Annotated in this window: 113 protein-coding genes, 3 tRNA genes and 1 pseudogene (1 of these 117 cut by a window edge); 85 read left to right on the forward strand and 32 right to left on the reverse strand. The window is 59.2% G+C overall.

The features are described from left to right. Positions 1-354: 354 nt before the first annotated feature. From GOB93_RS04000 to GOB93_RS04015, 4 genes are all read left to right on the forward strand, one after another. Positions 355-1,557 (forward strand): DUF932 domain-containing protein, encoded by a 1,203-nt coding sequence (locus tag GOB93_RS04000; protein WP_173582252.1) that lies wholly within the window; start codon positions 355-357, stop codon positions 1,555-1,557. 83 nt (positions 1,558-1,640) lie between these two features. Beyond that, on the forward strand, positions 1,641-2,081 hold the full coding sequence (locus GOB93_RS04005) for a hypothetical protein (protein WP_173582253.1): 441 nt from the start codon (positions 1,641-1,643) through the stop codon (positions 2,079-2,081). Continuing rightward, complete coding sequence (locus GOB93_RS04010; protein WP_019087054.1) at positions 2,068-3,114, forward strand: DUF7146 domain-containing protein; 1,047 nt, start codon at positions 2,068-2,070, stop codon at positions 3,112-3,114. The genes GOB93_RS04005 and GOB93_RS04010 overlap by 14 nt, the downstream gene beginning before the upstream one ends. 323 nt (positions 3,115-3,437) lie before the next feature. Then, positions 3,438-4,364, forward strand: a complete 927-nt coding sequence (locus tag GOB93_RS04015) for a DUF2493 domain-containing protein (protein WP_173582254.1) — start codon at positions 3,438-3,440, stop codon at positions 4,362-4,364. 9 nt (positions 4,365-4,373) lie between these two features. On the opposite strand, the gene GOB93_RS04020 is transcribed toward GOB93_RS04015, so the two are convergent. Beyond that, a complete protein-coding gene (locus GOB93_RS04020) occupies positions 4,374-4,583 on the reverse strand; it encodes a hypothetical protein (protein WP_003618751.1) in 210 nt (69 codons plus the stop codon). A 163-nt stretch (positions 4,584-4,746) separates the two neighbouring features. Between GOB93_RS04020 and GOB93_RS04025 the strand changes: the two genes are divergently transcribed. The 7 genes and pseudogenes from GOB93_RS04025 to GOB93_RS21400 all read left to right on the forward strand — a co-directional run bounded on the left by GOB93_RS04025 (position 4,747) and on the right by GOB93_RS21400 (position 8,248). Next, complete coding sequence (locus tag GOB93_RS04025) at positions 4,747-5,187, forward strand: hypothetical protein (protein ID WP_003618753.1); 441 nt, start codon at positions 4,747-4,749, stop codon at positions 5,185-5,187. Between the two features lie 591 nt (positions 5,188-5,778). Next, a complete protein-coding gene (locus tag GOB93_RS04030; RefSeq protein ID WP_034931914.1) occupies positions 5,779-6,105 on the forward strand; it encodes a DUF736 domain-containing protein in 327 nt (108 codons plus the stop codon). 341 nt (positions 6,106-6,446) lie between these two features. Further along, on the forward strand, positions 6,447-6,599 hold the full coding sequence (locus tag GOB93_RS04035; RefSeq protein WP_173582255.1) for a hypothetical protein: 153 nt from the start codon (positions 6,447-6,449) through the stop codon (positions 6,597-6,599). A gap of 182 nt (positions 6,600-6,781) precedes the next feature. Then, positions 6,782-7,066: a helix-turn-helix domain-containing protein gene (locus GOB93_RS04040; protein WP_173582256.1), complete on the forward strand. Its 285-nt coding sequence runs from the start codon at positions 6,782-6,784 to the stop codon at positions 7,064-7,066. Positions 7,067-7,077: 11 nt separating this feature from the next. Further along, the gene (locus GOB93_RS04045; RefSeq protein WP_173582257.1) at positions 7,078-7,356 is read left to right on the forward strand and encodes a DNA -binding domain-containing protein; all 279 of its coding nucleotides are present in this window, start codon (positions 7,078-7,080) and stop codon (positions 7,354-7,356) included. A gap of 135 nt (positions 7,357-7,491) precedes the next feature. Further along, positions 7,492-7,632 (forward strand): annotated as a pseudogene (locus tag GOB93_RS21395) (transcriptional regulator domain-containing protein); the annotation flags it as partial. Further along, on the forward strand, positions 7,604-8,248 hold the full coding sequence (locus GOB93_RS21400) for a DUF2285 domain-containing protein (protein ID WP_338422289.1): 645 nt from the start codon (positions 7,604-7,606) through the stop codon (positions 8,246-8,248). The pseudogene GOB93_RS21395 and the gene GOB93_RS21400, both read left to right, overlap by 29 nt. Before the next feature lie 363 nt (positions 8,249-8,611). Here the strand turns inward: GOB93_RS21400 and GOB93_RS04055 are convergent, their stop codons facing one another. Then, entirely contained in the window at positions 8,612-10,066 is a 1,455-nt protein-coding gene (locus GOB93_RS04055; RefSeq protein WP_003618757.1) for a SulP family inorganic anion transporter, read from the reverse strand. A gap of 662 nt (positions 10,067-10,728) precedes the next feature. Between GOB93_RS04055 and GOB93_RS04060 the strand changes: the two genes are divergently transcribed. From GOB93_RS04060 to GOB93_RS04130, 15 genes are all read left to right on the forward strand, one after another. Continuing rightward, complete coding sequence (locus tag GOB93_RS04060) at positions 10,729-11,013, forward strand: helix-turn-helix transcriptional regulator (RefSeq protein WP_003618758.1); 285 nt, start codon at positions 10,729-10,731, stop codon at positions 11,011-11,013. Beyond that, entirely contained in the window at positions 11,013-12,068 is a 1,056-nt protein-coding gene (locus GOB93_RS04065; RefSeq protein ID WP_048858929.1) for a replication initiator protein A, read from the forward strand. Before GOB93_RS04060 ends, GOB93_RS04065 begins: the two co-directional genes overlap by 1 nt. Further along, positions 12,065-12,703, forward strand: a complete 639-nt coding sequence (gene parA / locus GOB93_RS04070) for a ParA family partition ATPase (RefSeq protein WP_003618761.1) — start codon at positions 12,065-12,067, stop codon at positions 12,701-12,703. The genes GOB93_RS04065 and parA overlap by 4 nt, the downstream gene beginning before the upstream one ends. After that, positions 12,700-13,443, forward strand: a complete 744-nt coding sequence (locus GOB93_RS04075; RefSeq protein ID WP_003618763.1) for a DNA-methyltransferase — start codon at positions 12,700-12,702, stop codon at positions 13,441-13,443. Before parA ends, GOB93_RS04075 begins: the two co-directional genes overlap by 4 nt. Then, complete coding sequence (locus tag GOB93_RS04080) at positions 13,440-13,682, forward strand: ribbon-helix-helix protein (protein WP_003618765.1); 243 nt, start codon at positions 13,440-13,442, stop codon at positions 13,680-13,682. Before GOB93_RS04075 ends, GOB93_RS04080 begins: the two co-directional genes overlap by 4 nt. Then, complete coding sequence (locus GOB93_RS04085; RefSeq protein ID WP_048858930.1) at positions 13,679-14,143, forward strand: DUF2840 domain-containing protein; 465 nt, start codon at positions 13,679-13,681, stop codon at positions 14,141-14,143. Before GOB93_RS04080 ends, GOB93_RS04085 begins: the two co-directional genes overlap by 4 nt. Then, the gene (locus tag GOB93_RS04090; protein WP_003618770.1) at positions 14,140-14,682 is read left to right on the forward strand and encodes a S26 family signal peptidase; all 543 of its coding nucleotides are present in this window, start codon (positions 14,140-14,142) and stop codon (positions 14,680-14,682) included. The genes GOB93_RS04085 and GOB93_RS04090 overlap by 4 nt, the downstream gene beginning before the upstream one ends. A gap of 1 nt (position 14,683) precedes the next feature. After that, positions 14,684-15,022 (forward strand): DUF736 domain-containing protein, encoded by a 339-nt coding sequence (locus GOB93_RS04095; RefSeq protein ID WP_003618772.1) that lies wholly within the window; start codon positions 14,684-14,686, stop codon positions 15,020-15,022. Beyond that, positions 15,009-15,710, forward strand: a complete 702-nt coding sequence (locus GOB93_RS04100; RefSeq protein WP_003618774.1) for a lytic transglycosylase domain-containing protein — start codon at positions 15,009-15,011, stop codon at positions 15,708-15,710. Before GOB93_RS04095 ends, GOB93_RS04100 begins: the two co-directional genes overlap by 14 nt. Positions 15,711-15,956: 246 nt before the next feature. Further along, complete coding sequence (locus GOB93_RS04105; protein WP_146892851.1) at positions 15,957-17,711, forward strand: relaxase/mobilization nuclease domain-containing protein; 1,755 nt, start codon at positions 15,957-15,959, stop codon at positions 17,709-17,711. Between the two features lie 89 nt (positions 17,712-17,800). After that, positions 17,801-18,073, forward strand: coding sequence for a ribbon-helix-helix domain-containing protein (locus tag GOB93_RS04110; protein WP_173571175.1), 273 nt, complete (start codon positions 17,801-17,803; stop codon positions 18,071-18,073). Next, on the forward strand, positions 18,070-18,363 hold the full coding sequence (locus tag GOB93_RS04115) for a type II toxin-antitoxin system RelE/ParE family toxin (protein ID WP_146892847.1): 294 nt from the start codon (positions 18,070-18,072) through the stop codon (positions 18,361-18,363). The genes GOB93_RS04110 and GOB93_RS04115 overlap by 4 nt, the downstream gene beginning before the upstream one ends. A gap of 163 nt (positions 18,364-18,526) precedes the next feature. Continuing rightward, a complete protein-coding gene (locus GOB93_RS04120) occupies positions 18,527-18,727 on the forward strand; it encodes a hypothetical protein (protein ID WP_146892845.1) in 201 nt (66 codons plus the stop codon). A 47-nt stretch (positions 18,728-18,774) separates the two neighbouring features. Next, positions 18,775-20,757, forward strand: coding sequence for a conjugal transfer protein TraG (locus GOB93_RS04125; RefSeq protein ID WP_146892843.1), 1,983 nt, complete (start codon positions 18,775-18,777; stop codon positions 20,755-20,757). Positions 20,758-20,762: 5 nt separating this feature from the next. Beyond that, positions 20,763-21,215, forward strand: coding sequence for a CopG family transcriptional regulator (locus GOB93_RS04130; protein ID WP_173571179.1), 453 nt, complete (start codon positions 20,763-20,765; stop codon positions 21,213-21,215). A gap of 110 nt (positions 21,216-21,325) precedes the next feature. Here GOB93_RS04130 and GOB93_RS04135 read toward each other — a convergent pair whose 3' ends face one another. Further along, positions 21,326-22,483 (reverse strand): FAD binding domain-containing protein, encoded by a 1,158-nt coding sequence (locus GOB93_RS04135; protein WP_173582258.1) that lies wholly within the window; start codon positions 22,481-22,483, stop codon positions 21,326-21,328. Positions 22,484-22,693: 210 nt separating this feature from the next. Here GOB93_RS04135 and GOB93_RS04140 point away from each other — a divergent pair, with 210 nt between their 5' ends. Further along, positions 22,694-23,827 carry an alkene reductase gene (locus GOB93_RS04140; RefSeq protein WP_173582259.1) on the forward strand — a complete coding sequence of 378 codons (1,134 nt, stop codon included), beginning with the start codon at positions 22,694-22,696 and terminating at the stop codon, positions 23,825-23,827. A gap of 2 nt (positions 23,828-23,829) precedes the next feature. Here the strand turns inward: GOB93_RS04140 and GOB93_RS04145 are convergent, their stop codons facing one another. After that, positions 23,830-24,777: a LysR family transcriptional regulator gene (locus GOB93_RS04145; RefSeq protein ID WP_173582260.1), complete on the reverse strand. Its 948-nt coding sequence runs from the start codon at positions 24,775-24,777 to the stop codon at positions 23,830-23,832. A gap of 98 nt (positions 24,778-24,875) precedes the next feature. Here GOB93_RS04145 and GOB93_RS04150 point away from each other — a divergent pair, with 98 nt between their 5' ends. Further along, complete coding sequence (locus GOB93_RS04150; protein ID WP_173582261.1) at positions 24,876-25,544, forward strand: DsbA family oxidoreductase; 669 nt, start codon at positions 24,876-24,878, stop codon at positions 25,542-25,544. Between the two features lie 141 nt (positions 25,545-25,685). On the opposite strand, the gene GOB93_RS04155 is transcribed toward GOB93_RS04150, so the two are convergent. Next, positions 25,686-25,955 (reverse strand): HU family DNA-binding protein, encoded by a 270-nt coding sequence (locus GOB93_RS04155; RefSeq protein ID WP_146892221.1) that lies wholly within the window; start codon positions 25,953-25,955, stop codon positions 25,686-25,688. Positions 25,956-26,169: 214 nt separating this feature from the next. Between GOB93_RS04155 and trbB the strand changes: the two genes are divergently transcribed. The 11 genes from trbB to GOB93_RS04210 are packed head-to-tail and all read left to right on the forward strand — an operon-like array spanning position 26,170 to position 35,523. Next, positions 26,170-27,138: a P-type conjugative transfer ATPase TrbB gene (gene trbB / locus GOB93_RS04160; RefSeq protein ID WP_173571229.1), complete on the forward strand. Its 969-nt coding sequence runs from the start codon at positions 26,170-26,172 to the stop codon at positions 27,136-27,138. After that, complete coding sequence (locus GOB93_RS04165; RefSeq protein ID WP_053323596.1) at positions 27,135-27,461, forward strand: TrbC/VirB2 family protein; 327 nt, start codon at positions 27,135-27,137, stop codon at positions 27,459-27,461. The genes trbB and GOB93_RS04165 overlap by 4 nt, the downstream gene beginning before the upstream one ends. After that, positions 27,461-27,727: a VirB3 family type IV secretion system protein gene (locus tag GOB93_RS04170; RefSeq protein WP_114726164.1), complete on the forward strand. Its 267-nt coding sequence runs from the start codon at positions 27,461-27,463 to the stop codon at positions 27,725-27,727. Before GOB93_RS04165 ends, GOB93_RS04170 begins: the two co-directional genes overlap by 1 nt. A gap of 7 nt (positions 27,728-27,734) precedes the next feature. Continuing rightward, complete coding sequence (gene trbE, locus GOB93_RS04175; protein ID WP_146892227.1) at positions 27,735-30,161, forward strand: conjugal transfer protein TrbE; 2,427 nt, start codon at positions 27,735-27,737, stop codon at positions 30,159-30,161. After that, positions 30,158-30,904 (forward strand): P-type conjugative transfer protein TrbJ, encoded by a 747-nt coding sequence (trbJ, locus tag GOB93_RS04180; protein WP_146892230.1) that lies wholly within the window; start codon positions 30,158-30,160, stop codon positions 30,902-30,904. The genes trbE and trbJ overlap by 4 nt, the downstream gene beginning before the upstream one ends. Beyond that, the gene (gene trbK-alt / locus GOB93_RS04185; protein WP_129551473.1) at positions 30,904-31,176 is read left to right on the forward strand and encodes a putative entry exclusion protein TrbK-alt; all 273 of its coding nucleotides are present in this window, start codon (positions 30,904-30,906) and stop codon (positions 31,174-31,176) included. The genes trbJ and trbK-alt overlap by 1 nt, the downstream gene beginning before the upstream one ends. A 4-nt stretch (positions 31,177-31,180) precedes the next feature. Beyond that, positions 31,181-32,434 (forward strand): P-type conjugative transfer protein TrbL, encoded by a 1,254-nt coding sequence (gene trbL, locus GOB93_RS04190; RefSeq protein ID WP_129551472.1) that lies wholly within the window; start codon positions 31,181-31,183, stop codon positions 32,432-32,434. 2 nt (positions 32,435-32,436) lie between these two features. Continuing rightward, positions 32,437-33,117: a conjugal transfer protein TrbF gene (gene trbF, locus GOB93_RS04195; RefSeq protein WP_129551471.1), complete on the forward strand. Its 681-nt coding sequence runs from the start codon at positions 32,437-32,439 to the stop codon at positions 33,115-33,117. Beyond that, positions 33,117-34,103, forward strand: coding sequence for a P-type conjugative transfer protein TrbG (gene trbG / locus GOB93_RS04200; RefSeq protein ID WP_053323603.1), 987 nt, complete (start codon positions 33,117-33,119; stop codon positions 34,101-34,103). Before trbF ends, trbG begins: the two co-directional genes overlap by 1 nt. Further along, a complete protein-coding gene (locus GOB93_RS04205) occupies positions 34,100-35,260 on the forward strand; it encodes a TrbI/VirB10 family protein (protein WP_173582262.1) in 1,161 nt (386 codons plus the stop codon). Before trbG ends, GOB93_RS04205 begins: the two co-directional genes overlap by 4 nt. After that, positions 35,260-35,523, forward strand: a complete 264-nt coding sequence (locus tag GOB93_RS04210) for a DUF2274 domain-containing protein (RefSeq protein ID WP_456303409.1) — start codon at positions 35,260-35,262, stop codon at positions 35,521-35,523. The genes GOB93_RS04205 and GOB93_RS04210 overlap by 1 nt, the downstream gene beginning before the upstream one ends. On the opposite strand, the gene GOB93_RS04215 is transcribed toward GOB93_RS04210, so the two are convergent. The 6 genes from GOB93_RS04215 to GOB93_RS04240 form a co-directional block, all read right to left on the reverse strand. Beyond that, entirely contained in the window at positions 35,429-36,352 is a 924-nt protein-coding gene (locus GOB93_RS04215; RefSeq protein ID WP_053323605.1) for a LysR family transcriptional regulator, read from the reverse strand. The two genes, GOB93_RS04210 and GOB93_RS04215, sit on opposite strands and share 95 nt — an antisense overlap. A 125-nt stretch (positions 36,353-36,477) precedes the next feature. Then, positions 36,478-37,443 (reverse strand): quinone oxidoreductase family protein, encoded by a 966-nt coding sequence (locus tag GOB93_RS04220; protein ID WP_053323606.1) that lies wholly within the window; start codon positions 37,441-37,443, stop codon positions 36,478-36,480. Between the two features lie 45 nt (positions 37,444-37,488). Further along, positions 37,489-37,890: a nuclear transport factor 2 family protein gene (locus tag GOB93_RS04225; protein ID WP_053323607.1), complete on the reverse strand. Its 402-nt coding sequence runs from the start codon at positions 37,888-37,890 to the stop codon at positions 37,489-37,491. A 41-nt stretch (positions 37,891-37,931) separates the two neighbouring features. Further along, positions 37,932-38,672: an SDR family NAD(P)-dependent oxidoreductase gene (locus GOB93_RS04230; protein WP_053323608.1), complete on the reverse strand. Its 741-nt coding sequence runs from the start codon at positions 38,670-38,672 to the stop codon at positions 37,932-37,934. A 95-nt stretch (positions 38,673-38,767) separates the two neighbouring features. Beyond that, positions 38,768-39,304: a TetR/AcrR family transcriptional regulator gene (locus tag GOB93_RS04235; protein ID WP_198912161.1), complete on the reverse strand. Its 537-nt coding sequence runs from the start codon at positions 39,302-39,304 to the stop codon at positions 38,768-38,770. 203 nt (positions 39,305-39,507) lie between these two features. Beyond that, positions 39,508-40,167, reverse strand: coding sequence for an HD domain-containing protein (locus GOB93_RS04240; protein ID WP_053323610.1), 660 nt, complete (start codon positions 40,165-40,167; stop codon positions 39,508-39,510). Between the two features lie 165 nt (positions 40,168-40,332). Here GOB93_RS04240 and GOB93_RS04245 point away from each other — a divergent pair, with 165 nt between their 5' ends. Beyond that, positions 40,333-41,301 (forward strand): GlxA family transcriptional regulator, encoded by a 969-nt coding sequence (locus tag GOB93_RS04245; RefSeq protein WP_242010533.1) that lies wholly within the window; start codon positions 40,333-40,335, stop codon positions 41,299-41,301. A 308-nt stretch (positions 41,302-41,609) separates the two neighbouring features. On the opposite strand, the gene GOB93_RS04250 is transcribed toward GOB93_RS04245, so the two are convergent. After that, the gene (locus GOB93_RS04250; protein ID WP_053323611.1) at positions 41,610-42,530 is read right to left on the reverse strand and encodes an SDR family oxidoreductase; all 921 of its coding nucleotides are present in this window, start codon (positions 42,528-42,530) and stop codon (positions 41,610-41,612) included. A gap of 217 nt (positions 42,531-42,747) precedes the next feature. On the opposite strand from GOB93_RS04250, the gene GOB93_RS04255 reads away from it, so the two are divergent. Then, on the forward strand, positions 42,748-43,644 hold the full coding sequence (locus GOB93_RS04255) for an AraC family transcriptional regulator (protein ID WP_053323612.1): 897 nt from the start codon (positions 42,748-42,750) through the stop codon (positions 43,642-43,644). Between the two features lie 374 nt (positions 43,645-44,018). Here GOB93_RS04255 and GOB93_RS04260 read toward each other — a convergent pair whose 3' ends face one another. Next, on the reverse strand, positions 44,019-44,834 hold the full coding sequence (locus GOB93_RS04260) for an SDR family NAD(P)-dependent oxidoreductase (protein WP_129551468.1): 816 nt from the start codon (positions 44,832-44,834) through the stop codon (positions 44,019-44,021). 102 nt (positions 44,835-44,936) lie between these two features. On the opposite strand from GOB93_RS04260, the gene GOB93_RS04265 reads away from it, so the two are divergent. Next, the gene (locus tag GOB93_RS04265; protein WP_053323614.1) at positions 44,937-45,830 is read left to right on the forward strand and encodes a LysR family transcriptional regulator; all 894 of its coding nucleotides are present in this window, start codon (positions 44,937-44,939) and stop codon (positions 45,828-45,830) included. 134 nt (positions 45,831-45,964) lie between these two features. Here the strand turns inward: GOB93_RS04265 and GOB93_RS04270 are convergent, their stop codons facing one another. Next, positions 45,965-46,483 (reverse strand): RES family NAD+ phosphorylase, encoded by a 519-nt coding sequence (locus GOB93_RS04270; RefSeq protein WP_010516056.1) that lies wholly within the window; start codon positions 46,481-46,483, stop codon positions 45,965-45,967. Continuing rightward, positions 46,480-46,845 (reverse strand): antitoxin Xre/MbcA/ParS toxin-binding domain-containing protein, encoded by a 366-nt coding sequence (locus GOB93_RS04275; RefSeq protein WP_029329702.1) that lies wholly within the window; start codon positions 46,843-46,845, stop codon positions 46,480-46,482. Before GOB93_RS04275 ends, GOB93_RS04270 begins: the two co-directional genes overlap by 4 nt. A 456-nt stretch (positions 46,846-47,301) precedes the next feature. Here GOB93_RS04275 and GOB93_RS04280 point away from each other — a divergent pair, with 456 nt between their 5' ends. The 3 genes from GOB93_RS04280 to GOB93_RS04290 all read left to right on the forward strand — a co-directional run bounded on the left by GOB93_RS04280 (position 47,302) and on the right by GOB93_RS04290 (position 49,866). Further along, positions 47,302-48,048, forward strand: a complete 747-nt coding sequence (locus GOB93_RS04280; protein ID WP_173582263.1) for a LexA family transcriptional regulator — start codon at positions 47,302-47,304, stop codon at positions 48,046-48,048. 242 nt (positions 48,049-48,290) lie between these two features. Then, positions 48,291-49,670 carry an aminotransferase family protein gene (locus GOB93_RS04285; protein WP_173582264.1) on the forward strand — a complete coding sequence of 460 codons (1,380 nt, stop codon included), beginning with the start codon at positions 48,291-48,293 and terminating at the stop codon, positions 49,668-49,670. A 119-nt stretch (positions 49,671-49,789) separates the two neighbouring features. Beyond that, positions 49,790-49,866 (forward strand) — tRNA-Arg (locus GOB93_RS04290). A gap of 166 nt (positions 49,867-50,032) precedes the next feature. Here GOB93_RS04290 and GOB93_RS04295 read toward each other — a convergent pair. Beyond that, entirely contained in the window at positions 50,033-50,362 is a 330-nt protein-coding gene (locus GOB93_RS04295; protein WP_242010534.1) for a hypothetical protein, read from the reverse strand. Positions 50,363-50,515: 153 nt separating this feature from the next. On the opposite strand from GOB93_RS04295, the gene GOB93_RS04300 reads away from it, so the two are divergent. Further along, positions 50,516-50,905, forward strand: coding sequence for a hypothetical protein (locus GOB93_RS04300; RefSeq protein ID WP_206752608.1), 390 nt, complete (start codon positions 50,516-50,518; stop codon positions 50,903-50,905). A gap of 224 nt (positions 50,906-51,129) precedes the next feature. Here GOB93_RS04300 and GOB93_RS04305 read toward each other — a convergent pair whose 3' ends face one another. Beyond that, positions 51,130-52,350: a cation:proton antiporter gene (locus GOB93_RS04305; RefSeq protein WP_173582266.1), complete on the reverse strand. Its 1,221-nt coding sequence runs from the start codon at positions 52,348-52,350 to the stop codon at positions 51,130-51,132. Positions 52,351-52,699: 349 nt separating this feature from the next. Between GOB93_RS04305 and GOB93_RS04310 the strand changes: the two genes are divergently transcribed. Together GOB93_RS04310 and GOB93_RS04315 are read left to right on the forward strand one after the other, a co-directional pair. After that, positions 52,700-54,781, forward strand: coding sequence for an HAD-IA family hydrolase (locus tag GOB93_RS04310; RefSeq protein ID WP_173582267.1), 2,082 nt, complete (start codon positions 52,700-52,702; stop codon positions 54,779-54,781). 57 nt (positions 54,782-54,838) lie between these two features. Beyond that, complete coding sequence (locus GOB93_RS04315) at positions 54,839-55,921, forward strand: glycosyltransferase (RefSeq protein ID WP_173582268.1); 1,083 nt, start codon at positions 54,839-54,841, stop codon at positions 55,919-55,921. Between the two features lie 316 nt (positions 55,922-56,237). Here the strand turns inward: GOB93_RS04315 and GOB93_RS04320 are convergent, their stop codons facing one another. Beyond that, positions 56,238-56,588 (reverse strand): RidA family protein, encoded by a 351-nt coding sequence (locus GOB93_RS04320; protein ID WP_173582269.1) that lies wholly within the window; start codon positions 56,586-56,588, stop codon positions 56,238-56,240. Positions 56,589-56,911: 323 nt separating this feature from the next. Between GOB93_RS04320 and acuI the strand changes: the two genes are divergently transcribed. After that, on the forward strand, positions 56,912-57,892 hold the full coding sequence (gene acuI / locus GOB93_RS04325; protein ID WP_173582270.1) for an acrylyl-CoA reductase (NADPH): 981 nt from the start codon (positions 56,912-56,914) through the stop codon (positions 57,890-57,892). Positions 57,893-58,016: 124 nt separating this feature from the next. Here the strand turns inward: acuI and ilvC are convergent, their stop codons facing one another. The 5 genes from ilvC to miaA form a co-directional block, all read right to left on the reverse strand. Further along, positions 58,017-59,036 (reverse strand): ketol-acid reductoisomerase, encoded by a 1,020-nt coding sequence (ilvC, locus tag GOB93_RS04330; protein ID WP_173582393.1) that lies wholly within the window; start codon positions 59,034-59,036, stop codon positions 58,017-58,019. Positions 59,037-59,131: 95 nt separating this feature from the next. Beyond that, complete coding sequence (gene ilvN, locus GOB93_RS04335; RefSeq protein WP_173582394.1) at positions 59,132-59,665, reverse strand: acetolactate synthase small subunit; 534 nt, start codon at positions 59,663-59,665, stop codon at positions 59,132-59,134. 120 nt (positions 59,666-59,785) lie between these two features. Next, on the reverse strand, positions 59,786-59,851 hold the full coding sequence (locus tag GOB93_RS22205) for a hypothetical protein (protein ID WP_408742359.1): 66 nt from the start codon (positions 59,849-59,851) through the stop codon (positions 59,786-59,788). Beyond that, on the reverse strand, positions 59,829-61,643 hold the full coding sequence (ilvB, locus tag GOB93_RS04340) for a biosynthetic-type acetolactate synthase large subunit (protein WP_173582271.1): 1,815 nt from the start codon (positions 61,641-61,643) through the stop codon (positions 59,829-59,831). Before ilvB ends, GOB93_RS22205 begins: the two co-directional genes overlap by 23 nt. A 120-nt stretch (positions 61,644-61,763) precedes the next feature. Continuing rightward, positions 61,764-62,753, reverse strand: a complete 990-nt coding sequence (miaA, locus tag GOB93_RS04345; protein ID WP_408742350.1) for a tRNA (adenosine(37)-N6)-dimethylallyltransferase MiaA — start codon at positions 62,751-62,753, stop codon at positions 61,764-61,766. 48 nt (positions 62,754-62,801) lie between these two features. Here miaA and serB point away from each other — a divergent pair, with 48 nt between their 5' ends. Next, complete coding sequence (serB, locus tag GOB93_RS04350; protein ID WP_173582272.1) at positions 62,802-63,695, forward strand: phosphoserine phosphatase SerB; 894 nt, start codon at positions 62,802-62,804, stop codon at positions 63,693-63,695. 133 nt (positions 63,696-63,828) lie between these two features. Further along, the gene (locus GOB93_RS04355; RefSeq protein ID WP_173582273.1) at positions 63,829-65,724 is read left to right on the forward strand and encodes an amidohydrolase family protein; all 1,896 of its coding nucleotides are present in this window, start codon (positions 63,829-63,831) and stop codon (positions 65,722-65,724) included. 82 nt (positions 65,725-65,806) lie between these two features. Here the strand turns inward: GOB93_RS04355 and GOB93_RS04360 are convergent, their stop codons facing one another. Both GOB93_RS04360 and GOB93_RS04365 read right to left on the reverse strand, forming a co-directional pair. Further along, on the reverse strand, positions 65,807-68,356 hold the full coding sequence (locus GOB93_RS04360; RefSeq protein WP_173582274.1) for an excinuclease ABC subunit UvrA: 2,550 nt from the start codon (positions 68,354-68,356) through the stop codon (positions 65,807-65,809). A 178-nt stretch (positions 68,357-68,534) separates the two neighbouring features. Beyond that, positions 68,535-69,347 (reverse strand): deaminated glutathione amidase, encoded by an 813-nt coding sequence (locus GOB93_RS04365; protein WP_173582275.1) that lies wholly within the window; start codon positions 69,345-69,347, stop codon positions 68,535-68,537. Positions 69,348-69,593: 246 nt separating this feature from the next. Here GOB93_RS04365 and ffh point away from each other — a divergent pair, with 246 nt between their 5' ends. From ffh to leuD, 7 genes are all read left to right on the forward strand, one after another. Continuing rightward, positions 69,594-70,991: a signal recognition particle protein gene (gene ffh, locus GOB93_RS04370; protein WP_173582276.1), complete on the forward strand. Its 1,398-nt coding sequence runs from the start codon at positions 69,594-69,596 to the stop codon at positions 70,989-70,991. 52 nt (positions 70,992-71,043) lie between these two features. Further along, entirely contained in the window at positions 71,044-71,391 is a 348-nt protein-coding gene (gene rpsP / locus GOB93_RS04375) for a 30S ribosomal protein S16 (RefSeq protein ID WP_173582277.1), read from the forward strand. A 33-nt stretch (positions 71,392-71,424) separates the two neighbouring features. Continuing rightward, positions 71,425-71,964: a ribosome maturation factor RimM gene (gene rimM, locus GOB93_RS04380; protein ID WP_173582278.1), complete on the forward strand. Its 540-nt coding sequence runs from the start codon at positions 71,425-71,427 to the stop codon at positions 71,962-71,964. Then, complete coding sequence (gene trmD, locus GOB93_RS04385; protein ID WP_173582279.1) at positions 71,961-72,689, forward strand: tRNA (guanosine(37)-N1)-methyltransferase TrmD; 729 nt, start codon at positions 71,961-71,963, stop codon at positions 72,687-72,689. The genes rimM and trmD overlap by 4 nt, the downstream gene beginning before the upstream one ends. Then, positions 72,686-73,075 (forward strand): 50S ribosomal protein L19, encoded by a 390-nt coding sequence (gene rplS / locus GOB93_RS04390; protein WP_173582280.1) that lies wholly within the window; start codon positions 72,686-72,688, stop codon positions 73,073-73,075. The genes trmD and rplS overlap by 4 nt, the downstream gene beginning before the upstream one ends. A 173-nt stretch (positions 73,076-73,248) precedes the next feature. Then, positions 73,249-74,658: a 3-isopropylmalate dehydratase large subunit gene (gene leuC, locus GOB93_RS04395; protein WP_173582281.1), complete on the forward strand. Its 1,410-nt coding sequence runs from the start codon at positions 73,249-73,251 to the stop codon at positions 74,656-74,658. Between the two features lie 23 nt (positions 74,659-74,681). Further along, entirely contained in the window at positions 74,682-75,305 is a 624-nt protein-coding gene (gene leuD, locus GOB93_RS04400) for a 3-isopropylmalate dehydratase small subunit (protein ID WP_173582282.1), read from the forward strand. Between the two features lie 116 nt (positions 75,306-75,421). On the opposite strand, the gene GOB93_RS04405 is transcribed toward leuD, so the two are convergent. The 4 genes from GOB93_RS04405 to GOB93_RS04420 form a co-directional block, all read right to left on the reverse strand. Next, positions 75,422-76,348: a hypothetical protein gene (locus tag GOB93_RS04405; RefSeq protein WP_173582283.1), complete on the reverse strand. Its 927-nt coding sequence runs from the start codon at positions 76,346-76,348 to the stop codon at positions 75,422-75,424. A gap of 205 nt (positions 76,349-76,553) precedes the next feature. After that, positions 76,554-77,771 (reverse strand): cystathionine beta-lyase, encoded by a 1,218-nt coding sequence (gene metC, locus GOB93_RS04410; RefSeq protein WP_173582284.1) that lies wholly within the window; start codon positions 77,769-77,771, stop codon positions 76,554-76,556. Further along, positions 77,768-78,658 (reverse strand): rhodanese-like domain-containing protein, encoded by an 891-nt coding sequence (locus tag GOB93_RS22115; RefSeq protein WP_173582285.1) that lies wholly within the window; start codon positions 78,656-78,658, stop codon positions 77,768-77,770. The genes metC and GOB93_RS22115 overlap by 4 nt, the downstream gene beginning before the upstream one ends. 48 nt (positions 78,659-78,706) lie before the next feature. Beyond that, positions 78,707-79,579 (reverse strand): helix-turn-helix domain-containing protein, encoded by an 873-nt coding sequence (locus tag GOB93_RS04420; RefSeq protein WP_173582286.1) that lies wholly within the window; start codon positions 79,577-79,579, stop codon positions 78,707-78,709. 265 nt (positions 79,580-79,844) lie between these two features. Between GOB93_RS04420 and GOB93_RS04425 the strand changes: the two genes are divergently transcribed. Together GOB93_RS04425 and GOB93_RS04430 are read left to right on the forward strand one after the other, a co-directional pair. Further along, a complete protein-coding gene (locus tag GOB93_RS04425; RefSeq protein ID WP_173582287.1) occupies positions 79,845-80,912 on the forward strand; it encodes an AI-2E family transporter in 1,068 nt (355 codons plus the stop codon). A 68-nt stretch (positions 80,913-80,980) separates the two neighbouring features. After that, positions 80,981-81,631, forward strand: coding sequence for an endonuclease/exonuclease/phosphatase family protein (locus tag GOB93_RS04430; protein WP_242010535.1), 651 nt, complete (start codon positions 80,981-80,983; stop codon positions 81,629-81,631). Between the two features lie 34 nt (positions 81,632-81,665). On the opposite strand, the gene GOB93_RS04435 is transcribed toward GOB93_RS04430, so the two are convergent. From GOB93_RS04435 to GOB93_RS04445, 3 genes are all read right to left on the reverse strand, one after another. Then, entirely contained in the window at positions 81,666-83,021 is a 1,356-nt protein-coding gene (locus GOB93_RS04435; protein ID WP_173582289.1) for a class I SAM-dependent RNA methyltransferase, read from the reverse strand. Beyond that, a complete protein-coding gene (locus tag GOB93_RS04440; protein ID WP_408742351.1) occupies positions 83,005-85,047 on the reverse strand; it encodes a DEAD/DEAH box helicase in 2,043 nt (680 codons plus the stop codon). The genes GOB93_RS04435 and GOB93_RS04440 overlap by 17 nt, the downstream gene beginning before the upstream one ends. A 316-nt stretch (positions 85,048-85,363) precedes the next feature. After that, complete coding sequence (locus GOB93_RS04445) at positions 85,364-85,813, reverse strand: hypothetical protein (protein WP_173582291.1); 450 nt, start codon at positions 85,811-85,813, stop codon at positions 85,364-85,366. 185 nt (positions 85,814-85,998) lie between these two features. Between GOB93_RS04445 and GOB93_RS04450 the strand changes: the two genes are divergently transcribed. The 25 genes from GOB93_RS04450 to proS form a co-directional block, all read left to right on the forward strand. Beyond that, positions 85,999-87,462: an NAD(P)H-hydrate dehydratase gene (locus tag GOB93_RS04450; protein ID WP_173582292.1), complete on the forward strand. Its 1,464-nt coding sequence runs from the start codon at positions 85,999-86,001 to the stop codon at positions 87,460-87,462. A gap of 89 nt (positions 87,463-87,551) precedes the next feature. Then, a tRNA-Leu gene (locus GOB93_RS04455) sits at positions 87,552-87,636 on the forward strand. A 122-nt stretch (positions 87,637-87,758) separates the two neighbouring features. After that, positions 87,759-89,090 (forward strand): trigger factor, encoded by a 1,332-nt coding sequence (gene tig, locus GOB93_RS04460; RefSeq protein WP_173582293.1) that lies wholly within the window; start codon positions 87,759-87,761, stop codon positions 89,088-89,090. Positions 89,091-89,347: 257 nt separating this feature from the next. Then, positions 89,348-89,986 (forward strand): ATP-dependent Clp endopeptidase proteolytic subunit ClpP, encoded by a 639-nt coding sequence (gene clpP / locus GOB93_RS04465; protein ID WP_173582294.1) that lies wholly within the window; start codon positions 89,348-89,350, stop codon positions 89,984-89,986. Positions 89,987-90,127: 141 nt separating this feature from the next. Then, on the forward strand, positions 90,128-91,393 hold the full coding sequence (gene clpX, locus GOB93_RS04470) for an ATP-dependent Clp protease ATP-binding subunit ClpX (RefSeq protein WP_173582295.1): 1,266 nt from the start codon (positions 90,128-90,130) through the stop codon (positions 91,391-91,393). Positions 91,394-91,607: 214 nt separating this feature from the next. After that, positions 91,608-94,109: an endopeptidase La gene (gene lon / locus GOB93_RS04475; RefSeq protein WP_173582296.1), complete on the forward strand. Its 2,502-nt coding sequence runs from the start codon at positions 91,608-91,610 to the stop codon at positions 94,107-94,109. A gap of 150 nt (positions 94,110-94,259) precedes the next feature. Next, complete coding sequence (locus GOB93_RS04480; RefSeq protein WP_173582297.1) at positions 94,260-94,544, forward strand: HU family DNA-binding protein; 285 nt, start codon at positions 94,260-94,262, stop codon at positions 94,542-94,544. A gap of 144 nt (positions 94,545-94,688) precedes the next feature. Further along, a tRNA-Val gene (locus GOB93_RS04485) sits at positions 94,689-94,763 on the forward strand. Positions 94,764-95,263: 500 nt separating this feature from the next. Beyond that, positions 95,264-95,629 carry an NADH-quinone oxidoreductase subunit A gene (locus GOB93_RS04490; protein WP_173582298.1) on the forward strand — a complete coding sequence of 122 codons (366 nt, stop codon included), beginning with the start codon at positions 95,264-95,266 and terminating at the stop codon, positions 95,627-95,629. 43 nt (positions 95,630-95,672) lie between these two features. Next, positions 95,673-96,245, forward strand: coding sequence for a NuoB/complex I 20 kDa subunit family protein (locus GOB93_RS04495; RefSeq protein WP_173582299.1), 573 nt, complete (start codon positions 95,673-95,675; stop codon positions 96,243-96,245). Between the two features lie 19 nt (positions 96,246-96,264). Beyond that, a complete protein-coding gene (locus GOB93_RS04500) occupies positions 96,265-96,900 on the forward strand; it encodes an NADH-quinone oxidoreductase subunit C (protein ID WP_173582396.1) in 636 nt (211 codons plus the stop codon). Between the two features lie 13 nt (positions 96,901-96,913). Further along, entirely contained in the window at positions 96,914-98,191 is a 1,278-nt protein-coding gene (locus GOB93_RS04505) for an NADH-quinone oxidoreductase subunit D (RefSeq protein ID WP_173582300.1), read from the forward strand. Continuing rightward, positions 98,188-98,829, forward strand: a complete 642-nt coding sequence (locus GOB93_RS04510; protein ID WP_173582301.1) for a complex I 24 kDa subunit family protein — start codon at positions 98,188-98,190, stop codon at positions 98,827-98,829. The genes GOB93_RS04505 and GOB93_RS04510 overlap by 4 nt, the downstream gene beginning before the upstream one ends. 11 nt (positions 98,830-98,840) lie before the next feature. After that, positions 98,841-100,175, forward strand: a complete 1,335-nt coding sequence (nuoF, locus tag GOB93_RS04515; protein ID WP_173582302.1) for an NADH-quinone oxidoreductase subunit NuoF — start codon at positions 98,841-98,843, stop codon at positions 100,173-100,175. Positions 100,176-100,180: 5 nt separating this feature from the next. Continuing rightward, positions 100,181-102,217, forward strand: a complete 2,037-nt coding sequence (nuoG, locus tag GOB93_RS04520; protein WP_173582303.1) for an NADH-quinone oxidoreductase subunit NuoG — start codon at positions 100,181-100,183, stop codon at positions 102,215-102,217. A 4-nt stretch (positions 102,218-102,221) separates the two neighbouring features. After that, on the forward strand, positions 102,222-103,244 hold the full coding sequence (nuoH, locus tag GOB93_RS04525; protein ID WP_173582304.1) for an NADH-quinone oxidoreductase subunit NuoH: 1,023 nt from the start codon (positions 102,222-102,224) through the stop codon (positions 103,242-103,244). After that, the gene (nuoI, locus tag GOB93_RS04530; RefSeq protein ID WP_173582305.1) at positions 103,244-103,732 is read left to right on the forward strand and encodes an NADH-quinone oxidoreductase subunit NuoI; all 489 of its coding nucleotides are present in this window, start codon (positions 103,244-103,246) and stop codon (positions 103,730-103,732) included. Before nuoH ends, nuoI begins: the two co-directional genes overlap by 1 nt. Before the next feature lie 93 nt (positions 103,733-103,825). Then, positions 103,826-104,542 carry an NADH-quinone oxidoreductase subunit J gene (locus tag GOB93_RS04535; protein WP_173582306.1) on the forward strand — a complete coding sequence of 239 codons (717 nt, stop codon included), beginning with the start codon at positions 103,826-103,828 and terminating at the stop codon, positions 104,540-104,542. After that, complete coding sequence (gene nuoK, locus GOB93_RS04540) at positions 104,539-104,862, forward strand: NADH-quinone oxidoreductase subunit NuoK (RefSeq protein WP_173582307.1); 324 nt, start codon at positions 104,539-104,541, stop codon at positions 104,860-104,862. Before GOB93_RS04535 ends, nuoK begins: the two co-directional genes overlap by 4 nt. A gap of 6 nt (positions 104,863-104,868) precedes the next feature. Further along, positions 104,869-106,812, forward strand: coding sequence for an NADH-quinone oxidoreductase subunit L (gene nuoL, locus GOB93_RS04545; protein WP_173582308.1), 1,944 nt, complete (start codon positions 104,869-104,871; stop codon positions 106,810-106,812). Between the two features lie 46 nt (positions 106,813-106,858). Beyond that, positions 106,859-108,283, forward strand: a complete 1,425-nt coding sequence (nuoN, locus tag GOB93_RS04550) for an NADH-quinone oxidoreductase subunit NuoN (protein ID WP_173582309.1) — start codon at positions 106,859-106,861, stop codon at positions 108,281-108,283. A gap of 39 nt (positions 108,284-108,322) precedes the next feature. Next, on the forward strand, positions 108,323-109,099 hold the full coding sequence (locus GOB93_RS04555; RefSeq protein ID WP_173582310.1) for a biotin--[acetyl-CoA-carboxylase] ligase: 777 nt from the start codon (positions 108,323-108,325) through the stop codon (positions 109,097-109,099). Continuing rightward, complete coding sequence (locus GOB93_RS04560; RefSeq protein WP_173582311.1) at positions 109,083-109,895, forward strand: type III pantothenate kinase; 813 nt, start codon at positions 109,083-109,085, stop codon at positions 109,893-109,895. Before GOB93_RS04555 ends, GOB93_RS04560 begins: the two co-directional genes overlap by 17 nt. 9 nt (positions 109,896-109,904) lie before the next feature. Further along, entirely contained in the window at positions 109,905-111,551 is a 1,647-nt protein-coding gene (locus GOB93_RS04565; RefSeq protein WP_173582312.1) for a ribonuclease J, read from the forward strand. A gap of 349 nt (positions 111,552-111,900) precedes the next feature. Next, a protein-coding gene (gene proS / locus GOB93_RS04570) for a proline--tRNA ligase (protein ID WP_173582313.1) crosses the window boundary here: on the forward strand, positions 111,901-112,942 show its 5' portion. Its footprint extends 275 nt past the window's final position; 1,042 of the gene's 1,317 nt are visible here — the first part of the coding sequence; it begins with the start codon at positions 111,901-111,903; its stop codon lies off the right edge, out of view.

The raw sequence follows: 112,942 nt of genomic DNA on the forward strand, positions 1-112,942 counted from the left end.
TTTTTCATCAGTTTGTCCTGAAAGACAAAGTGCTTGGACGCATGCTGCCGCGGGGTTCCTCACTCAGTCAGTGATTGCGATCGGGAACCTATCTGATTTTCATGATTGGGCAGCATCGTGATGCTGGATTGCCAACAACGTCAGCTTTTTTCGGCTTCCGTTGTACAACAGATGTTCCGCTGTCCCCCCCCATTGCAGTCGTGATTTCCGGTAGGTGACGGGGACGCCGTGTTCCGGAATGAGGGGCCGGGTGTTTCTGCGGTTGGATGGGATCCCGCGTGGGAAGTGGTGATCAGAGGAAGAGGGGGGCTTCGCCTTCTGTGCCGAATAACCGGCATCAGAGGAGAGTTTTCCATGACCACGACTACCATCCTGCCTCCTGCGTCCCGTGGTGCAGCGTCCGGCGGCTTCCGCGTTGATCCTTCGCGCGGGGAGCGTAGCGCCCGCGTATCATCCGAATGGTTTTCCCGTCCCGATGACGAGCGTTACCTGTCCCTGTCCGATCTGCACGCGGCCACACTTGCCCGTACCGAGCGCGCCACGGCCCGCACGGTGGAAAGCCGCGCCATCCGAGTGGAGGCGAGCCGCGACAATGCCGAGCGCCTGACCCTGACCGTGCCGGGGCAGAATGACCCGATTGCTCCCACACACTGGTCCTTTGGCCAGATGTGCAGCCTGGTCGCCGCGCCGTCCTCGTATCTTCGAAACCTTCCGGCTCCGCTGGCGGCAATCAACCTGCAGCACGGGTTGCTGTCGCACCGGGCCGAACTGGTCAAGACGCTGGAAACCGAGGACGGGCGTGTGGAACTGCGCGCCGTCACGGGGCCGGATTACGGCCGCATCTGGGACCATGAGCTGGTCGGGGCGGTGCGCAAGATCGCCGGCGATGGCACAGGTGATACCAATTGGAAGGTGCCGGGTGTGATCGACTGGGCGACCATGACCCATAATCCGTACGTGGACATCACGAAGGAAACCACGACGCTCTACGCGTCAGACAGGGACGTTTTTTTATTCCTCGTGGATGATACGCATCCGATCGAGGCGGGACGTCTGCCCAACGGTGATCCCGATCTCTATTTCCGGGGTTTCTACGCCTGGAATTCCGAAGTCGGCAGCAAGAGCCTCGGCATCGCCTCCTTTTACCTGCGCGGAGTGTGTCAAAACCGCATGCTCTGGGGCGTGGAAAATTTCGAACAGATCACGATCCGGCATAGCAAGTTTGCAGCATCCCGTTTCGTGCATCAGGCGACACCAGCGCTACGGAATTTCGCCACGGCCAGCCCGGCCTCGTTCGTCTCGGGCATTCAGGCCTCGCGCAAGGCGCTGGTGGCGAAAACCGACGAGGACCGCGAAAGTTTCCTGCGTCGTCGCGGGTTCTCGAAACCGGAAACCACCAGGATCATCGAAACGGTCTTGCACGAAGAGGGCCGTAAGCCCGAGAGCGTGTTCGATTTCGTGCAGGGGATTACCGCACTGGCGCGGACAAAGGCCAACCAGGACACGCGGCTGGATCTCGAAGAGAAGGCCCGCAGGCTGATGGAGCGTGCGTCCTGAAAGCCGCTTCTTCGTCTTTCCGCCAATACGTTTTTACGAGCCCGGCCACTGTGCCGGGCTTTTTCGTTTCGGGAGTTCTTCCGATGGCTGATTTCTTCACGCATTTTTCCTGCGTGCTCGATGTGGGCACAGTGGACAATGCCGCAAAGGCGCTCGACCTCTACAATGAATTCATCGACGAACTGGCGGCGGAAGACCCGCCCTCTGACGGTTTTGTCCTGTCGATCGTGCCTGAATATGGTGGCACGAAACTCTGGATGCACGATGAGACAACCGGAGATCCGCATCAGGTGGTGGAATTCGTGCTACGCTGTGCGCGAATATTCCGGTTGCGGGGCCGATGGGGATTCCAGTGGGCCAATACGGCCTCACGTCCCCGGATAGGCGCCTTCAGCGGCGGTGCGCATCTGCTTGACCTTGGCAGGCGCAAAACGATTTCATGGATGACCACCGATCGCTGGCTGGCGATCGCCCTGGACGGAGGCAATCCCGACACAGGAGGGCAGGGCGATGACCTTGCATGATGCAGGCGATCTCGCCCGTCGTCTGGCGGAGAACGCGGAGGCGGTGTGCCGGCGGTATCTTTCCGCCGGTCGCCGTCACGGCAATTACTGGCTGGTCGGTGACGTGCGTAACGCGCCCGGCCGGTCGCTGTTCGTCCGGCTGCGCGACACCGCCAACGGCAGGGCCGGAAAATGGACGGATGCCAGTAGCGGCGAGCATGGCGACCTGCTCGACGTAATCCGCGAAAGCCTCGGCCTGGTGGATTTCCGTGACGTGGCGGACGAGGCGCGCGCCTTCCTCAGTCTACCTCGCCCCGATCCGGCACTTTCTTCAAGGGATTGTCCCGCGCAGGAACGCGGCCCTGCCAGTTCGTCGGAAGCCGCACGTCGACTCTGGGCCATGTCCGGGCCAATCGCGGGCACGTCCGTAGAGGCGTATCTCCGCAGACGCGACATTACGCTTTTGCACGGAACCGGAGCCCTGAGCTTCCATCCGCACTGCTATTATCGCCCGGACGACGACAGCCCGACCGAGACCTGGCCCGCCATGATCGCCGCCGTCACCGATCTCGACGGCACTCTGACCGGTGTGCACCGCACCTGGCTGGCGGAGGACGGCCGTGGCAAGGCGCCGGTCGATCATCCGCGTCGCGCCCTGGGCGGGCTGCTCGGCCATGCCGTGCGCTTTGGGGTGGCATCCGATGTGCTCGCCGCCGGGGAAGGCATCGAGACGGTGCTGTCGCTGCGGCAGGTTCTGCCCGATCTGCCATTGGCCGCATGCCTGTCCTCGGCGCATCTCGCCGCCCTGATCTTTCCGCCGCTGCTGCGCCGGCTCTACGTGCTGCGCGACGATGATCCGGCCGGGGATCAGGCGCTGGCGACGCTGCACGCCCGCGCGGATGACGCCGGGATCGAGGTGATCGGGCTGTCGCCACGGCTGGGCGATTTCAACGATGATCTCCGGGCGCTCGGACGCGGCGCACTGCGGGCGATCCTGCATCCGCAACTTGCGCCACCGGACGTGGCACGGTTTCTGGAGACTGCCGGCACATGAGCGGGCCGGAAAGAGGGGCGGGCGGTTTCCGTCTTCTATCGGCGGTCCTGTCGTGCCTCCCGTTCGGCAGGTTCGCGCCCCGGCCTTTCAAGTGGGGAGCGGGCGTCAGCCGGGCCGGGCCTTCAATGGCGTGAGCCAGCTATTTTCCGTCGCGCCCCTTTGGGGGCGCTTTACATCGCGAAGCAAAATAGCCGGCCCCCTGCCATCCTTCGCTGTGCTGCGGCCGCGCGCGAGCGCGCGGTTCCGGCCCGTCCCTGGTCTGCCGCTATCCGCCCCCGGAAAGGCCGCGAAGGGCGCGGCCGGAGACCTGGGAGGACCGCATCATGACCCGCACCGATGATTTTGAACCGCCGCACGCCGCTTCATCCACCGCTCATGTGCTGGCTGAACTTCAGATGTATGGCTACCGTCCCTTCGAGGACGAGCCTGATCCAAGGCCGCTGCCCGAAGCTCCGCGCATCGGGGGTGCTGTGGCCGACATCTTCGACGCCATTGCCGCGACGCTGACCGACACACGGCTGGAACCCGATCTCGAACCGCTGCTCTGGTCCACTGTCAACATCTTCCACCGTATGGTCGGCCAGGTGGAGCGTGAGCTTGACCGCAACGAACAGGCACAGAAGCGCGGGCAGCAGGAACAGGATGGCAGCGAGATACGCTCGGTGGAACTGGAGAGGCTGATTGCCGAAGGGCTGACCCTGATCGAGCGCCGCAACGCCTACGAGATCTTCCGCGATGAGGCGCAGGAGCAGTTCGAGCGCCTGACCCTGAGCGCGTGGCGGCCGAAGACCGGCTCGCTGGTGTCACGCCGCACGATGACGGCCTCCATGATCGATAGCCGCGACTTCCTCAACGCCCGACGCCGCGCCGAGGGCGAGTTGCTGGTCCCGCCCGGCCCCAAGGTCGTCGTCACTGGCGGTCTCGACTTCGACGACCATATTCTGATCTGGGATCGGCTCGACAGGGTCCGGGCCAAGCATCCCGACATGGTGCTGTTGCATGGCGGTTCGCCCAGGGGCGCGGAGTTCGTCGCGTCTCGCTGGGCTAATCACCGCGAGATCGTGCAGATCGCTTTCAAGCCGGACTGGACGAAGCATGCCAAGGCCGCGCCCTTCCGCCGCAACGACGCCATGCTCGATACCTTGCCGATTGGCGTCATCGTCTTTCCCGGAACCGGTATCCAGGAGAATTTGGCCGACAAGGCGAAGCGCCTCGGTATCCCGGTCCTGCGGTTCGGAGGCGGCGCGTGAGCGCCGTCTTCAGTCCGGATTACCCGTGACGGCGATCCGCGCGGAACGGGCATAGAAGGCGAGTTCGGTATCGCCGGGCGCCAGAAGGTCGAGCAGGCCCTTCATGTCCTGCATGTCCGAATAGGACTGAAACGGCCCTGGTTGCTGTTCAATGGCCAGCACTGCAATGGCGAGCGCCTTTTTGACCAGATGCAGTTCGCGTCCCGTGATGTCCGCCATGACGTTGTCTCCCTGAGCAGCCCCACGATGCACGTCCGCTTGGCGGACGTCAGTACGATTCTCGTTCCGTCGATACATCGTTTTCTCTATGATGCGGATTGCGCCGTGGTGGTGGTGGCAGGCGTGACCGTCAGATCATGTCATCTCTACGGGAGCCGCCATCATGGTGATCTTCGCACCGTTCCTGATCGTCGCCGGCATCGGATTTTTCTGCTGGCTCATGTTCACGCTCGCGGTCTTCGCCTTGCCGTTTGCTGGCGGGTTGTATGCCGGGCTCTGGGCGTTTCATACCGGTGCCGGAGTGATTGGCGCCCTGATCGTCGGCGTCGTGGCGGGGATAGCGACTTTCGTCGCCGGTCAGATCGCACTCGCCTGCGCGCCGTGGATCTGGCTGAGAGGGCTGATCGTCCTGCTCTATACCGTGCCCGCCATCATTGCCGGTTATAGCGCCACGCACGGTCTCGCCGAGATGATGATGCCGTCCGTCGTCTGGCAGCTCTTCTTTTCGGTCATCGGCGCCATTGCGGTCGGCATCACCGCGTTCGTCCGCTTTACCGGCATGGCCCCGCCCGAACCGGCCAACGGGAGCGTCGCGCGGGTCTGACCGCCTGCGCGGCAGCCGGCGGGCAGGCATGGATCAGGTACCTGCCTGTCTTTCCACGTCATCGAGAGGCGGGGAGCGATGGGCAGCGAAGCGCGGATGCGACGCGCTGTTCCAGATACGGTCCGCCTGTTGAAGCAAACGAACTGGCGCTCTGATTTCCCGCAGGCCGATCGCAACGGGGAAGCCGGGCATGTCCGGTGAGGCGCAGTCCCGGAACGGGCCGGTTCGGTGGGCTGGTATGGAGGGAGGATGACGCCGTCATTCTGGTTGCCGCCGGATCTCGTGCGCTGTGCCGGTCGCCATAGTCTCCGTGATGTGTGCTCTGTCGGGCCGCGCACGCATGCTGCCTCTCAAGATGGCTGATCTAGCCGAAGGCCGGCTACGCCTCGATCGGCTATGGCGCAACAACGGGCCATAATTTTCTTCCCCTGCCGGCTGCGCCGTCATTCCTCGCGCACCAAGAAAATTCTGTCCCGCCGTCCTCCGCTGCGCTTCGGCCCCAAGGGATGCGCCGCCGCTCGCCTCCGTCTGTCCGATCGCCATCGAGGCCGCAATGGTGCGGGCTCGATAACAGAGATCACGGAGAGTATCATGGCCACCATCGGCACCTTCAAGAAAGTCGGCAACGGGTATAACGGCGAGATCGTCACCCTCTCGCTCCAGACCCCCAACGTCCGTATCGCCCCCGAGACCACGCGCGCGAACGACAACGCCCCCAGCCACCGCGTCTTCGTAGGCAGGGTGGAGATCGGGGCGGCCTGGTCCCGGCGCTCCAACGAGGGGCGCGACTATCTGAGCCTCAAGCTCGACGATCCGAGCTTCAACGCCCCGATCTTCGCCAATCTCTTCGATGACGAGGACGGCGAGGGTTACAGCCTGATCTGGTCCCGCCCCAACGGTCGCCGCAACGGCGACTGAGGCACCCGCGATCCCCGCCCGGCCGGTCCGGGCGGGGCCTTCGTGATAGCGGGCCGGAACGGAAGTGCGCGCGCGGCTTATCGCCCTCGATCCGATCGGTCTGTCTTCGGGCGTGGCGGGGGGAACAGGGCTTTCCTCAGTCTTCCCATTGTACCATGCCCGACGTGAACCGCCTCAAGGACGCGCGGTCCCCCCAATTTTGCCCGGTGCACCCTGCGGGCACACCGGACAAAATCGGCTCCCCCGCGCGCCGGCGAGCCGGTCGCCTGCGGCGATCCCTGACCCGGCTCCCGCGTGCATGAGGCGGAGTCCTGTCTTCGAGAAACGAAAGGAGCAGGACGATGACCACGCTACACGACCATATCCAGATGCTGCGCGCCGAACTGACCAGCTTTTACCTGAGCCACCGCGAGCGCCGGCAGATCGAGCGCGAACTGAAGCAGGCATGCGCGCAATTCGCGGCCAGATACCACGACGACGAGCCCCCGGCGTAAGGCGGGGGTTTTTCGTTTGATCTTACATGCCGACAATCCACCGCCAGGTTCTCTCCGTCGGGGAGCCCCGCTACCGACTCTCTTCCGGCATCATGCTGAAAGAACGGTGTTGAATCTTCGTATTGCGACTATTATAGTCGTATTTCTGGTGTGCATGCCCCGTGTGTCGGATGTGATCATGGATGATCACTGGCCGACAGGTAAGGGCAGCACGGGCACTCCTGAACTGGACACAGGAGATGCTTGCTGAAAAGGCCCTCGTAGCACTGACCGCGCTCAAGCGCCTTGAATCCGAACGCGGTCTCGGCGTTCATGAGGGCACAACCGACCAGGTTCGCCGCGCGCTGGAGGCGGCGGGCATCCTGTTCATCGAGTCCGGACAAGGACGCGGCGTCATGTTTCTTAACGAGACTTCCGGCACCGAAACGCGGCAGGCTAGGGCGCGTCGCGTTCGTTCTCCGACCTGATCGGCCCCATCATGCAGAAGCCCCCGCTCGACCCGTCTGTCGCCGACAGCGCTCCGGAAGCGTCCTGTCTCACCGGCTACGACGAACAGCATCTGATTACCTATCTCCGCCTGCTGGATGCCGAGGCCGACGGCGCCGACTGGCGCGAGGTCGCCCGCATCGTGCTCCACCGCGACCCGGTGGTTGACCCCGAGGGCGTCCACCGCTGCTGGCACAGTCATCTGGCGCGGGCGCACTGGATGACCAGGCATGGCTACCAGCATCTCCTGCGCGGCGGCGCGCCTCACTAAAACACCCAGGAATCGTTGCGTGATCCGCAAGACCTGTTGCAGGACCGGGGCGTAGCGGGCAGCGGGCCGGTCTGGCATACTCTCGCGAGCAAGTGCTTGCCCTGTTCCCACCCGTTACGCATCGGAGACGACGCCATGAGCCGCGCCAACTGGCAGTCGGCGAGCGCGTACGAGGGCCTGCGGTCGCTCGACGCCCCTGCCTTTGCTTTGCAGTTTGTCAGTCGCAATCGGGACTTTATCCGCGATCGTGCCGCCCTTCAGCGCGCCGCGCGCCGGGCCGCGCTATCCGCAACAGACGCCGAAGCCTTCGCCCGGCGCTGGGGGTTGCGATTTCGAGAGTGTCCGCACGGCCCTCAATCCGCGTACCGCCCTCTGGACTGTTGCGGTATCGCCGGCCGTGATTGCGGTTGTCCCCCTGCCGACAGCATTGGCTGACGCGCCGTATCGGCCACTCTCACTCGCTTGGGCAGCCGATATGGCGGGAGAAGTGCTGGTTGAGCGGGAGGAGACGATCCTGCGGCTGTACGTCCTGCCGCCTGACGGGGCTCAGGTCGGCGTGCTTCTGCCGCTCGACGCTCTGTTCGAATTGCGTGTCCAGGCCGCCTTGCGGCTCTGGCGCGTGCTGATGGAGCGGCGTCCCGGTCGTGATCCGGCCTGCCTGTCATCCGATCGCATCCGCAGGCTGATCCTGGCGCTCCGGACGCTCGACGGTCTGGACGACGGGGTGTCGCAGCGCGAGATCGCCGGCGTCCTGTTCGGTCGGGAGGTTTCCGCAGGGGACTGGCTCTCCCATGATCTGCATTTCCGCATGAAACGGCTGGTGCGTTTTGCGCGGGGACTGACTGACGGAGGATATCGGCGCCTGCTACTGCACCCGTTTCGGGGACGATAGTGGATGATGAATGTCTTGTAGGGCCGGAAGAACAGAACAAGGAGGCTGATAGTATCCATGGCCTCACTGCTGGCCGCTCCGGTGCTTTGTGTCGAGGAAAACCGAAAATGGTCCGCTATTGGAGACGCGTGACGGTTCGTTGAAAAGAAGAAGTGAGGCTTCAGATACATAAGGAGAAAATAGTCCATTCCTGAACATTATACGTCAAAAGATAACGTTGACACGAGCCATCGCATGTTTGCATCGGGAATGTTTCTGCAGGGGCAGTTATTTTGTAATCGAATACCGCAACCCAGATATGGAAAACCTGCCCGGAAAAATTGGCCTGACGGCGAATTTTTCCGGACATTTATTCGAAGTTTATCAGGTGGTCAGGAGCTTTTCACTGGTCAACCGCATGACGATGCCATGCCGGAGCGCATGCAAGCCCTCGATTTCAACTTCAATGTCGCGAGCCTTGAGTTTGGATACGATCTTCTCAATCATAGCCACCGAGGTCACGTCCCAGAAATGGGCGTTGTTCAGCCTGATGACGACCCGGCGCGCATTGGTCCTGAAGTCGATCTGATCGTGAAGAAGGTCAGACGAAGCAAAGAAAACCTGTCCCTCAACCTCGTAGATATCCGTACCCTCTTCTCTGATCTTTTTGACGTGCATCAAATGCGTCATAGACCAGGCAAAGAACACACCACTGAGCAGAACACCGACGAGCACACCTAGAGCCAGATCCGAGGATGCGACAGTCACGGCAACGGTTACGACCATGACGAGGCTTGAGAGCTTTGGAAAACGCGCAAGATCACGCAGGGATGACCACGAGAATGTGCTGATTGAGACCATGCACATAATGGCGACAAGGGCAGCCATTGGAATGCGGGCGACATAAGTATGCAGCATGACCATCAGAAACAGCAGGAAAGCGCCGGCAGTAAAGGTCGACAGACGTCCTTGGCCGCCGTACCGAAGATTGCCGACTGTCTGCCCTACCATACCGCACCCGGCGATGCCGCCGAACAGTCCTACAAACACATTCGAGACACCAAGACCTACGCATTCCATTCTGGGATCACCGTGCGTGTCGGTCTCATCATCCACGACACCTGCTGTCATTAGAGATTCAAGGAGGCCCACAGATGCCATCGCAAGGGCATAGGGAAACACAATTTTCAGTGTGGCCAGATTGAATGGTACGTGGGGGATCGTAAAAGCAGGAAGGCCTGTCGGCAGCGTGCCCAGATCAGAGACAGTGTGCACCGGCATTGGATACCACATCGTGATGCCTGTCAGAACTACGATACAGATCAGGGGCGACGGTATCAGGGTTGATATCCGTGGCATGAGATAGATGATGGCAAGCCCAAGGGCAATCAGTGCATACGTGTGCCACGTCACATGAAGCATTTGTGGTAACTGTGCCGAAAAGATCAGGATCGCGAGAGCATTCACAAAGCCGGTGCGGACCTCAGCCGATACGAAGCGCATAATGACCTGAAAGCCAAGCGCACCGAAAATGATCTGTAGTCCGCCAGCCAGTAATGTCGCGACGAGAAGGTATTGAAGCCCGTAGCTATGCACGAGGGCCGCGGCTACGAGGGCCACGGAACCCGCCGCCCCTGAGATCATTCCCGGGCGGCCACCGGTGATGGAAATGGCGACGCTAATGACAAATGACGCGAAAAGGGAGACGGCGGGAGAGACGCCGGCAACGTAGGAGAAAGCAATGACCTCGGGAATGAGGGCGAAGGTGCCGACCATTCCGGCCAGCACTTCGCGCAGCGGGTTATAAGCCCACTGCGACCGATAAGTCGCAAAGTTCATGGCGTTTTTTCGAAACCTCTCTAGGTAGTAAGCACGCTCAATAAGGTTTCGTCGTATTGTGGCCCGACGCGGCAATGGTGCTTGCAGGGTAGTCAGGTCGTGAGGTCGATGCAACCCGAGAAGACAGACCAGCCAACACAACGTTGACTGCTGCAATGGCGTGATCGTCTTGTGAGGACCGACATCCCAACGTCCCAGAACGTATGGACTGTAGACCGCTGCCCCACTGTTGAACCCGGCTTTCTTTCTCTGTTGGCTGAACCGGACGGCGACACGATGCAGTAAGCGGTCCAGGCCCCATGTCCTTGGCTACTGGGTCATGGGGCCCGGCATGGGCTAAGTTCGCAATTTGCTGAGAGCAGACCATATGGCATGGGTTATGGTTCAGAAACTGGCAGACTGGCTCGTGTCATCGCAGCATGATGTCCGCTTACCGAAACCTTCAGCAGAACTTTGTATGATTGGGACGAGGGCGAAAGCCGAAATCCAGTTGGTTCGGTCGCCCGGTTCGAGGCGGCCGCGTCGCCATCTCCCGCCAGTCAAGGACCGATCTCGCCCCCCGATGAGATCGGTCCTAGTCCCGGAAGACCTCGCTCCGCCACGCTGATCCCTGCTGGCCGCATCTGTCCCGCGGCCCCAGCCAGCGACCACGGAGCCACCTCATGTCCGCCAATTACAGCGATCTGCCGCCGCGCTATCTGCGCACGCCCGACGCCTCGCGCTTCGTCGGACTATCTATTCGCACACTGGAGAAACACCGGATCTACGGCACCGGACCGCGCTACTCGAAGCTCGGTGGCCGCGTGGTCTATCGGGTGGATGAGTTGCAGGCCTGGGTCGAGAGTGGTGCCCGCGCCCATACCTCGGACACCACTGCCGGCGTCGTGCCGGCGGCCGCGCGGCAAAGTCCGCTGATTCCGCCGACATCACGCGGGAGCCGTCGCTGATGCCTCCGCCCGGCAGGGCGCGCTCCGAGCGCGAGCAACTGGAACTCTTCCACGCTATCGCGGGAGATTTCGCTCCTCGTGACGCACAGGATCTGATGGCGTTTCCGTTCTTCAGCCTCGCCAAATCCCCCCGCATGGTCCCGATCGATTACCGGACCCCGGACGTCACCATCCGGGTCGAGGCGTCTGCCGAACATGGCATGGCCACGATCTGGGATGCTGACGTGCTGATCTGGGCCGCCAGCCATCTCGTTGCCGCGCGTGACGCCGGTCGGCGCACGTCGCGGCTGATGGTGGCCAGCCCGCGCGAGATCCTGACCTTCATCGGTCGGGGCGACAGCGCGCGGGACTATGAGCGGCTGGAAGCGGCCTTCGACCGGCTGCAATCCACCACGATCAAGACGTCGCTGCGGCAGACCGGCAAGGGGCAACTGCACCGCTTTTCCTGGATCAACGAATGGAAACGGCATACCGCGCGGGAAGGGCGCACCCGCGTGATCGAACTGATCCTGCCCGACTGGTTCTACCAGGCGGTTCTCGATGACGCGCTCGTGCTGACCATCGACCCGGCCTATTTTGGCCTCACCGGCGGTCTGGAGCGCTGGCTCTATCGCATCGTGCGCAAGCATGGCGGTCGCCAGCGTGCGGGCTGGGCCTTCGGCCTGCGCCATCTCTACGAAAAATCCGCCAGTCTTTCCCCCTATCGGCGCTTTGCCTTCGAACTGCGCGACATGGCGAAGCGGCAGCCCTTTGCCGGCTATCGGCTGTCGGTGCGTCCCGACCGCAACGGCAATGACACGCTGGCCTTTGCACCTGTCAAATTATCCACAGGCGTCTGTGGACAAGCTGTGAGTTCATCCGTGCTATCAGTTGTGGATTTATCCGTGCCATCACTGCCACGGCATCCGTGCTATCGTTTGCGGAAAACGCCGAATCATGACATTGAATCAATTGGTTACGACGCCCTTAACTTAGATTCTAACTTAAAAGAGTCTAACTTTAAGGATGTTGGCCCCCCTGCCGATCCGTGGAAAACCCCCGGAGAGGGGCCATGATCGTGGCTTTCCTCAACCAGAAGGGCGGCGTCGGCAAGACGACTCTGGCGCTGCATCTCGCCGGCCAATGGGCTCGGGAAGGCCAGCGCGTGACGGTCATCGACGCCGATCCGCAGGGTTCGGCGCTGGACTGGTCGGCGCAGCGCGCGCGGGAAGGACTGCCCCGGCTGTTCGGCGTGATCGGGCTGGCACGCGACACACTCCACCACGAGGCGCCCCAACTAGCTCAGGGGGTGGATCACGTCGTCATCGACGGTCCGCCTCGGGTGGCGGCATTATTGCGCTCCGCTCTGCTGGCTGCCGACCTGGTGCTGATTCCCGCGCAGCCTTCGCCGTTCGACGGATGGGCTTCGGCCGAGATGCTGCGGCTGCTGGAGGACGCGCGCTTCTTCCGTCCCGGCCTGCTGGCCCGCTTCGTGCTCAACCGCTGCGCCGCGCGCACGGTCATCGCCCGCGAAACCCGGCTGGCGCTGATGGGGCATGAGCCTGCCGCTCTAGCGGCGCGGATCGGCCAGCGGGTTGCTTTCGCCGACGCCGCGCGCACCGGCCGCCTGGTCTGCGACCTGCGCCCGCACGGGATTGCCGCCCGCGAAATCGCCGCCCTGACGGCCGAGATCGGGGGGCTGGTGCCATGACCCTCCTGACCGGCGACAGCGCGCTCCTGATGCCCTGGCACGGCCCCTACGACATGATCCTGGTCGACCCGCCCTATGGCGATACGTCGCTCGCCTGGGACCGGCGCGTGGCGGACTGGCCCGGCAAGGCACTCGCCGCCCTGAAACCGAGCGGCTCGCTCTGGGTCTTCGGCTCCCTGCGGAGCTTTCTCGCATCCAACGCGGCATTTCGGAATGCGGGCTGGAAATATGCTCAGGAACTGGTCTGGGAGAAGCAGAACGGTTCCAGCTTCCATGCCGATCGCTTCCGCCGCGTGCATGAACTGATCGTCCAGTTCTATCGCGACGATACGCCCTGGCGCGCCGTCTACAATGTTGTTCCCACCACGTCCGATGCGCGGGCGCGCACGGTAAGGCGGAGACACCGGCCGCCCCACATGGGCCGGATCGATGCCGGCCATTACGTGAGCGAGGATGGCGGCCCGCGCCTGATGCGCTCCGTGATTCCGGTCCGCAATGCGCATGGGCGCGCCATCCATCCCACCGAGAAGCCGGTGGCACTGCTGGAGATCCTGATCCGCACGAGCTGCCCACCAGGTGGCCTGGTGGGCGACTGGTTCGCCGGCTCGGGCGCGGCCGGTGTCGCCTGCCGGCTCGCCGGTCGGCGCTATGTCGGCTGCGAGATCGATCCAGTCATGGCGCAAAAGGCGCGCGACCGCATCGCCTCCGTGCTGCCGCTCGGCGAAGGAATTTCGCCATGACGGAACGTCGCACGCCGCCCGGCTTCGCGGCGCGTCCCGCCGATCCCGAACGCTGGGTCAGGGCGCCGGACAAGCCTTCGACCATCAACCGCTTTACCGCCCGGCTGACCATCGACGTCACGCCGGCGCTGCGCGCGCGGCTCAAGGTCGCGGCGTTCCAGCGCGGCATCACGGTCGCCGACATGCTGCGCGCGCTGCTGGCCCGCGAGTTCCCCGATACTGCTGGAGATGTGCCATGACCGACACCCTCGCTCATGTCGAACTGACCTGGATCGAGAAGCGCATCGAGCACTGGATCCGCTTCGGCTCTGTCGCCCATGAGCAGATTCTCGATCGTCGTCGGCGGATACTGAGCTTTCCGCCGGACACCGTATTCGCCTTCCTGCGCTGGGCAGCGAACGATTACGGCACGGTGGTGTCCTGCATCGACATCGTGCGCGTCACCCGTCCCGGCGAGCCGTATCAGACGGTGCCGTTCGTGCGCCCCGGCGGGGAGAGCCTGTTGCGCCAGAGCGGTTGGCCGAAGGTCCGTCTGGTGCTCGAAGCTGTCGATCGTATCGAAGCTATCGGCATCGACCCCGTCGACGTGGCGCCCGAGCATTGGCGGCATCTGCACAATCGGATGCTCTCCGGGCAGGCGGCACGCTCCTACACGCGCGACCGCCATCAGGCCTGGCTGCGCCGGAGGGCGGTGTCATGACGCGCCTTGGTTGGTTCTTCACCACGTATTTCGCAATACTCGGTGTTGGCACGTCAGTGGCGATTCATCCGGCGCCCCGGCTGATCTGGAATGCCACCGCCAGTACACCGGTCGGATTGTATCGCCTGCAATCGGTAAGCACCCTGCATGTCGACGACCTGATCGCGATCCGACCACCGGCCGACATTGCCACGATGCTGGCGCACGGCGGCTATCTGCCCCTCGGTGTGCCGCTGCTCAAGCCGGTTGCCGCACTGCCGGGGCAATTGGTCTGCCGGATCGGTACTGCTGTTTCGGTCGACGGCAAGGCGCTTGGCGAGGCACTCGCCTACGATCATCGCGGTCGTCCGCTGCCGATCTGGCAAGGCTGTCGGCACGTCCTGCCCGGCCAGATTTTCGTCATGAACGCAGCAGTCCCGACCAGTCTTGACGGTCGCTATTTCGGCATCCTGCCGGTCGCTGCGGTGCTCGGCCGCGCGCAGCCGCTGTGGCTCGTGCCGTCACCGATGTCTCCCACCCCCAAGCAGAAACGAGGCTGACATGGCCCAGATCGGAACTTTTACACGCACGGCTGACGGCTTCGCCGGTCGGCTGCGCACGCTCGCCCTCGACGTCGAACTAACGATCGTGCCGGCGACATCGTCGGACGCCGAGCATGCGCCCGATTATCGCGTCCATCTCGGTGACGCCGATGCCGGACCAGAGGTCGGCGCGGCCTGGAAACGCACCGGCGAGAAGGCGGGCACCTATCTCTCGCTGGTTCTCGACGACCCCATGCTGGCGCAGCCGATCCGCGCCAATCTGTTCCAGTCCGATCGTCAGGGGCGTGCCTTCCATCTGGTCTGGAGCCGCCCGGTGAAGCGTGATGACCGGCGGTAAGGCGGCGCTCCGTCTGCTCGGTGTCGTGCTTCCGGCCGTCGTTTCATTGACGGTGCCGACGCATAATGCGGTTGCCGATCCCTACGCCGACATGATCGCGGAAGCCGCCACGCGCGCGCAGATTCCGGCCTCATGGATTGCTGCCGTGCTGCACGCGGAGAGCAGGGGCGATGCGCATGCCGTGTCGTCGGCGGGTGCGATGGGGCTCATGCAGGTGATGCCCGGAACATGGGCCAGCCTGCGTACGTCGCTCGGCCTCGGCGACGATCCGTTCGACCCGCGTGACAACATTCTGGCTGGTGCGACCTATCTGCGCTGGATGCGGGATCGCTATGGCGAAGCCGGATTTCTGGCTGCTTATAATGCCGGTCCCGCGCGCTATGACGAGCATCTCGCAACCGGCCGACCACTGCCTGCCGAGACGCGGGATTACGTTGCATCGGTCAGCGCGCGGCTGGCTCTTCCGCCTGCCGATGACATCGTGATCGGTGCTTCGGAGACACCGTCCTGGCAGAGATCTTCACTCTTTCCGGCGTCATTCCTGCGCACAGGAAATGCCCCTCGGCATGGCGAGAGCGCGCATGATCCGGTGCATGCCGATGACGCTCGCCCGACAGACTGGACGGCACTCGCACCGCAGTCGGTCGGGCTGTTCATCGCCTCAGGGCATGGGGAAGCACGTCGATGACCCCCGTTCCGGTCCATCGGGCGTTGGCGGGCCATGGGTGCCTTTGGGAGGGGGCGCTGGGGGGAGGCTGGCAACGGAGGGAAGGACGGCAAGGTAAAAGCAGCGCCCGTTCGGGGCTGCATGTGGTTGGTTTGATTGGGGAATTTGTCCTCTCACCACGCACCGCCTGCGGCGGCCCGTGCCATTTTCCTAATCTTTTCAACGATCCGGGCGCCGTCAGGCGTAAATCGATGCGGAGAGCCGGCCATGGCGACGCGCGATGACAGTCTGACTGTCCGGCCCGGACGCATCCAGCATGGCAATCAGGGCGCACGACCGAAATCCTTCGTCGGTGAGGTCATGCGGGCCGCGAAGAAGGCCGGTCATACCGGCACCCGGTTCGGTGCGAAGGGCAGGGGAGGCGGCGGTGGTTCCCGTTTCGGACGCGGCCGACGCGCGGCGCTGTCCATGCGGCTGCGCAGCAATGCCCGTCGGGTCGTGGTCAAGGCGCGCGTTGTTCGTCAGCAGGGCACGCGCTTTCGTTCCGCACCGCTCTCCCGGCACATCGCCTACCTCAGGCGCGAGGGCGTCACCCGTGACGGTGCCAGGGCCCATCTGTTCGATGCCGGGTCCGACGAAGCGGACAGCAAGGCCTTCGCGGAACGTTGTGAAGACGACCGGCACCATTTCCGCTTCATCGTCTCGCCCGAGGACGCAGCGCGGATGGAGGATCTGCGGGGCTTCGCGCGCGAACTGATGCAGGACATGGAGCGCGACCTGGGCACAAAGCTGGACTGGGTCGGGGTGGATCACTGGAACACGGACAATCCGCATGTCCATATCCTGGTGCGTGGGGCGGCCGATGACGGCAAGGATCTGGTGATCAGTCGTGCCTATATCAGCCAGGGCGTGCGCGACCGCGCCGCCGAACGGGTGACGCTGGAACTGGGTCCGCGCAGCGAGCTGGAAATCCGCACCGCCCTGGAGAGCGAGATTGCCGCCGACCGCTGGACCAGCCTCGATCGCGCGTTGCAGGATCTCAGCGACGAGGGCGGAGGTATCGTCGATCTGCGGCCGGGAGCGGGTGCCGAAGACCCGGAACTGCGGCGCCTGCTGGTCGGCCGGGCGACCAAGCTGGAGGGGCTTGGCCTCGCCGAACGGGTCGGGGTGGCACGCTGGACCCTCAAGCCGGGGCTGGAGGCGACCCTGCGCGATCTTTCCATCCGGGGCGACATCATCAAAACCATGCACCGCGCTATGTCCGGCCGCGGGGCGGAACCCGATGTCGCGGGTTTCGCGATCCATGGCGAGACGCTGGCCGATCCCGTTCTTGGTCGGCTGGTCGAGCGCGGACTGGATGATGAACTCAAGGGCTCCGGTTACGTGGTGATCGCCGGCACCGATGGGCGGACGCATCATGTCCGCTTCCCTGATCTGGACCTGACCGGCGATGCCAGGATCGGCGCGATTGTCGAGACCCGGAGTTGGGAAGACACGAAGGGCATGCAGCGTCTGTCGTTGGCGACGCGTTCGGACTTCACGCTGGCCGAGCAGGTGACGGCACCCGGTGCAACCTGGCTCGATCGCCAGTTACTCGCCAAAGAGCCGGCACTAGCCAATGGGGGCTTCGGCGCGGAGGTCCGCGCGGCGATGGCGCAACGAATTGATCATCTCGCCTCCGAGGGGCTGGTCCGGCGGCAGGGCGAGCGTGTGGTGTTTGCACCCGACCTGATCGGTACCCTGCGCCAGCGCGATCTCGATCAGGCGGTCGCCAGATTGGCAGCGCAGACCGGGTTGGAACACCGGCCCGCGAAGGAAGGCGAGATCGTCTCGGGGGTCTATCGCCAGCGGGTGGCCCTGTCCTCGGGGCGGTTCGCCATGGTCGATGACGGGCTGGGCTTCCAGCTCGTGCCGTGGCGTCCGGCGCTGGAGCAGAAGCTCGGGCGGCAGATCTCCGGCACTATGTCGCCGGGCGGCGGTGTCGACTGGAATTTCGGGCGTAAGCGCGGGCTCGGGATTTGATGTCGGCTGGCTCGCCTGCGGGTTTTCGGCTGACAAAGCGGGTGCTTCATAAGTATGATAAAATATGCTCGCTTGGGAGGAGCCGCCTTATGTCCACAATCGAACGTATGACCATCACCGTGCCGTCCGAGATGGCGGCGACTCTGCGCCAGTCCGTCGATGGCGGCGAATATGCCTCGACCAGCGAGGTGGTGCGGGAGGCATTGCGCGAATGGATGCGCCGGCGCGATACCGACCGCCGCGATCTCGACACCTTGCGCGAGGCGATCAGGATGGGCGACGAGAGCGGGTCGAGCATCCCGGCCGAGACCGTCTTCGCCGAATTGCGTGACGTGATCGCTCGCCGTCGCGCGCAGGGATGAAACGGCTCGGCTTCGCTCCGGCAGCGCGTGCCGACCTTCTGGAGATTGCGCTCTATATCGCCGAAGACAATCCCGATCGGGCCATGAGTTTCGTTGCCGAGCTAGAAGCGAAGGCCGCCGTTGCGGCTGAGCATCCGGGGAGCTTTCCGGCGCGCGATGAGATCAGTCCCGGATTGAGGGTCATTGTTCACGGCCGCTACCTGCTGTTCTACCGTGAACTGGCCGACGAGGTACGCATCGTCCGTGTGCTTCATGGCGCACGGGATCTGCCGCAGGTGTTCGACTCATAAAATCAGGGGTTTCCCATAGGATCGCGCGCAGCCGTCGCCAGTGACAATGAACTTCGCCGCCATCACGACGATCAGAACGTGGAGGCGATCATCAGGCGGAGGCATTTTTACCGTACCGGGTTCTTCTCCACATGCGACGACAAGGCGATCGGAGTTTCTCAGCATGACAGGGCGAAATAAGGTGCCATCGACCTGTTATCCGGCCACTCGCCAAGATGAGCGCACGCTTGTCGAGTTGCTGGAACAGGGCGAGCGAAGCGGCGTCAGCAGGCGCACGATTCTCGATATTCTTGCCGCCGTGCAGGCGGACAGGCAGGCCGTCCGTTTATTGTCCGCGCCTATCCGGCGGCCCGAGACGTCATAATTAGATCTTGAACGCTGGCGAAGCGAGCCGTTTGGTCGGTTCCTGTCATGAACCAGACCAAGATCCTCTGGGGCTCGGTGTGTGCGGTAAGCACCGTGATCCTCGCCTTCTCCTGGGCCGCGACGCAGTGGACTGCATGGCGGCTCGGCTTCCAGACGCAGCTTGGTGCTCCGTGGTTCACGCTGCTCGGCTGGCCGGTCTATTATCCGCCGGAGTTCTTCTGGTGGTGGTTCGCCTACGACGCATACGCTCCGGACATCTTCACCATCGGCGGTTACATTGCGGGCTCAGGTGGGATTGTTGCTGTGATCGTCGCGATCACGATGTCCGTGTGGCGTGCCCGCGAGAAGAAACGCGCCACCACTTATGGTTCAGCGCATTGGGCCGACCCGCGCGAGATCCGGCGCGCCGGATTGCTCGCGCCCGATGGCGTGGTGCTAGGCCGTTCGGCTGATACCTATCTCCGCCATGACGGGCCGGAGCATGTGCTGTGCTTTGCGCCCACCCGCTCGGGCAAGGGGGTGGGACTGGTGGTGCCGACGCTGCTGACCTGGCCGGGCTCCGTCATCGTCCATGACATCAAGGGCGAGAACTGGACGCTGACCGCCGGCTGGCGCTCCCGCTTTGGTCGGGTGCTGCTGTTCGATCCGACCAACCCTGCCAGCGCCGCCTACAATCCGCTGCTGGAGGTCCGGCGCGGCGAGCGGGAAGTCCGCGACGTGCAGAACATCGCCGACGTGCTGGTCGATCCCGAGGGCGCCCTTGAGAAGCGGAACCACTGGGAAAAGACCAGCCACGCCCTGCTGGTCGGCACCATTCTGCATGTCCTCTATGCCGAGGAAGACAAGACCCTGGCCGGGGTGGCCAATTTCCTCTCCGACCCGAAACGGGCGATCGAGACCACACTGCGCGCCATGATGACCACGCCCCATCTCGGCGCGAAGGGCGTGCATCCGGTAGTCGCCAGTTCGGCGAGAGAACTGCTCAACAAGAGCGACAATGAGCGCTCGGGCGTGCTGTCCACCGCCATGTCGTTCCTTGGCCTCTATCGCGATCCGGTCGTGGCGCATGTGACGCGCCGCTGCGACTGGCGGATCCGCGACCTTGTCGCCGGCACCCATCCGGCAACGTTGTATCTGGTGGTGCCGCCCTCGGATATCAGCCGCACCAAGCCGCTGGTGCGGCTGGTGCTGAATCAGATCGGCCGCCGGTTGACCGAGGAACTGGAGGCGAAGCGGCGCCATCGCCTGCTATTGATGCTCGACGAGTTTCCGGCGCTGGGGCGGCTGGATTTCTTCGAGAGCGCGCTGGCCTTCATGGCGGGCTACGGCATCAAGAGCTTCCTGATCGGCCAGAGCCTGAACCAGATCGAGAAAGCCTATGGCCAGAATAATTCGATCCTCGACAACTGCCATGTCCGGGTCAGCTTCGCGACCAACGATGAACGAACCGCCAAACGGGTTTCGGACGCGCTCGGCACCGCGACCGAGATCCGCGACGCAAAAAACTATGCCGGGCATCGTCTGTCGCCGTGGCTCGGGCATCTGATGGTGACGCGCCATGAGACGGCACGGCCCTTGCTCACGCCCGGCGAGATCATGCAGCTTCCCCCTGACGAGGAACTGGTGCTGGTGTCTGGTTGCCCGCCGATCCGGGGACGCAAGGCGCGCTATTTCGAGGATGCCGAACTGGCCGCGCGCATTCTCCCGCCACCCCGATTCGAGCCGCCGCCGTCTCCAGAGGGAACGCCGCCCCTCGGACCGCAGCCGTCGGGCGACTGGGCCGACGTGGTGCAGCCGGCGACACAGGATAACGGAGACGACGACCCGGCCAATGCGGGCATCCGTCGTGAGCCGGAACTGCCGGAACAGGAAGAGGTGGTGCAGGCGCCGAGGAAGCCGGTCCATGAATTCGACCCACCCGAGGATGAGCCCGAAGATGACGCGACGCGGGGGCAAATCCTGCGACACGCGGAGCGGGCTCTCGCGCGGCAGGTGTCGCTCGATCCCGGCGACAGGATGGGGCTATGACCAGGATGCGGATCAAACACACGATCCGGCTACCCGCCGATCTCAGTGTCAGGCTAGCCGATTACGCCGCCCGGAAGAAGGTATCGCAGGCGCTGATCGTGGAGACGGCGCTGGCGTCCTTCCTGTCACCAGACGGGCCCGAACGGCTGGAAGCGGCGCTCGCCCGGCGGCTCGACCGGATGACGCGGCAGTTGGAGCGCATGGAGCGACGGGTGACGATCGCCAACGAGTCTCTGGCCGTGTTCGTCCGGTTCTGGCTGACCAGTACGCCGCCGTTGCCGGATGCGGCCCTTGCCGCAGCGCAGAGCAAGGGGCGGGAGCGGTATGACGGGTTCATTGAGGCAGTCGGGCGCAGGCTCGCCAGAGGGAAGACGCTGGACGACGAGGTGAGGCTGGACGTGGGGCTAGGTGAGCAGGGGCAGGATGCCCCTGACCCGAAAGACAATCTTGTAACGTGATGTCTGGGTTGGGGGGGATGGAGACTGTCTGCTTTGGGGCGGCAGCCTTGTAAAAGCAGACCGACGAAATGCATTTCCTGGTGTTCGGCCTTCAGGGAAGCGTGCTATTTCTATCGAAAAAGCAGGTAATCCCCAGTCATTTTACCTTGTTGCTCCAAGTGTTTTCCATATGTGACTTGGGGTAATTCCCATCGTGCAAGTGCGCACAGTACGTCTTTCGGTGAGGCGGCCAGTGCCTCAGCAAGAGCCAACGCATTAGCTGCGGCTTTAGAGGTGCTGGCAGCTGTATGCGGTCGCGGGATCGAGGCGGCGTCTCCCAAAATCAGCGCACGTCCGGCTATCATGTGATCTGAAGCAAGGTCACGGATGGACTGAACATACGGCTGTCTGGTTGCTCCGACGATTTCACGGAACGCTTGAGGGAGAAAAGTCTCCGCTTCATTGTGCACATGCGTTATCCAGAAAGGGGCCAATGACCCTTCCGGCACGGCGTAATCCCGTCGCTTGCCGTTACGGTCCGTCATGATTGCCGCGCGCTGCTCGTCTGTGGCGACCCGGTACCACACCCAGTTATAAAAACGATGACCATTGCGGGTATCATTGCCGACTCCTGGAACAAGGTAGCCAAGAATATGGGAGCCCTGGCTGTTGGCAAAGCCGAAATCTCCGGCCAGCGCGTCCCGGGAAAACGGCGGAAGGTCCTGTTCTGGAAGCAACCCTCTCCAGGCGATATAGCCCGCGTAAACAGGTTTCAGATCCGGCCAAAGTTGAGAGCGGACCGTCGAATTACCACCGTCGGCTCCCACCAGCAAATCGCCAGTCTCGCGCGAGCCGTCTGAGAAGATAGCCGTCACAGTCGCTGTGTTTTCATCCTGTTCAATCCGTTCCAGAATCCTGCCTCGATGATAATGGGCGTTACCAAAGGCCGATTTCAGGCGGGTATAGATCAGCGACCAGGAGGTTTGCATCTGGGGCATGAACTGTTTTGACTGAATCGAACCGTCCGGGCGCAATACCGTCCTGTACGCCGAGCGAACCCCCAGATGATCCTCATCCAGCGTGACACCGGCGCGCCGGAAAACTTCGATCACGTCAGGCTGAAGAACAATACCGCCGCCACGGCTGTCCAGATCTCCCTCTGAGCGTTCAAAAACATCGACGTCCCAACCGATGGTTTGCAGCATTACGGCGGCGAATAGGCCACCCAGTGATCCGCCAATAATGAGGGCGCGACGTTTGGGTGGGGGCTGGATCAGTGCATAGTTCATCGGTCGTCTCCCTTGTGAGCAGGGGTAAACTGCGCCACGTCGACACCGACGATAAGGCAGGCAATTTGGCGATGTTCTTTGCACAGGATGCAATAGCTCCATCGTTGCGTATCACGCAAAGATGGTCTCGGAAATCAGGTAATTATCGTCACATTGTATCGGCGCGATCATGGTCTCGTCAGCAACACTGATCTTTCAGGAGATCTCACCATGGTCACGAACCAGACTGCTTCCACCCTGTTTTCCCCCCTCAAGATCGCCGGCCTGTCATTGCCGCATCGGATCGTCATGGCCCCCTTGACCCGCTCTCGTGCGGGTCAGGGTAATGTCCCGAGCGCTCTGAACGTTGAATATTATCGCCAGCGTTCCAGCGCTGCCCTGGTTATCACCGAGGCCACGCAAATTTCTCAGCAAGGGCAGGGCTACGCCTGGACACCAGGCATTCATACGGACGACCAGATTGCCGGATGGTCCCGGGTCGCCGAAGCCGTCCACGCGCAGGGTGGTCGTATCATCATGCAGCTCTGGCATGTGGGCCGTGTGTCGCATCCTTCATTTCAGCCGGATGGCGCATTGCCGGTGGCACCTACGGCGATGCCGGTGCCCGGAAAGACCTTCATCGTCGACGATAATGGCAACGGAACCTGGGCTGACGTACCAGTTCCGCAGGAATTAAGCCCGGACGGTATCGCCGCAATTGTCTCCGACTATGTGTCTGCCGCACGAAACGCGATCACTGGAGGGATGGATGGCGTGGAAATACACGCTGCCAACGGTTACCTGATCGATCAGTTCATTAACAGTGAGAGCAATCACCGCACCGACGCTTACGGCGGCAGTATCGAGAACCGTGCCCGTCTGCTGTTTGAGATTGTAGATGCCGTGATGGCTGCGATCGGGGATGTGCCCGTAGGCGTGCGTCTGACGCCCTTGGGACGCTTCATGGGAATGGGTGACGACACACCTGAGGAGACATTCGGTTATATTGCCTCAGAACTTGATCGTCGGAAAATCGCCTATCTGCATGTGGTTGAGCCCACCACGCTAGGCACCGAAACTGCCTCTGCGGCAGATCCGAAGAGCGAAGCGATTGTGCGACTCCTTCGGCAGCGTTTTTCCGGCGTGATGATGTTGGCTGGCGGATATGATCAGGTAACGGCTGAAAAGGCTCTGTCCGCAGGGCGCGGTGATGTCATCGCATTCGGAAAGCTGTTTCTTGCAAATCCAGATTTGCCCGAGCGTTTTGCGAATAACGCCCCGCTGAACGAAGCTGATCGGGCCACATTCTTCGGTGGTGACGCCCACGGTTACACGGATTATCCAACGCGGACCGTTTCTGCTTGAGCTTACGAAGATGCGACATCGGGGCCGTTGCACGCAAAGCGGTCCCAATAGGGTGGCATACCAAAATGATCGATCAGAAAATCAAGAAAGCTGGCCACCTTCTTCGAACCGCGCCGATTGGCCAGATAGACGGCCGAGATTGCGCCCTCCTCGGCATTCGGAGAGGGCGACCATTCTTTAAGGACAGGAACCAGACGTCCCGCCGCGATGTCCGGGCCGACCAGCCAGGTTGGCATCAGAAGTAAACCCGCGCCGCCGATCGCCGCTTCGCGCAGGACTTCCGATCCATTGGCGCGTAAATGACCCGACACAGGCACTTTTTGACGTTTGCCATCACGTGACAGGGTCCAGCTATTGTCGCTCGTCAGGTAATCGAACAACAGGCATTGGTGAGTGGAAAGATCTGAAGGCACCAATGGCACGCCATGTTGCCCTATATAATCCGGACTGGCGCAAATAATACGACGATGCGGTGCCAGTTTGCGGGCAATCAGACTGGGGGTGTTCAAGGGGCCGAGCCGGATGGCGATATCAATACGATCCTCCACCAGATTGACGGGCGTATCAGTCAGTTGGATGTCGAGGCGCATTTGCGGGCATTGTTGGAAATAGGCAGGCAGAGCCGGGGCGACATGCAGCCGCCCGAAAGCCACCGGCATCGACACGCGAAGATGCCCGCTTGGCGGTCCCGAAAGTTCGCTGACAGACCGATCGGCAGTATTAAGGTCATCAAGAATACGTCTGCAGTCTTCATAATATTGTTGACCCGCCTCTGTCAGTGTTACGCTACGGGTCGAGCGATTCATGAGCAATGTTCCAAGGGACTCTTCGAGCGCATTCAGTTGTCGTGTTAACGACGACGGTGCCAGTCCCAGCTTGCGGGCGGCCGGTGCAAATCCGCCATGATCCACGACAGCGACGAACGCACTGAGGGCAGCAAACCTGTCCATGAGTCACCTTTGCATTTCCCGCAACAAACATAGCAGAAAATACATCATTATCATGCGACAGTGTAAGAGCGAAGTTAGGTGAGAAAAGGAGACATCACATGTCTATCACCATCATTATAACCTCTGATTTCATCTGCCCCTGGTGCTTCGTCGGCGAGCGGAGGCTTGAAAAAGCTCTCAAAACACTGCCCGAGAAAGCCGCGGTCGAGATCGAATGGAGACCCTTCGAACTCAACCCAGCCATGCCGCCCGAGGGCATGGATCGCAAAATCTATCGCACGTTGAAGTTTGGCAGCTGGGAGCGCAGTCGCGCGCTTGATACGCAAACCGTCGCGGCAACCGAGCACGATGACATCGCATTTGATTACGACGCAATGGCCCGCACACCCAACACATTTCAGGCGCACCGCCTGATGTGGTTTGCGGATCGACAGGGATTGGCAACGCCGGTCGCCAAAGCTTTGTTTTCGGCGTATTTCGAGCAGGGCCGTGATATTGGTGATGTTGCCGTATTGTGTGTAATCGCAGGGGAACAGGGGCTTGATCGTCAGGCTGTCGAAGCGTTTTTCGCTAGCGATCAAGGACTTGCCGATGTCAGGAATGCTGAAGACGCGCATCGCCATCAGGGCGTGCGTAGCGTGCCGCTCTTCGACATTGCCGGCACGATCATCTCAGGAGCGCAAGCGGTCGAAATTTTCGAGAAAGCGCTCAAGCAGGCGACAGAGTTGGACCAATCCTGTGTCGAAGGGAGTTGCTCCGTCGGATAATTCTGAGGGGTCGGAAGTTGACGTCTGCTTTCCGCTCTTCGTTACTCAGGCGCCGATGTCTGACTTGAGGCGGAAACTGCCAGTCTCCTATCTTCTATTCCCGAACATTACCGTCTGGAGGTCATTGGACGATGCGGCCAATCAGACCGCCTTCTTGAGATTCGGACTAGCCTTGAACCGCACGGTCTTGCCGGCGTTGACCTTCACCGGCTCACCGGTGCGGGGATTGAGCGTCTTGCGGGCCTTGGTCTTGTGGACGGAAAACGTCCCGAAGGACGGCAGCGTGAAGCCACCCTCCTGCTCCAGTTCGGCGACAATGGCACCAACCAGATCATCGGCGGCCTTGGCGGTGGCAACGCCGGTGCAGGCAAGGGAGTCCTGAAGAACGGCGGCAATGAAGGCTTTGCTCATGCGGGCGCAGGTCCGTGTCGTGGTCGATTCCGCAAACGGTAGCAGCGCCCTTTCGCCCCGTCACCGCCGAAACGGCGACACACCCCTATGCAAGTTCTTCTATCCCAGCGCCCTACACCCATCAGACACTTGTTGCGCTTCCGTGTTCATGGCTCTTTCTAATCGACCCCGCTGATCCACCGCCTCCCTCGGGAGGTCAAATGCGGGGTTTCCTGTGTCCGTCGCTCCCTTCCGCTCCGAAGCCGTCGCCCGTGGCACGCGCATGCTGCGCACCGCCCTGGGGTCGGCGATTGCCGGGCATCTCGACGATCCGTCGATCGTCGAGGTGATGCTTAATCCCGACGGCCGGTTGTGGATCGACCGGCTGGCCGGCGGGATGGAGGACACCGGCACCCGGATCGCGCCAGCCGACGCCGAGCGGATCGTCCGCCTGGTCGCCCACCATGTCGGGGCCGAGGTCCATCCGGGCAGTCCGCGCGTCTCCGCCGAACTGCCGGGAAGCGGGGAACGGTTCGAAGGACTGGTGCCTCCGGTGGTGGTGGCACCCTGCTTCGCCATCCGGCGCCCGGCCATCGCGGTGTTCTCGCTCGACGATTATGTGGCTGGCGGGATCATGACCGCCGCACAGGCCACGTTTCTGCGCCGCGCCATCGCCGAGCGGAAGAACATCCTGGTTGCCGGCGGCACCTCCACCGGCAAGACCACCCTGGTCAACGCGCTGCTGGCCGAGATCGCGCAGACCGGCGACCGGGTGGTGCTGATCGAAGACACCCGCGAATTGCAATGCGCGGCCCCTAATCTGGTCGCCCTGCGCACCAGGGACGGCGCCGCCTCGCTCTCCGACCTGGTCCGCTCCTCGCTGCGTCTGCGCCCCGACCGGATTCCGATCGGCGAGGTGCGCGGCGCCGAGGCGCTCGACCTGCTCAAGGCCTGGGGCACCGGCCATCCCGGCGGCGTCGGCACCCTGCATGCCGGGTCGGCGATCGGCGCCCTGCGCCGGCTGGAGCAATTGATCCAGGAAGCCGTCGTCACCGTACCGCGCGCCCTGATCGCCGAGACCATCGACGTCATCGCGGTGCTGTCCGGGCGCGGCAGCGCGCGTCGGCTGGCTGAACTCGCCACCGTCCAGGGCCTGAGCCCGGACGGGGACTACATCCTCGCACCCGCCGGAGATCCGTTATGACCCACATGATCGCTCTGCGCCGTCGCTTTGTCGTGGCCGGCGCAACCCTCTCGCTCGCCCTGCTGTCGGCCCCAGCCTATGCCGCCGGTTCGAGCATGCCATGGGAGGAACCGCTCAACCAGATACTGGAAAGTGTGCAGGGGCCGGTGGCCAAGATCATCTCGGTGATCATCATCACCGTGACTGGCCTGACCCTGGCCTTCGGCGAGACCTCGGGCGGGTTCCGCCGTCTGATCCAGATCGTCTTCGGCCTGTCGATCGCCTTTGCCGCGTCCAGCTTCTTCCTGTCCTTCTTCTCCTTCTCGGGCGGGGCGCTGATCTGATGGAGCCGGACGCCATCCCCGGCTTCACCGCCCCGGTGCATCGCGCCCTGATCGAGCCGATCCTGCTCGGCGGGGCGCCGCGCACGGTGGCGATCGTCAACGGCACGCTGTCGGCGGCAATCGGCCTCGGGCTGCGGTTGTGGATCGCCGGCGGGATCTTCTGGCTGGTCGGCCATCTCGCTGCCGTCTGGGCCGCCAAGCGCGATCCTGCCTTCGTCGACGTGGTGCGTCGGCATCTGCGCTATCCCACCCATCTGGTCGGGTGAGGGCGCCATGCTGAACCTCGCCGAATACCGTCATCGCCGCGACCGGCTGGCCGATTTCTTGCCCTGGGCGGCGCTGGTCGCCAGGGGCGTGGTGCTAAACAAGGACGGTGCCTTCCAGCGCACGGCCCGGTTCCGCGGTCCCGACCTGGACTCCTCGACCGCTTCCGAGTTGGTCGCGATCACCTCCCGCCTGAACAACGCCCTGCGCCGTCTCGGCTCCGGCTGGGCCATTTTCGTGGAGGCGCAGCGCCTTCCAGCACGGGGCTATCCTTTCAGCCCGTTCCCCGATCCTGCCTCCGAACTGGTCGACGCCGAACGTCGGGCGCAGTTCGAGGAAGAGGGGGCGCATTATGAAAGCCGTTATTTCCTCACCCTGGTCTGGCTGCCGCCAGCGGACGACGCCGCCCGCGCGGAAGCCTGGCTCTACGAGAACCGCGCCCGTGGCGGCTCCGACTGGCGGGCGGTGGTCGCAGGTTTCATCGACCAGACCGATCGGGTGCTGGCGCTGCTCGACGGCTTCATGCCGGAGGCCGACTGGCTCGATGATGGCGAAACCCTGACCTACCTCCATTCCTGCATCTCGACGCGCACGCAGCGGGTCCGGGTGCCGGAGATCCCGGTGCATCTCGACGCCATCCTGGTCGACGAGGAACTGACCGGTGGCCTGGAGCCCCGATTGGGCGACGCCCATCTGCGCACGCTGACCGTCACCGGCTTCCCGACCCAGACCTGGCCGGGTCTGCTCGACGAGCTGAACCGGCTGGCCTTTCCTTATCGCTGGGCGACGCGGGCGATCTGCCTCGACCGCACCGACGCGACCAGGGTGCTGGGCCGGATCCGGCGGCAATGGTTCGCCAAGCGCAAATCGATCATGGCCATCCTCAAGGAGGTGATGACCAATGAGGCCTCGGTGCTGCTGGATTCCGACGCCGCCAACAAGGCGGCCGACGCCGACGCGGCGTTGCAGGAACTCGGCACCGACCAGGTCGGGCAGGCCTATGTCACCGCGACCGTCACGGTATGGGACGAAGATCCCACTATCGCCGCCGACCGGCTGCTGCTGGTGGAGAAGACCATCCAGGGCCGCGACTTCACCTGCATGCGCGAGAGCGTCAATGCGCTCGAAGCGTGGTTCGGCAGCCTGCCGGGCCATGTCTACGCCAATGTCCGCCAGCCCTGTGTCTCGACCCTGAATCTCGCGCATATGATTCCGCTCTCCGCGGTATGGGCCGGGCCGGAGCGGGACGGGCATTTTGACGCTCCGCCGCTGTTCTATGCCCGCACCGAAGGTTCGACCCCGTTCCGCTTCGCACTTCACGTCGGCGATGTCGGTCACACGCTGATCGCCGGGCCGACGGGTGCGGGCAAGTCCGTGCTGCTGGCCTTCATGGCGATGCAGTTCCGCCGCTACGCCGGTGCCCGGATCTTCGCCTTCGATTTCGGTGGCTCGATCCGCGCGGCTATCCTGGCGATGGGGGGCGACTGGCATGATCTCGGCGGCGCGCTGGCGCAGGACGGAAACGATCCCGTCGCGCTGCAGCCGCTGGCGCGGATCGACGAGCCGGGCGAACGGGCCTGGGCGGCAGAATGGGTCGCGATCCTGCTGGAACGCGAGGGCGTCACCGTTGCCCCCGACCTCAAGGAGCATCTGTGGTCGGCGTTGACCTCGCTGGCTTCGGCACCCGCAGGAGAACGCACCCTTACCGGCCTGTCCGCGCTGCTCCAGTCGCTGGCGCTGAAGCAGGCGTTGCAGCCTTACTGCGTTGGTGGCCCGTGGGGGAAATTGCTTGACGCCGAACATGAGCGTCTTGGTGTCGCCGATATCCAGGCCTTCGAGATCGAGGGGCTGATCGGCTCGGGCGCCGCGTCCGGCGTGCTGTCCTATCTGTTCCATCGCATCGAGGACCGTTTTGACGGCAGCCCGACGTTGCTGATCATCGACGAGGGCTGGCTGGCGCTGGATGATCGCGCCTTCGCCGGGCAGCTCCGGGAATGGCTGAAGACGCTGCGCAAGAAGAACGCCTCCGTCATTTTCGCCACCCAATCTCTGGCCGATATCGACGCCAGCCCGATCGCCCCCGCGCTGATCGAAAGCTGCCCGACCCGGATCTTCCTGCCCAACGACCGGGCACTGGAGCCGCAGATCACCGCGATCTATCGCCGGTTTGGGTTGAACGACCGCCAGATCGAGATCCTCAGCCGGGCGACGCCCAAGCGCGACTATTACTGCCAGTCCCGGCGCGGCAACCGTTTGTTCGATCTCGGCCTGTCCGAAGTGGCGCTGGCCTTCACCGCCGCGTCGTCGCCCGACGACCAGGCCGCGATCGACCGGATCTTTGCCCGGCACGGCCGCGACGGGTTCGCGGCCGCGTGGCTGGCGCACCGGGGCGTGGACTGGGCGATTGAAATGCTCAGGCCGGGAGAACCATCATGAGAAATTCGTCGATCTGCAAAGCAGCGTTCGTGGCTGGGTTTGGCGCCCTGTCATCCATCGTCGTGAGCGTCCCGGCCCATGCGCAATGGGCGGTCTATGATGGCGCCGCCCATGTCCAGACGGTGCTGATCGCGGCGCGGGAATTGCAGCAGGTCAACCAGGAGGCGCAGAGCCTGCTCAACGAGGCGACCATGCTGGAGAACCAGGCCCGCAACCTCGCCAATCTGCCGCTCTCGGTGCTGGCACCCTTGGAGCAATCAATCGAAGCGACCGAACAGATCGTCGGCCAGGCGCAGGGGCTATCCTATAACCTGACCAGCATCGATCAGGCCTTCAGCCAGACCTATCCGCAGGCGCTGGCGAGCCCGAGTTCGGCGGCGCAGATGACCGCCGACGCGCAGACGCGATGGCAGAACGCGCGGGGCGCCTATCAGGACGGGCTGCGCGTGCAGACCGGTGCGGTGCAGAATCTCGACGCCACGCGCAGCCAGATCGACAGTCTGGTCACCTCGAGCCAGGCGGCCACCGGCGCCTTACAGGCCGCGCAATCGGGCAACCAGCTGACCGCGCTGCAGACGCGCCAGCTTGCCGACCTCACCGCCGTCATCACGGCGATGGGCCGCGCCCAGGCGCTGGAAGGCGCGCGTCAGGTCGAGAGCGAGGAGCAGGGCAGGGCACAACTCGCGAATTTCCTGAATTACGGGGCCGGTTACACGCCCGGCACCGCGCAGATGTTTCACTGATGCGCGGGTTACGTCTCTCCCCGCCGATCGTCTTCCGGCTCGTTGCCCTCGGGCTGGTCGTTTTGATTCTGGTTGTCGCCAGCCTTCATCTCCGGCACATGCCCCATGACGTGGGGGTGCCGGATCTCGGGCCGCCGGGATCGCGTGACCGGCTGGCCGCCGGTCTGGCGCATTGTCAGGCGCTCGGCATGAAGGCCGACGGCGATCCGGCCTGCGAAGCGGTCTGGGCCGAGAACCGCAAGCGCTTCTTCGCGCCCGACGCGGCACGGTGACGCCATGCAGCAGGGCACCGGCGTCATCGACAATTTCCTCGCCATCTTCACCCAGTATATCGATTCCGGTTTCGGTCTGGTGCAGGGCGACGTCCATTGGCTTGCCGGTGTGCTGATTACCATCGACATTACCCTGGCCGGGCTGTTCTGGGCGTTGGCGCCGGATGAGGACGTGCTGGCGCGGCTGATCCGCAAGACCCTGTTCATCGGCATGTTCGCCTTCATTATCGGCGACTTCAACGGGCTGGCAAAGATCATCTATGAGTCCTTCGCCGGGCTGGGCATCGAGGCGGGCGGTGGGCATCTTACCCAGGCGCAATTGCTCCAGCCGGGGCGGCTGGCGCAGGTCGGCATCGATGCCGGCAAGCCGATCCTGACCTCGATCTCCTCACTGGTCGGCTTCGTCGCCCTCTTCAACAACGCGATCCAGATCGCGGTGCTGCTGATTGCCTGGCTGATCGTGGTCATCAGTTTCTTCGTGATGGCGATTCAGCTCTTCGTGGCGCTGATCGAGTTCAAGCTGACCACGCTCGCCGGGTTCGTGCTGGTACCGTTCGGCCTGTTCGGCCGCACTGCCTTCCTCGCTGAGAAGGTGCTGGGCAACGTGGTGTCGTCCGGGATCAAGGTGCTGATGCTGGCGGTCATCGTCGGCATTGGCTCGACGGTGTTCGGCCAGTTCACCAGCGGCTTCAATAATCCACCCACCATCAATGACGCGCTGACGCTGATCCTGGCTTCCCTGACTCTGCTGGGCCTGACCGTGTTCGGCCCGGCATTGGCCAATGGGCTGATCGCCGGTGGTCCGCAGTTGGGCGCCGGGTCCGCTGTCGCCACCGCAGCCGGGGTCGTCGGTGCCGGCGTGGCTGCCGCGTCTGGCGCCGGCCTGGCTGTGGGAGCCGCGGCAGCCGCGGTGCGTGGCGGGGCCTTTGTCGCGGGCGGCACGACCGCCGCCTATCAGGCCGGAGGTGCTGCAGGCGTCGCGAAGGCCGGACTGTCCGCCGCCGCCAGCCCGTTGCGCCGCGCCATGGCCAGTGTCCGCACCAGTTATCAGGCCGGCGGAGCCGCCGCGACTGGCGGTGCGGGAGGTGCGACCGCTTCTGGCGCTGGCGGAGCTTCTGCCGGCAAGCCGCCCGCCTGGGCCAGCCGGATGCAGCGCAACAACCGGATCAGGGGCGGGGCGGATGCGGCCGCACAGGCGATTAAGGGCGGCGACCGGCCCAGTGGCGGCCACGACGTCGATCTCTCGGAGGGAGAATAACCATGTTCCGCCGCCCCAATGTGCGTTTCGGCCGGACGCCGGAACCCGAGACGCCCTATCACAAGGCCGGACAGGTCTGGGACGATCGCATCGGCTCGGCCCGTGTCCAGGCCCACAACTGGCGGCTGGCCTTCTTCGGCTGTCTCGCTTTGAGCGGCGGGCTGGGCGCCGGGCTGGTCTGGCAGTCGCTGCGCGGCACCGTCACGCCGTGGGTGGTGCAGATCGACCATCTCGGTCAGGCGCAGGCCGTCGGTCCGGCGACCGCCGCCTATCGGCCGACCGATCCGCAGATCGCCTGGTATCTGGCGCGCTTCGTCTCCGAGGTACGCGGCATCCCGGCCGATCCGGTGGTGCTGCGGCAGAACTGGCTCGACGCCTATAACTACGTCACCGACCGCGGCGCGCTGGCCCTGAATGATTATGCCCGCACCAACGATCCCTTCAGCCGGATCGGCAGGATGCAGGTTGCGATCGAGATTGCCAGCGTCATCCGCGCTTCCGACGACAGCTTCCGGGTGGAATGGATCGAGCGCCGCTATGTCGACAGCGCGCTGGCGTCCACCGAGCGCTGGAGCGCGATCCTCACCATCGTCGTCACCACCCCGACCGATGCCGAGCGGCTGCGCAAGAACCCGCTCGGCATCTACATCCACGCCCTCAACTGGTCTAGGGAACTCGGCTGATGCGCACCCTCAACACAATCGCGCCGTTCATGATCCTGCTGGCGCCGCTGGCGGCCTGCTCCTCATGGAAGCCGCCTGCCATCAGATACGACGATACGCCCCGGCAGGCGGTCCTCACCCCGGAACCGCCCAAGCCGGTGCAGGTGGTGGAGCTGCCGGAGCCCTTGCCGTTGCCGGGGCAGCTCAAGCCGATCCCCTATCGGCATGCATCACCCGAGCCCGCCGATCCGCATGAGCGGGTCGAGCGCGCCAACAGTGTGGCGCGGATCCAGCCGACGCGGGCCGGCTATCTCAATGCGATCCAGGTCTATCCCTTCTCCGAGGGTGCGCTCTATCAGCTCTATGCCGCACCCGGCGAGATCACCGACATCGCGCTGCAGCCGGGCGAGAAGCTGGTCGGTGCCGGTCCGGTCGCTGCCGGCGATACCGTACGCTGGATTATCGGCGACACCGAGAGCGGGGCAGGGGCGTCGAAACGGATTCATATCCTGCTCAAGCCGACCCGCCCGGACCTGACCACCAACCTGGTCGTCAATACCGACCGGCGCACCTATCATCTGGAACTGCGCTCCGATGAGCGGACCTATATGGCGTCGGTGTCCTGGGATTATCCGCAGGACCAGATCGTCGCCCTGCGCGGCCAGGATCGTGACGCGGATCTCGCGGCTTCGGTCGTGACCGGCGTCGATCTCGACGCGCTGAATTTTCGCTACCGGGTCGAGGGCGACGAGGCGCCGTGGCGGCCGTTGCGGGCCTTCGATGACGGGCGGCAGGTCTTTATCGAATTCCCGACCGGCATCGCCCAGGGGGAGATGCCGCCATTGTGGGTGGTCGGCCCGCAGGGCGACGGCCAACTCGTGAATTATCGGGTGCGCGGCAATCGGATGATCGTCGATCGCCTGTTCGCGGCTGCCGAACTGCGACTGGGCGCGAAGCACCAGCAGGTGGTGCGCATCGTGCGCACCGATGGAGCGCGTCGGTCGTGAGCGGGAGCACCGGAGCGGGGGAGGCGGACAAACCAGTGCCTCCCGTCAGGCCGCCGGGCGAGATGCGGTTGCGCGTGACGCGACCGCCGGTCACGCGGCTGTCGCGCAGGGTGATCATGGGGCTGACGCTGGTGGCGGTGCTCGGCGTCGGGGGCGCGCTCTATGTGGCGCTGAAGTCCGCACCCCGAACGGGCAAGGCCGAACTCTATAATACCGGCAATCGCACCACGCCGGACGGGCTGGCGAATCTGCCGGGAGACTATACCCACCCGCCGCGCCTCGGGCCTCCTTTGCCCGGCGATCTCGGCAGGCCGTTCCTCAAAGCAGGTGTGGGTGTCCCCGGCATGGCGACATCGGCGGCACCCGCCGATCCCGAAAAGCAGCGTATGGCTCAGGAGCAGGAAGCAGCACGGGTCAGCCATCTCTTTACCCAGACGCAGGTCGGGCGAAACAGTGCTGCCCCGGTGACAGCTGGTGCCACCCCGGTTCCGGCTGCCGGTGCTGCCACTGATCGCAACCAGGCGTTTCTCGATGGCCCGGTCGACCAGCGTACCGTCAGTGCCGCGCGTCTGACTCCCGCTCCCAGCCCGTATATAATCCAGGCGGGATCGATCATTTCCGGCGCGCTGATTACTGGCATCCGCTCCGACCTGCCCGGCGAGGTCACGGCGCAGGTGACGGAGAATGTCTATGACAGTCCGACCGGGCATATCCTACTGATCCCGCAGGGCGCGACGCTGATCGGCCGCTATGACTCTCAGATCTCCTATGGCCAGACCCGTGTGCTGCTGGTCTGGACCCGGCTGATGCGCGGTGCCGGGGGTTCGATCGTGCTGGAGAACGAGCCGGCCGCTGATCCGGCGGGCTTCGTCGGGTTGCAGGACCAGACCGACAACCATTGGGGCGAGGTGTTCAAGGCCGCCCTGGTCTCGACGATGCTGAGCGTGGGCTCCGAGGCCGACATCAGCGGCGGCAATGGCATCGCCCAGGCCTTGCGGACCGGCGGCTCGCAGGGCTTCAACCAGATCGGCGAGCAGATCGTCGGACGCTCGCTGAATATCCAGTCGACCAATATCATCCGGCCGGGCTTTCCGGTGCGGGTCATGGTGCATCGTGACCTGGTTCTCGCCCCCTACGGACAGGAGGTTTCCCGATGATGAAGCTCAGGCTTGGGCCAATTGCGGATGACAGGCCGATACGCGTGACCGTCGAGCTTCCCGCCGCCGTGCATCGCGATCTGGTTGAATACGGGCGGCTGCTGGCGCGTGAGAGCGGTCAGGCCGAGATCACGCCAGCAAAGCTGATTGGGCCGATGCTCGCGCGCTTTATGGCTGGCGATCGAGCCTTTTCCTTGGCAAGACGTCTTCTCGCCGGTCGTCCGGAACTAGATCACGGACAAAAGCCACGAACCGACCCGTAACGGTGTCCTGATTATTGGCATCCCAACCGAGGCGAATTTGCAATTGCGTATTCCTCTCCCGTAGTGGCCGGAAAATGACACCCGGAAAACCCTGTTCCGCCTGACTCTGGACGGCAAGGGTCATGCCATATCCAGATCCAACAAGCGCAAATACGGACTGCTTTCCCGCCGGATGACTTTCAAGGGTGATGTCGCTGCCCAAAATTTCTAGGTAACGACGTCGCACACTATAATCACCTCCCCAATCCTGTAGTAGAAATGTTTCGTTCTGCAATTCCTTGCGTGTCACGCTTTCATATTGACGTAGTGGATGCTCGCTCGGCATGGCTAACATCAGATTTTCAACGCAAAACGGAAGTGACTCAAGGTAGTCGGACTGAATGAATGGAGTGAAGAAAATCACATCCACACGATGCCGAAATAGAGCGGATTGGAGGTCAAAATCTCCCATTTCGTGAAAAGAAACTCTGATATCGGGATGTTTTTTTCGCCATGCTGATAACGCCAGCCTGATGCGTTGGCCGACGAGGGGTAGTAGACTGCCAATCCGAATGACCCCTCGGCGGCCCGTTCCTAGAATTTGCGACAAGGCTCTTATTTCGTCCCAATCATCAAGCAATGAGCTGATTCGATGGAAGAGGACATCGCCAGCCGCAGTCAGTCGAATGCCGCTGTGGGTTCTTTCCAGCAGGGTAACGCCAAGCTCATCTTCAAGCTTATCGATTGCTCTGGTCATTGTCGAAACTCTGACACCATGAAGCCAGGCCGCCCGTGTCAGGCTACCGGCCTCAACGGCAAACCTGAAGTATTCGAGATTTGTACTGCGCATGGTACGAGCGAACCTGTGTCACTATCGCCAAAATCTCGCTCACATGAGGTTTCCAGCAGCTTCCTCATGTGGCCCGAGATAATGCAGAATGCCGCGTCTCCGCTTAAGCCTGCTTTCCGGCCTCTTCACGGAATCAGCAGGAGCTTGCCGGTCGTCTTGCGGCTCTCCATGTCGGCATGAGCGCGGGCAGCGTCGGCCAGCGGGTAGGTGCCGCCGATATGGACCTTCATCTTGCCTTCGATGATCCAATTGAAGATCTGCGCCGAATGGGCGCGTAGCAGGTCCGGCGTATGAATATGGTCCACGAAGACCGCATAACCGATCTTGATGCTTTTTGGGATGCTGGTGATCTCGATTGGGCCGGGGCCACCAAGCACCGGGCCGAACCAGCACAGCGTGCCGGAGCGGCGCAGAGCATTGAGCGATGCCCGCCACGTCACAGGACCCGTGCCGTCATAGGCGACATGCACGCCTTCGCCGTCAGCCACGCGGACGACTTCTTCGGCAAAATCGCCGCCGGCATCCACGATGACATGATCGGCACCGGCCCCACGCGCGATCTCGACCTTCTCCTGCGACGACACCCGGCCGATGACCTTGCCGCCCCGGATCTTGATGATCTGCGTCAGTAGCAGGCCGAGCCCACCGGCCGCCGCGTGGACTAGGGCAAATTCTCCCTGCTGGACCGGGTAGAAATCCGTCGCGAAATGGCTGGCCGTCAGGCCCTGCATCATGACGGACGCAGCTGTCTGGTCGTCAATCGCGTCGGGAACGGGCACGAGTGCCCCTGCCGGAATGACGGCGCGACTGGCATAGCTGCCGGGGGAGTAAACCCAGGCCACGCGCTCGCCCGGTCGGAAATCCTCGACATCTTGGCCGACGGACAGGACGCGGCCCGCGCCCTCGACGCCGAGGATCTTCGGATCGGCTTCCATCCAGAACATACCGCGCCGGACGCCGGTATCCATGAAGTTGACGCCGGCCGCGGCCACATCGACCAGAACTTCGCCGGGACCCGGCACCGGGTCGGGTCTCTCGACCAGTTCAAGAACCTCGGGGCCGCCCGGTTCGCGCATTACGATAGCGTGCATGCCAGTCTTCCTTGGAATGGTTAGTCAAAGGGGGTATGCGTCAGGTCACGACTGCGGCGCCGCAAGCGGCTTCGTGGCGTTCAGGGTCTCGCGGGCGGACTGGCCGTCGCTGTAATCATGCCAAAGCACGATGCGGCCATTGCGGACTTCATAGGTCGCCATGTTAGGGATGGCGGCGGATTCACGACCGGGCAGGGCCAGGTGATGGATCTGTTCGGCCAGCACGATCGCGCCGTCGACGGCCTGACGGATCGTCTCGAAGCGCACCTGCGCGAATGCCGTGAAGACCCGCTTCCAGATCTGCACGACGTTTTCTTTCCCGCGCACTTCGGGATCGCCGTGGTTGGAAAACACAATGGCGTCGTCAAGGAATGTCTTGAGCAGCTCCGCATCCCTCTTTTCGAAGGATGCGACGAACTGCCGGACTGTTTCTCCTGCATCTGACATCTGGACTGTCCTTTGCTGGGAATGGTTCCGGTAGGCCGGGATCAGGCGGAGTAACCGCCGTCGATCGTCAGCAGGGAGCCCGTGATGAAGCTGGATTCAGGGCTGGCGAGATAGGCCACGAAGCTCGCGACTTCCGTATCCGACCCCAGGCGGCCGAGCGCCATGCGGGGACGCAGCATGTCGCGCATCGCGTCGTTCCTGATGTTGTCGGTTTCGGTCGGGCCGGGCTCGATCGCGTTGATCGTGATTCCGCGCGGCCCGAGATCGCGGGCAATGGCGCGCGTCATGGAACTGACGGCCCCCTTGGTCATCGCGTAGGCGAAGGAGCCGGGGAACGCGGTGTAATGCGCGACCACGCTGCTGTTGTTGATGATCCGTCCGCCTTCCTTCATGTGCGGGACGGCTGCCTGAATCGCGACGAAGGTGCCGCGCACATTGAGGGCGAACATCTTGTCAAAGGTGTCGAGCGCGAACTCGTCCACCGGTCCACCGAGCACGATGCCGGCATTGTTCACCAGAATGTCGAGGCCGCCCAGCTCCGCGACCGTGCGCGACACGGCAGCCTTGATTTCATCGGCACTGGTGTTGTCCGCCTTGATGGCGAGGGCCTTGCCCCCGGCAGCGGTGACTTCGGATGCAACCTTGTTGGCTTCATCGGCCGAGGCCGCATAGGTGAAGGCCACGGCCGCGCCGTCTGCCGCGAGGCGACGGACAATGGCAGCGCCGATACCGCGCGATCCGCCGGTAACAAAAGCAACTTTTCCGGTCAGTGAAAGGCTCATTGTTGAAAACTCCTGGTCGATCTGCTGACTGTTCGTTCAGTTTTCTGGAACGAACAGTCAAATAAAGAACAAAAAAAGGGGGGAGAGCTTTCCCCCTAGCCAAGACAGCGCAGGGCCATCTGTGCGGTGGCGCGCAGGTCGTCGTGTGTTGCGCCCCCGCGTGCCATGACTTTCAGCCCGATGAACGTTGCATTGATGAACCGTGCGGCATCCTTCGGGTCGATCTCCGGCGGGATTTCGCCGAGATCCTTGCCGCGCTGGATCGTTGCGGCAAAAATGTTCTGCATGCTTGCGGCAGATGATTTACCGATTGCGGTTACTTCCCGATCGCGTCGGCCAAATTCGCATATTGAGCCCACGCCAAGACACATGCTGTCATCCTGAATGCGGGCCGCGAATCCCAACAAGGCGGCTTCGATTGCGGTCAGAGGAGAGCCGGTCGCCTGAAGCGTTACCGCGATTTGTCCCACACTTTCGAAGCAGTAATGTTGTAAAGCCTCAAGATATAGTGCGCGCTTGTCCCCGAAAGTGTCGTACATGCTCTGGCGACCGATCCCCATGCTTTTCACGAGGGCCTCGGTCGAAGTCCCTTCGTAACCGTAGGTCGCGAAGGTCTTCGTCGCTGCAGCCAAGGCCGCTCCCCGGTCAAATGCTTTCGGTCTTGCCATCGAATGACACATCGCAATTATGGAACGAATTGTCAAGAACTGTGTAAGTCTTCATATTTTTCATGTGGCTGTATCATGCCGGTTATCACACGCATCCTGTGGATGCAGTTCTCGGACTGACATGCAAACGCCTTCACTATCATGTGAAGATACGCATGACGCAGCGGTCAGGTACTCCAGCGCGATGTGCGGATGATTGAGCAGAAGTTTCCTTTATGAAAATGAGGCTCTTTATCAGCGATCACATCCGCCTTTACGTTACCGAAGGTCGTGTCCGGCTTATGGCGGATACCGTCGTAGAATGCCTGGATGATGTCTTCCTTAAAATGCGGTGTCCTTGGAAAGGCGGCAACAACTGCCTCGCGGACCGTGTCGGGATACTGGTCGTACGTAAGGCCGAGAACGTCCATTTCGACGCCGGCCGTGGTGAGCGCGATCACGGGATGCATGAATTCTGGCACGCCAGGGGTCGTGTGGAGGGCGATGCCCGTCCAGACCTTTTCGATGTCAGATGGGTCGACATCGTGACTCTTGAGGAAATCCCGTGCGGCATTGGCGCCGTCAACTTCGAAACGAAGAGTCTCGCTGCTGTGCGATGGCATCAATCCGATATCGTGGAACATCGCGGCAGCGTAGAGAAGTTCGGGATTGAAGATCAGTTCGCGCTGCTGCCCGGCAAGCGCGCCGAAGAAATAGACGCGGCTCGAATGATTAAAGAGCAACTCGCTTTCGGTATCACGAATAAACTCCGTGATCGCGCGGCCAAGAGAGGAGTCCGGCACAACGATGCCATTGATGCTCGTCCCAGAACGAAGCGTATCTATCATGACGTAAGCTCCTTTTTGTTTCCGGCTCCGACAATCCTGACAACGATGTCGCGACCATCCGGCGACCTCCTGCCTCATGAGGCCTGTCGTTTCATGCGGATTTTATTCTCTGTCACGGGTGGCAGAAATGACATATAGACCTCGTATTCTGCCATAGGGTGACAGATGATGCCGGCTCCCTCCGATGCCCTTGCCATCTGGTTCGTCGTGTTTCCCGGGTTCGAACTCCTCGACGTAAGTGGTCCGCTATGCGCGTTTAATCTGGCGCGCGACTTTCATCGGACGGCCTATGACATCCGGACCGTCTCGGTATCGGGTGGGCTCGTGGCCAGTTCGTCGGGAGTGACAATCGACACCATCCAGCCACCTGTGCCCAGGCGCCTCGATACGCTTGTGGTCGTGGGGGCTCCCGATACAGAGATGCTCTCCCAGCAGAATGATCTGATTGCACTTGTGCGCATGCTGGCGCCTCATGCGCGGCGTAGCGCCAGCGTCTGCACCGGAACGTTCGTTCTGGCGGCAGCAGGGCTGCTAGACGGACATCGCGTGACGACCCATTGGCGACATACGGCTGATATCCAGCGCCGCTATCCCTCGCTCAAGGTCGAGGCCGACCGGATTTTCATTCACGACGGTGCGATCTGGACCTCGGCGGGCATTACCGCCGGCATCGATCTTGCGCTGGCGATGATCGAGGAGGATTTCGGGATCGAAAATTCCAAGGCTGTCGCGAGGGAACTTGTGGTTTATCATCGCCGCAGTGGTGGCCAGTCTCAGTTTTCGACTCTTCTCGACCTGGAGCCGCGCCCAGGGCGCATTCGTGATGCTATTGCCTATATTCATACGCACTTGCGGGAGCCATTGTCGGTTGAGCGGCTGGCAGATGTCGCGAGGATCAGTCCACGCCAGTTCGCCCGGCAGTTCGTCGTGGAGACGGGGGAGACACCGGCTCGCGCAGTCGAGCGCCTGCGGTGTGACGCCGCTCTCCCACGTATCGAAAATACGAGCGAATCGCTCGGCCAGATCGCCTTGCATGTTGGCTTTCGCGATCTCGAACGCATGCGTCGCGCGTGCCTGCGCGTATACGGACAGCCGCCACAGGCTCTACGTCGGCGGAATCGTAACAGAGCATAGTTGCGTCGACTAATTCGCTTCGTGTGTTGACCCTAGTGATGTTCCGCGACTTTTTGAAATTAGCCTGTATGAGTAAGCTCTTGACCGCGCGCATGCTGAGGCGCCTGGGGCAAAAAACGAGAATATGGTTGGAGAGCATTTCTCGTGAGACTGCGGCACATGAGAGATGTTTTCCGGCAACCTCGAAACAGGCGATCCTGACCCGCAAACAGAAATCTTACTGCCATGGGGCCACGCGGCATCGTCAGGACGCGAACTATTTTGCGTCTTATTGCTTTTGCTTTGTTCCTCCTTGCGGTGATCTCTAATTAGTTATTGCTGAACTGCACATGGGCAAGTTGTTCGGAGATATCCCACAAGCGCGCGGCGGCCTGCCGGTCGAGCGCTGCGGGGGGTATTTTGGCGACAGTCGGATACCCGCGCGTCTCACTCAGTCTGTCAGGGCCATAATAGCCACCGCCCTTTGCCTCCGATGATGTCGCGGCGAAAAGGGTCGGCAGTGCGCCCTGTGCGGCTGGCTGGAAAAGAAACCACAATATCCGCCGTGCGAGGCCAAATACGCTCAAAGCGCCAGCTCCGTTCGGAAGCAGATCGGTACGCGAAATACCGGGATGGGCGGCGATGCTGGTTATTCCCCAGTTTTCCGCTTCGCTGCGACGCTGAAGTTCCAGCGCGAACATCAGGCAGGCCAGCTTAGACTGACTGTAGACTGGCATCGGCTTGTAATTATGTGTCGCCTGAAGATCATCGAATGCGATCCGACCGTCACGCGCTGCGATGCTGGAGAGTGTGACAACGCGCGGATCATGACCCTTGCGAAGCAGGGGCAGCAAATGCGCAGTCAGTGCGAAATGCCCGAGATAGTTGGTTCCGAACTGCAGTTCGAAACCATCCGAGGTCACTTTGCGTGTGGGGGGCGTCATCACCCCGGCATTGTTGATCAGCACGTCGAGATGGTCGCGCTGGCTGCGCAGGCGCTCACCAAACGCGGCAATTGACGCAAGGTCAGCCAGATCAAGAACTTCGAAGCTGATGTCTGCCTCGGGAGTGTCTCTTTTGATCCGGGCAACGGCTTCCGCGCCTTTGCTTGGGTTTCGTCCGGCGAGAATGACCGTTGCTCCGGCGCGCGCGAGCGCTAGTGCGTCCTCAAACCCGAGGCCGCCTGTTCCGGTCACGACGAATGAGCGGCCACGAATGTCTGGAATGTTCGATGTCGTCCATTTTCTCATATTTGGTTCCTGTCCACGCAAGAAATTCCTTTGGGGGGATGGCTGACAGTTCGACGGCACGCGCCATTGATCCCTGCTGATATCTGGTATCTAGCTGCGTACGCCGATGGACCGAATGCCCGAACTGCCAAACTTCTTGCCCGATCCTGCAATGGTCTGGCTTAGGCGGTGCGCCACGTGTAGACGGGAATAGTTAGAATTTTGGCTGGAGCAAGGAATGTCGTCATCTCTCGCCAGAGCTGTAACCCGCTATCTGGACGCGCAGGGTTGTGGCACGAGCGGGCTTTTCACGACGTCGTTCGACGGTCTGAATATCATCAGGCTGAGTGAAAAGACGCCGCCAAATGGCATGGTCTACAAACCGTCACTCTGCATCACCTTGCAGGGCGCTAAGGCGGTGGAGTTTGGGGATACCATTTTCGAGTATGGGGCCATGGCGTTTCTGCTGGTCAGCATCGAAATACCTGCTCTTGGTCGTGTGACGGAGGCGAGCCCTGAATGTCCCTATATCGGCATTACCCTGGATCTGGACGCAGGCATCCTGCGTGAGGTCATGGCGGAACTTGCTCAGCCCCCTTTACCGTCGAATGATCAGGGTATCGGGGTATTCGTCGCCGATCTATCCGAGGATCTGGCCGACTGCATCAGGCGGCTCATACGACTGCTCGATAATCCGGCGGCACCCCAGATCCTCTGGCCGGCGATCATGCGGGAAATCTGTTTCTGGCTGTTAACAGGGCCGCATGCGGGCGAAGTCTGTAAACTTGTTCTGCCCGACAGTCACATGCGACGGGTCGCGGAGGCCATTCATCTGCTGCGTGCCAACTTTGCGAAACCGGTGAGGATCGAGCATCTTGCCGCTGTCGCACGCATGAGCCTCTCGTCTTTCCATCAGCATTTCAAAATGCTGACCTCCATGACGCCGCTCCAGTATCAGAAGCAGTTGCGCCTGCTTGAGGCGCGTCGCCTGATGGTATCAGAGGACGTCAACGTCTCGCACGCGGCGTTTGAGGTCGGTTATGAAAGCCCGTCGCAGTTCAGTCGGGACTATGTTCGCAGGTTCGGGATAGCGCCCAAACGCGATGTGATGGAACTTCGGTCTTTTGTCATTTGACCATGCGGAACCGTGTCCGGGGCTCTGTTAATCTGTCTGTGTCACATTTCTAATCTGTCTGTGTCACATTTCCTGTTTTTGGAAATTGCGATCCCCCGGCCAACGCGGTCTGTCCATCGAATAGGATGCGCAGACAGGCAGAAGACGCCTTCATCTCGGCCGTTCCGCCGTCTCACCGGACGTCCCGAAACCGGCCGTCTGGACACAAAGCACTTTTCTCATTTTCCCCGTCTGCCTGGAAAGCTTAGCCCGGACTGTGCCTGGCAGGCCTTGCCCGCGCGTTTCGGGCTTTGCATTCGTTCTTGGAAGCGCCCGAGGGTCACTGCTGGCGCCGAGTAATAACCTCCCTTGGCCCATGCCTTTGTTTTCTCGTGTCAGCCGTAATCGGCGGACTGGGCGATCTCCTGTCGCAACTGGTCGACCTTAGCACCGACCCACTCCCGGGCGTCGGTGCCGAACACGAACCGCGATGGCACCTCGTCTTGGGAAGCAAGCTCCACGATCCGCGCGGCGAGGAGCTTCGGATCGCCTGGCTGGTTACCGCTGGCCTCGTCCACGAACGCGCGATACTGCGCGATCGCCTCGGCATAATCTGGAATGTCGATGCTGCCGAAGCTCGCCGACCTGCCATCCATGAAATCTGTGCGCAGCATCCCCGGCTCGACCAGGAGCGAGCGGACGCCCAACGGTGCCAGCTCCTGCGCAAAGCCCTCCATCCATCCCTCGACCGCGAACTTCGACGCGGAATAGACCGATCCCCCGCCGTTGGAGACCAGCCCGCTGACCGAGGAGATGGTGACGATGAGGCCTGAGCGACGCTCACGCATGTGGGGAGCGACCGCGCGTGCCACGTTCATCGTGCCGAACAGGTTGACCTCGAACTGACGCCGCACCGCGGCATCGGTGAAGGTCTCGAAGAAACCCAGTTCGGCATAGCCGGCGTTGTTGACCAGCACGTCGATCGCACCCAAGCGTTCGATGGTCTCGGCAGCGACGGAGTTCGCGGCTTCAGCGTCGGTGATATCGAGCGCAAGGACGTGCAGGCGATCGTGTTCGCCCTCGAAGGCATCGCGCACGGCGTCGGCGGACCGCGCAGTTGCCACGACCGTTTCGCCCGCATCGAGCGCCGCGCGCGTGATCTCGAGTCCAAGTCCCCGGCTTGCGCCCGTCACCAGCCAGATCTTGCCCATCGCCTGCTCCTCGTTTCTTCCACTGTTGCTGTCTAAGTAGTCATGTTAATGGATCGAGATAAGCGCCTAATCAATAATGGGCCCTAGTAGCAGAGATTATCAATGCGCCCGGATCAGCTTGGCGACCTCGCCGTCTTCGTTGCGATCGCCTCCGACCGCAGCTTCACGCGTGCCGCGAGGCGGCTCGGCGTTACGCAGTCGTCGTTGAGTCAGACCATGAAGCGGCTCGAGGGCCAGCTCGGTTTTCGCCTGCTCTCCCGCACGACACGCAGCGTCGCCCCGACCGCGGCCGGCGAGCGCCTGCTCGCTACCCTCTCGCCAGCACTGGCCGAGTTGGACGACGAGATCGAGACGCTGTCGCAGACACGCGGGGCAGCGATCGGCACCGTCCGGATCACGACGGGCAAACACGCCGCGGACACCGTGCTGTGGCCGATGCTCCCAACCTTCATGCGCCTGCACCCCGGCATCGAGGTGGAGGTGTGCGTGGAGGACGGGCTGACCGACGTCGTGGCGGGCCGCTACGATGCGGGCATCCGGCTCGGCGAGCGACTGGAGAAGGACATGATCGCGCTGGCGGTCGGGCCTCCGCTTCGCGTCGCGGTGGTGGCCGCTCCCGGCTATTTAAGCAACCATCCGAGGCCGATGGAGCCCGCCGACCTCACGGCGCATCGTTGTGTCGCCTACCGCAACGCGCATGGCGAGCTGTCTCCCTGGTCGTTCGAGCGCGACGGTCGTGCGGTAACGGTCACGCCGGGCCGCGGGCCGGTGTTCAACGACGCCGATCTGCTGGTGGCCGCCGCCCTTGAGGGGTTTGGCATCCTTTACATTCTGGAGGATCTGGTGGCGGCGCCGATAGCCGATGGCCACCTCATCCGCCTGCTGGAGCCGTGGTGCGAGCCTTTCGCAGGCTACCACCTCTATTACCCCGATCGGCAGGGGACGACGGCCTTCGAACTGTTCAAGAAGACGCTTCGAGCAAGCAGGGCCGCATAAAGGGTTGGCCAGGCGTCGGCGTCGATTCTCGAAACTCGATCTTTTTTTCCGGAAAGCGGAGCATTTGGTTGTGGCACCTTTCGGCATCGGTTCGCCCGAAAGCCGCCATTTTGTCATTTCACTCTCCAGTCAGCTTACGCCCATGACGCTGCAGTTGTGGGCAGTCGCCTCTCATCATCAATGACGGTTACGCGGGAGGGCGGACTGTCTGACCATGCCCAGAAGACGAGGTTTCTGTCGTTTTCTGTTGCTCCAGGGGCAAAGCTCGGCACGATGATGCCCGCCGCTCCGTCGGCTCTGAGTGCCCTTGCCAGTTTCCATGAAGGCGGCGTCTTGCCTTGGTCAGCAAGGTCTTCCCAGGAACAGGCCAAGGTGGCGGGGGAGAAGCCCAGATCATTAAGACTGGATAGATCGGTCAGATCGAGGACGGGTTCGCTATCGACATCATAGGCACAGACGGTCAAAGGTTGCGGCTTGAATGGAAAACCCTGCTGGGCTTCGAGCCAGGCCGTCTCCATCCGAAGTGATGTGTAAAGGGCAGGTGTGCCGACCGGGTTGAACCGGCCTCCATGAAGCGTCGCACCGTCGCCTGATAATGGGGTGAAAGACCAGCGTGGATTATGAGCCCGGAATACCCGTCCGGTGAACCTCACGCGTAGCCGCCGGTGGCAATCCGATCCAGGTAGCGTCGGACGGCATTGGCGCGTCCCTCACGGACGAGCGCCTCGGCAGTCTGATCACCGAAGGAGGGCAGGGGCTGTGACCGGTACCATGCGAAAGCCTGTTGGGCTGAGCCCGCCCAAGGCCGGACGCGATTGAGGATCTCGACCATGTCGCGCAGCCTCGCCTGGGTGGCGGGACGGCCGAGGCGGGCGCTTTTGGAGACGGCGTCACGTGACAGGCCCAGAGTGGTGGCCAGTTCACTCCTTGTGATGTGTAACATATTGCTCAGCCGTTCTGCCGCGATCAGCCCTGACGGATCGAAGGCGTCGGCGAGGAATGTGGTCTCAGACATGATGGAGTGCCCCATATATTGACCATGATATGGGATTGTATATGAGGCGGATTGCCTATGACAAGGATTCTAGTTGGATATGTTCATGCACGCTGGCATGTTCGCACTGTCATGCGGCGAGGCGGGGGATCTCGCAGTCTACCAATCGCAAGTATCGTTGGTTGTCTTCCCCCGCAACCACTTCCAGCATAATTCACTCATCATCGACTGCTGACGCAGATGTTCCCGCGTCTTATCAGTCGCTTACGCGTGTCCCGACCCTCGAAAGAAGGCCGGGTGATTACGCGCGTCCGCTTCTCTTTGAAGACATGAATCAATGCTAAAGGTGGTTCACCATTGCTAGTCGCTTAGGAGGAGGATATTCATATAAAACCCTCATTTGAGGATTGTCATCTTGTTTCCCGTATAATAATTTTAAAATAGAAATCTTAAAAAGTGAACAAAGGCTGTTGAGAGATGGGTAGACATCCACGACCACCACTCGAAGCAGCTCCAGATGATGATAATGATACCGAGGTTAGGAAACGCTCTGAACGGCTCAGGGTAATTGTGCAGGCCGCGGGGGGAAACAGCCGGGTTGCAGCACGAGCTAATATTCCTCTGGGAACATTGAATAATTATATCGCCGGCAGGGAGATGCGGGTCGGGCCGATGATTGCGCTCGCGGACGCCTGTGATGTTTCACTGGACTGGCTGGCGACAGGCCGGGAGAAGATGGATGGCAATGCTGTAACTGCCACCGCGATGACATCTGTTGCAGAAGAGATGAGGTCGATCCGGTATTTTCATGCTGAACCCCAGGCTGGTGTGGGCAGTATGGTTGACCAGTGGGAGGGGTGCGAGTTTGTCTTTTTTTCTGATTATTTTCTCCGATCTGTAATTGGCGTCTGGAATAATAACGTCTTTATGGTGAGAGTGAGCGGCGACAGCATGCGTCCGTCCATCGAAAATGGCGATACGATCTTTGTTGACCCGACACTCGAGACACTGCGTGAGGATGTATATGTTATGACGATGCAGGACATGTTCATCGTCAAACGTCTCCTAATAAGAAGTCCTGAATCTTTCACTATTTCCAGCGATAACAGCGCATTCCGGTCTTTCGACGTGCCGTCATCTTCTGTTGCCTGGGCCGGAAGTGGCGTAGATGCTGACCTGAAAATCATTGGCCGTGTTCTGGGTCGGATTCATCTGGGTTTGTGATATCGACAGCCTCCTGCGGATAAAATCAGATGATTTGCAGTGGATGATAGAACGAACAGAGCGAAATCGAGTCCGGGCATGGACTTCTATGCCGTCCGCGTGCTGTCATTATAATATCGTAACTTCCGGATTATTTCGCGTAGTGTGACAGGTCAGACTGACCAATGATAACGCAGTAATTCCGGATTGCGGCCCGGGAAAACATTACCTGTGCCGCAGGCTTTAGAGGAATATTTTTCGCGATGCAGACCAACTGGCCTGAAAACTGGGATATCGCCGTTGCAGCGGATCGCGCACATGTGTGGCATCACATGTCGCAACACAAGATTTATGAGACGACGAATCCAACCGTTATGGTTGAGGGGAAAGGGTTGCGTCTCTGGGATGCGGCTGGAAATGAGTATCTTGATGCTCTGTCTGGGGGCGTCTGGACCGTTAATGTCGGTTATGGGCGTGAGTCGATCGCGGATGCTGTTCGTGAACAGCTTGTCAAACTGAATTATTTTGCCGGAAGTGGTGGCACTGTCCCTGGTGCAGTTTTTGCTCAGAAATTGCTGGAGAAGATGCCGGGCTTCAGCCGCGTTTATTATTCTAACTCCGGTTCTGAGGCGAATGAAAAAGTTTTCAAGATGGTGCGTCAGATATCGGCTCAGCATCATGGTGGCCGAAAGGGCAAAATCCTCTTCAGGGATCGGGATTATCACGGTACGACAATTGGTGTGCTGGCTGCCTGTGGGCAGGCGCAACGCGCGGAAGCGTATGGCCCATATCCTGATGGATTTGTCGAGGTTCCGCATTGTCTGGAGTACCGCAGGGCGGACGGAACGGATGCTCCGTTTGGAGAGGTTGCAGCCCGGCAGATTGAAGAAGTTATTCTGAGAGAAGGGCCTGACACGATTGGTGCGCTGTGTCTTGAGCCTATTACGGCGGGTGGTGGCGTTGTGGTTCCACCAGAAGGATATTGGAAAAACGTTCAGGCGCTTTGCCGAAAATACGATATTCTGCTGCACATTGATGAAGTTGTATGCGGCATCGGGCGTACGGGCACTTGGTTCGGATACCAGAATTATGGCATTCAGCCTGATTTCGTAACGATGGCTAAGGGTGTTGCCTCGGGATATGCGGCAATTTCCTGTACTGTCACAACAGAGGCAGTTTTCGAAAAATTTAAGATGGCCCCGGATGATCCGATGTCCTTTTTTCGGGATATTTCAACTTTTGGCGGCTGCACAGCTGGCCCTGCTGCAGCGATCGAAAATCTACGGATAATTGAGGATGAGGGGCTTCTCGGAAACACGGTTGAGATGGGAGCCTATCTGGGAGAGCAACTTTCTATCCTTCAAGACGAGTTCCCAGTTATTGGCCAGGTTCGTGGGAAGGGCTTATTCTGGGGTGCTGAACTGGTAACGGATCGGACGACGAAAGAGCCCGTCTCTGAAGTGAGTATGAAGGAAATTGTCGGTGGGTGCCGGAAGCAAGGGGTTCTGATTGGGATGACGAACCGGTCTTTGCCTGGTTTTAATAATACTCTCTGTCTGAGTCCCGCGCTTATCGCGCGACGGGATGATATTGATGAGATCGTATCGGCGATCCGGACATCTCTGAGAGATGTGCGACTGTGATTTCTGTTGATAAGGAAAAGTATCTTCGGAAAGAAGATATCGCCGATATTTTCTTTTCAAAAGGGACGAGATAGCGACTTGCCAAGTGAGGTTCCCTCAGCTAGAACGCCCCTCGCAGCGCACCCGTAGCTCAACTGGATAGAGCACCAGACTACGAATCTGGGGGTTAGAGGTTCGAGTCCTTTCGGGTGCGCCAAATTTCTCCTTAAAATGCAATAAGTTATCAGGATTTTCCAGAGTCCCGAAATCTTGCTGAATATCCTGCGGACCCCGCAGAACGGTCCATTTCCGCCGGCCCCGTACTGAGTGTGAATTCTCTTCTCATACACTCTCTCCCCTCTGGTTGCTGCGAGGGTGCCCCATTATCGCGCTCCCTTCATTGCCAGCACGCTGCGGCAAAGGCCGATCGGCATCGGATCATCCCCGGCGCCTTCGTCCAGGTGATCCAGGACAAGCCGTGCTTTATGTTTGAGATCCGACAGTTTCCGGGCCGGTAATGTCGCCGCTTGGTCCCGTTCAGACATCATCCTGCGGGTAATCGCCCCGATCCTGTTCCAGACAAGTGCCCGTTCGGGCTGGGTAATGTCGGCGTTTGCCTCCTCCGCCACGCGGTCGCGTACGAGAGCCCGGATGCGGCGGCCAGCGCGCTCGATCGGGAGCATGCCTGCGCCTCCGGCAGCTTCGCCATCCATTCCAGACGGTCAGACAGACGGCACGCCAGCCAGTTAAGCGCCGGACCGGCTGAAATCTCCGGGTTTGCATTGTCCGCAAGCCGGATGATCTGTTCGAACACGCCCGCGATCATGCGTGCGTCATGCAGGAGACAGGACAGGCTTCGCATTTCCATGACGGCTTTCCACTCATCCGGGCTGAGGGCGCCGATCTCAGATCTTTTCAGATTCGCCATGTCACACCGCCTCATCAATGACGGCGCACTGACGCTCGATCTGGGCGGCCAGCCACTCAAGAGGCAGGCCGATGTCATCACGGGCGCCTTAGGGGCGCTGATCGTCCGGCGCGTGCTGCAGTCCGATGCCGGCCTAGGAGACCAGCCTGCCAAGAGCAGACAAAGATCACGACACCTCATGAACACGGTCAATGTCCGCAGCATCAAACAGCAATGGCTCGGGATTTGTGGTCTCGGGCGTGCTCATCGCATACCTCCCTTTAGGCTCAGGACTGATTCTTTGAACCGGAAGATAACGCTTGCTGCGATCTGTATTGCAGATATGTAAGGTATAGGCGCACCAGATACCACCGATGCGCTCTTATGGAATAATATAGAACATAAATTATTTGTGATTTTTTTACATATAAATATAGTATATTATTTGATAAATTTAAAATAATTACAAATTTATATAAAATAAGTTCTGTAATTTATTTATTATATTTATGTTAATTACGAAAATACATCATTAAATCTGCATTTATGCTTTCTTTGTTCATAATTACTGTTTTATCGGCTCCCAGTTCTGACCGCCGTAAAAAGGCGGAATAATGGCCCCGTCAGTGTCGTTGAGATAACCGCAAGCACCATGAGAGATGCAAAAGCGAATTCTGAAAGCATGCCCTGCCCGTGCAGAATTGTTGCCGCAACAATTTCCATCAGACCTTTACATTGTAGCAGTGCACCGATGCTCAGAGCCTGACGGCTGCCAAGACCTGCCGCCGGAGGAAACAGCCAGACTGCGGCCATTTTGGCGATAACGGAGATAACGACGAGCATCAGCGAAGCGACGACGGAAGGCCAGGTCAGGGCATCACCGTTGATATTAAGACCACTATGACCAAAGAACATCGGTGCGAGCCAGATAAGCGCGAATGTACCTACCCATTCTACGGGTAACCTTCGAACCCAGCTCGGAGGCATGATTGCTCCGGCAAAATAGGCTCCGATCAGTTCGTGAAGTCCCAGTTGCATGCTCGCCCAGGATCCTGCCGCCAGATATACGGGGACAGCAGCCCAGATCACCCAGAGCGGAGGATGCCTGAAATGGCGGGACGCCCAGCTTCCTGCGGCGGCCAGACCCACGAGCAGGGCGATGGCGAGGACCTCAAGTCCTGTCCATCCGTGCAGGGCTGCTGAACCGCGCGCTGCGAACTGAAGAATTGCGAGACCGACCCATAGGGCTGCGTCGTCGATGACCGCGAGCTTGAGCGCAATTTGTCCGACAGGGCGCTCAGCTGGTTTGAGTTCTCTTACGATTCCGATGAGGACAGGCAGTGCGCTGACGGCGATGCAAAGGCCGATGGATGCGGCGGCGATGATAGGGGTAGCATGCGGAGCCTGCCATCCATGCAATGGCAGAAAAAACCACCAGACGAGAAGAGATCCGACGCAGAACGGGCCTCCCAATGCAATGGCGGCACCCCCCAGGAGACGTCCCAGGGAGGGTGACGTGAATGCGTCGGCATCATTTTCGTCCTGACCCGGGTGTTGCCACATTTCAAGACCAGCGGTGAAAGCGAGGACGAGAACAGCGACCCACCCGATGTCGTTGCCGTAAAAAGAGGGAATACCCAATTCTGAGACCGGAGCATGTGTAACGGCAAGGAGAATACCAAGTAGTATAGGCAGGACGACAATAGGTATTGTTCTGTGCATCATCTGCCAGAGGAGCCATGGCAGAAGAACAAAGATGCCTGCGTCGGCGAGAAGCCCCGTAATATTCCCCATTCGTCATCCTCTCCCGGTTTCTGCATGGGGATAATACGTACGGATGATCAATATATGCAAATTTCGTATATGAACAACACGTCATATGTTGAAAGTTCGTATCTGAAAATCTCAGGTATGTCGTTCATAGATAAGCTCTTTTGGCTGTATCTCGCCGCTGATCCATTATTCTCCTGATCATGACCCTGACGGGTGAATAACAATTGTTACGTCATTTACCGGAACTGTTGCGGGAGTTGTCGAGCCGGAACGCGACTGGTTATTCACAAGATGTCTGGATATTTGATGGGCTGTCTGGTTATTGTATCTGTCTGTGACGTGGATGTGACTGTTTGTGCCAGCTAACTTTATGATTTTGTACGAAAAAATACGCGGTTCGATCATTGATGGATGGTCGATGGACGAAGTGTGGCTGGCTGGATTTCGGTCCTGGCTCGTGGATGTGACCGCTGTTACGTTTGATGTGTTTGATACGGCCCTGACCCGTATTGTCGATGCGCCAGTGGACGTCTTTGCAATTGCAGAGGCGACCTTGACTCAGAAATACGGTTCTGCCTTTTCGGGCTATGCGGTTCGGCGAGAGGCCGGAGAGCGGAAAGCACGCGAGATTGCACAGCGTGAGAACCGGGCTGAAGTTACGCTCTGTGAGATTATCACCGCCATTGTGCTTGATCGTCCGGATTATAAATTTTTCCAGAGCGAAATGATTGAAGCGGAACTGGAGGCGGAGCGTCTGACATGCTTTGCCGTTCCGGAAATCGTGGAAGCAGTCCGTATCTGCACCGGGCAGGGTATCCGGGTCGCCTTTGTGTCAGATATGTATCTGTCGGCTGACATGATCCGGACTCTGCTTCTGTCAGCAGGTTATGACGGCACTCAGCCTCTGCTTGTTTCGTCCGAGACCGGATGCAGTAAAGCGGACGGAAGGCAATGGTCTGCAGTTCAGGCGCTGTTCGGTCCGGATGCCCGTATTCTGCATATTGGTGATAATGAGTGGAGCGATGTCATCACGCCGCAACAGGCAGGGCTGAAAGCGCTCGTCTTCCCTCGCGCCCGTTCTGATATCCGGAGAGGCGGTCCGCTGACTCCGGAGGTGCTTCCTTATTCCTGTGTCACGCGGGATTCTGTGCTGCGGACAGCAACCGTTCGGGGTGAGGCAACTGCGACGCGGACCATGAGTACGCTCGGGGCCTCATGGGGAGCCATGGTTGTCGGCAGTTTTATGCGCTGGCTGGCCCGACGGGCACAGGATCTCGGACTGACGCATCTTTATTTCTGCGCCCGGGACGGCTGGCTGCTCTGGCAGGCATGGAAAGCTCTGGATCTGGACAAAAAAACCGGAATTCCATCCAGCTATCTGTATGTTTCGCGACGTTCCGTCAATCTTGGTGCGCTTACAACGGGATGTCGTCCGGATTGTCTGAGTGACCATGCTCTGGCGGTTCTGGGGCATGTGCCGCGGCAAGAGACTCTGAGAAACGTGCTGAATCGTGGTGGCCTTCTGGACCTGCCGCCACTTGTCGAGGATGCGATCAGCGTATTCGGTTCTCTGGACGCTACGATTTGCGGTGAAACGGATTCAGCTGAAGTTCAGGCCTGCCTGCAGCGACATGCCCGGATCGTTTGTGCCCATCTCAGACAATCCATGACAAACGCGCTGTGCTATTTCCGGCAGGAAGGCCTGCATGAGGGTCGTCCGGGGATCGTCGATATCGGCTGGCATGCATCGATGCAGGCTTCCATTGCTGATATCCTGCGTGAAGGTGGTCATTCGCCGATGTTATATGGCCTGTATGTTGGTCTCAGACAGGCGGCGCAGTCGAACCGTATACGGGCTGGTTGGCTGGAAGGGGCATTCAGCAACGATTATATGCAGACCGAGCATCTTTATGGCCTGTTCAATGCGGTTGCGACTCTCGAAAATGCACTTTCTTCTCCGGAAGGGACTACTCTCGGCTATGACTGGAGAGATGGCCGTATGCAACCTGTTCTGGCTGAACGTTGTCCGGACGTGTGTCAGTACAAGGAACTGATTGCCCCGTTTCAGCAGGCAACACTGCACGCAATGGAGCGGATTTTCTCCGGGACGCATCCTCTCGGGCTGACCGGGGAAGATCTCACTCTCGCTGGGGGTGAAGCGGCGATCAGTCGTTTGTCACTCTCACCAACGACCGACGAACTCACTGTGCTGGGTTCCATTCGTCATTCGCCTGATCTGGCGCATGCCCATGTCGCGACTCTTATTCCGGAATTACAATCTGGCGCGGTAATCGGATCACATCTGGAACTGTGGCGTCGTGAATGGGCCGTAGGTTCGGCGCTCGCCGCACTCCGTCGTTGCGGAAACCCGGAGAAACGCGAGCTTCTGGCGAATGATATCCGACGGCAGTGCGGGTACTATGATTCCCGTACACTCAGGCAGTTTACATGAATATCATGACACCCCCGTCTTCCGCTGACCTTGCGACAGCAGACGTTCATATCGCGGATGTCGCGATTATTATGTATTATGTGCACGCACGGCGCCACGCCTGTTCTGCCTCGGGCGTTTGGCAGTGTTTTGCTGCAGACATTCACAGCCTGGCATCTTTATCTGGTGAATAATGGTGGTGACAGAGAGGCGCTTGAAGATATGCTGCGGATGTATCATCCGATTTTTGGCGATCGGCTGAGCGTCATTCATCTTGATGAAATGATGTCACCGGCAAAAGCTGCCAGTGATACGCTGCAGTCTGTCCGCGAAAAGTTTATTGCCATGCATGGCGACGGAGAAACGTGGGACGTCAGTTTTCTTAGGGAGACGGAGCGGTTTCTCAGCGCATCTGGCAATGACGGATTTTCTGGCGTTGTGACTGACGGTTTTGTGGTCAGAGAGGTCCGTAACGGTATGATGGTGCGCGAGACCGGCAGGTCCCGCGTGCGACGCGAGTATGGTGTGCTCGATTATATTTCCGCAATCAAAGGACTTTCCTTCCCGGCGATATGCTTCCTGTTTCGTCGCGCGGCTCTTGAGGATGCTAATTTTCCTGATGGGCTCCTGCCCGATACCGGGGACCGGAATTTCATTCTGAGACTGATAGCTGTTGGCGATATCGGGGTCATCCCCGAGCCACTGGCGACTCATCATATTCCGGGCGGGGAAAGCGCGCCTGCTGAATCTCGGGCCGCCCATGACCAGGCGACACTCGGAGAAACACGTCTTCGGAACAGAATGCTTCGTGAGGCTTTCAGAGCGGATCCGAATCTTTCTGTGGTGCTGAAGGCAATTCTTGATCCTGTTGATGATATGAGCAGGAGAATGGAGGATCTGCGGCATCAGCTTAAAACCTCACTCGGCGAAATCAGGGTAATGAGTGATGGGCCGTCCTCGTCGCAGTTCGATGGACAAATTCATGAACTCCTTCGACGGCAGCAGCATATGCTGGATCTGATGCATGTCGCTCTGGGTGATATCGACCAGATCCGTATTGTCGCGACATGGCATAAGCGGCTGCTGACGCCAGTTTACTGGTTCTGGCGAACGGCTCTTCCTGTCCGCCGTAGGCTTGCGCGTCTGCGTGGGCGAGGCTGACACCGGAAACGATGGTGTTCGGCCGGAAGGCCGGAGCAATAAAAAGTGTTTATGTATTTTGCGAACAGAATCGCGGCAGAATTCTGCCCTGCACCGGGAAAGGGGCGGGACTTACTTTCTTTATGTTTTACCAAACCGGGATCAAAGGGACCGTGTCCCTTTGTGGGGTTCGGGGCAAAGCCCCGAAAAGCCGCTACATCTATATTTACAAAATATACAAATGCCAACAGAAAGATCAGTTGAGTTATTGTGCTGTACGTCACGCGGAGGATTTCCTCTGACGGGTCTTCCCCCGTACAGAAGCGGGTGGCAGATTTTAGCGGATCGCCGCAATCCCGGTGATTTCCACCTTCCATGCCGGATCTGCCAGCTTTGCCTCAACCGTCGCGCGGGCAGGCATATTGGCCGTATCCAGCCAGGCATCCCAGGCCCGGTTCATCGCTGCCATATCGGCGATATCCGCCAGAAAAATCTGCACTGAAAGCAGATTGCTCTTGCTCGTTCCGGCTTCAGTCAGCAACGCGTCAATCTGTCTCAGAATATCCTTTGTCTGTCCTTCAGCATCCAGAGTTGTATCATCGGCTACCTGACCCGCCAGATAGACGATATTATTACAGATCGATGCACCGCTGAGCCGTTCTTCAGGCAGCAGACGTTTGATGGTCATTGAACTCTTACCTCTCCGGATAAAACAGGCGTAGTGTCTGTCGCCTCAGGGGTTATTCTGCATTCATAAAAAAACCTGCCCTTGCAACTCTGCTTAATATAATGAGACGTCGGTGTCAGCGCGCTCGCTAAGAAGAACAGACCAGAATCCGTAATAGGCGCCGGGATTTCGGATCACGTCCACATATGCATCTGTGGAACGGGTCAGGCGTTCATAGCCCGATAAAATGACGGACGTATTTGAGGCAGAACAGTCTGGATCGTCACAAACCAGAACCGTCCCGAAAACTGCAATTCCGGGGCATTGTGAAGGAAAGCTGGCAGATGTTCGATGCATTGATGATTGAGAAAAACGGAGAGACGCAGACGACGTCAATCCGACAGATTGATGACACGATGCTTCCGGACGGAGACGTGCTTGTCGGTGTCGAATGGTCCACGATCAATTATAAAGATGCTCTGGCTATTACCGGCAAAGGGCCGATCGTGAAATCTTTCCCGATGATTCCCGGTGTCGATTTTGCCGGCGAAGTGCTTGAATCAAAATCCCGGTATTTTAAACCCGGTGACAGGGTGCTTCTTAATGGCTGGGGTGTCGGTGAGAAGCACTGGGGCGGTCTCGCTCAGCACGCCCGTGTCAAAGGTGAATGGCTGACCCCGATTCCGCTGGCCTTTACAACGCGTGAAGCTATGATCGTTGGCACAGCCGGATATACAGCAATGCTGTGTGTCACGGCGCTGGAGCGGGCGGGAGTCAGTCCGGATAAGGGGCCGATCCTGGTTACAGGTGCGTCCGGTGGTGTCGGAAGTATCGCCGTGATGCTGCTCTCCCGACTGGGATATACGGTCGTTGCCGTTACGGGTCGCCCGTCTGAAACGGACTATCTGAAAAGCCTGGGGGCTGCGGAAGTTATTGGACGTGAGACTTTCTCCCATAAAGGGAAACCGCTTGAAAAAGCTGTATGGGCCGGTGCGGTCGATGTTGTTGGAGGTCAGATTCTGGCCTCTGTCTGCGCGGCAGTTCAGCCTCGCGGCGCGGTCGCAGCATGTGGTCTTGCGGGCGGAATGGATCTTCCGCTCACCGTTGCCCCTTTCATCCTGCGCGGTGTCAGCCTGCTCGGAATCGACAGCACATCCTGCCCGCGCAAGGAACGCCAGGAAGCCTGGTGTCGGCTGGCCGAACTGATTGACGCGAAGGAGTTAGAAAGCGTCGTCAGTGAATGTTCTCTCTCAGACGCGATCGGGGCAGCGGATAATCTTCTGGCAGGGAAAACTCACGGACGAATAATCATCCGTACTCAGTGAACGCACAGCTGTGTCCTGAGCATCTGGCCATCGGACCCGTCACTCCATAGAAACGGCCTCGTCAAAGCAACAGGTCTGCAGGGGCCAATCCCCCTGCAGACCTGTTGCCAGGCCTTATGACGCTTCAGTTCTTTGTCTTGTCGACGAGCTTCGATTTGGCAATCCAGGGCATCATCGCGCGCAGCTTCTCACCGGTCGCTTCGATCGGGTGCGCATCATTGCGGGCGCGCGTCGCCTTGAAGCCAATATTGCCAGACTGATTCTCAAGGATGAAGTTCCGCACGAATGTTCCGTCCTGAATGTCGGTCAGGATGCGCTTCATTTCGGCCTTCGTCTCTGGCGTTATAACGCGCGGACCCGAGACGTACTCACCATACTCCGCCGTGTTGGAGATGGAGTAGTTCATGTTCGCGATGCCGCCTTCATAGATCAGGTCCACGATCAGCTTCATCTCATGGAGGCATTCGAAATACGCCATCTCGGGGGCGTAACCGGCTTCGACCAGTGTTTCGAAACCAGCGCGGATCAGCTCGACCAGACCACCACAAAGTACGGCCTGTTCGCCAAACAGGTCAGTTTCGACCTCTTCCTTAAACGTGGTCTCAATGATGCCGGCCCGACCGCCGCCATTCGCGGAAGCATAGGACAGGGCGATCTCAAGCGCGTTGCCCGATGCGTTCTGTGCCACGGCAACCAGGGACGGCACGCCGCCGCCGCGCTGATATTCGGAGCGAACTGTGTGACCAGGTCCTTTCGGCGCGATCAGGAACACGTCGAGGTCAGGGCGGCCTTCGATGATGCGGAAATGGATCGCTAGGCCGTGAGCGAACGCAAGAGCGGCGCCCTGCTTCAGGTTCTTCTCGAGCGATTCCTTATAGAGCGCGCCCTGGCCTTCATCCGGTGTGAGAACCATCACGACATCGGCCCATTTTGCGGCCTCATCGGGAGTCATCACTTTGAAACCGGTGGCTTCCGCTTTCGCGACCGCTGAAGACGTCGGACGAAGACCGATCACGATCTCCTTTACGCCGCTGTCCTTCAGGTTGTTGGCGTGTGCATGGCCCTGACTGCCATAACCGATGATCGCGACCTTTTTGTTTTTGATCAGATTCACATCGGCGTCGCGATCGTAATAGACTCGCATGGACATTGTATTTTCTACCTTTCAGTCAAAAGAAAGCGGCGAGACGTATCCGGGGCGCAGCGCCTCCGGCCGTACTGTTCTCACCGGGAAACCTGTCAGAGCGTGCGGGGACCTCGCGTGAGGGCCGCAACACCGGTGCGGGACACTTCAGCCAGACCCAGCGGCGCCATCAGTTCGACAAAACTGTCGAGCTTATCGCTCGCGCCCGTCAGTTCGAAAACAAACGAGCTTGCCGTGGTGTCCACCGCTCTGGCCCGGAAGGCCTCGGCAATACGCAGGGCCTCCGTCCGGGCCTCACCGGTGGAGACCACTTTCACCAGCACCATTTCACGGGCGATATGCGGACCGAGTGTTGTCAGATTGGCCACACGGGCAACCGGGACCTGACGCTCAAGCTGAGCCCGGATCTGCTCGATGATCGCCGGTGTGCCGGAGGTGACGATGTTGATCCGGGACAGACCGCCATCGGCGGCAACCGGCGCCACAGTCAGGCTTTCGATATTGTAGCCCCGTCCGGAAAACAGGCCGACGACACGTGCGAGCACGCCGCTTTCGTTGTCGACCAGCACCGACATCACGGCCCGGCAGGGCGTGTCCTCGGAGGCCTCAGGAGAAGACGGTGCCACCATCGGGGGCAGGCCGGGAGTATATTTCATCGACTGAATCCGGAATCCGATCCGTTACGACGTCCCGGGGGCTGTAATGGCCACCGGAACAAAATGGAAGAGAGTGACGGGCGTATCAGCCCGTCACTCTGCAGGGGCCGCGCCCAGTGGCACGGCCGGCAGGTCATCAGACAAGCATCTTGCCCTCATCTGTAATCTGCGCGCCCTGCGCCTCCTGTTCCGGACCGAGAATCATTTCGTTATGCGCCGCCCCGGACGGGATCATCGGGAAACAGTTTTCTCCCTCAGCGACGCAGATATCGATCAGCGCGGCGCCGTTATGCGTCAGGGCTGCCCGGATTGTTTCGTCCAGTTCGCTCAGCTTTGTGGCGCGGAATCCTTTTGCATGGAAACTGTCGGCCAGTTTTACAAAATCCGGCAGGGCGTCGCTGTAGCTCTCGGAATAACGCGATCCGTGCAGAAGTTCCTGCCACTGCCGGACCATGCCCATGTAATGGTTGTTGATGATGAAGATTTTCACAGGCAGCCGGTATTGCGCGATGGTGCCGAGTTCCTGAATGTTCATCAGGGTCGAGGCTTCACCTGCCACGTCGATGACCAGGGCATCCGGATGCGCCACCTGCGCGCCGACCGCGGCGGGCAGGCCGTAACCCATCGTGCCCAGACCGCCCGAGGTCAGCCAGCGATTCGGTTTTTCGAATTTGAAGAACTGTGCAGCCCACATCTGATGCTGCCCGACTTCCGTGGACACGAATGTATCGCGTCCGGTCTCACAGGCCAGTTCATAAATCCGCTTAATCGCCTGCTGCGGCTTGATGATCGCATCCGGAGCCTGATCCTGCGTAAAGCGCAGACAGTCCAGTCCGCGCCACGCATCAATCCGTGCCCACCAGGTTTTCAGGGCCGTCTGATCCGGCTGCGTGGCATCCTTTTCCCATTCCCCGATCATCATTGCGATGGTGCGTCCGGCATCGCCGACAACCGGCACATCCACATGGATGATCTTGTTGATCTGGGAGGGATCGATATCCGCATGAATTTTAAATGAATGCGGCGAGAATGCATCGACACGCCCGGTCACCCGGTCATCAAAACGCGAACCGAGCGCGATCAGGACGTCACAGTCATGCGTCGCCAGATTGGCCTCGTAGGTTCCGTGCATGCCGAGCATGCCGATAAACTGCCTGTCGCTGGCCGGAAATGCGCCCAGCCCCATCAGTGTTTCGGTGCAGGGAAATCCTGTCATATGCACAAGGCGCGTCAGATCGGCGCAGGCCTGCGGACCCGCGTTGATCACACCACCACCGACATAGAACAATGGCCGCTTCGCCCGCTTCATCGCCGCGACGGCACGCTGAACGGCGTCCCGCTCCGGCTCGGTCCGGGGCTGATAGGACCGGCGGGTCGTGCCGGACGGAGGTTCATAGGGGGCCGGTCCGACGGTGATGTTCTTGGGCAGATCCACCAGGACCGGTCCAGGGCGGCCGGAGCGGGCGATCTCGAACGCTTCGTTCACGACCGGCGCCAGGTCCTCCGGGCGTTTGACCAGGTAATTATATTTCGTCGCCGGCCGCGTGATTCCTGTCGTATCCGCTTCCTGGAAGGCGTCATTCCCGATCAGGGGAACCGGCACCTGACCGGACAGACACACAACCGGCACGGAATCCATCAGCGCATCAAGCAGTCCTGTCACTGCGTTGGTCGCTCCGGGGCCGCTGGTCACCAGCACCACGCCAACGCGGCCTGTCGACCGGGCATAGGCTTCCGCCGCGTGAACGGCGGCCTGTTCGTGACGCACCAGGATGTGGCGAATGCGATCCTGCTGAAACAGCGCATCGTAGATCGGCAGAACCGCTCCGCCCGGATAGCCGAAGACGACCTCGACGCCCTGGTCCACGAGAACACGCATAAGCACTTCGGCTCCGGTCAGCATCGTGGCGGACTCAGGCTGAGTGGCGGTCATCTGTGTGGTGGCGTTCATGTCATCTTCTCCCCCGGGGACCTTTATTCTCCCCGGGCTGTCTGGGCCTGACGATCTGCTGCTTCTGTTGCGATCAGGCGGTTCACCTCCGGACCCGATACCGGCGGCGGGAGCGCGGGTTTAGGCTCCTGACGGCGCTGCGTCAATGCGCTCATGCACGAAAGAGATAATTTTCTCGATTTTTCTTTTCATATATTGCTCATATGATCCTATTCTGTTTTCAGAAATAACCATATCATGTTCTTCCGCCAGCGGATGATGGCCGAACCAGGTTGTCTGACGTTTGGTGTAACGGCAGGTCGCCTGTACCGCCCGCGCCACAGCTTCCTGTTCATCCGTCTCTCCGCGCAGCATCGCCGCGAGTTCCGGCACGCCATGAGCCCGCATTGCGGGCAGGGCCGGACTCAGTTCAAGAGCGAGCAAAGCCCGGACCTCGTCCACTGCGCCCTGCGTCATCATGTCCCTGAAGCGGGCCACGATCGCCCTGCGCAGTTCGCTGCGGTCAGGAGCCAGCCTTACGGCTATAAAACGACAGGGAGCGCGGGGCAGACCGGGCTGCGCCCGCCACCATGAGAGCCCGTGTCCGGTGCCGCGCCATACTTCCCAGGCCCGCGCCAGTCGCTGTGTGTCGGTCGGTCTGAGCCCCTGCCCCGTTTCAGGATCGGCTTCCATCAGCCGGGCATGAAGCGACGCCGGGTCGGCGGACAGCGCCCGCGCCTCGGCTCGCGCCTCAGATCCGGGATCAGGAACTTCCGCCAGACCGTCGGTCAGAGCACGCAGATACATGCCCGTCCCTCCGCACAGAACCGGCAGCCGTCCCGCCTTCCAGGCTTCATCCATCGCCGAAAGAGCCTGCTGACGCCACCAGGCGACGCTGCGCGCCTCCGCAGCCGGGCTGATCCCGTATAACCGGTGCGGGAGACGCTCCTCATCCTGCGGAGAGGGACGCGCTGTCAGAATCCGCAGTTCGCGGTACACCTGCATCGAATCCGCATTGATGATCGTTCCGCCGAACCGTTCACCAAGCGTGATCGCTAGGGCTGACTTTCCCGAGCAGGTCGGTCCGGCCACGATCAGGGCAACCCGTCCGGCCTGTTCTCTGTCCATCATTCCTGTCCGCTTGCCTCTTCACTTCAACCCTGTCACACGCAGGGGGCTATGGACGCCATTCTGACACTTGTCGCGGATCGCGCGGCTACATCGCTCACGCCTCTGGACATCGAGACGGTTTCAGCTCTGTCCGGCGGCCGCGAGGAAGCCGTTCTTTCTCCCGGTGAGGCCGTGGATATCGCCTGCCACGCTGTTTCGCCAGCGCAGTTCGGGGCCATTCGTGACGCTCTGCGTGACCGGCCGGTCGATATTCTGCTGACCAGCCGACACAACCGGCGCAAACGGGTTCTTGTTGCGGATATGGACAGCACCATGGTTGCAAACGAGACTCTTGACGACATTGCCGCCGGAGCGGAACGGCTTCGTCCGGGTATTGGCGAGGCTGTCGCTGCGGTAACGCGTCAGTCGATGAATGGCGAGATCGATTTCCAGACCTCGCTTCGCAATCGGGTTGCTCTTCTGAAGGATCTGCCGGCCTCACTGCTCGACACGGCAGCGGCACATCTCTCACTGAATGAGGGCGCACGGACGCTTGTCGCGACGATGCGCGCCAGCGGCGCCGTGACGGCGCTGGTCTCGGGCGGCTTTACATTTTTTACTGCCCGCGTGGCGGCGCTCTGCGGCTTTTCGGAGAACCATGCCAACCGTCTCGTTCATGCGGGCGACACTCTGACCGGAACCGTGGAGGAGCCCGTTCTCGGTCCTGATGCAAAACTTGATCACCTGAAACGTATCGTGGCCGCGGCCGGTCTGACGCTGAACGACGCCCTGACCATCGGGGACGGCGCCAACGATCTTCCGATGCTTCGCGCCGCGGGACTGGGCATCGCATTTCATGCAAAGCCTGTCGTTCGCAGGGAAATCTCAGATCGCATTGACCACACATCGCTCCGCAGCGCACTGTTCGCGCAGGGTTACTCTGTCACTGACTTCCGCGAGTAGACGCGACCGGAACCGGCTTGTGTCTCATTTGTTATAATAAGACGCAATCCGGCATCACCACTGACATAAACAGGCATCGACCTGCCGCGTTATGGCTGCCATGGTGAACCGATCGCCACCCCCGGAGGCATGAGTGACAAAGATCGTTTATCGCGACGCGCTTTTTTTTGACGGCACAGGATCTGACCCGGTTATTTCCGACATCGCCGTATCGAATGGAAAAATCTCGGCAATCGGCCCTCATCTCAAAGCTGGTGACGCAGCGGTCGAAATCAACTGCAAAGGCCTGTGGCTGATCCCGGGTCTTCTCGACATCCACACACATCTCGACCTCGAAATCGAAATTGCGCCGGAACTTCCGGAAGTCGTACAGCACGGCACCACAACGGTTGTCATCAGCAACTGTTCCCTTGGCGTGACCTACGGCAATCTGCGCCGCAACGGGGACGATCCGATCGTCTCCTGCTTCGCACGTGTCGAGAACATGCCGAAATGCGTTCTGACGAAAGTCGCGGACGCCTGCACATGGACTGACTCCCAGGGCTATCTTGATCACCTTGAAAGCCTTCCGCTCGGGCCGAATGTTGTTCCTCTGATCCCTCATTCCATGCTGCGTGTTGCCGTTATGGGGCTGGACAACTCCATCGAACGCCTTGCCACCCGCCGCGAACTCCGGCGCATGCAGGAAATGGTTGAAGCCGGAATGGCCCAGGGTTACGCGGGGCTCTCGACGGACGCTCTGCCGTTCCATTTTCTGGCCAACGACCCGCATAAGAAAAAAAGAATTCCCACCCAGTATGCCAGTTTCCGCGAACTCTTTCGGCTGACGAGCGTCGTCCGGCGACATGGCCGCGTATGGCAGGCGACACCACCAAAAGAGGATATCTTTGACGCTGTAAGGAGTTTTCTCCTCACCAGCGGCCGCATTTTTGGCCGTCCGCTGAAAACAACCGTGCTTGCGGCGATTGATCTGAAGACAAATCGCTCTGCTGTCGCGCTGTGTCTCATGCTTTCAAAAATTCTGAATTCCCGTCTAATTAAGGGCGCTTTTCACTTTCAGGCCATGCCGTCATCCTTTCGCCTGTGGAGTGATGGTGCCATCAACCTGATGGCCGATGAGATTCACGAATTCCGGACCCTGAATGAGCTGGAGCCAGAAGACCGGGAAGGTAGAGCGAAGATTCTGAACGATCCTGACTGGATCATCGCTTTTCGGAAAATGTGGCTTAATGGGAAAAAGGGCATCTCACTGGCCCGGCTGCAGCGTCTGATTCGTCTGGAAGACGTTGTTCTGACCCGCAATCTGAAAGATATGATCGTTGCCGACTGTCCGCTGGAAAACTGGAACGGGGAGACGCTTGAAGCTCCCTGGCAGCGCCTGCTGCGGTGGCAGGCATCCAGGGGAAAACGGGGCGCGGCCAGCGCGGCCGAAGCAGAATTTTTTTCTCAGTTTCCTGATCCCATCGGTGATGATGCAGAATTCTTTCTTCATCTTCTGCGTGTCTGGGATACGGATTTCAGATGGGAAACAACGGTTGCAAACTGCAATCCCAAAACCGTCAAAAAGTTGCTTTTTCATCCTCAGACAGTGCCCGGGTTTAATGACAGCGGCGCTCACCTCGCCAATATCGCTTTCTATGACGGGAATCTGCGTGCGCTGAAAATCGCGCAGGAAGATGGTCTGCGGAGAGTCTCTGAAATGGTTTACAGGCTCACGGGACTTCCGGCGGCTTTCTTCGGCGTCAATGCCGGTGTGCTGCGTGTCGGCGCCCAGGCTGATCTGTGTCTGATCGATCCGGAAGTGCTTCGTCAGTGGGACCCCGAGAGCACATATGAACTCATCTACAGAAGCCAGTTCGGCTGCCGGCAGGTGATCAACCGTCCGACCGGCGTGGTAAAACACGTGATGATCTCAGGAAAGATTTTGTGGAATGACGGATCGTACACACCGGAATTCGGAAAATCATCTACCGGGCGTGTTCTGAGGCCGGCCGATCATCCGCTGGAACGACAAAAGGTCGCCGTCTGATCCCCGTCCGGTCGCATTACGCGCTCTGAAGCCGCAGGAAGAACAGTGCTCTGCCGGTTCAGGGCACTGTTCTGAGAAGAGATCAGATTTTCTCTTCTGAAAAAGGATTTTCTTCAACATAGTTTTTCAGAAAAGGAGCTGTTCTGCTCCCGGCTGCGTGCGCTACTTCGGATGGCAGTCCGGCAGCAACAATATGGCCGCCGCTGCTGCCCGCGTCCGGCCCCATATCAATAACCCAGTCACTGCGCGCCACGAGCCGCATATCATGTTCCGCTGCGATCACAGTATTGCCGCCGTCAACCAGCTCCTGAAGATGGTCCATCAGACGATCCACATCCAGAGGATGCAGTCCTGTCGTCGGTTCATCGAGAATATATAGTGTATGACCCCGTCTCTGTTTTTGCAGTTCTGTCGCCAGTTTGATCCGCTGGGCCTCTCCGCCTGAAAGCTCCGTCGCGGGCTGGCCGAGGCGCAGATGTCCCAGGCCGCCCTTCATCAGGGTCGTCAGCGCTGCCGAGGGCGCCGGATCATCGGCGAAAAAGGCAGCGGCCTCCGCGATATTCATTGCGAGCACACCGGCGATCGACTGTCCCCGATACTTCACTTCCAGAACCTCCGGCTTGTACCGGGAACCATGACAAACAGGGCACGGCGTATAGACGCTGGGCAGGAACAGAAGCTCCACCATGACCGATCCGGCTCCCTCGCAATGCGGACACCGCCCTTTGGCGACGTTGAACGAAAACCACCCGGCATCGTATTTTCGCTCCCGCGCCAGACTGGTCCGCGCATAAAGCTTGCGGATTGTGTCAAACAGTCCCGTATATGTCGCAAGACTGGAGCGTGGTGTCCGGCCGATCGGTTTCTGGTCGATGACAACCAGTCGCCGGATTTCATTCAGTCCTTCGGTGATTTTCCCCTGAGGGTGTCCGAATGACGTCAGCGCGGACAAGGTCTCAGCATCCTCCTCTTCCGTCTCCGGCAACGCCTGGCCGAGAGCCTCCGAGACAACGGTTGTGAGAACCTGACTGACGAGCGACGACTTTCCTGATCCTGATACACCTGTAACGGACGTAAAGACGCCAAGCGGAAAAGACGCTGTAAGATTCTCAAGATTATTCCAGCTTACTCCCTTCAGCCTCAGCCAGCCTGTGGGTTTTCGCGGTATTCTCCGGGCAGGTCGTGGTGGCGAGAACAGATAGGTCCGTGTGCTGGACTCAGTGACATCCCGCAGGCCACTGAGCGGGCCGGAATACAGCACCTGTCCTCCGGCCTCTCCGGCGCCCGGTCCGACATCCACGATCCACTCGGCTTTGCGAATGATATCGAGGTTATGCTCGACCAGAAAAAGAGAATTTCCTGCTGATTTCAGTTTTGACAACGCCTCAAGGAGCGCCTCTGTATCCGCCGGATGCAGACCCGATGACGGCTCATCGAGAACGTACACAACGCCAAACAGATTAGAATGGATCTGTGTACCGAGCCTTAGTCTCTGATACTCGCCTGGCGACAATGTCTGCACGCTGCGGTCCATCTGCAGATAACCCAGCCCCAGATGCAGCAGCACGCCGATACGCGCGCTCATATCCTCAACGATACGCTGCGCGACAATTCCTTTTGCGTGTCCTGCGCCGCTCTGAAGTTTCCCGGCGACGTCCGATAATTTCGTGGCGATCTCCTCAAGCGTCAGGGCCGTCAGTGCAGCGATGTTCAGGCCGCCAAAGGTCACACGGAGCGCATCGGCATTCAGCTTCTGCCCATGACATGCCGGACATTCCGTTGCCGTCATGAAGGATTCCGCCCGTCTGCGCATTGTCGCGCTCTGCGAATTCGCGAAAGTCTGGCGGATATACCGGCGCGCCCCTGTAAATGTCCCGTTATATCCGGGTTCTTTCTTTTGCCGGATCGCGGTCTGCACCTGTTCGTGGGTCAGCCCCGGATAGACAGGAACCGTGGGCGTCTCATCCGTATACAGAATCCAGTCCCGTGTTTTACGCGGAAGGTCACGCCAGGGGCAGTCTACATCTACCCCCATGGTAATGAGGATATCCCGCAGATTCTGTCCCTGCCAGGCTGTCGGCCACGACGCCACGGCGCGATTACGGATGGACAGGCTGTCGTCCGGAACCATCGACGCCTCCGTCACATCCAGAATGCGACCCAGACCATGGCATTCGGGACAGGCGCCCATCGGCGTATTCGGTGAAAAGGATTCTGCTTCCAGCCTTCCCAAGCCGGCCGGGTAAGTGCCGGCGCGGGAATAAAGCATTCTCAGCAGGTTCGAGAGCGTTGTGATGCTGCCGACGGAGGATCGGCCGGAGCTTCCGCCACGCTGCTGCTGGAGCGCGATCGCCGGAGGCAGTCCGTCAACAGAGTCAACGTCCGGAACGGGCATCTGCTGAAACAGCCTGCGGGCGTAAGGAGAAACGGACTCCAGATAGCGGCGCTGCGCCTCGGCGTAGAGCGTTCCGAACGCCAGGGAAGATTTTCCCGACCCTGAAATGCCGGTGAACACCACGAGTCTGTCGCGCGGAATATCGACGCTTACATCACGCAGATTATGCTCCCGCGCGCCCCGCACATGGACAAAGTCCTCCGCAGCGACGTCCGGAAGCACGGGAATCTTCGACATCAGATCACTCCGCACCCTGGATATAACGACATCCGGGAGGCGCGGCGCGATTCATCAGACGACAGAACGGATACGCAGCCCGGCTTTACATCCGTTATCCTAAAGTGAACCGGTGCTGTCGGGCACCCGTGCTGTCACAACGCCGAAAATCAGCGTTCCGGAGAAAGAATGACGTGAATCAATGACTTTCCGCCGCATTCTGTATCCGCAGTTCCGGCTCTGCGAACCGCCGGTTCGCCAGGACCGGCAGCGCCTGCCTTGCCGCAGCGATCCGGTCCGGATGGACCTCGCAAAACAACAGATCCGATGTGATTCCGGCGCGTGCCACTGCGACGCCCAGCGGGTCAACCATCATGCTGCACCCGATATTCCGGGGCCCACACTCTCCGACGGCCGCAACATAGCAGGTGTTTTCCAGCGCCCGCGCGGTGACCATGACTTCCCAGTGCCATTCCTTGGAAGGGCCACGAACCCAGGCGGCTGGAAGGGTCAGCAGATCCGCGCCATCAAGCGCCAGCCGTCGCGCCAGCTCCGGGAAACGCACATCATAACAGGTCATCAGACCGACATTGATGTCTCCGATCCTGACCAGTGCGGGCACTTCATTCCCGGGCATGTAATGATCGGATTCCTTCATGGAGAAGGCGTCATACAGATGCAGCTTGCGATATGCAGCAATCACACCCGTCCGGTTCACAACGATCTGCGTATTATAGGCGAAGCCGGGCCGGGCCGGCACGGAGATACAGCCGATCACCGTCAGATCCGTCCCCTCAAGCGCCTTCACCAGACCGGTCACAAACGGACCATCCAGCGGCTGCGCTGTCCGTACGGTAATGCCGAGGTCTTTCACATCCGCCGCGATGATGCTTTCCGGCAGCACCAGCAGTTTCGCGCCTTCAGCGGCAGCGCGTTCAGCGAAAGCGACGCACTGCGCAAGATTGGCGCTCCATTCGGCGGTCACCGCAAACTGACCAAGAGCAACTTTCATCGGTAATCTCCCGGAAACAGGGCATGGTGACAGGCCGCCGATATAGAAGTCATATTCACAGCGAGTCGCCAAGGCCTCTCTGCGGCCGGAAGGAGGCCGTCGGGCATTTTCATGCGTCATACAGAGTTCACCTGTAAAAACCTTTGACATCCCGCCCCTCCGGCGCGTAAAGCCCACTGCAGCATAAGTCCCGCCACCTCGCGAGTGTTCGCGCAGTGGCGCGTAATTTTTTGGGGTGAACGGTTCTTGTTCGAATCTCTTTCCGACAAGTTTTCCGGTGTTATCGGCGATCTCGGCAAACGTGGCACGCTGACGGAGGCCGATGTCGCGGAAGCCATGCGCGAAGTCCGTCTGGCCATGCTGGACGCCGACGTCGCGCTGCCGGTCGTCAAGGACTTCGTCAACAAGGTTAAGGAACGCTCGGTCGGGCAGGAGGTGCTGGAAAGCATTTCTCCCGGTCAGGCCGTCGCCAAAATCGTCAATGACGCACTGATCGATGCGCTCGGCGGCGCCGGCGCGGTTCCGCTGAACCTCAATGCCGTCCCGCCGGTGCCGATCCTGATGGTCGGTCTCCAGGGCTCGGGCAAAACCACCACATCCGGTAAGATCGCCCTTCGTCTCGCTACCCGCGAGCGGAAGAAGGTTCTGTTGGCATCCCTTGATACGCAGCGTCCGGCCGCGCAGCTTCAGCTGCAGCAGCTTGCGGAGCGCGCCGGCGTTACCTCGCTGCCGATTATTTCTGGCCAGACGCCGGTCGAGATCGCGAAACGGGCGATGGAGACCGGCCGCAGCCAGGGCTATGATGTCGTTATCCTCGACACCGCCGGCCGTCTGTCGATCGATGAAGCGCTGATGGAGGAAGTCCGGCAGATCCGCGATGTCACATCGCCTGCCGAGACCCTGCTTGTCGTCGATGCGATGACGGGTCAGGACGCCGTCAACACCGCGAAACACTTCAATGAAGCGATCGGGGTCAGCGGCGTCGTCATGACCCGTATGGACGGCGATGCCCGCGGTGGCGCGGCGCTGTCCATGCGCGCCATCACCGGCGCGCCGATCAAGCTGACGGGCTCGGGCGAAAAGCTCGACGCTCTTGAGGAATTCCACCCCGAGCGTGTCGCCGGCCGTATTCTCGGTCTGGGTGACATCGCCGGTCTGGTGGAGAAGGCCGCCGATACGCTCGACCAGGAAGAAGGCGAGCGGCTGGCCAAAAAGATGATGGCCGGCAAGTTTGATCTGGATGACTATGTCTCCCAGATCAAACAGATCCAGAAGATGGGTTCGATCTCCGGCATTCTCGGCATGCTGCCCGGCATGGGCAAGCTGAAGGATATGGTCGACGAGAAGAACATCGACACGACCATCTTCAAACGTCACCAGGCTATTATTTCCTCCATGACGAAGGCGGAGCGCAAAACGCCCGCCATGATCAAGGCGTCGCGCAAGAAGCGTATCGCCTCGGGGTCTGGAACCACAGTTCAGGACGTCAACAAGCTGCTCAAACAGTTCGATGACATGTCCACCATGATGAAGCGGATCAACAAAATGGGGCTGAAAGGCCTCATGCGTCAGGCATCCGCGCTCATGTCCGGGGGCGGCGGGGGCCGGGGCGGCCCTCCCGGCGGGCGGCCTCCTTTCGGCTGACCTGAATCCCTCAACCCGTTTTCCTTTTCTGACAATCTCCGGAGTAGTCTGAATGAGCCTTAAAATTCGTCTCGCCCGCGCCGGCGCCAAGAAGCGCCCCTACTACCACATCGTGATCGCTGACAGCCGCTCGCCGCGTGACGGCCGTTTCATCGAGAAGGTTGGCGCCTACAACCCGATGCTGCCGTCCGACCACGCCGAGCGCGTGCGTCTGGTCAGCGAGCGCATCACGCACTGGCTGTCGCAGGGCGCCCTGCCGACTGACCGCGTTGCCCGCTTCCTTGGCAATGCCGGCCTGATCGCCAAACCGACCTGGAACGAACAGCCAAAGCAGTCCGCTCCGAAGAAGAAGGCTCAGGAACGCGCCGCTGCTGCTGAAAAAGCTGCTGCTGCTGCCTGAGGACCAGAAAGACCGTAAAGCCGTTCCTGCATCATGACAGACACTCGTATCCAGCTCGGAGTTATAGGGAGACCGCACGGTGTGCGCGGGCTTGTGCATGTGTACAGCCTGGCCGCCGATCCGGCCTCTCTGGCTTCGTACGGGGTGCTGACGGATGATCATGGGGCGAAATGGACCCTGTCATGGCGCGGTGATGGTGTGGCGGAACTGCGTGATGCGGGTGGGAACCCCCTTGCCGACCGCACGGCGGCTCAGGCGCTCGTCAATCGCAGGCTCTATGTAAGCCGCGACAGACTGCCGGAACCCGATGCCGACGAGTTCTATCATTCGGATCTCATCGGTCTGGAGGCGCTGGAGGACAGTGAGACCGCCGGTCGCGTCGTGATCGTGCATGATTACGGCGCCGGAGCGAGCCTGGAGCTTGATTCCGGTCTGGTTATTCCGTTCACCCGCGCCTGCGTGCCGGAGATCGATTTCGCAAACCGTAGCCTGACCATTTCGCGTCCGGCCGAGGTTATCGGAGAAGCCGGTCAGGAGCCGAAACGGGCGAAAGCCCATGGAGGCGAGGCATGAGCTGGACGGCTGCGATTCTGACGCTGTTTCCGGAAATGTTTCCGGGTCCGCTCGGTCAGTCTCTGGCTGGCAGGGCGCTGGATGCTGATCTCTGGCGCTGTGAGACGCATGATCTGCGCTCTTTTGGCCTCGGACGGCATAAAACCGTGGATGACACGCCCTGTGGCGGCGGAGCAGGCATGGTGATGCGGCCGGACGTGGTGGATGCCGCACTGGCTTCGGTCTCGCGGAATGATGGCGCGTCCTGCGTCTATCTCACGCCGCGTGGCCGGCCGCTGACTCAGGCTGATATCCGTCGTTACACCGCAGGTTCCGGGGTGACCTTGCTCTGCGGCCGTTACGAAGGGGTGGACGAACGCGTTCTCGAAGCCCGCTCTGTCGAGCAGGTTTCCATCGGGGATTATGTCCTTTCCGGTGGTGAAACAGCGGCGCTGGTTCTGCTTGATGCCTGCGTCCGGCTTCTGCCGGGTGTTATGGGATCGGCCGAAAGCGGTGTCGAAGAGAGCTTCTCGGACGGTCTTCTCGAATATCCTCATTACACCCGTCCGGCCGAGTGGAATGGCCGTGCGGTGCCGGACGTTCTGCTGTCCGGCAACCATGCCGCCATCGCACGCTGGCGGCGCGAACAATCCGAGCGGGTCACGCGCGAGCGCCGACCCGATCTGTGGGCAGCCCACCTGTCGAATACAACCCATTCATCTGTTCAGGAAGGACATCCGATATGAACATTATCCAGCAGTATGAGGCCGACGAAATCGCGCGCCTGAGCGCTATTCGCGCGGTTCCCGTTTTCCAGGCCGGCGACACCGTTCGCGTGTCGGTCCGCGTGAAGGAAGGCGAGCGCGAGCGTGTGCAGGCTTATGAAGGCGTCTGCATCGCCCGTTCCAACAAGGGCCTGAACAGCAATTTCACGGTTCGCAAAATTTCGAACGGTGAAGGTGTCGAGCGTGTGTTCCCGCTCTATGCGCCGACCATTGCTGAAATCAAGGTTGTGCGTCGCGGTAAGGTCCGTCGTGCGAAGCTGTATTACCTGCGCGGCCGCAGCGGTAAATCCGCCCGTATCGCCGAGCGCGCCCGTGACACGAGCGGAAAAGCTGCCGCCGGCAAGTAATCTGTTTTTGTCCGTCCGGTCTTGTTAAATGTCCGGACGGAACTGATTTACCGACAGAGCGCATGCGCGCCGGAGAGACCTGTCCGCAGTGAGACCGGATCAGTGACTGTCCGGGATTCAGACTGCCTTCTGAACTCCCGCCCCGCCGCTCTGTTCTGACCTGAGGAATAACCATGTCGTCGCCGCGCACACTGTTCGACAAGATCTGGGCCAGCCATGTCGTCGATACTCTGTCGGACGGCACGGCTATCCTTTACATCGACCGCCACCTTGTTCATGAGGTGACCAGCCCGCAGGCCTTTGAAGGTCTGCGTCTTGCCGGTCGCAGGCTGCGCCATCCCGATGCCACGATCGCCGTTGTTGATCATAACGTCCCGACGTCTGACCGGACGAAGCCGATCGAGGAACCGGACAGCCGGAATCAGATCGAGACGCTTGAACGGAATGTGAAAGAGTTTGGCGTTCCGTATTTTCCGCTGCTCTCGGCAAACCAGGGCATCGTGCATGTCGTCGGACCCGAACAGGGAATCTCGCTGCCCGGCATGACCATTGTCTGCGGCGATTCCCATACCTCGACGCATGGCGCGATGGGTTCTCTTGCTTTCGGTATCGGCACTTCTGAGGTCGAGCATGTCATGGCGACGCAGACCATTCTGCAGAAGCCGGCGAAGAATATGCGCATCACCGTCGACGGCGCGCTGAATCCCGGCGTGACGGCAAAAGACATTGTGCTGGCGATCATCGGCAAAATCGGCACGGCCGGCGGAACGGGTCATGTGATCGAATTCGCCGGCTCTGCGATCCGCGGCCTTGATATGGCCGGCCGCATGACGGTCTGCAACATGGCCATTGAAGCAGGCGCCCGCGCAGGTCTGATCGCTCCGGACGACACCACATTTGAGTATATCCGCGGTCGTCGCTTTGCTCCGAAAGGGGCTGATTTTGATGCCGCTGTCGCTTACTGGCGCACGCTTCCGTCTGATGACGGAGCAGTCTACGACACCGAAGTGACGCTGCGCGCCGAAGAGATCGAACCCTGCCTGACCTGGGGCACCAGCCCGGAAACGGTGCTTCCGATCGGCGGCACAGTCCCGGATCCCGCGAGTGAGCCTGATGAGGCCAAACGTGCTCAGCTCCAGCGTATGCTGGACTACATGGATCTGAAAGCCGGTCAGAAAATTGCTGGTACGCCGGTCGATGTTGTTTTTATTGGTTCCTGCACCAACAGTCGTATTGAAGATCTGCGGGCAGCCGCAACGATTGCTGCCGGGCGCAAGGTTGCTGACGGTGTCCGGGCGATGATCGTCCCCGGTTCCGGCCTTGTGAAAGCGCAGGCCGAGGAAGAAGGTCTTGACCGTATCTTCCTTGATGCCGGCTTTGAATGGCGCGAGGCGGGATGCTCCATGTGTCTCGGCATGAACCCGGACAGGCTGACGCCAGGTCAGCGCTGCGCATCGACCTCGAACCGGAATTTTGAAGGCCGGCAGGGACCCGGAGGGCGTACCCATCTGCTTTCTCCGACCATGGCTGCTGCTGCTGCCGTGACCGGTGTTCTGACCGACGCACGCGAACTCACGGCTTAATACGGCAGAAAGGATCATATCCGATGGAGAAATTCACGACCCTTTCGGCCATCGCCGCACCGCTGCCGGAAGCCAATATCGATACCGACAAGATCATTCCTGCGCGCTTTCTGAAAACGACGAAGCGTACCGGCCTTGGCGTCCACGCGTTCGACAGCATGCGCTATCGTGAGGATGGTTCGGAAAATCCGGATTTTGTGCTGAACCGCGAACCTTACCGGAAAGCGCAGATTCTTATCTCGCATGAAAATTTTGGTTGCGGTTCCTCCCGCGAACATGCGCCGTGGGCCTTGCTTGATTTCGGAATCCGCTGCGTGATCGCGCCGTCCTTTGCGGATATTTTCTTCAATAACAGTTTCAAGAACGGCATTCTGCCGATCCGGCTTCCTCGGGAAATCTGTGATACTCTGATGGAAGATGCGCAACTCGGAGCCAACAGCCGGATCACAGTCGATCTGTCCCGTCAGGTCGTAATCCGTCCGGACGGGACAGAGTTGCCTTTTGAAATCGATCCGCTTCGTAAGCATCTGCTTCTGGAAGGCGTTGACGATATCGGTCAGACACTGAAGCATGAGGATGCGATTGAGACGTTCGAGACAAAGAGGAAAAAGGACGAACCCTGGTTCCCCTCCATTGCGCTGGACTGAGATGCCGGCGGATATTCTGTCCGGCAGTTAATTCAGTGTCTCCGGCTCTCTTTTACAGGAAAGCCGAACGGGTGGTGGACTCTGCTTCGTAAATTGACGGCCTGCCTTATGCCACCTCAGCAGACGTTTGCATCTTCATTGCGGGACCGGAAATAACGTTCAATTTCACGCCGGAGACGGGGTTTGTTGCCAGCGAGTTCCCATACACCCCAGATATTGCGAATCAGATCTGTGTCCGGATCAAAGTGATTACCTGTCAGGATTTCCCACCGGCTCTGATAGGCGCGGTCGCGTTTTGAGCCGTGGAAGCGGTGCTCGATTGTTCCAGTCAGGGCACCAATGTTTCCGGCAATGTGTCTCTGTGCCCGGTCCTGCCAGCGCAGTAAAGGTCGCTTATAACCTTCGCTGATGTCAGCGGGATAGCTCTGCCGCACACGGTCGATCAGCGCCAGCGCCATATGGTGATCGGCTGAACCGAGTATAGCGGTGTCGATCAGGCCTCCCAGACGATCAAGGGCACCGCGTGTTGCCGCCCAGGCGTAACCTGGATGCGCGAACCGGTAGGGCGAACGGTGGGCACGAGGTCCCTGCATGATCGGCTCATTATCCATCCAGAGACGGCAGAAGGAGCGGTGCAGGAACATGTGTTCGCCGTTTGGACCGAGATCATAACAATCTGACCAGGGCTGAATGACGTCGAAATGCTGCAGCGCCTCGACGGTCTCGCCTGCCCAGTCAGGGCGACGGAAAAAGATATCGCTGTCGATCCACGCAACATATTTCCAGTCCTGCGGCAGGCTGGAAATGCCAATATTCAGGCAGCGTTCCTTGACCCAGGTAAGAGTACGTGCACGGACGCCGACATGATTGACGCCCGGAATCTGACAGGTGAACGGACGGTCTCCGTACTGGCATTCGACAACGGTGAGAGCAGCCCCGCTGGCGAGAATATGTTCAGCCCAGTCACGGTAGATCCGGTCGGGAACAGTCCAGCGAAGCGGGTTGGCACGTGCGGTGATGACGTGGAGCTGTTCCGCTTTCATCGCACCGGAATCCGGCGTTCGCGTGGGACGGACAAAGAAAGGGAGGCAGAAACATTCTGCGCATCAGAAGACGCGCAGACGGCGATGAGTTGCATGAATACAGATTTCCTGGACGGTGACATGGCCCCGCGCGGGCCTTGTCCAAGAATAGCCGTCTCATCTCATCACCTTCTGATGGCGGCCACATTTTCCGCAAATCAGTTCTTCAGAGGCGTGACAGACCGTGTTCAAGATCGGCAATCAGATCAGCCGGGTCATCGAGACCGATGCTCAGCCGGAAGGCGGGACTCTCAGACAGGCCACCCGGCAAAGACCGGACGATGCCACCGGTGGTCGGGAGGACAAGACTTTCAAAGCCTCCCCATGAGGCGCCGATACCAAAGCGTGTGAAGGAATCGATCATCGTCTCCATGGCCTTCCGCGTGCAGGAAGGCTGGAGCACCACGCTGAACAGCGGGCCAGCTCCGGAAAAGTCGCGCTTCCACAGCTTGTGTCCCGGATCGTCCGGCAGAGCGGGATGAAGCACACGGGCGACCTCGGAACGGCTGGTCAGCCATTTCGCGATCTTCAGCGCTGTACGGGCCTGGCGTGCCAGCCTGACGCCCATCGTTCGCAGTCCACGCAGTGCCAGCCAGCAATCATCAGGTCCGGCGAGTTGTCCGAGCTGGATCGCGGCGTCCCGGAGACGATGCCATTCACTTTCGGACGCGACAGTGATCGCGCCAAGTACAGTATCCGAATGACCGCCGGGATATTTGGTCAGGGCCTGGATCGACACGTCCACACCGTGGTCGAACGGTGCGAAGATTCCAAAACCCCATGTATTGTCGAGGAGAAGGCGGGCACCGTTCGCATGGGCCACACGGGCGAGCATCGGGATGTCCTGAATTTCGAATGTGTGACTGCCCGGACTTTCAGCGAATATCACCTGCGTATTGGGGCGCATGAGAGCGCGAAGATCGGTTTCCCGAATCAGCGGATCATAATAGGTTGTCTCCACATTAAAGCGGCGGAGCATACTATCCGCGAAACGGCGTGTCGGGCCGTAGCATGAGTCCGGAATGAGGCAGTGGTCCCCGGCTTTGGTCCAGGTCAGGAGCGCCGTTGTGCAGGCGGCGAGACCTGACGAGACGATCTGAGTATCACGTCCCTTCTCTATAGCAGCTATAAGCCGTTCGAGGTCGTGCTGTACCGGCGTGCCCATGGCACCGTAAATTGCTGTGTGCCCGTAACGTTCTGTCCCGACTTTACGCATCGTATCAAGGTCGGGAAACAGAACTGTCGAGCCACGTGTGACCGGCGTGTTGACCTGGGTGCCAGTACTCCTAAATCGTTCGTCGCGAGGATCTGGCCGGCCGATGTGTACGAGAAGGGAGTTGAGCCGATCCCAGCCTGCGGCGACCCTGTCTTCATCTGTCGTCATCTGCTTTTCTCACTGTCCAGCCCTGGGATACTTTCCGGACTGACAGTTTTTTCGATTGGGGCTTCGGGTGTCGCAGCCCATTCGGCCCATGAGCCGTCATAAAGAGAAGCTGGCCCGAGACCGGCGATTTCCGCTGCGAAGACGATGACTGCGGCGGTCATGCCGGAGCCACATGTTGCAACAATCGGTCGGGTGCCATCCGCACCGGCCTCCACGAAACGTGTGCGGAGAGCATAGGGGGGCAGGAACAATCGTTCCGGTGTAAGAAGCTCACTAAAGGGAAGATTTGCCGATCCAGGGATATGACCTGAAGAGAGGCCGGGGCGTGGCTCCGGAGCGCTGCCTTCGAACCGGCCGTGTGACCGGGCATCCAGAATAGCGACTTTACCCGGTGTGGAGCAGAGTGCCAGAATATCGCCCAGTCCTCGGAGCAGACGCACGTTCAGGCGCGTTTCGTATCTCTCACAGACTGGCGGTCGGGGTAAACCTGTTTCGATCCCGGCTCCTGCGGCCTGCCAGGCGGGCAGACCTCCATCAAGGACGCTGACCTGCTCATGGCCAAAGAGACGGACGAGCCACCAGGCGCGGCAGGACGACGCGATGTTCCCCTGATCATAAAACACGATTTCCGTGTCGTGGGTGAGTCCAAGCTCGCCGGCCAGCCGTGCAAAGCGTGCGGCAGACGGAATCATATGGGGAAGAGAGTTTTCCGGATCTGAAAATTTTTCGATATCAAAGCGTCGGGCACCCGGCAGATGCGCCAAGACGAAAGCTTTTTCCGGATCGGTTTGATCCCCCGGGAGTCTTGCCGTGGCGTCAAGCAGGACAATATTACGCTCTTGCCGGGCGGCTACGAGATCACGGGCAGATATGAGCGGATGGGTCACAACAGCATCTCCTCCCGGCGTCCGTTCAGAACGGGGGAGGAGAGTGAATCACTGGATGGCGTGTTGTGCAAGCAGCTCACGGAGCCGCTCGACAGCGTCCCGGCCCTTGATTGATTCCCGCCAGAGAACTTCGATGACGCGCTGGTGGGCGTTTACCGCCTCCGGAGCGCTCGTAATGAGAGACACACCGGTCGCGGCTGAGGGGCTGGTATCACAGCGGAAGGGATTGATGGCCAGCATCATACGTTCCCGTCCACGCATGAGCATGCAGTTTGTCGGATTGTCAACATCGGAGAGAAGGCTGAACTGAAGGCCAATCGGTTCGGCCTCAATCATCCCGATGATATTTTCGATTTCCTGTGCCGCGATTATTCTGGATTCGTTTCGAAGATCGTCGGACATTGGAATCGATTCGGCAACGCCACGAGTAAGAAATCGCTCAATCGTCAGTTCGTTGAGCATGGTGATCATTGTCGGGCGACGAACGCGATATGACTCTTTTCTCGCTGTAAGAATGGCGAGATGCTGTTCGACAAGCTGCAGATCGTCAGTGTGATCGGTGATCACACGGGACAGAAGCCGGTCATATTCCTGCGATGTCACGAGATAAGCGACCGGATCGGCGATCTGCAGGATCTGATCGGCTTCCTCTTCGACCTGTCTGGCACGCTCGAAAAAGCTGAGAGGCCGGCTATAATATTCGACTCCGATACCCAGAAGGGTAAGGGGTGAGACTCTCAGGAGCTCTGCGAGACGCTGAACAGTGTCGAGCTTGATGACCTCGCCTTTTTCATAGCGATAGAGCGCAGCACGCGATACGCCGAGCCGGGCCGCAATTTCATCTGCGCGCATTCCTGATTCAAGACGGAAAGCACGGAGCTGCTGTCCGATCTCGCTGAGACGCATAGTCACAGCAGCCATGTCTGATCATTCTCCGGACGCGAAACCAAGATTTGGTTCGTCAATAATACGTTAATTCCCATTCGTGTAAAGCCATCTCAAATAGGAATCATCCGTATTTTTCCACCGGATTTCTGGTGTTGTTCATGATCGTTCTGCTGCAGCCCTGATATCTGGTCAGATTCCGGTATATGCGGCACAAGCGTAACAGTTATGAATCCCGGCGGGTGGTCCTGGTCCGGACATCGGAGAAAACTCGGGTGCAGAACGCGATGTCAGGGGTCCCATGAACGCGGAGCGCATCATTACGGGATTGCTGATACTGGGTGTCGCATATGGATGCGTGATTGTTACGGCCCCGTTTTTAACTGCTATTCTATGGGCCGGTATTCTCGCATTTGTGACATGGCCGGTACTGAGTGCATTGAGACAGCGTGTCCGGCCGGTGACCGCAGCGCTCTGTATGACACTGCTGTGCGCGATAGGTTTTCTGCTGCCAGTCATCCTCATTGCATCGAAAGGAGTCGCTGATGCGCCACAGGTGATTGCAATGGTGACGGACTCCCTTCTGCCGAGTCTTCGTCTTCCTCAGGTTCCCACATGGATTGCAAGGATGCCACTTGCCGGACCCGACCTGGTCCACCTGTGGGGGCAGGCTGCAAATGACGTCACTCACCTGAAGCAAAGTCTGCGTCCATACGCGGGAGACATTGCCCAATCACTTATTTCTCTGCTTGTTCAGGCGGCAAGCGGTGGTCTGCATCTGGTGATGGCGCTTTTTATCGCGTTCTTCTTCTGGTTGAGTGGCGATTCGCTGGGGCGAACGCTGGTGGCGCTTATCCGGCGCGTTGCCGGGCGACATGCTGACCGGATGGTGAGAATTATCGGAGGAACGGTTCGGGGCACGGTTTACGGTGTGCTTGGAACTGCCCTCGTTCAGGGTGCACTCACAGGTATCGGGTTTGCCATCGTGCGTGTACCGGAGCCTGTGCTGTTTGGTGCTGTCGCCTCTCTGTTTTCCGTGCTGCCAGTCGGCGCCCCCCTCGTATGGATTCCCGCGGCAGTATGGCTTGTCGCGTCCCATCATCTCTGGAGGGGACTGGCTCTGGCACTTTATGGCGTGATTGCAATTTCCGGAGCGGATCACATTATCCGACCTGTATTTATCGCACGGGGGGCACAGCTGCCTTACCTGCTTACGCTTATCGGTGTGATAGGCGGTGTGATGGAGTTTGGCGGGCTGGGTATCTTTATAGGGCCGGTTCTTCTCGCTGTAGGGTATACGCTAATAGTGGAGTTTGCCGCAGGTCGGGTTTCAGCCATGGCTCCGGTGGACGGGGAGCGAGGCGAATGAAAACCGGTTTGAGAGATTCCCGCTTTCTGAGTCGTACTCTGCGCAGGCCGGGGAGTATGCGTCGCGAGATGACAGGTACCGGATCCGGTGCCGCCGGACCATCGGTCAGAGTTGTCAGCTGGAATCTGCTGCATAGCGTGGGTGCACGGATCAATGATGTGATTGCGCTGATCCGGCAGGAGAAACCGGATCTTCTGCTGATGCAGGAAGCAACTGCCGGGCTGGATATACTGGCTGAGCACGTGGGGGGCTACTATGCCCGGACACCGCTGCCGGGACGGATTCACGGGCCGGCCTGCTGGAGTCTGACTCCTTTTGTCCGTAAGCCGCGAGCCTGTGTGATTCCGTCCGGAGCTCTTGTGCGGCGTGTTGCCCAGATCGTGCATTTTGACAGTTTTATTGTTGCGAACGTGCATCTTTCACACGGGCAGATCATGAACCGCAGGCAGTTGCGCCGACTTGCGGCAGTTCTTCCTGCCCCGGCTGCTATCCTTGGCGATTTTAATCTTGTTGGTCCGGCTCTCGTTCCCGGATTCGATGATGTTGGTCCACGCGAGCCGACTCACCGGATGGCAGATCTCGTTCCAATCAGAATTGACCGCTGCCTGGTGCGGGGAATGGTCTGCGAACAGGCCAGTGTTCTGCCGGTCTTCGCGTCGGATCATCAGCCGATCATGGTGAGACTGCGAACGGTAAGAGGGCATTCCGAAGGGTTATGATATTCTTTTAGCCGTTTCAGGGAAGGTACGCCTGTCAGCGCCCGCGTGACCGCGAAAAACGACACACAGTTTCAATCTCCGCCGACCAGAGGAACTGATCAACCAGGGTCACACTGTCGAGCCGATAGCCTTTGGCAAGCAGCGCGGCTGTGTCCCGGAAGAGAACTTTGGGATTGCAGCTCACATAGATCAGCACATCCGGTTTTCCGTCCAGAATCTGCGTCATCTGCAGGCCGGCCCCGCTGCGAGGCGGATCAAGAATGACGGCAAGGGCACTGGCGAGATCCCGGCTTTCTACCGGCTGGCGGTTGAGATCGCGCAGCGAAACGTCGATGCGTCTGCCCGACGAAGCCTGCTGCAAAGCCCGGACCGCCGCAGGGTGACCTTCAAACGCCTCAACATGAACATGATCTGCCAGCGGAAAAGTCAGTGTGCCGCAACCGGCGTAAAGCTCGATCACACGTGCTTTTCGTCCCGGAATATGTGGAAGAGCGGCTATGACGGCGGCCTGGATTGCAGCCTCCCCATCCTGGCTGGCCTGCAGGAAAGCTCCAGGGGGCGGTTCGATTTCGGCATCACCGAAGTGAATCCTTGCCGGCGCGATTTGCGTAAGGATTTCGGGATCATCCAGTGTTCCGGCACGGCGCCAGGCGATGCGGGGGATAGCGTATTGCGTGGCGAAGGCCGCAAGACAGGAGCGGTCTGATGTAGTGGGCGCAGTGTCCGTGGACAACAGAAGATCCGGGCCTGAATCAAGAAGATTAATAAGCAGATCCCCTTCACGCTTTAACAGATCCGTTTTCAGGAGCAGATCTCGAAGCGGGGGCAACAGACTGATCAGGGTGGAATGAAGGAGATGACATCCGGTCAGATCAACAGGATCGCCGCCGCGCTGATGCAGGCCGATCGTAATGGCGCCGGGTAGCCGTCTGAGAGCCAGATCGGCCCGACGACGACTGCCTGGCTGGCTCTGGATCTGATGAATGTCCGGCAGATCAGAAACGCCCGCTTTTCTGAAGCCAGTCTGCAATAGGGTAGTTTTCCACTCAAGCGACCAGGCCGTGGGCAGATGCTGAAGTGCACAGCCGCCACAACGCCCGAACAGAGCGCATACCGGATCAATCCGCTCCGGCGCAGATACGATAATTTGTTCCGGAACGGCGCGGTCGCGGCCGGTCTGACGTGCGAGAACCCGGTCACCGGGAGCGGTGAACGGGATGAAGACGGGGTCTGTATTGTCTTCAGACGGAACGACTGGGCGGGCCAGACCGTCGCCACCGTTCCCAAGAGTTATCACGTCGAATAGCTGGGCCTGGCGCGGGATGGATTCACGCTTGTGGCCTGATTGTCGTCGGGCCGGACGTCTGCCCCGCTCAGCTCTCTGCCGCATCCTCAGCCATGTTGTCGACGTGAACGGGGATGCGACGTGGCAGCGACATGAAGGCCGGCATATCGACGCCAAAGCCGGTCACTGTCTCAGCGGTTGCGTCAGGGATCTCTGAACCACGCGGGCGACGATCCCGTCGACGGTCCTGCTGCCGCGCATTGTCTCGCTCAGGTCTTTTTTCCTGTACAGCCGGAGCAGGAGCCGTCTCCTGATCCTTACGGGACGAGTCCGGTGATTCTTTCAGCTGCTCAGATGTGGTTTTTCCCTTCCCACGGTCATCACGGCGTTTTTTTCTTCCGCGGTTGTCTTTCGGTCGCTCCTCATCTGACCAGTCGAGCTGCGTTACGCCGGCCAGTTCCAGACGCGGGATTGTCTTTCCGGTCAGCGTTTCGATTGCTTCAGCGAATTTCCGCTCATACGGCGTGGCGAGGCTGTATGCACGACCTTCCCGTCCCGCACGACCAGTACGTCCGATACGGTGAACGTAATCTTCAGCATGAAAGGGCAGATCGAAATTAAAGACGTGCGATAAGCCTCCAATGTCTATGCCCCGTGCCGCGACATCCGAGCAGACGAGAATTTTCAGTTCGCCAGATTTGAATTTCTCCAGTGTCTGAAAGCGGATGGACTGTGGCAGGTCGCCATGAAGCGCACCGGCTTCGAAGCCGTGTTTCACAAGCGATTTCAGTAAAATATCCACGTCACGCTTACGGTTACAGAATACAATTGCATTCTGTACATTCTCGGCCCGAAGAAGGCGACGGAGTATTTTGCGCTTGTCATGCTCATCGACAATGACGAGACCGGTTTCGATCGTCGTCGCCACCGTGGATGGCCGGCTGACCGTGATCTCGCGTGGGGACTGAAGGAAAGCATCCGCAAGACGTTTGATCTCCGGAGCCATCGTGGCGGAGAAGAAGAGTGTCTGGCGTGTTCTGGGCAGCAGGCCGACGATCCGTTCGATGTCGGGAATGAAGCCCATATCGAGCATACGGTCGGCTTCGTCGATAACGAGAATTCGGGTCTGATTGAGCAGCAGACCGCCGCGTTCAAACAGGTCAATCAGGCGCCCTGGCGTTGCTATCAGTACGTCGACACCGCGATTCAGCACGTCTTTCTGATCAGCCATGCTTTCGCCGCCGATCAGCAAAGCGTGATTCAGCTTCAGGTGTTTGCCATAATTAACGAAGTTTTCTGCGACCTGCAGCGCCAGTTCACGTGTCGGTTCAAGGATCAGCGAGCGCGGCATACGGGCACGTGCACGTGAGCCAGACAGAATCTCAAGCATCGGCAGGGTAAAGGATGCCGTTTTTCCAGTGCCGGTCTGGGCAACACCAAGAACATCCTGCCCATGCAGAACAGCGGGAATTGCCTGAGCCTGAATAGGTGTCGGGTGGATATACCCCATTTCCGAAACTGCACGCAGGATCGGTTCGGAAAGGCTGAGATCAGCGAAGACAGGTTCATCCGTCTTTTCAGCCGGTTCGATATGCTCTTCAGCCGTCGGCGCAGTTTTTTTCCCGACTACTACGGATTCAACCGGCGGGACTTCCTCAGAAATATCCAGAGCGCCGGTGATATGAAGCGGATGTGCATCCGGAATTTCGGGAGAAGCGTCAATCTTGCCGCTGGTCGCGACAGGAGCAACGGTTTCTTTTGCAGGCTTGGAGACTTTCCTGCGTGTGCGCGGTTTTGTGGCTGCGGATTTGTCTGTCCTGCTTTTTGTCGAGGGGGTTTTTCGTCCGGCAGATGGTAACGCGTCCGCTGCGGCAGGTGCTGTGTCTTCAGCAACAGGTTCGGCTTTGACACGTGGTGCTTTTGTTGTCCGGCTCTTTGGAGCGGAGCCTGCCGGGGCTGCTTTTTTTGTTGCCGTTTTTCTGGTCGCGGCTTTGACCGGAGCCGGCTTTTCCTCTTTTGGCACAGTATTCTCAGCAGTTTTTGCTGCCGTTTTTTTTACGGATGTGGCGATGCGCTTCCGTGGTGTGACAGCCTTCTTCCTGACGGGCTCTCCCGCCGGAATATCTCCCACGGCAGCTTCCGTTATTTCGGGCTGAGCCGAAACAGCTTTACGGGTGCGCGGACGCGCAACGGCTTTCCGCGGTTTTTTCTCGGATGAATCAGTCGTTTTGGGGCTCAAATCGCTCTCAAACTTGTCGGCCGCACAAAGGCGTTGGTCTGGCACCTGTACATGGCTGAAACCTGAAGATGTAAGGCGCGCTGAAACGCGGGCGGGAAACCCGGTGCCCGTCGGTAGGCTGTCCTGACTAAAAAATCAAGCATCTCGCCGGGAGCCGGGCATGGTTTTGTGAAAAACCGGTCCGGTACAGATATCAGTTACCGGAGCCTCAGAGCCCATGTCCGAGCGATGCACAAAGGATCGTCAGCATCCCGCAGGCGGCGACACCAAGCACAAGTGTGCGTATCGAGTCGAACGTCGCCGGTTGCGGGCGAATAGCGCGTCGTGCCTTCTGATAGGGACCATAAAATATGCGCAGAAACAGACCTGCCATGACGAGGCCGAAAAGCTGCATGGCGTTGGTCGTCCAGGGCACGACCGCGAAGCCGCCTTCATGAATTATCATAAGCCAGCCCGTAACAAGTACGATCGGCATGACATGCCACACAACGCGAAGAAATTTTTTCAGAGTCAGAAGATGAACAGCATTGCGCTGGGCGGTGTCGAGGAGGGTCAGGCTGGGGCGAAGAATCAGAGCGGCATAAGCAGCACCCCCGATCCAGACTGCCATTCCCGCAATGTGGAGGGCCAGAATGATACTCCAGAAAATATGGGGCATGATGACTCCAGGCGGCGTGGCAACGAAACTGATACGCAGCTTGATCGCCAATTCGGCAGATGAACGCAAGCATCTGCCATCACCCGGTAACATGCCTCGCTTGTCCACGTCGCGTATGCTGACATCGCCGGATGTCGGAGCCTAGTGGAATATCTGGCACCGGTTCCGGTCATAAGGAGTTCTGCATGTCGGATAAACGGAATCTGCTTGCTCTTCCATCTCCGGCGGAAATGGGAAGGGTCGATCATCTCGCATCTGCCTTAGTGCCGGTGTCGGTGCTTATGGAAAATGCGGGACGTGCTGTTGCACGCGCGGTGCGGCGTTTCACACGCCCCTGCAGAGTGCTGGTCCTTTGCGGGCCGGGCAATAATGGCGGCGACGGGTATGTGGCGGCGCGTTATCTTGCGGAAGCTGGCTGGCCTGTTGCCGCGGCGTCCCTTGTTGCGCCACGTCCCGGCACCGATGCAGCCGCGGTTGCAGCCCGGTTCAGGGGGCCATGCGTGCAGTTTTCGCCGGACGAGGTCGCGCGTGCCGATATGGTGATCGACGCCGTCTTTGGTGCAGGGCTGAGCCGGGACGTTGCGGGTCCGGTGTCTGAGGTGCTGGCTGTCGCGAAGCGTATCGTAGCTGTTGATATGCCATCCGGAATCGATGGAGCTACCGGGCAGATACGAGGTTATGCGCCACGGGCTGACCTCACTGTCACGTTCTTTCGGGCGAAACCTGGTCATCTGCTGCTGCCGGGCCGGGAGTATGTCGGTGCACTGGAAGTGCACGACATTGGGATTCCTGAGGCAGTGATGGATAGTGTGGGAGTCCTCACATGGCAGAACGAGCCGGGTCTGTGGAAACTGCCTGTGCCGGGGCTTGAGGCATATAAATATAGCCGGGGCGTCGTCAGCGTGGCAGCGGGTGAAGCAATGCCGGGTGCCGCCAGACTCGCAGCGACGGCAGCACGGCGGACCGGGGCTGGTCTCGTGCGGATCGCCGCCGGAAAAGCGGCAGCGGTTTTCCGTATGAATGAACCTGGACTGATTATTGATGAAAATCCGCTTGACGATTTGCTGGCAGATAAGCGCCGCAAAGTCTGGATCTGTGGTCCGGGCCTGCTGCCGGAGGAAGTAGGGGAAGTTCTGCCAAAACTGTTGTCGTCGGGGCGATGTGTGCTGGCTGATGCGGGGGCATTCGCCTGGGCGGCGGATAATCCGGAAAAATTGCATGGTGTGGCGGTTGTCACACCACATGCAGGCGAATTTAAAAGGGTATTTGGAGCACCTGGCGCGGACCCGCTTGCGGCAGCGCGCGCTGCGGCGGTCAGAATCGGGGCGGTAGTGGTGCTGAAGGGAGCGACGACGATCATCGCCGCGCCTGACGGGCGGGCGGCGCTTAACGTTCATGCCACGTCTGCTTTGGGGACGGCGGGATCGGGAGATACGCTGTCCGGCGTGATCGGAGCATTGCTGGCTGCCGGAATGGAACACTGGAGCGCGGCCTGTGCCGGTGTCTGGCTCCATGGCGATGCCGGAATCCGGGCGGGCAACTGGCTGATCGCTGAGGATCTTGATACACATCTGGGTGAAGCACGGGAGACCGCGACCCGCTTACAGGACGGACTTCGGGTTCCTTCCGGCGTGCCGTGTCGATCATAAAGGGTAGAATCCGGGGTTGACCTTGCCGAGACCCGTGGTCTGCGGTAATGCGGGCGCCTTCGGCGACCTGGGGTGCGCTGTGACGCCATGCGGGCGTGGTGGAATTGGTAGACACGCCAGATTTAGGTTCTGGTGGCGCAAGCTGTGGGGGTTCAAGTCCCTCCGCCCGTACCATCGGCTCCGCGCCGCTGGCAGCGGCTGCATCCCGATCCGTTTTGCCGAACCGTTTTTTCTGCGGCCAGCCGGGCCGTATTTTGTCTGTTGACCGAGTTCGTACGAGAGGATGGCCTGGGCATATGCAGGTTACTGAGACGCTTTCCGAGGGCCTGAAGCGCGCCTTCACCGTGGTTGTTCCGTCGACCGAACTCGAGAGCAGGGAGACGGCCCGCCTCAGGGAAGTGGGCAGTTCGGCCAGCCTTCCGGGCTTCCGTCCAGGCAAGGTTCCGCTGGCGATCGTGCGCCAGCGTTACGGTGCTGCGGTTAAGGGCGAAGTGCTGGAGCAGGCTGTTTCCGATGGCGTGCGTGATCTGTTGCAGGAGCGCGGACTTCGCCCGGCGCAGCAGCCGAAGGTTGATCTGGTCTCGGGTGGCGATGGAAAAGGCGATCTTGAGTTCAAGGTCGATATGGAAATCCTGCCGGAAATCGCCGAGCCCGACCTGTCCGATCTTTCGCTCGTTCGTCTTAAAGCGACGCCGGATGCGGCTACGGTTGATAAGGCGCTGAATGATATTGCAAAGCGCCAGCGTGAGTTTGCGGATGTGGAAGAAGTGCGCGCGGCGGAAAATGGCGACGTTGTTGTCGTTGATTTCGTTGGCAAACGTGACGGTGTTCCGTTTGATGGCGGCACAGCACAGGATGTGAATGTCGAAATCGGCGGCGAAGGATTTATCCCGGGTTTTGCCGAACAGATCGAGGGTATCAGGCCGGGTGAAGAACGTCAGATCACTGTGACCTTCCCGGAAGATTATGGTGCACAGGAGCTGGCTGGTCAGGTTGCTACCTTCGACATTACCGCGAAGGGTCTGAAGAAGCCGGTTGAGGTTGCTGTCGATGATGATCTGGCGAAGAAAATCGGGTTCGAGAATCTCGACAAGATCCGCGAAGTGATTACGAAGCAGGTTGCTGATGAATATGAGCAGCTGTCCCGTCTGCGAATTAAGCGTGATCTGCTTGATGAACTGGCGAAAAAAACAGATTTCCCTGCTCCTGAAAGCATGGTCGAAGCGGAGTTTGAGCAGATCTGGGCTCGTGTTGAGGCTGATCGTAAGGCTGGCGAACTTGACGATGAAGACAAGGATAAAGACGAAGATACACTGAAGGCAGATTATCGGAAGATTGCCGAACGTCGCGTTAAACTGGGTCTTCTGCTGGCTGAGATTGGCCGTGCAAAAGGTATTGCCGTGACGCAGGACGAGATGGCACGTGCGATCCGTGCGGAAGCGATGCGGTATCGTGGGCAGGAGCAGGCCGCGTTCGATTTCTTTATGAAGAATCCGCAGGCTGCCGAGTCTCTGCGCGGTCCGATTTTCGAGAATAAAGTGGTCGATTATCTGATCGAACTGGCGAAAGTCGAAGACAGGGAAGTGACACCGGAAGAACTGGCTGACATGCCTCCGGCCAGCGTCTGATCTGTCAGCGCGATTCCTGAGAGTCGGACGGGCGGCACCTTTTTCCTTTTCGGGAGAAAGGTGCCGTAAGTTTTTGTGCTGATGGTATCGAGTGAGCGGGATAAGGTGATTTTCGCCGGACGGGCTAGCGTCGGTGCCGTTTATCTCTATTTTAAACAAACCGGGCCTTTTACCGGGGTGGGGCTGAAGACGGAGCTTGGCTGCGTCGATTCGGAATCCGGTCCGGAACGTGGCGTACAGAAGTCGGGAATGATGTGATGCGGGATTCAAGCCCTGTCGAAATTTACAACAATGCGCTTGTACCAATGGTGGTTGAGCAGACCTCCCGTGGAGAGCGTGCGTTCGATATCTATTCGCGACTTCTTCAGGAGCGTATCATCTTCCTGACAGGACCAGTGTACGATCAGGTTGCGTCTGTGATTTCTGCGCAGCTTCTTTATCTGGAGAGCGTGAACCCAACGAAAGAAATTTCGTTCTACATCAACAGCCCTGGTGGCGTCGTGTCAGCAGGGCTCGCGATCTATGACACGATGCAATACATCCGGAGTCCGGTCAGCACGGTGTGCATCGGTCAGGCGGCTTCGATGGGGTCACTGCTTCTGGCCGGGGGGGCTGCCGGGCATCGTTATGCGTTGCCGAATGCGCGCGTAATGGTTCATCAGCCGTCTGGCGGGGCACAGGGCCAGGCAAGTGACATTGAGATCCAGGCAAAGGAAATTCTGACCATTCGGCAGCGCCTTAACGAAATCTACCGGGAGCACACCGGACAGTCGCTTGAAGATATTGAGCGAAAGCTTGAGCGCGATTCGTACATGTCTGCTGAGGAGGCTAAATCGTTTGGTATTGTGGATGAGGTCATCAGGAATCACGCGGCTCAGTCTCCGGAAAAGTCCTAGAAGCGCGAGCTCTCGCGATTCGGAGCTCCGGTGCGCGTCCTCTGCGGGCGACTTGATGATAGCTCCGGGGATGGCTACGATTTTTAATTTATCCGGCGCACAGCCGGAAAGCCCGGTCCGGGCAATGTCAGGGGACGGCAGATGAACGCGAAGTCCGGCGATTCCAAGAACACGCTTTATTGCTCGTTCTGCGGGAAGTCGCAGCATGAGGTCCGCAAGCTGATCGCGGGTCCGACAGTGTTCATCTGTGATGAGTGCGTGGAACTCTGCATGGATATCATCCGTGAAGAGCATAAGACGATGCTCGTAAAATCTCGTGACGGAGTCCCGACTCCCAAAGAGATCTGCGCGGTTCTGAATGATTATGTGATCGGTCAGTTCGACGCCAAGAAGGTGCTCGCGGTCGCCGTTCACAACCATTACAAGCGTCTGGCATATGCCCAGAAGAATAATGATGTCGAAATCGCGAAATCCAATATTCTTCTGATCGGGCCGACCGGTACTGGTAAGACATTGCTTGCCCAGACCCTGGCCAGAATTATCGACGTGCCGTTCACGATGGCTGACGCGACGACGCTGACTGAGGCGGGATATGTTGGTGAGGATGTTGAAAACATCATTCTCAAGCTTCTGCAAGCCGCGGACTACAATGTCGAACGGGCTCAGCGTGGCATCGTCTATATCGATGAAATCGATAAAATTTCGCGTAAATCGGACAATCCTTCGATTACGCGCGATGTCAGTGGTGAAGGTGTGCAGCAGGCGTTGCTGAAGCTCATGGAGGGCACGGTTGCGTCCGTTCCGCCGCAGGGCGGGCGCAAGCATCCGCAGCAGGAGTTCCTGCAGGTCGATACAACCAATATGCTTTTCATCTGCGGAGGCGCGTTCGCCGGTCTGGACAAGATTATTTCCGCGCGAGGTAAAGGGTCGGGAATTGGTTTTGGGGCCGATGTCCAGGCGCCTGAAGATCGCCGGACCGGTGCAATTCTGCGCGGAGTGGAGCCGGAAGATCTGATGAAATTCGGTCTTATTCCGGAGTTTATCGGACGCCTCCCGGTTGTGGCGACGCTGGACGATCTTGACGAGGCAGCACTGGTGCAGATCCTCGCAGAGCCAAAGAACGCACTGGTTAAACAGTATGCCAAGCTCTTTCAGATTGAGGGAGTGAAACTCACCTTTACGGATGACGCGCTGAAGGCGATTGCACATCGGGCTATTGAGCGGAAAACCGGTGCTCGTGGTTTGCGCTCGATTATGGAGAGTATTTTGCTGTCCACGATGTTCGATCTGCCAGGGCTCGATAACGTCGACGAGGTCGTGGTCAATAAGGAAGTCGCCGAAGGTAAAGCGTCACCTGTCTACGTCTACGGTAAGTCAAAAGAAATTCCGTCGGAGCAGTCCGCCTGACGGATCGTAAGCATCTCTGCAGCCGCTCTCGCATACGCGTGAGCGGCCCTTGCGGAGATAAAAAACATCCCGATATTAGTAATTATGCGCGAGACTTGGGCGAGATGTTTTGCATCGTGCCCGCGTCGAGTCTGCTCTACAGGCAGGTTCGCGATACGTGTGCCGTTATCGGGCGCGAATCGCAGGATCGTCCCTTCAGGAGGTCGCCTATATCATGACAGAAAAAAAGAAGACTCCAGCTCCGCGCCGTAAACGCATCAAACAGGCTGAGCCGGTGGCCACGTCGGTGGAAGCCATGGTGGCCGGAGAGTCGGCATCTTCTGCATCTTCGTCGGTGAATCGGGTGGCGGTCTTGCCGCTCCGCGATATTGTTGTATTCCCGCATATGATCGTGCCGCTTTTTGTGGGGCGTGAAAAATCGGTTCGAGCGCTTGAGTCTGTTACAAAAGACGACAAGCATATTCTGCTGCTTGCACAGAAGGACGCGGCTCAGGACGATCCCGGACCGGACGATGTCTATCGATTTGGTACTGTCTCAACAATTCTGCAGCTCCTGAAGCTTCCGGATGGCACTGTAAAAGTGCTGGTGGAGGGAAATCAGCGGGCTCGCGTCACGAAATTGCTGGAAGTGGATGGGCATTTCGAAGCGGAAATTGAGTCTGTTCCGGAAGAATCCGCGGCGAGTGAGGAGACAGAAGCGCTTGCGCGTGCGGTGGTCGGTCAGTTTGAACAGTATATCAAACTGAATAAAAAGATTGCCGCTGAAGTGATGGTCTCGCTGAATCAGATTAGCGATCTGTCGAAGCTGGCAGATACGGTTGCCAGCCACCTGAATCTCAAAATTTCAGAAAAACAGGAAATTCTCGAACTGCCGTCTGTGACGAAGCAGCTTGAGAAAATTCTGGCACATATGGAAGCCGAAATTGGCGTTCTTCAGGTAGAGAAGCGCATCCGGAACCGGGTGAAGCGGCAGATGGAGAAAACGCAGCGTGAATATTATCTGAACGAGCAGCTTAAGGCGATCCAGAAGGAACTCGGCGAAGGTGAGGATGGGAAAGACGAGACAGCCGAGCTTGAGGAGAAGATTGCTAAAACCAGGCTGAGTAAGGAAGCCCGTGAAAAGGCCATGGGTGAGCTTAAGAAGCTGCGTGCCATGAGTCCGATGTCAGCCGAGTCGACAGTTGTCCGTAATTATCTTGACTGGCTGCTTGGTGTTCCCTGGAAGAAGCGGACGAAAGTTAAAAACGATCTGGCTGAAGCGGAACACGTTCTGGACGAAGATCACTATGCGCTTGAAAAGGTCAAAGAGCGTATTCTCGAATATCTGGCTGTGCAAAGCCGGTCACAAAAGCTGAAGGGGCCGATTCTTTGCCTCGTCGGACCACCGGGTGTGGGTAAGACCACACTGGCACGGTCGATCGCTAAGGCGACCGGACGTCATTATGTGCGGATGTCGCTTGGCGGAGTTCGCGATGAATCTGAGATTCGCGGACACAGGCGGACTTATATCGGGTCCATGCCGGGCAAAATCATTCAGGGAATGAAGAAAGCGAAGGTTTCGAATCCGCTTTTTCTTCTTGATGAAATTGACAAGCTTGGTGCGGACTGGCGTGGTGATCCGGCATCTGCTTTGCTTGAGGTTCTGGATCCTGAGCAGAATTCGACGTTTTCGGACCACTATCTGGAGGTCGATTATGACCTCTCGGATGTGCTCTTTGTGACCACGGCTAACAGCCTTAACATGCCTCAGCCTTTGCTGGATCGTATGGAGATCATCCGTCTGTCCGGCTACACCGAAGAAGAGAAGATGAATATCGCGCGCCGGCATCTGATTGCCAAGCAGAGCGAAGCCCATAATCTGAAGCCGGATGAATGGTCTATCTCTGATGACGCACTGATGGAGCTGATTCGTTCCTACACGCGTGAAGCCGGCGTCCGCAGTCTGGAGCGTGAGATCGCCAATCTTGCTCGTAAGGTCGTGAAGGAAATCGTGACAGGCAAGGCAAAGAAGGTTGCGATCACTGTTAAAAATCTGGGGAAATTCGCTGGTGTAAAACGCTTCTCCCATGGTGAAACTGAGGCTGTGGACATGGTCGGTGTCGTGACCGGTCTGGCATGGACAGAAGTGGGCGGAGAGATCCTGACCATTGAAAGCGTGATGGTGCCGGGTAAGGGCGCGGTCAGGCAGACTGGTAAGCTGGGAGACGTGATGCAGGAAAGTGTGTCGGCTGCACTGTCTTATGTCCGCAGCCGTGCAACCCAGTTTGGTATTAAGCCGACTTTGTTCGAGAAGCGTGACATTCATGTCCACGTGCCGGAGGGGGCGACTCCGAAGGATGGTCCGTCTGCTGGTATTGCGATGGCGACATCGCTGGTCAGCGTGCTGACCGGCATTCCTGTCCGGCGCGATGTGGCGATGACTGGTGAAATTACACTTCGCGGTCGGGTGCTGCCGATTGGCGGGCTGAAAGAGAAGCTGCTTGCGGCGATGCGCGCCGGGATCAAAACGGTGTTTCTGCCGAAAGACAATGAGAAGGATCTGGCAGAACTGCCCGATGCTGTGAAGAAACATCTCGAACTTGTCCCTGTTTCCCACGTCGATGAAGTCATTGACCGGGCGCTTGTCAGGGTTCCTGTCCCTATCGAGTGGGAGGATGAGGCGGAGGTGATGACCCAGATTGCTGCGCCGGGTACGACGAGCGCGGTTGCGCACTGACCGGGGGAGGCTTCCCGGTGGAAGGAAAATTTGCCTTCCTGCCGGGCGCTGAGCCAGTTGACGTGGCGAAAAACGGCTTCATAGTGCGCCGCGGAATGTCCGTCGCGACGTCAGGTCGCGACAAGGACCTGAACAGAGAAAGGCGTATATATGGATAAGCCGCTTAATAAGCAGGAACTCGTCTCGATCGTTGCGGATGAAGTTGACCTGCCGAAAGCGAAAGCTGGCGAAGTGGTGGATGCCGTTTTCGCTGCGATTGAGAAGTCCCTGAAGCAGAAGCAGGAAGTTCGTCTCGTTGGATTTGGTTCATTTGTTACAGCGCATCGCAAGGCGACCAAGGGCCGTAATCCGCGTACGGGCGAGGAGATTGATATTCCGGCATCAACTTCTGTCAGATTCAAGCCAGGTAAAACACTGAAAGACGCTGTGAGCTGATTAACGCTCATATTAATGTGGGCAGGGTATTTTTTACCCTGCTCTTTTTTACAGGACTGAATTTTCCGGCCTGCAATAGATTTTAGCATGGTGACCTGTCGGAACGGTTGATTGATTGTTCTGATGTGTTTAATGCAACGCGACGGGCGATTAGCTCAGCGGTAGAGCGTCTCGTTTACACCGAGAGGGTCGGCGGTTCGATCCCGTCATCGCCCACCATTTTTGTTCCATGAAATAGCAGGGATAATACGAACCTGTGGATACGCTGCTTTAGCGGCGATTGTGTTTTGCGGTAAGAGTTATTGATTTTACGGAATAAAAGACGATACTTTACATATATTCGTATTGTTGCGACTAAATATTATCAGCGCCAGCTTATTTTAATAATCAGTCTGGCTTTCTTAAATCTGATGTCCGTAGTCGTGGTGTCTGGATATTTATCTGGTCGACTTTATGGTCGAATCTTTCGGACGATAACCGAAAACGCGGGCAAGCTATTCTGTCCTTGGTGTCTGTCTTCTGTCGGATCTCGGATTTGTGTTGAACAGATCCCGCCCATGAATCACATGTCGCTGCACGGTTCACGGGAAAGTTCCTGATATCAGTGGCTCAGGCTCTGGCCAGGGAACGTCGCCAGGCATAGTTTCAGCCTGTCGTCACAACAGCAGATTCCGTTGAGGAAACTCAGGTGTGACAGGGAGTAAGCTACGGGGGCGGTCTTGCATTCGGTTATTAATGATTACCTTCCCGTTCTGATTTTCGGCATTCTGGCTGTGGTGATTGCCGGGGCTATGCTGGGCGCGTCGCTGATCTGCGGCCATCAGAAACCCTATACTGAGAAGCTTTCGGCCTACGAATGCGGCTTTGAGCCATTTGATGATGCCCGGCGCCGTTTTGATGTGCGGTTCTATCTCGTATCGATCCTGTTCATCATTTTCGATCTGGAAGTGGCTTTCCTCTTTCCGTGGGCGATCAGCCTTTCACGGATCGGAGCGTTCGGGTTCTTTTCGATGATGGCCTTCCTTGGTGTGCTTGGTATCGGCTTTCTTTATGAGTGGCGTAAGGGCGCGCTGGACTGGGATTGATGAGGCTGGCCGGCTTTCGGGGCGGTAATGAGAGGTGCGCGCAATGAGCGGTGACAGTGCAGGCGGATCAGCGGAGAACGTGGTGTGGAACCGCGACATGGTCCCTCCCGGCCCGGAACAGGAGGCAATTGTTCGCGGAATTACCGGTGAAATCAGCGAAAAGGGATTCGTGGTCGCGAGTCTCGATAAGCTGGTCAACTGGGGACGTACGGGAAGTCTCTGGCCGATGACGTTTGGGCTGGCGTGTTGCGCTGTGGAAATGATTCACGCCTATATGCCGCGTTACGATCTTGACCGTATGGGCGTCATCCCGCGCGGCTCGCCGCGTCAGTCGGATGTGATGATCGTTGCTGGGACCCTGACGAACAAAATGGCTCCGGCGTTGCGGCGGGTTTACGACCAGATGGCTGAACCACGCTGGGTGATTTCGATGGGGTCCTGCGCAAATGGCGGTGGCTACTATCATTACTCCTATTCGGTTGTCCGGGGGTGTGATCGCGTTGTTCCGGTCGATGTGTATGTCCCGGGATGCCCGCCTACTGCCGAGGCGCTGATTTACGGCATCATGCTGCTGCAAAAGAAAATCCGTCGGACAGGAACGATTCTGCGTGGTTGACGATCAGGCCCCGGCCAGCATGCAGGCGCCGGCATCTTCCAGTCTGTCCTATCTTGCCTTTGTGCTGTCGACTTCTCTTCCGGGAATTTCTTCAGCGGCACTTGAGGGCGGCGAACTGGTGATTCGCACGCATCGCGAGCGCCTCATTCCGCTTATGCTTCTGTTGCGCGATGATCCGCGTTTCCGCTGTGAGCAGCTGATGGATCTGTGTGGTGTGGATTTTCCGCAACGCGAAGACCGTTTCGATGTGGTCTATAATCTGTTGTCTGTCAGTCATAACCACCGGGTCCGTGTGATTGTGACAACGGATGAACTGGAGCCGGTGCCTTCTGTTCACACGCTCTGGCCATGCGCGACCTGGTGGGAGCGGGAATGCTACGATCTGTATGGTGTGCTGTTCTCGGGGCAGCCTGATCTGCGCCGTATTCTGACGGATTACGGATTTGAAGGTCATCCCCTGCGTAAGGACTTTCCGCTGACCGGCTATGTCGAGGTTCGCTACGATCCCGAACGGCGACAGATCGTGCGGGAGCCCGTATCGCTGACTCAGGATTTTCGTGACTTTGACTTCGTTTCTCCTTGGGAGGGAGTTCTTACCCTTCCGGGCGATGAACGGGCGCATGAGCTGCGTCAGATCATGCAGAAGCTGAAGTGACAGGAGCTTTTTCATGACACAGACCGTCAAACAGGATCTTGAGTCCGAGCTTCTTGGTGAAGGTCGTCTTCCGGAATCTCTTCTGTCCGAAGATGTTGCTGATGATGTCGAGCGGCGCACCGTCGAAATTGACAGTCATGCGCTGAATTTTGGCCCGCAGCATCCCTCAGCGCATGGGGTGCTCAGACTGGTTCTGGAGATGGAAGGGGAGGTTGTCGCCCGGGCGGTGCCTCACATCGGTCTTTTGCATCGTGGCACGGAAAAGCTGATCGAATATAAAACGTATCAGAAAGCGTTGCCCTATTTTGACCGGCTCGATTACGCATCTCCGATGTGCGAAGAACATGCTTTCGCGCTGGCAACGGAAAAGCTTCTGGGAATTGAAGCACCGGAACGTGCAAAGTGGATTCGGGTTATCTTTGCTGAAATCACGCGGATTCTGAATCATATCCTTAATCTGACAGCGATGGGGCTCGATTGCGGTGCGGTGACACCAGCTTTATGGGGTTATGAAGAGCGTGAGAAGCTGATTGAGTTTCACGAGGCGGCGTCAGGAGCCCGGTTCCATGCCAATTACTTCCGTCCGGGTGGTGTCGCGCGAGATCTGCCAGCGGGACTTGAAGAAAAAATTGCGAACTGGGCAGAAGAGTTTCCGTCCTGGATTGATGATCTTGAAGGTCTTCTGACAGAAAACCGGATTTGGAAACAACGTACAGTCGGTATCGGTGTTTTTACCAGCGAGCAGGCTCTCGCGTGGGGATTTAGTGGACCTTGTCTGCGTGGATCCGGCGTGCCGTGGGATCTTCGTCGCTCGCAGCCTTATGATAATTACGACAAGGTGACGTTTAACGTGCCGGTCGCCCGGCACGGTGACTGCTATGACCGGTATCTCATCCGGGTCGCAGAGTTGCGTGAGAGTGTGAAAATTATCAGGCAGGGTCTGGAGCAGATTAAACCAGGCCCGGTTAAGATTCAGGATCCAAAATTTTCTGCCCCGCCACGTGCTGTCATGAAACGATCGATGGAAGCACTGATCCATCACTTCAAGTTGTTTACCGAGGGGTATCATGTGCCTCCGGGTGCGACATACACCGCTGTGGAGACGCCGAAGGGAGAATTCGGGGTGTATCTTGTGGCGGATGGCAGCAACAGGCCGTATCGATGCAAGATCAGGCCGACGGGTTTCTCTCATCTGCAGGCGATCGATGAACTTTCACGGCGGTCGATGCTGGCGGATACGGTGGCGATCATCGGATCGCTGGATCTGGTGTTTGGTGAGGTGGACAGATGAGCGACGTGAATCGCGAGCAGCCTGAGCACTTCGAATTTGACGAGATCAGCGAAGCAGAAATTACGAAAATTCTTGCGAAGTATCCTCCGGAGAGGAAAGCAAGCGGATCACTCCCCCTGCTATATGTCGCCCAGCGGCAGATGGGTCGTCAGACAGGCAGTGCCTGGGTGCCGGTTGTGGCTATGGACCGGATAGCCGAGCGGCTGGAGATTGCGCCGATCCGGGTTTATGAGGTCGCAACTTTCTATTTCATGTTCAACACGAAGCCGATCGGTCGTTACCATCTGCAGGCCTGTACGACGACATCCTGCTGGTTGCGGGGATCGGATGATGTTGTGACAGCCTGCAAAAAGGCGACGGGGATAAAGCATTTTGGTGAGACCAGTGCGGACGGACTGTTCACTCTGAGTGAAGTGGAGTGTCTCGGCGCCTGTGCCAATGCGCCGATTCTGCAGGTTGATGATGATTATTATGAAGATCTCGATGGTCCGCGGACTGAAGCGCTGATTGAGGCATTGCGTCGGGGTGAGCGGCCTGAACCGGGTCCGACGATTGACCGGATGGGGTCGGCACCGGAAGGCGGGCGTAAGGTATTGCTGGAGACGGTTCATGACGCTTCCGGTTCCGGGCAGGGGTGAGGAAAGCGGCGATGCTGAGCGATAAAGACCGGATATTTACCAATCTCTACGGTCAGAACGACTGGCGGCTCGCCGGAGCCCGCGCACGCGGAGACTGGAACGACACGAAAGCAATCCTCGGAAAAGGCCGCGATGCAATCGTTGCGGAAATGAAGGCCTCCTCACTTCGCGGGCGTGGAGGTGCCGGATTTCCGACGGGCCTGAAATGGTCATTCATGCCGAAAGGCGATGGGCCGTTACCACATTATCTTGTGATAAACGGCGATGAATCCGAACCGGGAACCTGCAAGGATCGTGAAATCCTTCGTCATGAACCACATAAGCTGATCGAAAGTGCGCTGATCGCATCGTTCGCGATGGGAGCTCACGCGGCGTACATCTATGTTCGCGGTGAGTTTTATAATGAGGCGCGTCATCTTCAGTGTGCTGTCGACGAAGCCTATGAAGCAGGTCTTCTTGGAAAAAATGCTGCCGGAACCGGGTGGGATTTTGATTTTTATATCCATCGCGGAGCTGGTGCGTATATCTGCGGAGAAGAAACAGCGCTTCTTGAAAGCCTGGAAGGAAAGAAGGGGCAACCACGCATGAAGCCCCCGTTTCCGGCCGGGGCGGGATTGTATGGCTGTCCGACAACAGTGAACAATGTTGAAAGTATTGCTGTTGCATCGACTATTCTGCGTCGTGGCGGAGCGTGGTTCGCCGGTCTGGGACGTCCGAACAATACCGGGTCGAAACTCATGGCCATTTCAGGGCATGTGAATACACCCTGTGTATTTGAGGAAGAACTCGGTGTTCCTCTGAAAGAAATTATCGAAAAACACGGCGGTGGTGTCAGAGGCGGCTGGGATAATCTGCTCGCGGTTATTCCTGGCGGTTGTTCGGTGCCCCTGCTGCCAAAGGAGATCTGTGAGACCGTTCTGATGGATTACGACAGTCTGCGCGCTGAACGTTCCGGACTTGGAACAGCCTGCATGATCGTCATGGACAAATCTACTGATATTATAAAAGCCATTGCGCGGTTCTCTCAGTTTTTCAAACACGAGAGCTGCGGACAGTGTACGCCCTGTCGTGAAGGGACGGGCTGGATGATGCGTGTGATGAACCGCATGGTCGAAGGTCGGGCCGAGATCGAGGAAATCGATATGCTTGAGCAGGTCACGCGTCAGGTGGAGGGTCATACAATCTGCGCTCTTGGTGATGCTGCAGCATGGCCGATTCAGGGGCTGATCCGTCATTTCCGACCGGTAATGGAAGAGCGGATTCATAATTACAAACAACAGCATGGCGGGGCTAAGCAGGTGCAGGTACCTGCCAGCGCTCCGGTTGCAACTCTGGCAGCGGAGTAAAGCAGATGGTCAGAGTGATCGTCGACGGTATTCCTGTTGATGTGCCTGCCGGGTCTTCTGCGCTTCAGGCCTGTGAAGCTGCCGGTAAGGAAATCCCGCGTTTCTGTTTCCATGAACGTCTGTCTGTTGCCGGTAACTGCCGCATGTGTCTTGTGCAGGTTGTGCGGGCACCCAAGCCGGTTGCGTCCTGCGGGTTTCCTGTGGCTGAGGGCATGCAGATTCTGACGGACACAGAGGTCGTCCGGAAGGCGCGGCGGGCGGTAATGGAGTTCCTGCTGATCAATCACCCGCTTGATTGCCCGATATGTGATCAGGGCGGTGAGTGTGATCTTCAGGACCAGGCATACGGCTACGGTTCCGGTATTTCCCGTTATCATGAAGAAAAACGGGCTGTGACCGATAAAAATCTCGGCCCGCTGGTCAAGACTGTCATGACGAGGTGCATTCAGTGCACGCGTTGCGTGCGGTTCTGCACAGAGGTTGCCGGTACGCCGGAACTCGGGGCGGTCTCGCGTGGCGAGAACGTGGAGATTACCACCTATGTCGAGAAAGCTCTGACCTCAGAGCTTTCGGGAAACCTGATTGATATCTGCCCGGTCGGGGCTCTCACATCAAAGCCTGGTGCATTCCAGGCCCGCCCATGGGAAATGAAGAAAACTGACGCGATTGACGTCATGGACGCAGTCGGGACGAATATTCAGATCCAGGCGCGCGGAGGTGAAGTCAAACGGATCGTTCCGCGGGTTAATGATGATATCAATGAAGAATGGCTCTCCGATAAGGGACGTTTTTCGGTCGATGGTCTGAAGCGTCGGCGTCTCGACCGGCCCTGGGTGCGGGTACACGGTAAACTACAGGCCGTATCGTGGCAGGATGCATTCGTCGCTATCGCACGGCGCCTCAATGGTGTGCCTGGTTCACGCATTGGTGCAATTGTTGGTGATCTGTGCGAGGCAGAGAGCATCATGGCATTGCGTGATCTGATGCTGGCTCTAGGTTCGCCGAATCTCGACTGCCGTCAGGACGGCGCGCTGTATGATACATCCAGCAGGTCACGTTATATTTTCGCGAGCGGTATCGCCGGCATTGATGAGGCTGATGCCCTGCTGGTGATCGGCGCTGATCCGCGGCATGATGCACCGGTACTGAATGCGCGTATCCGTAAGCGCTATCTGGCGGCGGGACGCAGTGGTTTCCCGATTGGTGTAATCGGCGATGTCGGTGCTGACCCGACCTGGGCCTGCGAACGCCTCGGTGACGGGCCTGGTGCGCTTCGTGACTTTGTCGCTGGTTCACATGCTTTTGCAGAAATCCTGAAGAACGCAAAGAAGCCGATGATAATTATCGGTCAGGAAGCGTTAGCTCGTGAGGACGCTGCAGATGTACAGGCGCTTTGCACTCAGCTTGCGGAAAGCGTCGGGGCCATTGCTGAAGGATGGAATGGTCTGAATGTTCTGCATACGGCAGCTTCTCGTGTGGCGGGACTGGATCTCGGTTTTCTGCCGCGCCCGGGTGGCCGCAGTGTTCGTGGCATGCTGAGCGGCGGAGTTGACGTTTTGTGGCTGCTTGGCGCGGATGAGTTTCCCGTACATGCAATCGGTCCTGAGACATTTGTGATCTATCAGGGTCATCATGGTGACGCCGGGGCGGCCCGGGCCGATGTAATTTTGCCGGGGGCTGCCTACACGGAGAAATCAGGTACCTGGGTGAATACAGAGGGGCGGGTTCAGCGAGGTTTTCAGGCTGTATTTCCACCGGGTGAAGCCCGGGAGGACTGGCGTATTCTGAGGGCAGTTTCCGAGGTCCTCGGGCATACGCTGCCCTATGACACGCTGGAGGCGCTCCGTGAGAGGTTGCGTCTGGGGAATGATGCCGAGGCGGTGCAACCGGATGTTCCGGGTGGCCAGAGCGGCCTTGATGCACGTCCTTTCACATCCCTTACACAGGGATATTACCTGACAAATCCGATCAGCCGGGCCAGTCCGACGATGAATGAGTGTGCACGCGTTCACGCACCGCACACGGCTGTAGCGGCGGAGTAAGAACGTGGCGCATTTTTTCTTCGATACGGTTATCGGCCACGTCATTCTGATCGTTCTTGAGGCGCTGGCGGTGCTTGTGCCGCTGCTTATTGCGGTCGCTTACCTGACGCTGATGGAACGTAAGGTCATGGCGGCGATGCAGCTTCGCCGCGGCCCGAATGTGAACGGTATTTTCGGTCTGCTCCAGGCTTTCGCCGACGCGATCAAGATGATCACGAAGGAGACGATCATACCGTCGGGTGCGAACAGATTTCTGTTTCTTTTCGCGCCGTTTCTGACGTTTTCGCTGGCAATGGTGGCGTGGGCTGTGGTTCCGACAGGAAACGGGCTTGCCGTCGCGAATATCAATGTTGGCATTCTCTATCTGCTGGCGATTTCGTCACTGGGTGTTTACGGCATCCTGATTGCGGGCTGGGCGTCGAATTCCAAGTACGCATTCCTGGGCGGTCTTCGTTCAGCGGCGCAGATGGTTTCGTATGAGGTTTCGATCGGACTGGTAATAGTTTCGGTTCTCCTAGCTGTCGGCAGCCTGAACCTCAACGACATCATCCTGGCGCAGAGGCATATCTGGTTCTGTGTGCCGATGTTTCCGATGTTCATCGTCTTCTTCATTTCGGCGCTTGCTGAGACGAACCGGGCACCGTTCGATCTGCCGGAAGGCGAGAGTGAACTGGTGGCGGGATTTTTTGTCGAATACTCTTCGCTGTCCTTCGGCCTCTTCTTTCTGGGTGAATATGCCAACATGATCCTCATGTCCGGCATGGTCAGCATCCTGTTTCTCGGGGGCTGGCTGCCGCCGCTCGGAATCGCGCCGTTTACATGGATTCCCGGCCCCCTCTGGCTGATCGCCAAAATTATCTTCTGTCTTTTTGTCTTTATCTGGACGCGTGCGACTTTCCCCCGCTACCGCTACGACCAGCTTATGCGCCTTGGCTGGAAAGTCTTCCTGCCTGTCTCGCTGCTCTGGATGATTGCGACAGCCGGGTTCCTGCTCGCGACCGGACTGTTGCCGCAGGGAGTAAGCTGATGGCCGGCATGGATCGTGCACTGAAGGCATTTCTGCTGACCGAAATCGTCTCCGGCATGGCGGCGACGTTCAGGACGATGTTCAAACCGAAAGTGACCATCAACTACCCTTACGAAAAAGGCCCGTTATCGCCTCGTTTTCGTGGAGAACATGCGCTGCGCCGGTATCCAAACGGAGAAGAGCGCTGCATTGCCTGCAAACTGTGCGAAGCGGCTTGTCCGGCGGAAGCTATCACGATTGAGGCTGAGCCGCGCGATGATGGTTCGCGGCGTACCACGCGTTACGACATCGACATGACGAAGTGTATTTATTGCGGCCTCTGTGAGGAAGCGTGCCCGGTCGATGCCATTGTTGAAGGGCCGAACTATGAGTTCGCGACCGAGACGCGTGAGGAGCTGATGTACGACAAGGAAAAGCTGCTCTCTAACGGAGACCGCTGGGAGAGTGTGCTGGCGCGGAGGCTCGAACTCGATGCGCCTTATCGCTGAGCCGCGACTTTTCATGACGGATCATTCCCGCCCGGATTTTTCCGCACCTGTTATCCTGAAGGATTCTGTCCTTCGTGCCGGAGGAGAACCGGAATGATTCAGCTGGTTTTCTATGTCTTTGCCACTGTGCTTGTCGCTTCAGCGGCAATGGTGATCAGTGCGCGCAATCCGGTTCACTCGGTCCTGTTTCTGATTCTGGGCTTCTTTAACGCGGCGGGTCTTTTCCTCGTTGCCGGAGCAGAATTCCTCGCGATGATCCTGGTCATCGTTTACGTGGGCGCTGTTGCCGTGTTGTTCCTGTTTGTCGTGATGATGCTCGACATCGATTTCACGAAGATGCGGGAAGGGTTGCAGCGTTATGCTCCTTTCGGGGCTGCGGTTGGCTGCGTTCTGTTTGCGGAACTGGTGATGGCCGGCCTGCACTGGGTCACATCGCCGGCAGTGCCAGCGCCGATCACGGGCGGTCTCGGTGAGCCGGGTGGTCCAATGACCAATACGGCCGCGCTGGGGACCCTGATCTACACGCATTATATTTTGCTGTTTCAGCTTTGCGGTCTGATTCTGCTCGTCGCAATGATCGGTGCGATTACATTGACGCTGCGGGAGAAACCAACGGGACGTCGTCAGCGGATCGACAGGCAGCACGGCCGTATGCGGGAAGATACGCTGGAGATGCTTGATCTTCCGCTTGGCAACGGAACGACCGCCAATGGTGGCTTTCTACGCCCACCGGGATCGTACTACGACACTGCTGTTCCGGGGTCTTACGGGATTCCGTCGTCAGACAGCGGAGAAGGAGAGGCGAAATGAATTCCGCGATCGCCCAGATCGGACTCGGTCCGTTTCTGACCGTCAGCGCGGCACTCCTGGTGCTCGGTGTGTTCGGTATTTTCCTGAACAGGAAAAACATCATCATCATCATGATGTCGATGGAACTGATCCTGCTTTCGGCGAATCTTAATTTCGTGGCGTTTTCCGGAGCCTTCGGTGACCTCTCCGGTCAGGTGATGGTCCTGTTCACCCTGACGATCGCGGCGGCTGAAGCGGCGATTGGTCTCGCCATCCTCACTGTCTATTTCCGCAACCGTGGCTCGATTCAGGTCGAGGACGTTGCGACGATGAAAGGCTGAGCGGACATGCAGGCGGCACTGATCCTTTTCGCGATTGCCGTGCTGGCGCCGGCCGGTGGTGCGGTCATCGCCGGGCTGGCGGGGCGTCGCATCGGCGACGGCCCGGCCCAGGCGGTCACCATTCTCTTCATGGGTATGGCGACGCTCTGCAGCTACGGCGCGCTGATGGGCGGCATGGTCTCCGGCGGAATGCCGGGCGTCGCGCTTCTGGCGCACTGGGTCGACGCCGGTTCATTCCACGCGAACTGGGCCCTACGGTTCGACACGCTGTCGGTGACGATGACAGCCATGGTGCTGACAGTGTCGCTGCTCGTCCACATCTACAGCTTGGGGTACATGGCGCACGACTCAATGCCGCGTTACCGCTTCTTCTCGTACCTCTCGCTGTTTACGTTCGCGATGCTGATGCTCGTGTCATCGAACGATCTGATCCAGCTGTTTTTCGGCTGGGAAGGCGTCGGTCTCGCGAGTTATCTGCTGATCGGGTACTGGTATAACAAACCCTCCGCTACCGCTGCCGCGATCAAGGCATTTGTCGTCAACCGTATCGCCGATCTGTTTTTCCTTGTGGGAATCGGCCTGATCTTCGTGACATTCGGCACAGTTCAGTACGACGATATCTTCGCCATGGTGCCTGATCAGGTCCAGACGGGCTATCAGCTCTTCGGCTCGACGCATTCGATCTTGGAAATTATCGCGACCCTCCTCTTCATCGGAGCAATGGGTAAGTCCGCGCAGCTCTTCCTGCACACATGGCTCCCGGACGCGATGGAAGGCCCGACGCCGGTTTCCGCACTGATCCACGCCGCAACGATGGTCACGGCTGGCGTCTTCCTGATGGCGCGCATGTCGCCTCTGGTGGAGTTCGCCCCCGACACCCGGATCTTCATCGTTCTGATCGGCGCCACGACCTGTTTCTTCGCCGCAACCGTCGGCATGGTGCAGCCGGATATCAAGCGGACGATCGCTTATTCCACCTGCTCCCAGCTTGGCTACATGTTCATGGCCGTGGGTGTCGGCGCCTACCAGGCAGCCGCATTCCACCTGACGACCCATGCCTTCTTCAAGGCGCTGCTGTTCCTTGGCGCCGGCTGCGTCATTCATGCCGTGCATGATGAGCAGGATATGTTCCGCATGGGCGGCCTGTGGAAAAAAATCCCTGTCACCTATGCGATGATGTGGATCGGCAGTCTCGCGCTGGCGGGTGTGTTTCCCTTCGCGGGATACTGGTCAAAGGACGCAATCCTGAATGCGGCCTGGGTCTCACATAGCGGTGTCGGCACTTATGGCTGGATTATGGGTACAGTCACGGCTTTCATTACCGCTTTCTATAGCTGGCGTCTGATTTTCCTGGTGTTTCACGGCCAGCCCCGTGACGTACATCTGCATGAAGGCGCGCATGAAAGTCCGCCTGTCATGCTCGTGCCGGTCGTGCTGCTGTCGCTCGGCGCGATCGCCGCCGGCCTAGCGCTCGTCCCGTTCTATATTGGTGGCAGGCAGGCGGCATTCTGGGGGGGGGCAATTTTCAATGCGCCCGGGAATACGGTTATCGCGTCACTTGAGGACGTTCCGATGCTGGTCGGACTGATGCCGAGTGTCGTCGGACTGCTCGGAATCGGTGTGGCCTACGTGTTGTATATCGCGCGTCCGGAGCTTCCTTCCTCGCTCGCCGCGTCTTTCCGTCCTGCGTATCTGTTTCTGCTCAATAAGTGGTATTTCGACGAATTGTACGACCACATCTTTGTTCGTCCTTATCGCGCGATTGCACGGTCGCTGTGGAAAGGGGTCGATGAGGGAATGGTCGAGAAAGTTCCTGTCGGACTTGCCCGGGTGACCTGGGACAGCGCGGTTGTCGCGACCCGTACTCAGACCGGATCGATTGCGGTATATGCGCTGACGATGCTGGTCGGGCTGGTGGTTCTCGTAACCACAGTGGTGTTCTTCCAATGACAGAATTTCGGAAACTTTTTAGTGCTGGCATCGGGGAGAATAGGCGATGAACTGGTTACTCAGCCTGCCGGAGCTGGTGCTGGCATTATGTGCTCTTGTTATTCTTGCGGCGGGCGTGCTGCAGAAGAAGGACGAGGCATTCCTGCCGTGTGCGATGCTCAGTATCGGTGCGTTTGTGGTCACCGGTTTCCTGGTGGCCGGGGAGCAGGATGGCATTGCTTATAACGGCATGTTCGTAGTTGACGCATTTTCACGATTCATCAAACTGCTGGCTATTATCGGTGGTGTGGCGGCGATAGCATTGTCAGTTGGTTACTCAGACGGGCGGCGCAGGCTGCCATTTGAAATGCCGGTCCTCGTGCTGTTCTCGACGCTCGGTGCGATGGTGATGGCATCGTCCTCCAGTCTGATGACCCTGTTCGTCGGGCTCGAATTATCCTCCCTGTCGATTTATGTTCTCTGTGCGACTGAACGTGATCGTCCGGCGGCGGCGGAGGCCGGATTGAAATATTTCATTCTGGGGTCGCTGGCGTCAGGGCTGCTGCTTTACGGCATGTCGCTGGTTTACGGTTATGCCGGTACGATGGATTACGCTCCGATTGCGGCAGAAATTAACAACTCGGGTATAGTGCCTCTCGGACTGGTGATCGGCACAGTATTCATCATTGTCGGGCTGGCCTTTAAACTTTCCGCCGTGCCATTCCATATGTGGACGCCGGACGTTTACCAGGGGTCTCCCACGCCTGTGACGGCGTACATGGCTGGAGCGCCGAAATTCGCGGCTTTCGCTCTTATCCTGCGTATTATGAGTGGCCCGTTTGGCGCAATGTCATTGCGCTGGCAGCTCCTGATAGAAGTCATTGCGGCTCTGTCGATGCTGTTTGGTTCTTTTGCCGCTATTCCACAGCGCAATATCAAACGGCTGATGGCTTATTCTTCCATAGGTCATATGGGTTACGCCATGATGGGGCTGGCGGCCGCATCTCCTGCCGGAACCACCGGGACGCTGGTTTATCTTTCGGCCTATCTGGTGATGAATGCCGGGACGTTCGGCGTTATCACGGCAATGCGGCGTCGTGGTCATGAGGTAACGGAAATCTCGGATCTGGCCGGGCTGGGACGAAACAACCCCTGTCTTGCGCTGATTCTTGCGGTCTGCATGTTCAGTATGATCGGAGTACCTCCGATGGCCGGGTTCTTTGGCAAGTTCATGGTCTTTGCGGCGGCGTGGCACGCTGGCCTGTATCCTCTGGTCGCGGTCGGAGCGGTCTCAGCGATTGTCGGAGCATTCTATTATCTGCGGCTGGTGAAGGTGGTTTATTTTGATCCTGCAGTAGCGCCATTCGACCGGCCAGCGCCTTCTGTGTCGTTCGTTTCTGTCGCGATGGGGCTTGCAACGGTGCTGTTTCTGATTGGTCTTGGGCCGATCAGCGCTGCGGCTCAGGCTGCGGCTCAGGCGCTTGCCAGTTAGAGCATGATACCCCGGCATGGGGCTGGAAACGGAAGACCGGTGATATCAGAGCCGTCATCGTGGCGTTTCGAGTGTTATGATGAACTGCCGTCTACTTCGGATGCCTGCATAGAGCGGGCCGGAAAAGGCGAGGCTGACGGGCTCGCGATTCTGGCGCTCAGCCAGACCCGGGCTCGCGGGAGTCGGGGACGTATATGGGCTGATCCGGGTGACAGCCTGGCACTTTCCGTGTTGCTGCGGCCTGATGATACAGAGCGGGCCGGTAATACATTCTGGGCGTTTATCGCGGCGGTGGCGTTTTATGACGGGCTGGCGAACGAGAGTATTTCGCATCGACTGCGTATCAAGTGGCCAAACGATGTGCTGCTGGATGGGCGCAAGCTGGGAGGATTGCTCGTCGAGGTTGACGGCACTCCTGCGGAACATGTTGTGATTGGCTTTGGTGCCAATCTCGTGTGCTCACCGCGGATCAGTGGACGTCACCTCGCCTGTCTGGCGGAGCATGTACCCATATGCGATCCGCACATTATCGCGCCGCGTATTCTGGAGCGCCTGACGCACTGGAGACGTATCTTTCAGCGGGATGGTTTTGACGTAATAAAGCGAGCCTGGCTTGCCCGTTCGCTGCCGATCGGCTCGCCTCTTGTGGTCAGTGACGGAAAAACCTATTCTCACGGTCTGTTTATGGGCCTGGGTGAGGGCGGGGAACTGCTTCTGGATCGGGAAGGGAAGCGGGAACGTTTTGTGACCGGTGAAATTTTTTATGGTGATTTCTCGTTGAGGAAAATGGAAGCCGATTGTGCTTCTGGTCATTGATGCCGGTAACACGAACGTTGTCTTCGCTGTCCATGATGGTGAGAGATGGCGTGGGTCGTGGCGCATTTCGATGCAGACTCAGCGTACAAGCGACGAATACGCTGTATGGCTGAGGATGCTGCTTGAGATCGAAGGGCTGTCGGCGACAGATGTCTGTCATGCTGTCGTTGGTACCGTCGTGCCTGCTGCCCTTTATCACTTACGGCAGGTGTGCCGCCGGTATTTTGGGGTTGAACCACTGATTGCATCGGCTCGTCTCGACTGGGGGTTCCGGATTGCACTCGATAATCCGGGAGAAATCGGGGTGGACCGGCTGCTGAACGGGCTGGCAGCGCATCGGATGTATGGCGGTCCGCTGATCGTCATTGATTTCGGGACTGCGACTACATTTGATGTGGTGGGCGGGGACGGAAGTTATCAGGGGGGCGTTATCGCGCCGGGGATCAATCTCTCGGTCGAAGCGTTGCACAGTGCGGCGGCACGATTACCACGAATCGGTGTGGGGCGCCCTGAAGGCGGGCTGGTCATTGGGAAGAACACGAACGCGGCAATGCGGTCTGGTGTGTTCTGGGGGTATATAGGGCTGGTTGAGGGGATTGTTGAGAGGATCAGGCGGGAGTTTGGAGCGCCGATGAAGGTGCTGGCGACCGGTGGTCTGGCTCCGCTCTTCTCGGAGGGAACCAGCGTTTTCGAGCATATCGATTCGCAACTGACGATCAACGGACTGCGCTTTCTGGCCGAGAGGAATCCCGAGCCGGTTCTGGGCCATGACAGAGACCATTCAATAGAAGGATAATTTTCAGAAATGACAGAAAAGGACGGCGGTCTTGCCTTTCTGCCTCTTGGCGGAACGGGTGAGATTGGCATGAATCTCAACCTGTACAGGCTGGACGATACATGGCTTGCAATCGACTGCGGAATCGGATTTTCGGGAAACGACACGCCTGAGGCCGAGATTCTGACGCCGGATCCGACATTTATCATGGAGCGGCGCGAGAAGCTCGCTGGTCTGGTCATCACGCATGCACACGAAGATCATATCGGTGCCGTTGCACATCTCTGGACACGACTGCAATGTCCGGTCTACGCGACGCCTTTTGCCAGTGTGGTGTTGCGCCGCAAGCTGGGAGAGGCCCGGCTGGATCAGAAAGTTAAGATCCATACGATCAGATGTGGCGGCCGTTTCAATGTCGGGCCATTCGATATCGAGTTCATCCCGGTTACACATTCCGTGCCTGAAGCGCAGGCCCTTGCAATACGGACGGCGCACGGTCTGATTGTTCATACGGGCGACTGGAAGCTTGATCCAACGCCGCTTGTCGGACCGCCGACGGATATTGAGCGGCTTCGTGAGATCGGTGACGAAGGTGTCCTTGCGCTGGTTGGTGACAGTACGAATGTCATGACGCAGGGTCCCTCGCGGTCTGAGGCCGAAGTTCGGGAGGGCATGACAGCACTGATCGGCTCTTTGAAGGGGCGTATTGCTGTTACCTGTTTTGCGTCCAATGTTGCGCGTGTGGAGACGATCGCTATGGCGGCGCAGGCGGCTGGTCGCACCGTGGTGCTGGTCGGGCGTTCACTGCGAAATCTCGACGTCGCGGCGCGTGAATGCGGCTATTTGTCCGGTGTGCTGCCGTTCCTGGCCGAGCAGGAGGTGAATGACCTGCCGGATGATCAGGTTGTGATGATCATTACGGGGAGTCAGGGTGAGCCTCGCTCGGCATTGTCCCGTATTGCGTCGGATGTTCATCCGAACGTGGCGCTTGGTGAGGGTGACACCGTTATTTATTCCAGCCGTATGATTCCCGGTAATGAGCGGGCGATCATGCAGGTGCAGGATAACCTCACGCGTCGTGGTGTAACGGTGCTGACTGACCGTGATGCGATGGTTCATTGTTCCGGTCATGCGACCGGGGACGATGTCCGGACGATGTATGATCTTATCCGGCCGCAATATGCGGTTCCGACGCATGGCGAGTGGCGTCATCTGACTGCTCATGCGGCACTTGCGCAGGAAAAGGGCATTTCAGCGATTTTGCTGGAAGATGGCGATATCCTGAATCTGGCGCCCGGTGCGGTTGAGGTGATTGATACGGCGCCGACTGGTCGCCTTGCTGTGGACGGCAACAGGCTGCTTGCCATGAACGGCGACGTTCTGGCAGCACGACGAAAGATGCTTTTCAATGGCATCGTTCTTGCAAGTTTTGCGGTGGATGATGAAGGCTATGTGATTGGTGAACCGAAGGTCAGCGCTCCCGGTCTGCTTGATGCTGATGAGCCGGAAAGTATTCGCGTTCGTGAAGAATTTGCCAACGCAATAGACGAAATTCCGGATGAATTGCGGATGGATGATCAGTCATTCCGTGAAGCTGCGAAAACGGCTCTGCGTCGTGCGCTGGGTCGGAAGATTCAGAAGCGTCCGCTTGTGGATGTGCATGTGCTGCGGGTCTGACATTGATAAAAATGAGAATGGCGCTCCGATAATCCGGAGCGCCATTCTCATTTAGTGATCGTATTTTTCTTATTCTTATTTCATATAAATCTACCACTATCTGCCTTCGATGCAAGCAGGCATGTGATCACAAGCCGGTGTGTGTGATGGTATGCACAATGATGCTTGCATCGGGGGTCGTCGTGGGAGATAGGCGGCTTACGAACCGGGCAAAACATGCCGGTTAATGACGCCTGACCTGTTTATGCCGGTCACGGATGACTCGCCGACGCATTGCTCTTCACGTCGTCATGCGTTTCCATCTGGCCGGTATCCGCCGGTTCATTTTTCAGGGACGAGAATCGCCATTATGCGCCTGTCACGCAGTTTTCTGCCTACCCTTAAGGAAACACCTTCTGAAGCCCAGATTGTCTCGCACAGGCTGATGCTGCGGGCGGGGCTGATCAGGCAGACCGCATCCGGAATCTATGCATGGCTTCCGGCAGGGCTTCGCGTGCTGCGTAATATTGCTCAGATCGTCCGGGAAGAACAGGACGCGGTTGGCGCGCAGGAAGTGCTGATGCCGACACTGCAATCAGCTGATCTGTGGAAGCGTTCAGGTCGCTATGATGCTTACGGGCCGGAAATGCTGCGTATCCGGGATCGCCACGAGCGCGATCTGCTTTATGGGCCGACCAATGAGGAGATGATTACGGATCTCTTCGGTCAGGGCGTGAAATCGTATAAGGAACTGCCGCAGGTTCTTTATCATATTCAGTGGAAATTCCGCGATGAAGTTCGTCCGCGCTTTGGTGTGATGCGTGGTCGCGAATTCCTGATGAAAGACGCTTACAGTTTCGATGTCAGCTATGAGGCGGCCGTAGACAGCTATCGTCGTATGATGCTGGCGTATCTGCGCACCTTTCAGCGTCTTGGCGTGCGTGCAGTGCCTATGGTTGCCGATACCGGTCCGATCGGAGGCGACCTTAGTCATGAATTCCTGATTCTGGCTCCCACGGGCGAGAGCGGGGTGTTCTATGATGGCGAACTGGAGACGCTTGACTGGCTCGGCGAGCCGGTCGATGTCGCTGACAGGGTTTCACTCGACAAGTTCTTCTCGAATGTGACGTCCTACTATGCGGCGACCGATGAAAAGCACGATGAAGATGCCTGGGATCAGGTGCCAGGCGACAGGCGCCGTGAGGGGCGCGGCATCGAAGTCGGGCATATTTTCTATTTCGGCACCAAATACACAAAGGCAATGGATATTTCCGTCGCGGGACCGGAAGGTGAGGCGATATATCCGGAAATGGGATCATATGGCATCGGCGTCTCGCGTCTGGCGGGCGCCATTATCGAGGCCAGCCATGATGAAGCCGGAATTATCTGGCCTGACAGCGTGGCACCCTTCA

The sequence above is a fragment of the Acetobacter musti genome, from assembly GCF_011516835.1.
GTDB classification, from domain to species: Bacteria; Pseudomonadota; Alphaproteobacteria; order Acetobacterales; family Acetobacteraceae; genus Acetobacter; species Acetobacter musti.

Coding starts and splice junctions, on each gene's coding strand:
- GOB93_RS04000 (WP_173582252.1), top strand. CDS start 355: ATGACCACGACTACCATCCTGCCTCCTGCGTCCCGTGGTGCAGCGTCC.
- GOB93_RS04005 (WP_173582253.1), top strand. CDS start 1,641: ATGGCTGATTTCTTCACGCATTTTTCCTGCGTGCTCGATGTGGGCACA.
- GOB93_RS04010 (WP_019087054.1), top strand. CDS start 2,068: ATGACCTTGCATGATGCAGGCGATCTCGCCCGTCGTCTGGCGGAGAAC.
- GOB93_RS04015 (WP_173582254.1), top strand. CDS start 3,438: ATGACCCGCACCGATGATTTTGAACCGCCGCACGCCGCTTCATCCACC.
- GOB93_RS04020 (WP_003618751.1), bottom strand. CDS start 4,583: ATGGCGGACATCACGGGACGCGAACTGCATCTGGTCAAAAAGGCGCTC.
- GOB93_RS04025 (WP_003618753.1), top strand. CDS start 4,747: ATGGTGATCTTCGCACCGTTCCTGATCGTCGCCGGCATCGGATTTTTC.
- GOB93_RS04030 (WP_034931914.1), top strand. CDS start 5,779: ATGGCCACCATCGGCACCTTCAAGAAAGTCGGCAACGGGTATAACGGC.
- GOB93_RS04035 (WP_173582255.1), top strand. CDS start 6,447: ATGACCACGCTACACGACCATATCCAGATGCTGCGCGCCGAACTGACC.
- GOB93_RS04040 (WP_173582256.1), top strand. CDS start 6,782: ATGATCACTGGCCGACAGGTAAGGGCAGCACGGGCACTCCTGAACTGG.
- GOB93_RS04045 (WP_173582257.1), top strand. CDS start 7,078: ATGCAGAAGCCCCCGCTCGACCCGTCTGTCGCCGACAGCGCTCCGGAA.
- GOB93_RS04055 (WP_003618757.1), bottom strand. CDS start 10,066: ATGAACTTTGCGACTTATCGGTCGCAGTGGGCTTATAACCCGCTGCGC.
- GOB93_RS04060 (WP_003618758.1), top strand. CDS start 10,729: ATGTCCGCCAATTACAGCGATCTGCCGCCGCGCTATCTGCGCACGCCC.
- GOB93_RS04065 (WP_048858929.1), top strand. CDS start 11,013: ATGCCTCCGCCCGGCAGGGCGCGCTCCGAGCGCGAGCAACTGGAACTC.
- parA (WP_003618761.1), top strand. CDS start 12,065: ATGATCGTGGCTTTCCTCAACCAGAAGGGCGGCGTCGGCAAGACGACT.
- GOB93_RS04075 (WP_003618763.1), top strand. CDS start 12,700: ATGACCCTCCTGACCGGCGACAGCGCGCTCCTGATGCCCTGGCACGGC.
- GOB93_RS04080 (WP_003618765.1), top strand. CDS start 13,440: ATGACGGAACGTCGCACGCCGCCCGGCTTCGCGGCGCGTCCCGCCGAT.
- GOB93_RS04085 (WP_048858930.1), top strand. CDS start 13,679: ATGACCGACACCCTCGCTCATGTCGAACTGACCTGGATCGAGAAGCGC.
- GOB93_RS04090 (WP_003618770.1), top strand. CDS start 14,140: ATGACGCGCCTTGGTTGGTTCTTCACCACGTATTTCGCAATACTCGGT.
- GOB93_RS04095 (WP_003618772.1), top strand. CDS start 14,684: ATGGCCCAGATCGGAACTTTTACACGCACGGCTGACGGCTTCGCCGGT.
- GOB93_RS04100 (WP_003618774.1), top strand. CDS start 15,009: ATGACCGGCGGTAAGGCGGCGCTCCGTCTGCTCGGTGTCGTGCTTCCG.
- GOB93_RS04105 (WP_146892851.1), top strand. CDS start 15,957: ATGGCGACGCGCGATGACAGTCTGACTGTCCGGCCCGGACGCATCCAG.
- GOB93_RS04110 (WP_173571175.1), top strand. CDS start 17,801: ATGTCCACAATCGAACGTATGACCATCACCGTGCCGTCCGAGATGGCG.
- GOB93_RS04115 (WP_146892847.1), top strand. CDS start 18,070: ATGAAACGGCTCGGCTTCGCTCCGGCAGCGCGTGCCGACCTTCTGGAG.
- GOB93_RS04120 (WP_146892845.1), top strand. CDS start 18,527: ATGACAGGGCGAAATAAGGTGCCATCGACCTGTTATCCGGCCACTCGC.
- GOB93_RS04125 (WP_146892843.1), top strand. CDS start 18,775: ATGAACCAGACCAAGATCCTCTGGGGCTCGGTGTGTGCGGTAAGCACC.
- GOB93_RS04130 (WP_173571179.1), top strand. CDS start 20,763: ATGCGGATCAAACACACGATCCGGCTACCCGCCGATCTCAGTGTCAGG.
- GOB93_RS04135 (WP_173582258.1), bottom strand. CDS start 22,483: ATGAACTATGCACTGATCCAGCCCCCACCCAAACGTCGCGCCCTCATT.
- GOB93_RS04140 (WP_173582259.1), top strand. CDS start 22,694: ATGGTCACGAACCAGACTGCTTCCACCCTGTTTTCCCCCCTCAAGATC.
- GOB93_RS04145 (WP_173582260.1), bottom strand. CDS start 24,777: ATGGACAGGTTTGCTGCCCTCAGTGCGTTCGTCGCTGTCGTGGATCAT.
- GOB93_RS04150 (WP_173582261.1), top strand. CDS start 24,876: ATGTCTATCACCATCATTATAACCTCTGATTTCATCTGCCCCTGGTGC.
- GOB93_RS04155 (WP_146892221.1), bottom strand. CDS start 25,955: ATGAGCAAAGCCTTCATTGCCGCCGTTCTTCAGGACTCCCTTGCCTGC.
- GOB93_RS04165 (WP_053323596.1), top strand. CDS start 27,135: ATGACCCACATGATCGCTCTGCGCCGTCGCTTTGTCGTGGCCGGCGCA.
- GOB93_RS04170 (WP_114726164.1), top strand. CDS start 27,461: ATGGAGCCGGACGCCATCCCCGGCTTCACCGCCCCGGTGCATCGCGCC.
- trbE (WP_146892227.1), top strand. CDS start 27,735: ATGCTGAACCTCGCCGAATACCGTCATCGCCGCGACCGGCTGGCCGAT.
- trbJ (WP_146892230.1), top strand. CDS start 30,158: ATGAGAAATTCGTCGATCTGCAAAGCAGCGTTCGTGGCTGGGTTTGGC.
- trbK-alt (WP_129551473.1), top strand. CDS start 30,904: ATGCGCGGGTTACGTCTCTCCCCGCCGATCGTCTTCCGGCTCGTTGCC.
- trbL (WP_129551472.1), top strand. CDS start 31,181: ATGCAGCAGGGCACCGGCGTCATCGACAATTTCCTCGCCATCTTCACC.
- trbF (WP_129551471.1), top strand. CDS start 32,437: ATGTTCCGCCGCCCCAATGTGCGTTTCGGCCGGACGCCGGAACCCGAG.
- trbG (WP_053323603.1), top strand. CDS start 33,117: ATGCGCACCCTCAACACAATCGCGCCGTTCATGATCCTGCTGGCGCCG.
- GOB93_RS04210 (WP_456303409.1), top strand. CDS start 35,260: ATGAAGCTCAGGCTTGGGCCAATTGCGGATGACAGGCCGATACGCGTG.
- GOB93_RS04215 (WP_053323605.1), bottom strand. CDS start 36,352: ATGCGCAGTACAAATCTCGAATACTTCAGGTTTGCCGTTGAGGCCGGT.
- GOB93_RS04220 (WP_053323606.1), bottom strand. CDS start 37,443: ATGCACGCTATCGTAATGCGCGAACCGGGCGGCCCCGAGGTTCTTGAA.
- GOB93_RS04225 (WP_053323607.1), bottom strand. CDS start 37,890: ATGTCAGATGCAGGAGAAACAGTCCGGCAGTTCGTCGCATCCTTCGAA.
- GOB93_RS04230 (WP_053323608.1), bottom strand. CDS start 38,672: ATGAGCCTTTCACTGACCGGAAAAGTTGCTTTTGTTACCGGCGGATCG.
- GOB93_RS04240 (WP_053323610.1), bottom strand. CDS start 40,167: ATGATAGATACGCTTCGTTCTGGGACGAGCATCAATGGCATCGTTGTG.
- GOB93_RS04245 (WP_242010533.1), top strand. CDS start 40,333: ATGATGCCGGCTCCCTCCGATGCCCTTGCCATCTGGTTCGTCGTGTTT.
- GOB93_RS04250 (WP_053323611.1), bottom strand. CDS start 42,530: ATGAGAAAATGGACGACATCGAACATTCCAGACATTCGTGGCCGCTCA.
- GOB93_RS04255 (WP_053323612.1), top strand. CDS start 42,748: ATGTCGTCATCTCTCGCCAGAGCTGTAACCCGCTATCTGGACGCGCAG.
- GOB93_RS04260 (WP_129551468.1), bottom strand. CDS start 44,834: ATGGGCAAGATCTGGCTGGTGACGGGCGCAAGCCGGGGACTTGGACTC.
- GOB93_RS04265 (WP_053323614.1), top strand. CDS start 44,937: ATGCGCCCGGATCAGCTTGGCGACCTCGCCGTCTTCGTTGCGATCGCC.
- GOB93_RS04275 (WP_029329702.1), bottom strand. CDS start 46,845: ATGTCTGAGACCACATTCCTCGCCGACGCCTTCGATCCGTCAGGGCTG.
- GOB93_RS04280 (WP_173582263.1), top strand. CDS start 47,302: ATGGGTAGACATCCACGACCACCACTCGAAGCAGCTCCAGATGATGAT.
- GOB93_RS04285 (WP_173582264.1), top strand. CDS start 48,291: ATGCAGACCAACTGGCCTGAAAACTGGGATATCGCCGTTGCAGCGGAT.
- GOB93_RS04295 (WP_242010534.1), bottom strand. CDS start 50,362: ATGGATGGCGAAGCTGCCGGAGGCGCAGGCATGCTCCCGATCGAGCGC.
- GOB93_RS04300 (WP_206752608.1), top strand. CDS start 50,516: ATGACGGCTTTCCACTCATCCGGGCTGAGGGCGCCGATCTCAGATCTT.
- GOB93_RS04305 (WP_173582266.1), bottom strand. CDS start 52,350: ATGGGGAATATTACGGGGCTTCTCGCCGACGCAGGCATCTTTGTTCTT.
- GOB93_RS04310 (WP_173582267.1), top strand. CDS start 52,700: ATGATTTTGTACGAAAAAATACGCGGTTCGATCATTGATGGATGGTCG.
- GOB93_RS04315 (WP_173582268.1), top strand. CDS start 54,839: ATGTCGCGATTATTATGTATTATGTGCACGCACGGCGCCACGCCTGTT.
- GOB93_RS04320 (WP_173582269.1), bottom strand. CDS start 56,588: ATGACCATCAAACGTCTGCTGCCTGAAGAACGGCTCAGCGGTGCATCG.
- acuI (WP_173582270.1), top strand. CDS start 56,912: ATGTTCGATGCATTGATGATTGAGAAAAACGGAGAGACGCAGACGACG.
- ilvC (WP_173582393.1), bottom strand. CDS start 59,036: ATGCGAGTCTATTACGATCGCGACGCCGATGTGAATCTGATCAAAAAC.
- ilvN (WP_173582394.1), bottom strand. CDS start 59,665: ATGGTGGCACCGTCTTCTCCTGAGGCCTCCGAGGACACGCCCTGCCGG.
- ilvB (WP_173582271.1), bottom strand. CDS start 61,643: ATGAACGCCACCACACAGATGACCGCCACTCAGCCTGAGTCCGCCACG.
- miaA (WP_408742350.1), bottom strand. CDS start 62,753: ATGATGGACAGAGAACAGGCCGGACGGGTTGCCCTGATCGTGGCCGGA.
- serB (WP_173582272.1), top strand. CDS start 62,802: ATGGACGCCATTCTGACACTTGTCGCGGATCGCGCGGCTACATCGCTC.
- GOB93_RS04360 (WP_173582274.1), bottom strand. CDS start 68,356: ATGTCGAAGATTCCCGTGCTTCCGGACGTCGCTGCGGAGGACTTTGTC.
- GOB93_RS04365 (WP_173582275.1), bottom strand. CDS start 69,347: ATGAAAGTTGCTCTTGGTCAGTTTGCGGTGACCGCCGAATGGAGCGCC.
- rpsP (WP_173582277.1), top strand. CDS start 71,044: ATGAGCCTTAAAATTCGTCTCGCCCGCGCCGGCGCCAAGAAGCGCCCC.
- rimM (WP_173582278.1), top strand. CDS start 71,425: ATGACAGACACTCGTATCCAGCTCGGAGTTATAGGGAGACCGCACGGT.
- trmD (WP_173582279.1), top strand. CDS start 71,961: ATGAGCTGGACGGCTGCGATTCTGACGCTGTTTCCGGAAATGTTTCCG.
- rplS (WP_173582280.1), top strand. CDS start 72,686: ATGAACATTATCCAGCAGTATGAGGCCGACGAAATCGCGCGCCTGAGC.
- leuC (WP_173582281.1), top strand. CDS start 73,249: ATGTCGTCGCCGCGCACACTGTTCGACAAGATCTGGGCCAGCCATGTC.
- leuD (WP_173582282.1), top strand. CDS start 74,682: ATGGAGAAATTCACGACCCTTTCGGCCATCGCCGCACCGCTGCCGGAA.
- GOB93_RS04405 (WP_173582283.1), bottom strand. CDS start 76,348: ATGAAAGCGGAACAGCTCCACGTCATCACCGCACGTGCCAACCCGCTT.
- metC (WP_173582284.1), bottom strand. CDS start 77,771: ATGACGACAGATGAAGACAGGGTCGCCGCAGGCTGGGATCGGCTCAAC.
- GOB93_RS04420 (WP_173582286.1), bottom strand. CDS start 79,579: ATGGCTGCTGTGACTATGCGTCTCAGCGAGATCGGACAGCAGCTCCGT.
- GOB93_RS04425 (WP_173582287.1), top strand. CDS start 79,845: ATGAACGCGGAGCGCATCATTACGGGATTGCTGATACTGGGTGTCGCA.
- GOB93_RS04430 (WP_242010535.1), top strand. CDS start 80,981: ATGACAGGTACCGGATCCGGTGCCGCCGGACCATCGGTCAGAGTTGTC.
- GOB93_RS04435 (WP_173582289.1), bottom strand. CDS start 83,021: ATGCGGCAGAGAGCTGAGCGGGGCAGACGTCCGGCCCGACGACAATCA.
- GOB93_RS04445 (WP_173582291.1), bottom strand. CDS start 85,813: ATGCCCCATATTTTCTGGAGTATCATTCTGGCCCTCCACATTGCGGGA.
- GOB93_RS04450 (WP_173582292.1), top strand. CDS start 85,999: ATGTCGGATAAACGGAATCTGCTTGCTCTTCCATCTCCGGCGGAAATG.
- tig (WP_173582293.1), top strand. CDS start 87,759: ATGCAGGTTACTGAGACGCTTTCCGAGGGCCTGAAGCGCGCCTTCACC.
- clpP (WP_173582294.1), top strand. CDS start 89,348: ATGCGGGATTCAAGCCCTGTCGAAATTTACAACAATGCGCTTGTACCA.
- clpX (WP_173582295.1), top strand. CDS start 90,128: ATGAACGCGAAGTCCGGCGATTCCAAGAACACGCTTTATTGCTCGTTC.
- lon (WP_173582296.1), top strand. CDS start 91,608: ATGACAGAAAAAAAGAAGACTCCAGCTCCGCGCCGTAAACGCATCAAA.
- GOB93_RS04480 (WP_173582297.1), top strand. CDS start 94,260: ATGGATAAGCCGCTTAATAAGCAGGAACTCGTCTCGATCGTTGCGGAT.
- GOB93_RS04495 (WP_173582299.1), top strand. CDS start 95,673: ATGAGCGGTGACAGTGCAGGCGGATCAGCGGAGAACGTGGTGTGGAAC.
- GOB93_RS04500 (WP_173582396.1), top strand. CDS start 96,265: ATGCAGGCGCCGGCATCTTCCAGTCTGTCCTATCTTGCCTTTGTGCTG.
- GOB93_RS04505 (WP_173582300.1), top strand. CDS start 96,914: ATGACACAGACCGTCAAACAGGATCTTGAGTCCGAGCTTCTTGGTGAA.
- GOB93_RS04510 (WP_173582301.1), top strand. CDS start 98,188: ATGAGCGACGTGAATCGCGAGCAGCCTGAGCACTTCGAATTTGACGAG.
- nuoF (WP_173582302.1), top strand. CDS start 98,841: ATGCTGAGCGATAAAGACCGGATATTTACCAATCTCTACGGTCAGAAC.
- nuoG (WP_173582303.1), top strand. CDS start 100,181: ATGGTCAGAGTGATCGTCGACGGTATTCCTGTTGATGTGCCTGCCGGG.
- nuoI (WP_173582305.1), top strand. CDS start 103,244: ATGGCCGGCATGGATCGTGCACTGAAGGCATTTCTGCTGACCGAAATC.
- GOB93_RS04535 (WP_173582306.1), top strand. CDS start 103,826: ATGATTCAGCTGGTTTTCTATGTCTTTGCCACTGTGCTTGTCGCTTCA.
- nuoK (WP_173582307.1), top strand. CDS start 104,539: ATGAATTCCGCGATCGCCCAGATCGGACTCGGTCCGTTTCTGACCGTC.
- nuoL (WP_173582308.1), top strand. CDS start 104,869: ATGCAGGCGGCACTGATCCTTTTCGCGATTGCCGTGCTGGCGCCGGCC.
- nuoN (WP_173582309.1), top strand. CDS start 106,859: ATGAACTGGTTACTCAGCCTGCCGGAGCTGGTGCTGGCATTATGTGCT.
- GOB93_RS04565 (WP_173582312.1), top strand. CDS start 109,905: ATGACAGAAAAGGACGGCGGTCTTGCCTTTCTGCCTCTTGGCGGAACG.